Raw genomic sequence first — 115343 nt, 5'->3', positions numbered from 1 at the left:
TTAGCGGCAGCTTTCCAAAACGTTCTGATAAGGCAGCCCAGGCTGAGGGCGCTCCAGGGACGGTTACAGGAATCCAGCCGTATTTCGGCATTTCCTTGTAGCCTGCTTCCTTGAGCTTATCAATGGAGATCCCCTGCGGTGCGGTTCCGCTCGCATTTAAACCATGAAGCTCTCCTTTTATCCATACAAGTGCAAATGCATCTCCACCAATGCCATTTGACGTTGGCTCCACTACGGTTAGACATGCCGCTACAGCAATAGACGCATCGACGGCATTGCCGCCCTTCTTCAGAATATCCAGCCCTGCCTGGGCAGCAAGAGGCTGGGAGGTAGCCACCATGCCTTTCTTCGCGTACACCACATTCCGTTGGGATCGATAGGGGTAATATTGAGATTCGATGTTCATTTGTACCTCCTCTAAAACTCCACACTTCTTCCATGATGTGGTAATCGTACTTCAATCCCGCCGAATTTTCAATATAATATAATCGCATTTTGTTTATTCTAAGAACCATGTTATGATGGTTGAAAATTGACGGAGGTAAACTATGCAAAAACGGCCGTTATCCGTTGGTTCCCTAAAACCTAATAGCAAGCAACCTGCGATATCCTTGAGACAGATCGAATTGCCTAAGCCAATGGTGCCAAAATCCCCACCTAAGCCTAAATCAATTGTAAAAGTATCTCAAAACAATTCAACGTTCATCATCGAATCTCAACCAAAGCAAACCCTCCTTAATGCTGCGCTAAATCAGGGTTTTCCTATCGACTACAAATGCACAAAAGGAAGCTGTGGCCGCTGCACCGTCAGGATTTGGGAAGGGAAAAACTTGCTAAACTCACCTACCGATAAGGAAAGAGAAAAACTAAAAGAATCCATCCAAGCCGGTTATCGCTTAGCCTGCCAGGTGATGATGGAGTAAAAAAGCTTGTGTTGAATAATTGGAAAAACGTCACTTAAAATCAAACAAAAACATGGGGGAATAATGGGAAAATCTCCATCTAATTCAGCTCTATCCCATCATTTTTGCGTTTCACCGCCATTCGTGGCCGTTTTTCCACTTAAATGCAAGATAAGATACTGATTTTGAAGTTTAATTGGAGAATCTCCACCTACTTCAAACCCAGCACCCTACCTTTTCAAATCTATAGAGGCCAACGCCAAAAAAGGCTGATCCCCAAAAATCGTCTTTACCGACCTTTAGGGACAGCCTTCTCTTCGTTATTTAGGTTCTGGAGATTGTCCCCCCTTATTCTCCAATACCGTCCCTGTGTGAGCCCGAAAAAGCAACTCATCGTACTTATCCACATAACTCTTCCCGCTTGAAAGCAGGGTCCCTATATACGCTCCTAAGAACCCAAGAGGAATGGAGACAAGCCCTGGATTTCTTAATGGAAAGATTGCTTCGGCACGGATAAGACCCACTGCAGGATCCATGATATTCGGGCTGAGGATAACTAGTACGACCGAAGCGATCAAGCCAGTCAGGATCCCCGAAATGGCTCCCACAGGATTAAAGCGCCTCCAAAACAAACTTAACAAAATTAGAGGGAGATTCGCTGCCGCTGCAACAGCAAAAGCCAAAGAAACAAGAAAAGCTACGTTCCATTTTTGCACAGCAATGGCCAATACGATAGAAGTCATCCCAACAACAGCGGCAGAACACTTTGCTGCAATCATTTGTTCTTCTTCAGATGCTTGTCCCTTCCGAATGATCGTGCTATAAAAATCATGGGCAAAAGCAGATGACGCGGACAATCCCAGCCCCGTTACAACGGCTAGAATCGTGGAGAAAGCTACAGCTGAAATAAAAGCCATGAGAAAATCTCCGCCAAGAGCGTGAGCAAGCAGAGGAATAGCCAGATTCCCTCCTTGCATTTTCTCCCAAGGGACAAACACAGCTGCACCAAAGCCGAGAAACACTGTCATGAGATAGAAAAAACCGATGACCCACGTGGCGGTAACTAAGGAATGGCGCGTGGTCACAGCATCCTTTACGGTAAAAAACCTCGTAATAATATGCGGCAAACCAGCCGTGCCCAAAATAAGGGCTAACTGAAAGGAAATGGTTTCCAGCGGATGTTTAAGCTCATTCCCCGGCAGAAGAAACCTTTCACCCAATGGAGTTGCTGTATTCACATAAGTGAACATTTCAAATACGTTCCAGTGAAATCGGGATAAAACAATGAGACTGATGATGATGGTTCCGGATAGAAGCATGATGGTTTTGATGATTTGAACCCAGGATGTGGCTACCATGCCTCCAAACACAACGTAAACGGTCATGAGCAGCCCAACAATCAATATAGATATAGAGGGATCCAGATCTAAAAGGAGGTGAATGAGAGCCCCGGCTCCTACAAGCTGAGCAATCATATAAAAAATAGAAATCGCCATCGTATTCATCGCGATCATCCCACGAAGCCCCTGATGATCAAAGCGTACCGCTATAGAATCCGCTAACGTAAACTTGCCTAAATTGTGCAGAGGTTCAGCCACAATCAGCAACAAAACCAAATAGGAAACTAAAAACCCTATCGCATAAAAAAAGCCATCAAACCCATAGAGCGCTATCGTACCTGTAACCCCTAGAAACGAAGCCGCACTCATATAATCACCAGCGATAGCCAATCCATTTTGCATGCCCGTCAACCGGTTCCCCGCTACATAGAATTCGTTGGTGGTTGTCGTCCGTTTTACAGCGGAATACGTAATGGCTAATGTTCCAACCAGGATCGCCAAAAAGAAAATTACCCCTGATATATTCATGGAATTGGACCTCCCCCAGAATAGTCCAGTTTTATCTCATTATAACAACACTTCCAGGGGTTGTACCAGAAAACTTGGATGACGCCAGCTTGAGTTCTGCGTCAACAAGTTTTCCTCGTGCTGTCCAACTAGTATAACGAAGGTATAGTTTCTGACAGTATAAAGAAAATTTACTGTTTCTTGCGAGCAGTAAGTTTTCTTTGAATATTAATGGTTAGCCACTTCAGCCACACCATAACCAGTATTGGATTTAACTAGAATTTCATCGTACTTCTTACTATCAGCCTTAGAAGACGATAGAATGGTTCCAAGATATGCAGCGATGAAACCTAGCGGGATAGAAACAATCCCTGGATTGGATAAACCGATGATAGGATCTCCTACTAGGATGGCTTTACCTACTTCCGGATTCCAAACATTCGGCCCTAATGCAACGATAAGCAAGGAGCTCAATAAACCTACCAGCATTCCCGTAACCGCACCCGTTGTATTGAACCTTCTCCAGAAAATCGTGAAGATGATAACAGGCAGGTTGGCACTCGCTCCCACAGCAAACGCTAACGCAACAAGGAAAGCTACGTTCAAGCTTTGGGCAAAAAGTGCTAAGATAACAGATAGAATGGCTACCCCAATCGAGGCCCAACGTGCAGCCAACATTTGTTCCTTTTCACTCGCATGACCGCGCCGAAGGATATGACTATAGAAATCGTGAGCGAAGGCAGAAGCCGCAGAAAGAACAAGTCCCGCTACAACCGCTAGAATCGTAGCAAAAGCAACAGCGGATACAAAAGCAAACAAGAAATCTCCGCCAAGCGCTTGAGCAAGCAATGGAGCTGCCATATTCCCCGCTTTGTCAGCAGCCAAGATAGTTTCATGACCTACAAACGCTGCAGCGCCAAATCCTAAGAAAATCGTCATGATATAGAAAATACCGATGATCCATGTAGCTACTACAACCGATTGACGAGCTGTTTTTGCATCTTTAACAGTAAAGAAGCGAATTAAGATATGAGGTAATCCAGCCGTCCCCAATACAAGAGCTAAGTTAAGAGAAAGCGTCTCGATTGGATCCTTATATTTATTTCCTGGATTTAAGAAAGCATCCCCGATAGGCGTAGCCGTCTTCATGTGTTCAAACATATTGGTAAAACTGAAACCGAACTTCGCAAATACAATCACAGAGATCACAAAGGTTCCAAGCATAAGCAGTACGGCTTTTATGATTTGAACCCAGCTTGTCGCCGTCATCCCGCCTAGTACCACGTAGATCGTCATCAGCGTACCCACGATTAAAACGGAAGTCGTGTAATCAAGTCCTAGTAATAATTTAATAAGTCCACCGGCACCAACTAGCTGCGCAATCATGTAAAAAATAGAGATAGAAATCGTGTTCAAAGCGGCTACTCCGCGGATCTTCTTATCATTGAAACGAGCGGCAATCATATCGGCCATGGTGTATTTCCCTAAGTTACGAAGCGGCTCCGCTACGATGTACAATACAACCAAGTAGGCCACAAGAAATCCGATACTGTAGAAGAAACCATCGAATCCCACTAAAGCAATCGTCCCCGCAATCCCTAGGAAAGAAGCGGCAGACATATAATCGCCTGCGATAGCCAATCCGTTCTGCCAACCAGTTAATCCTCCCCCCGCTGTATAAAAGTCACTCGTAGATTTCGTTTTCTTGGAGGCAAAATACGTGATGACAAGGGTTCCCAATACAATAATCAAAAATAAACTAAAGGCTGTTGTATTCACGTTTCTTACCTCCCCTTATTCATATCATCCAAAATCTGTTTTACATCTTCGTCGAACTTCTCTGCTTTTTTAGAGTAGAGGATGCACAATGTCCAGGTCATTATAAATTGGGCAAAAGCAAACACCCAGGCCCATGTTACAGGTCCAAATGCCGACTGGTTTAGCACCTTGGTGTAAGAGGTCATCAGAGGCAAGCTAAAGTAAAAAACAAAAAAGAAAATGGACAACGGTACAATGAATCCGTTCTTACTCTTCATTAGCTTTTTAAACTTGGTGGATTGGACAATTTCCGTGTAATTTACCGTCTGCTCCCCATCGTTAGGGATGGATAATTTTTTCGCCTGACTCATCTTTTATTCATACCCTCCTTCTTTGTGTAAGCGCTTTACAGTCATTATATATAAAAGGTTCCTTATATTATAAAAATTTGCGCGAAATGTTATTTTTTATGTTTGAATAGCAAAAACCCAGCCTCAGACGGCTGGTCCAAAAAGGCTTATCTTTGCAAGCGTTGTAATAGCTCTTTAGCGGAAGAGCGCGAAACAGGGACCTGCGTTCTCCTTCCGTCATTCAGAACCAAATTATACGTTCCGTTAAACCAGGGAATGAGCTCCAATACATAGTTCATATTGACTAAGAAGCTGCGATGCGTTCGATAAAAGGCATAGCTGTTTAGCTTTTCCTCCATTTGCTGCAGCGTCATTTTTGACGTATAAACTTGGTTTTTCGTGTGAATTTCAATCACTCGCTCTTCCCTTGAGGCATAGAGAATAGATTCCGGATCTAAGACAATCAAGCGTTCTCCATCATCCACCAGGAGCTTGGATACTTTGGAGGATGTCTGCCCAGAGACAGGAACAGAAATTTCAGTAGAACCTGCTTCCCCGATGCGGGATCGAATGCGCTGTAGCGTTTGCTTTAAACGATGGTGGTCATATGGCTTTAGCAAATAATCTACGGCATCCAGATCAAAAGCTTCTACAGCATAATCGTCATGAGCTGTCGAAAAGACAATAAACGGACAGTTTTTACGGGAAGACAGCATCCTTGCCGCTTGCAGCCCTTGCATCTCTGGCATATGGATATCCAGGAAAACGACATCCGGCTCATGCTCCTCTACCAGCTGCAAAAGCTCCATCCCGTTTGCAGCACTTGGAAGCACCTCAATCCCTTCTTGCTCTAGCAAATACTTTAGCTCTTCTCGAGCCAAGCGCTCATCCTCTGCAATCATCGCTCGAATTTTCATTATGAACCCCTCTCCTCTATTTGGCGGCATATGGAATGGTAAAGGAAATACGGCATCCTCCGCCTTCTCTATTTTTGAAATGCAACCTAGCTTCTGGTCCAAATAAACTAATCAATCGCTGATTGGCATTATGAACACCAATTCCGTTTCCTTCCTCGCTTTTCACTGACGTTTTTCCGAGCTGTTCCATGACATGCTCTGGTATCCCGGACCCGTTATCCTCCACACTAACCTTTACCAGGTCTCCTTCCCGTTTCAATTGAATTCGAATTTCCCCGCCATTTGGCTTTCCTTTCAGCCCATGATGAATGCTATTCTCCACAAGCGGCTGCAAAATAACGGGAGGAATCAATACATCCTCTAGCCCTTCCTCCATCTCACAGTCAATAACAAATTGATCCGCAAATCGTATTTTTATAATCTCAATATAAGCTTGGAGATGGCCCATTTCCTGTTTAACCGGGACAAGCTGAGAGGACACCATTTTAAGATTAAGCCGCATATATGTCCCTAGCTGTACCGTCACATGGCGGGCAAGCTGGGGATCTAGCCGGATCAGCGTATTAATGGCATTCAAGGTATTGAACATAAAGTGCGGATGAATTTGAGCCTGCAAGACTCTCAGCTCCGCATCTTTCATCAGAGTGGCCATGTTTTCCGCCAAGGCCAGGTTTAGTTGGTTGGATATCAGCGTTCCTAATCCCCGCGCCAAAGCTTCCTCTACCTTCGTGATTTGCTGTGGTCTCTTGAAATAGAGGGCAATAATCCCGGATACTCGACCGGCTTGGATAATGGGAACTTTAATCGATGCACCTAGCGGGCACTTAGAGTCCCTGCATTGAATTTGGTTTCGGTGATGAGCGATCTGTATCTCTCCTGTACGAATCGCTGTTCGTGCCAGTTCTGTTTGCAGCTTCTCACCTGGCAAATGATGATTGGATCCAATACCCACATGAGCCAAGATATAATCCGTATCTGTAACCGCTACCGCAGCAGCCTTCAGCTCCCTCTTCAGCAAATGCGCGGTAGCAAGGGCTGTTTCCGGTGTGAGACCCTTCTTTAGGTAAGGCAGGGTAAGCTCGGCAATTTTTAATGCGCGCTGGGTTTCAAAAGCCGCAGAGCGCTCTTCCTCATGTAAGGCTACACGGATCATCATCGTAAAAATGGCAATAGATACGCTATTGGTCAGAACCATAGGGATGCCTATCGTATTCACCAGCTCAATAGCCGCTTCTGGTGGATAAGAAAAAATTAAAATGAGTCCCATCAATAGGATAGGAGCAAACATCCCGATGAATAAGGCCTTGGATGCGGTAATAACCCGTTCATGAGAAAAGAAACGGGCAATCCATCCTGCAAACAAACCTGTAATCGGTGCCGATAATCCATTGGCTAAAGCTGTAAATCCGCCTAAACTGTATAAATGAATCCCTGTAATCAATCCTGCTCCTACACCTACCACAGGTCCGCCGAGCAATCCTCCAATTACAACCCCGACGAGGGCGGAATGAGCGATCCCTTGGTTCTCTTCCAGTGTGGTAATCCAGAACGAGGAGATCAGTTGATCCTCTGCCACAACAAGTCCCGCATAAATTCCCGCGCTCCCAAATGTACCAAAAATGATGGAAAAGTAAAGGGAAGTCCGAATGCTCACTTCACGGTCCAACAGCTGCCTAAACAATGGAATCCGCGTCAAAATAAACGTTAGAATCAAGAGAATTCCCATTCTCTCAAACAAAAGCAAGGTTAACTGCTCCAAATTCAGTCCCCCTTACATTACACTAACGCTATTATAGCAAGTTTGTTTGGAAAAGAGGCAAGATTCTCATGAAAAAGAGAGAATCCTTTTGGGAAAAGGGTCCTCTCGTCTTTACGGCTTATGCTTGCAAAACCTGTTTGATTCGTGCGATCGCCCAATCCAAATCCTCTTTTGAAATATTAAGCGGCGGTGCAAAACGGATGGTCGTCTCATGCGTCTCTTTACACAGCAGTCCTTTTTCTTTTAACTGTTCACAATAAGGCCTGGCTTTCTCTTGAAGCTCGACCCCAATGAATAATCCTCTACCTCTAATTTCTTTAATCACAGGGTTCTGGATTTCCTTTAGCTGATCCATAAAATGCTTTCCCAATTGCAAGGATTGGTTTACTAAATCCTCTTCCTCTAGAACGTCCATAGCTGCAATCGCCACAGCACAAGCAAGTGGATTTCCGCCGAAGGTGGATCCATGGGAGCCCGGATTGAATACGCTGAGTATTTCTTCATCCGCTGCTACGGCTGAGATGGGAAACACCCCGCCGCCAAGCGCTTTGCCCATGATATACATATCCGGTTTCACGCCCTCCCAATCACATGCAAACAGCTTCCCTGTTCGACCAAATCCCGTTTGAATCTCATCGGCAATAAAAACAACACGATTTTCCTTACACAGCTCATAGGCCCCTTTTAAGAAGCCTTCTGGAGGCATCAGAATCCCGGCTTCCCCTTGGATGGGCTCAATCATAATCGCTGCTGTATTGGGGGTAATCGCTTTTTTCAGCGCATCTAAATTGCCGTAAGGAATGATTTTAAAGCCAGGCGTAAAAGGACCAAACCCTCGCTTATATTCCTCTTCAGAAGAAAAAGACGTCACTGTAATCGTCCGTCCATGAAAATTTCCCTCAAACACAATAATCTCCGCATGGTTCTCAGGAACCTTCTTTACTTCATAAGCCCATCGGCGAACGGCCTTGATTGCTGTCTCAACCGCTTCTGCTCCTGTATTCATCGGAAGAACCATCTTCTTTTGCGTCAGGCCGGATAGCTTCTCATAAAATTCCCCTAATCGGTCATTATGAAAGGCACGGGATGTCAATGTTACGCGGTCTGCTTGATCTTTTAGCGCTTGGATAATCTTTGGATGGCGATGCCCCTGATTCAGGGCAGAATAAGCGCTAAGCATATCCATATACCGATTTCCTTCCGGATCTTCTACCCAAACTCCTTCTGCTTTAGAAACGACAATCGGAAGGGGATGATAATTCCTTGCCCCGTACTTTTCGGTTTTCTCAATAATAAAAGATGTATTCACAAAGATGGCCTCCTCTAAATGATTGCTTGCTAAAAAGTTCTCTCCTATACTTTATGCAATTTATTGGTCAACCTAACCAACAGCAAAAATTATTAGCTATTTCTGGTCCAAGCTCCAAGGTTTAAGCAAATTTTCTTTGCACTTCATCCATGGTAAAATAGGTAGGAAAGAGGTGGGACTATTTTAGAAAATGAAAGCATTTTGGAGAAAATTCTCGATGAGGTCAATGAAGGCGTCCATGTGATTGACGAACAGGGAAACTCCATTTTATATAACCGAAAAATGGAAGAGATTGAAGCGATGAATAGAGAAGATGTTTTACAGAAAAACATAACCGACGTCTTCCAATTTCAATCGGACCAAGACAGTACTCTTTTGCACTGCAATATCGGCTCAGAAAATACAGAGAGTAAAGAGAGAAGAAGCATCACGACATGACTGGTGCTTCTTTCGCCTTTCTAAAATCGATGGGATCTTTTAAAGATTTTTTTTCGCAGAATTGCTCCTATCCATAAGGTTAAAGGGATGAATGCACCGAAAAAAGGATATACATTCTTTAGAACAAAGCTACCCTGGACCCAATGCCCTACCATGCTCTCTGTAAAAAATATCGAAATCATAAGTACCACGATTCCCATCGGGATAAACAGCTTGTTTTTCGAAACGGGGAACACGTTCGCCGCCGCAACAACAGCAACATAAATATAAATCGTGATCTTAAAAAACACATTTACGATGATGGTAACCATAACAAAGGCGTCTAACCGCTGAATGACATCTCCCACATTGATTTTTTGAGACATTTCCATAAATGGAAAAACAGATCGGTCTGCCTGCTCTACCCCCAACACAGCAACCTCAAGGCTGTGAACCATGGCCAGAAACAACCCAGTCAGGATAACCCCCAGCAAACCCACCTTTAGCCCTTGTTTAGGGTGGTTTAAGTAGGGCAGAATCATCGTAAAACAAACCATTTCCCCGAAGGGCCACATCCAGGTTTGCTGCATTGTTGTCTTCAAGATTGTTTTCCATCCAGGTTCAAGCACAGGAAGCAAATTTTCTCCTTTTACTACTCCAGAACTAAATAAGCCTATAATTGCAAGGATGGTGATAAAAAAAAATAGGAAAATATACATTTCTCCCACACGGCTAATGACCTCAATCCCGTTGAAAATGGCATAGAGAACAACCGCCACTAGCATGATACCTAGTACCAACTTGGGGGTTTCCCCATAGCTCAGCGAAACCAATTCGATTCCATCCCTTACATTCCTTGACGCTCCATATAAAAAAAAGGACATATAGGAAATGCTAATGAATTGACCTATAGGTCTTCCGAAAATCCTTTGGCTATAGGCTGTTAAGGGAAGATTGGAATATTTTCGGTACAGGTCATAATAAATAAGGTACAAAACCACACCTAGTGCCATTCCCAACAGAATGGCCAACCAAGATGCTTGTTTTGCCTCTCCGCCTAGGGTAAACATCATGGCTGTCCCGATGCCAAAAAGCAATTGTAAAGTAAAGAATTGGTAAAGTGTTATTTTGGCATTTTCCACACTTCTCACACCCAACACGTTTTGTTTGATTTAGCTCCCCTTCTTCAACGCACCCTTCCTTTTTCGAAAGTGAGCAACCAATAAAAGCAAAAAGGGAATTCCCAAGCCGATCGCCATGGAGTAGGGAACAAAAACTATCTTATCAGCATAGCCCATATATACCGTATTCGGATAAACCACTAAAGAGAGAACAATCATGATCAATCCCATGGGAATTGTTAAGGTCCGGTAACTTTGAAGTCTCAAGATTTGCGCGAGACCTGTAATACTGGAGTACAGATAAAGAGTTGCCTTGAAATAGATGGAAAGCACCCACATCGCTGCAACCAGCGCTTCGATCCTTTGCAGAAACTGGGCGATTTCAATTTTCTTGGCCAGAGCATATGTCGGGAACATTTGACGCGCTGCAAGGTCCGGACCTAGAACGATGATGCAAAGAGCTGTAATGATAACAATAAAAGAACCGCCAACCCATGCTGCATGAAGAAAAGCTTTTGATGCTTTTTGTTTATTGTTAATGACTGAAGGATAAAACATAAGGAAGACAATGCCTACAAACCCAGAAGTCGCTGCCAATGGGATGGCAGCTTTCAGAACAGGTTGAATCCCATTTTCAAGAACAGGCATAAAATGGCTTAACTCGATATCAGGCAATACGCTTAATACAACCACCAGGTACATCCCTACAAACCAAGGGATTAAGATTTCAGCCGCCCGAGCCACTGTCTCTAGACCCAACCGGATTCCCATTATGATAACAATGGCAAATGTCGCATTAATAAATTGGATGGGGGTTTCGGTCATGATTTGAGTAACTATAAAATTTCCGACATAGAAACAGAGTGAAGCCGCATTATGTATTCCAAAATAAATAAAGTTTAAGGAAATAAATCCACCCACCCATTTTCCCAAAACGTTTTCGCTAAATTCTACAAGGTTTTGATCACCGAACTGCTTCCCTAAAATGGTATACAACCACACGACAAGCAGGGTAAAAATAATCCCCAGAATCGCGGCTATCCAAGCATCTTGCTTCGCATCAGCTGCCAATCCTGCTGGAACTAATAATATCGATGTTCCGATGATGAAAAAGAGGGCAAGAAGAAAAAATTGGGAAACTGAAATTTTAGCCTTCCCATCCATAAGAGCCATCCACCTTTTTTGTGTTTTATTCCACCTTCAACCATTCACCAATAGGGGAAAAGATCACGGCAAGTCCTTCATTAGGATTCGGAATGTTCACCCCCAACACTTCCGCTATCATTAACCCCGTTGCTATGGCCATCATGACTGAAAATGCCCAGAGATCCCTCTTGCTCCCCTGCTTCATCAGTGGCTTTAACTCCCACGCAAACAGGATAGCCGATAAGATAAGGATTCCTAAAACACCAAACATCGGTTCACTTCTCCTTTTCTAACTCATTGAGGAAAGAATCTCCGACGGTACCTGTGCGGCGGATTTTAAAATCAGCTTTGCCTCTTATTTCAATTTTTGTAAATATCTTCTCCCAATCATTCTTTACCTTCTTCCAATAATCTGGATTTTCCCTATGGACGACTTCTCCAAAGCCGAAGATATCGGCCTTATATTTCTTTTGGACAGCCTTTACTACTGTTTTTATTTCTTGTTCCATTTGATCATTTAACTGTTTTTCCAATTGCCTGACGGTTTCGGTCTTAGATAAATCCAGCTGTGCACACTCAACCTCCGCCAAACTGCCTTCAGCCTCAATCTTAACCTCGATTATCGGCTTTCCTTCATCAATGCGGGCCTTCACGTTTTCTTTTGTACGGATCACTTCATAAGCAAACTCCTCTTGTTTATTGGTTCTTTTCGGGCATGGCAAAGAAATGACCGTACTAAAAACGTTTCCGATAATATAGTTATATACTTTAGATTCGGGTTCACTAAGCCAACCTACAAGTTTGCCATCTTTAAGAACAGCGATGTCGCTAACCGTAACTCGAGTAGGGACATCGGTACTTTCAAGGTTTGCCGGCTTGCTCCCTTCCTCTGGATTTCCGTTAATTCTAATTCCAGTTATAGCGGGTTCTTTTCCCTTGCTGACCAAATCACTAATTAGTTTATCCAGTTGAACGGTACCTGCTGCTGCCCAGGCTTTCTCCGATGTTTCCAGAATCTCGAAGATATTATTGGCAGGAATTTTCTCCAAAGGAGTTAACACTTTCAATGCATCCGCCGCTTTGCCCCCTTTTGCTAACACGATGTAAAAGTCTGTACGGAATTCTTGTCCTCTTGATATAAAATCCAGAGCCTTTGCCAATCCTTCTTTGGCAAACTCCTCCCCAATGACTAGTACCCGGATATGAGCAGCATAAATCTTTCGAGGGACAATTTTCGTTACTCTTCTACTGGCTTCAAATACCGTTTTTCCTTTACCTTGATACATTGTCACTGGAGTAGCAGTGCCTCCCCCTCCCCCTTTGCTCGAAGCAACTTCACTGGGATTGACGACCTGATGCGTCACCACGTATTGATCACCTTCTTTATCAATCCCCATGGCTAAGGATATGGCTAGCTGATCTAATTCTCTTCGATTCCAGCAGCCCGTCAGAAACATGATGCAAATCATGGCTAAACTAAGAAGATAAGCTGTTTTTCTCATATACACTTTCTCCTTTAATTCTTCTGTTTCCTGGGCTTTGGTTTAGGTGTCGGCGGACTCCCCTCACGCACTATATTTTTTTGGCTGAGTAAACGAGGTCTCGAGAACATCCCCCACCACGGGACACGCAGGATCATATCCTTCTGATCTTCCATTATTGCGGGAGCGAAGGGGGTCATATAAGGCACACCAAAAGATCGAAGACTGCACAAGTGCAACACTAAGGCAATCAGACCGATCGTAATCCCATATAAGCCAAATGAAGCCGCAAGGATCATCAGAAAAAATCGTAGGATCCGGACCGATATGGCCATATTGAATGCAGGCAGCACAAAACTGGAAATTGCCGTAATGGAAACAACGATGACCATGGCAGCAGAAACGATTCCCGCTTCTACAGCGGCTTGACCGATTACCAGCGCCCCAACAATAGAGACCGCTTGTCCGACGGCCCTCGGCATCCGCACTCCCGCTTCCCTCAGGATCTCAAACGTGACTTCCATCATTACCGCTTCTACGAAAGCGGGAAAAGGCACCCCTTCCCTTTGGGCTGCCAGACTAATCAGCAGCTGCGTAGGCAGCATTTCCTGATGAAAGGTCGTAATTGCGATATATAAGGATGGTGCTAAAAGAGCAATAAAAAACGAGAAATAGCGCAAGATTCGCAGCAAGGTTCCTATGTCTGCCCGTTGATAATAGTCTTCCGCTGCTTGATAAAACTGGCCGAACAAGGCAGGGACAATTAAAACGAAGGGAGTTCCATCTACCAGGATGGCTACTCGGCCTTCCAGCAAAGCGGCTGCAACAGTATCGGGACGCTCGGTATGATACACCGTAGGAAATGGGGTGTAGGTTTCATCCTGGATCAGCTCTTCAATATAACCACTCTCTAGGATGCCGTCGATATCAATTCTATCTAAGCGGATTCTGGTCTCTTCGATGACCTTTTCATTCGCAATCCCTTTAATGTACATCAGGGCGACATCCGTTTTCGTGATTCTCCCTACTTGTCTATCTTCTACCCACAATTTAGGGTCTCTAATCTTCCTTCGAATAAGGGCTGTATTTGTCCGCAGAGTCTCCGAAAATCCCTGCCTGGGACCCCGTATCACCGTTTGGGCAGAAGGCTCCTGCACTCCGCGGTCTTCCCACCCCCTGAGCGAAACGACCAAAGCCTCTTCATAACCGTCTACTAAAACCAGTGTATCTCCGGATAACAAGGCATCGAGAATCTTTTCATATTCACGCTCTTCTCTTACAGAGCCAATCGATAACGCGTAATCCTTCAGAAGGCCGATGACATCTTTTCCGAACGCTCCAATCGAACTGATTTCCGTGTTCCGAACCTCAATCATCAAATTCTTCATCAAGTATTCATTTACCGCTTTGGAATCTGCTAATCCTTCTGTGTAGAGCACTGCCAGGTGAATCGCCCCATCTTTACCCAAAGGAAATTCGCGAACCGCTATATCCTTGCTGTAGCCGGTAACATCTCGAATCTTTTGTATGTTTTGTTTCAGATTCGGTTGAATCGGTTGACTTGATTCATTTTCCGAATGGGGAGTTGCTGTCGAATCCCTACGAAATATTTTTTTCACCATATTCCGCAATCCCATGTTTACACCTCCCTTTCCTGTTATATTTTCACAGAACAGGTGGGATTATGTACCAAAAAACCGCAATCAATGGTCTTAATCCCCTTGAATGCGATAATAAATTGGGTACTCGCCCTTCTCCCTTTTTCAAAAAGGAGAATATAGTAGAATAAGTCATTCCACAGTCAGGTGATCGAATGAACATCAGAGTGCTTGGCATCATGGTTCATCAAGTCAACGACCTTCGGCGATACCTGCCTTTTGTTACCACCGCCTTGGAAGAAGGCTTTGCTTCGGTTATTGTTTATACCCCAGATGACGTAGACTTACATCATCCTGTTATCCGCGGGTATGTCTATCAACTCGGGAGATGGGTAAAGCAAGACCACCCCTATCCTTCCATCAGCCATGATATAGGCTATTACTCAGGCTCCGATACCCTCCAAAAAGTTAAAGCAATCAAATCCCATCCCCAGCTGCCCTTTCTCGGATATGGATTGGGAAACAAGTGGAACATCCATAAGCACTTGATCAAGTCTCTTCAGCTTAAACCTTACCTGTTGCCCACAGTCCCCGCGCTCAACACCAGTACCGTTATGCAAATGCTCAAGAAACACCGCGCTGTCATGCTTAAGCCACTTAACGGATCCAGGGGAAAGGGCATCATGAAACTTTCATTCGACGAACACGGCTATACACTGGAAGAAAACGAGAAGCTGCAGCAACATTTTTCAGAGGCAGAATTCCGATTGACTATTGCAGGAATCCTTTCGAAAGAAAGGTATCTTGTGCAAAAGTGGGTGGATATCCGTGATCAGAATGGCTCCGTCTTTGATATCCGGGTCCTTATGCAAAAAAACGGATCCGCCCGCTGGGTATTAACCGGAATGGGCGTTCGACAAGGCAGTCAAGAAAAGATTACCTCCAACTTAACGGGTGGAGGCCAAGCCTTTCCCGTTCTGCCATTTTTGAAAGAACAATTCTCCCCATCAGTTGCCAAAGAGCTCCATTCGAAGCTGGAGCGAGTTTCTTACCTGATTCCGAGCTTTCTTGAACGGTCTTATGGAAAAAGATTGGTCGAACTCGGCTTAGACATCGCTATAGACCGCACGACGAAAATTTGGATCATTGAAGTAAACATCAAGCCAGGAAGAACCCTGTGGAAAAAGATATCAGACATGGAAGCGGATCGAATCAGCTTGCGCCATCCCATTCAATATGCAAGATACCTCCTGGATAAAGAAAGTAAAGGGGCCTTTTAAAGCCCCTTTACGAAAGGAAACATCCGCTCCGGATGATTGGTGCAGATTTGAATTTTGGGATGCATTTTCATCACTCTTTCGATCATGTTCGCCTCGTTAACCGTCCAGGCAACTAACGAGTATCCTTGAGAGATCACCTCTTCCGCATATCTTTGGGTTAAAAATCTATAATCCATGGAAAGGATCGATGCCCCCGCCTCTCTTAATTGCTCCCTAATAAAAATGGGCATTCCGCTAAAGATTAATCCCGTTTTCACGCGAGAACCCAAAGCCTTTATCTTACTGATCACGATATGATCAAAGGAGGTCATACATACTTCATCTTCCATCTGGTGGTGCTTCACGAGATCCAAGACTTTTTTCTCAATGCCTGGGTATAGATCCCCTGCCGTCTTAAGCTCAATATTGACGTAACATCTTCCTTTCGCAGCGGCCAAAACCTCTTCCAGTGTAGGTATTCTTTCCCCATGCCCTGCATCAAGCTGGGACAGCTCCCTATACGTAGATTGATAAACAAATCCAGTTCCATTTGTTGTCCGGTCTAAGGTAAAATCATGTATGACGACAGGGACACCATCCTTCGAGATCTGCACATCTAATTCAACCGCTTGAATGCGGGGTTCCTGAAAAGCCAGCAGAAACGCCGCCATCGTATTTTCCGGTGCTCTTCCCGACCAGCCGCGGTGGGCCATACATACGTTCATGTCTCTTGCCTCCCATTAAGTAATGTTGTTTATTCTACTATGATATAGGGAAAGGAGGAAAACCGAAATGAAAAAGAGTATCGGCGTTTTGCTGATCCTTCTTTGTCTGTTACTTTATTCGGCTCTTTTCGTCCATATTCTCGAGGAAAGAAAGGTATCCCGGGACTTCTCCCAAAGACTGAACAGCGTGATTAAGCCGGAAAACATTAGTCTTCCTACCAACAGTTTTATCTATGATCAATATGGAGCTTTATTTGAGGAAGTGATACCAGATCAAAACCGCCGCTATATATCTTGGGAAGAGATCCCTTTTAACGTCATCCACGCGTTTATAGCTACGGAAGACCAGCACTTCTTTGACCATAAAGGGTTTGATCTTTCTGGGATTGCGCGTTCTTTTCTGGTCAACGTGAAAGAGGACGATATTGCTCAGGGCGGAAGCACCATCACCCAGCAGCTCATTCGCCACTTGTACCTCAATCATGAAAAAACGGTCGATCGCAAGCTAAAGGAAGTTCTCCTCGCATATCAATTGGAAAACAAGCTGACCAAACAAGAAATCTTAGAGCTCTATATTAACGCGGTATACTTTCATAATGGGGTCTATGGAATTGAGGCGGCCAGCCAATATTACTTTAGCCGTCCGGCTTCTCAACTCACTTTAGGTGAAACAGCTTTTTTATGTGCCATACCGAATAATCCTTCTTATTACAATCCTTTGCAACACATGGATCATACCCTAGAACGACAAAAATGGATCCTGCAAAAAATGCTAGACATGCAATTTATAACATCAAGCCAAATGAAAGAGGCCAGTCAGCAGGCTATTCGACTTAAAACAGGACAAGCTAAGCATCTTTATGCCGATTACTCCACTTATATTTTCCATGAACTTGCTGAGTTAGTCTCCGTCCAGGAAGGGTATAAGGCGGCTTTGAATCAAGGATTAGGGAAAGAAAAAGAAGCCATTCAACACGAATTGAATGAACGGGTCAAAGAACTTCTCCATAAAGAGGGGGTAATCATCCATACCGCACTTCACCCCCAGGTGCAGGAAAAAGCCAAACAAGCCTTGCTTAAGCATGTCCCTCAAAAACACATCGAGGGAGCCATTGCGGTTATCGATCATGAAAAAAATCAAATTATTGCCCTTATTGGCGGAAAGGACGTACCTAGGCTTGGCTTTAACCGTGCCTTCCAAAGCTACCGCCAGCCTGGTTCAGCTATTAAACCGCTTCTCGTTTATGCACCATATCTCGATAACCACTCGGTTTCCATTCACTCCATGGTTCCAGCGGCAAAATTTTGCATCGGTAACTACTGTCCAAAAAACTATGGCGGCAGGCAGTACGGCAAAGTCTCCTTGGAAACGGCGTTCAAGTATTCACTGAACACAACTGCGGTAAGGCTGCTTAATCAGGTGGGCATTGAAAAAGGGTTTACGTATCTAAATCCTTTTTCCTTTGCTAAAGTTTCAAAGCAAGATCATCGGCTGCCTGCGGCCCTTGGCGGATTCACCTATGGCATGACTCCTCTTGAGCTGACCAATGCCTATACCACTTTTGCCCATCATGGGCAGTACACGCCGGCTCGAGCGATTACCAAAGTGACAGATCGAAAGGGAAACCTGCTTTATCAGTGGGAACAATCCCCTGCAACCGTTTGGAGCCCTGCAGCCAACGGAACCATGCGTCTGCTTTTATCCAAGGTTGTTCAGGAGGGAACCGCGAGAACGGCAAGCTTTCCTTCAGCTTATATTGGGGGAAAAACAGGAACAACCGACCAAGTCAAAGACCTTTGGTTTGTAGGCTTAACTGATCGGTTTACAACGGGGATTTGGTTAGGAAGTGATCAGCCAGTGAGTTTGGCTGCAGTTGAAAAAAATCACCCTCACTTGCGGGCTTGGAAAGAACTTATGCACTATGTTACCACCGAAGTAAAATAAGGGTATCTCAAAACAAAGTGCCAAGCACTTTATATTGCGACAACCTTTTTAAATTCCAATGCTTTTCATTAAACCATTATACAACTTAAGCCCAACGTAATAGATCACAGATAAAAACGAGACCCAAAAGAACACATTCATAAATATAATCCCAACCTTCCTGAAAGGCGTAAATTGTTCTTTTAGCTTATGCAGCAAAAAAGCAAAAACAACAAGGTTGGCCAAAATATACAGGAAGACAAGAATCCAAAATGATTTAACAAAAAAAACGGCGGCAAGGCTGTGAATCAAATAAAAAAGCCCTCCCGAATGCTGGAGAACCGAAGGATGGGTATCATCTTTCGAAAAGAAATAGACAGAAATCTCCAGCATCATATCTGCAATCAGTTTAACCGAAGAAAACAGCATAAAATAAAGCAAAAATAAGGCAAACCACAAAATTAATTTAAAATGATTCTTTGAGAAAACCTCCATAAAGCTTTGGTAAATCCCGAGGCTCGATAATTGCTGCATAAGGTACATTTCAGCATTTATGGAGAAAGCCGTACTAAAGAGAAGGATGGAAAAGAATGTTAGATAATGGATGAAGTAAGGAACGGTCTTCAATTTCCTTCACAGCCTATCTTAAATGGTTTAGTCCTTAATTACTATACAAATAAGAAGAGCCCCTGCCAAGTCAAAGATAAACGGGACTGTTCCTTATTTAGGAACAGCCCCGTTTTGTTTTCCTTCTATTCTTGTTTCAATTCTACGTCATCTTGGATAAATAATTGGCAGCACAAGCGGTACCCCTCTTGCAACTGTTCCTTCAGCATTTTTTCTTCTTTCCAGTTAGGCGGCGCCAACGCTTCAGCCCCATCTAAGACTTGTACCTTGCACTTGGTGCACTTCCCCATTCCACAACCGTACTTAAGATGCGGGAATTTTTTAATCCCAGCTAATACAACGAGGTTAGCATTCTCCTTTACCTCTTGTTCATAGACCTCACCGTTTCCATAATGAAGTTTAACCTGTGGCATCTCTTCATCCTCCTTATTTATCTATATTGTGAGCCTTTTCATTGTTATATATATACCGTGTAAACCATAATAACTCTCTTGGTATACAATATACAGTATTCCGATAATTAATTCAATACTTTTTCTTAATTCCATAAGACCGTTTTTTGGTAAGCGTCTAGTTTCCAGTTTGGGATACACTACTTTTTACAGACATCAACAATAGGAGTGATAGTGATGGACTTCTTTTCTACAGAATTTTTATCGGCGTTACTGGCTATTGTCGTTATCGATTTAGTGCTTGCAGGAGATAACGCGATTGTCATTGGAATGGCCGCTCGCAACTTGCCAAAGGAGAACCAAAAGAAGGTCATTATCTGGGGTACCGTAGGCGCCATCGTGATCCGAGCCCTTGCCACCCTTGCCGTTGTCTGGCTGTTGAAGATACCTGGGCTCCTTGTTTCAGGGGGACTTCTCCTCATCTGGATCGCGTATAAGCTTCTTACTGATGAAAAGGATCATGAAGATGTCCAAGCTGGTAATAACATCTTTGCCGCCATTCGAACCATTATTATTGCTGATACTGTCATGGGGTTAGACAACGTATTAGCCGTTGCTGGAGCTGCTCATGGCGACTTTTTGCTTGTTGTCATCGGTTTAATTATCAGTGTCCCTATCATGGTATGGGGAAGCACCATGATTCTTCGCTTAATTGAACGATTTCCTGTCATCATCTATATCGGTGCAGGTGTACTTGCGCTAACTGCTGCGAAAATGATTGTCAAAGAACCCTTTTTATCGGCATACTTTGCTAACCCGGTGATTAAGTGGGGCTTTACAGCCATTGTCATTATAGGAGTCTTATTTGCCGGTATCAAGAAAAAACAGGCTAATGCCATGAAATCGGCAGCATAAAGAGACTAGTTTCGACTAGTCTCTTTCTCTTCATATGCTTACGAAGCCACTTCCAAATCAGCTGAAGGAGAGTAAATTTCTAATTGAATCAAAAACCCCTCTTATCCCTCAGTTCCTGAGACTAAACACCTAACAATATACCCATATACTGGGATGAACTTCTATGTATTTCATTGTCTTGTTTACGGCTTCATGGATTTGGTTTTATAATAAAGCAGATAAATCACGAATCCGCGAATTATATGGCATTATGATTTATACCAGTTTTTTGGCCTTATGGACGGACTAGGCATGTTAAATCGAACCTTCATCTGGACTTTGTTTTCTATTTTCTATTGGAATGGATCACTCTGCTTACCGGCCATATTCAGCACCTAAATTGGGGGAACTTAGAACTTTCTTTTATTGCCGACAACAGCATACTTATCATGGAAAAAAGGAGAATCCCCTGCATGAAACAGCTATTCATCTCAGCATTTAACAATGAGGACAAAACATTTACAGTTGATTTTCAGCCTGGCCGGCTCCTCATAGATACGGTAAATGAACACTACACCGATCCGAAACGGGAAGGAATTCCATTTATATGCCGCAAAGGAGCTTGCCGAAGCTGCGTCGTTCATGTCCTGGATGGAGCAGAAATGCTCGTCCCTCCAACACCATTAGAACAACGGGCCCTTCAAGTGGGCAAGACAACCATCGCTGCTGGCTATCGATTGGCTTGTATGACCAAATTTAAAGAGGAAATATAATAGTTTCTAAAAGAACAGGGTCTGGTTCAAGTAATAACGGGAGAATTTCCGCTTATTTTATTTTTTTGAGAGAAAAATGGTAAAATAAGCGGATTTTCTCCTGTTAAGTCCATTAGAACAAGGATTTTTTTTTATATTTTCAAGGAAATAAAAAGGACTTTCTCCCATTATGCAAAATCTTCACCTAGCGAAAATAGATTAAGCCGCCCCTATTTTCTCAAACTAATAAATTTCTCAATATCCTTCTCAATTAACTTCAGCGAACCTCTCCAGAAGTCTGCAGAAGTCACATCCACACCCATGATTTCAGCCACGCTCTTAATGTCCATCTTCCCTGTTACGGAAAGCAAGTGATCGTATTCTTGTATAAAAGCCTTGCCACGCTTTAAATATTCTGCGTATAATCCCTTAGCAAATAAGAGACCGAAAGCGTAAGGATAATTGTAGTAATTGTAATCCGCATAGTAATAATGAGGCTTGCAAGCCCACATGTACGGATGAAGATATTCCGGATCTAACCCATCGCCATAGGCCTGCTTTTGGCTATCCAGCATAATCTGCTTTAGCTCGTTTACCGATAAGGAGCTGTTTTCCCGACGCTTAAACAACTCACTTTCAAACAAAAATCGGCTATAGATATCGACAATGACTTGTCCCGAGTCGGACAGTTCATTTTCTAAAATGACAAAAGCCTCTTCATCGCTTGCTTCTTGAATAGCTGCGTTCTTAATAATCGTTTCACAAAAGATGGAGGCCGTTTCGGCAATGGGCATTGGATAGTCGCTGTTCAGAAAACTCTCCTCATTCAAACATGCTCCATGATACCCATGTCCCAGTTCATGAGCTAAGGTCGTCACATCGGAGAAACTGCCTGTAAAATTTGCTAAGATACGGCTTTCTTTGATCGTGTGCAAGTTCGAGCAGAAGGCCCCCCCTCGCTTACCTTCCCGGGGCTCTGCATCAATCCACCCCCCTTCGAAGGCATGATCTGCATAATCCGCCAGCCTGTCACTAAACGAGCGAAAATGCTTCACAATAAATTCTCGGGCCTGTTCATAAGTAAACGTCATATCTACATCGCCCATAGGGGCAAACAAATCGTAAAAGGGAAGTCCATTCTTGTGACCTAGCAGCTCAGCCTTCTTACGGTAGAAACGCTGGAACGCTGGCAAGCTTTCCTTCATGGCCGTTAGCATGGCATTTAAGGTTTCTTCATCCATTCGAGAATCCATCAGCGTCTTCTCCAAAGGAGAGGCATAGCCGCGCATTTTTGAGGTGCTAATCACCTCTCCTTTTATTCCATTCAAGGCAGCAGCAGAGGAATCCTCAATTTTCTTATACGATTTTAGTTCAGCTTCATACGAAGTTTTTCTCCGTTGCGAATCACTCTCATAGGCCATGTTCCTGACCACGGATAGCGGCAGCTGCTTGTCTTCCCCATCAATATGGATATCTACCAATAGAGTAGATGTCAGCAGTTCTTGCAGCTTGGACCACGCGTTAGAGCCTGTATTTTTCATTCGTGCCATCAGCACTTCTTCTTTTTCACTAAGAAGGTACCGGTTTTGCTTGGCCGCTTCTGTAAGGTAATAACGGTGTTCTGTGAGCAGTGGGCTTTCAGCCAGGATGCTCTCTAAATTTTCAAAAACTCCAAGCCATTTTTGAAACATGACGGTTGGCTCCACCAGCTCGGTAACCTTTTCCTCCAGCCGTTCTGACATCTGTAAGGCGGTTTCGTTTTTGGCATCAACACTCAAGCTTAATTCGGCAAAGCTGTGCAAGCGAGTATAGAGTTGATAAAACTGGTTTAAGCGAGACAGGAAATCCTCCATCGTTTCAACAGGAGATTGCTGATTGCTGAGATTTGTTTTTGCCCAGTCCTTTAAATTCTCTATCTCAAACATGCATTTCTTAAAGTCATTCTTAAAAGAGTCGGATTCAAAGGAGGGGTATAAGGCATCGAGGCTCCAGCGCATGTCCATAGGTTACCTTCTTTCTGTTTTTATGTTGGATAATCTTTCCCTATTTTAACATAGCCAGGTTACGCAGAAAAAAGAACAGTTCTAGCCCCTCGGCGCTTGGAATGGTATGATGGAAGGTAAGATGTTTTTCGAATCATGATGGTTTTAGGAGAGTGTAACATGACAAAAAAGCGCGTTGTTGTAACCGGTGTGGGCTGTATCACACCGTTAGGACTTGATGTAGAGACCACTTGGACAAACCTCTTAGCCGGGCAAAGCGGCATCGGACCTTTAACAAGGAGAGATGCATCTAAATTTCCGGTGAAAGTCGCCGCTGAGGTAAAAGACTTTGACATTGGGTCATTTATTGATTTCAAAGAAGGCCGAAGAATGGACCGGTTTACCCAATTTGCAGTAGCTTCCTCCATTATGGCCGTGAAGGACGCTCAACTTGAAATTACTGAAGACAATGCTGAGCGTGTAGGGGTATGGATCGGATCTGGAAATGGCGGCATGGAAAGCTATGAAGAGCAATTCCGCAACTTTGAAGCGAAAGGCTATAAGCGAGTCAGTCCCTTCTTTGTACCGATGCTCATTCCTGACATGGCTTCTGGACAAGTGTCGATTGTCCTTGGTGCAAAAGGTATCAATTCCTGTACGGTAACTGCATGTGCCTCTGGCGCTAACTCCATTGGGGATGCATTTAAGGTTATTCAGCGCGGTGACGCGGATGTGATGATTACCGGCGGAAGTGAAGCTCCGATCACGGACATGGCTCTAGCCGGATTTAGCTCGATGAAGGCATTATCCTTCAATGAGGATCCGAAGACGGCCAGCCGGCCATTTGATAAGGATCGTGACGGATTTGTAATGGGAGAAGGCTGCGGTATCCTCATCCTGGAAGAGTTGGAGCACGCCCTTTCACGTGGAGCTCGCATATATGCCGAAATTATTGGATACGGGGCAACAGGTGATGCCCACCACATGACGACACCGGCGCCAGATGGCGAAGGCGGTGCACGGGCCATGCAATTAGCCCTGCGGGACGGGGAATTGCAGGTAGAGGAAGTGGATTACATCAATGCCCATGGAACCAGTACTCCCTATAATGATAAGTACGAGACAGCAGCCATCAAAACGGTATTCGGTGACCATGCGCGCAAGCTAGCCATTAGCTCGACCAAATCCATGACAGGGCATCTGCTTGGTGCTGCTGGCGCCATCGAGGCGATCTTCTCCGTGAAAGCTATCACAGAAGGTATTTTGCCTCCGACCATCAACTATCAAACGCCTGATGAGGAATGCGATTTGGATTATATTCCGAATCAAGCAAGAGTTGCGGACATTCGCGTCGTGTTAAGCAACTCCTTAGGATTTGGCGGGCATAATGTAACGCTGGCATTTAGGAAATGTTAAGGCATTCGGCTAAGGGCTGAGCTATAGTGGGAAAACCGAGACTGTCGGGTCTGGATGATAACGGGAGTTTTTCAACTATTCCAGCTCCTCCTTCCGAACGCCCACTTGATATAAATAAGGGGTCAGACCCAGTCTGACCCCTTATTTACTATACAAAGCTTTTCATCCGATCCATCAGCCCTTGGTAAAAACGAGCTTCCGATCGAGTAATATAGGCACCCGCCCGATAGATGGCCTGCAAATCCCCAGATGAAGTAAAGCGCTCAAGAACATTTTTACACAATTGGTAATGGCGCGGTTCGTGATGATCCGCATGGGCCTTCCAGAAGGTAACGTTAAGCTTTTGTTGTTGATTATAATTCGGGTGGCTTAATCCCTCCCCAATAAGTCCCATTACCTTGCCTGCAAACAGCTCGGAGCCTAAACCGATGGAAGCCATGGCTTCTAATGGAGTAGCACTGCGCAAGAACGAGATAAACGTATCCACCGCATCCACTGTTGCAGGCGAGACCGGATGATCCGGCACATATTTATCGTTCGTAGGGACGGTTGGAGCAGCAGTTACCAGAAAAGAATGATAGAGCTTGGAATGATAGGCTCTGGGATTCCCCCTGCCAGCCTCATCCCAAAGATTATCGACTAACGGCACCCACCAATCATCCTCCGGCATGACGCCAGCTATAGCAGCTCCTAATACGCGTGGAAAATTCCGGCTGTAGTAACTGTATTGCAAGGCAAACTCACTCACCTGTTCAGAGCTCCACTCCCCGGCTAACAAGGTCTTCATGAATTCCCCTTGGATAATTTCGTTTTCGACAATCTCCCAGATAGCTTGTTCTACTTGTTGGTAATTGGTAAATGACACCTTTAACTCACCTTTTCTCCATTTTTTCTTCTAGTATCATAACACAACTTTTTCCTCGCCCCTATCCCATTGTATAATTAAAAGATAAGTACTATAACCTTTTGGGGGCTACACTTCATGAATGAACCAAATCGAATTTTGCTCTTTACCGGCGGCAACTTAGGCTCCTGGGCCTTAGATCAAATAGAAAAAGGCGACAAACTCATCGGAGTCGATCGCGGCGCATTATTTTTAATTCAGCATAACTTTCAGCCATACTTGTCCTTAGGGGACTTTGATTCGGTTACTGAGGAAGAACGAGAAAAAATCCGCCTTCATTCTGGCGAATTTTCAGACTGCGACCCTATTATGAAAGATCAGACCGATACAGAAATGGCATTTGAATGGGCTTTGAAACAAGAGGCACAAGAAATCATTCTTCTTGGAGCTCTAGGAACCCGATTCGACCACTCTTTAGCGAATGTCCATTTATTGCGAAGAGGATTGGAGAAAGGAATCCCTTGCCGGATTATCGACGAAAGAAATGAGCTTCGTGTTATGGAAAAAGGTCTACAGATTAAGAAAAGTAACTTTACTCATGTTTCCCTCCTTCCCCTCAGCCTGCAAGTGACAGGTATCACTCTTACGGGCTTTCAATATCCATTGAATAAAGCTACTCTTACCATTGGCGATTCTTTAGGAGTTAGTAATGTTTTAGTGAAACCGGTTGGGCAGATTGAAATCGAATCTGGGTTGCTGCTGGTGATTCAGAGCAAAGATTAAGCGAATCATCGTGGATAGAATTCGGAGCTCACTTGCTCCGATTCTTTTTCACTATAAGCAAACAGTTTATATTTCTAAATTCAGAATCTTTTGATATTCTAAGTAATTATGGTATAATTTGTACAAGAAGGCGATATAGCTATCTACTACAAATCCATAAAGGAGAGGATTAACATGTCTTTTGCTAACTTCGACGAAATCTACATGATATGCTAAACCAGTATTTAAATAAAAATAAGCCCTAGTAGAAACTAGAGCTAAGATGGAGTGAAACCTGACTCATTTTTATCTATCCCCATTTGACCAATTCCATTTCAAAATCATGACTGAAATCCTGGCTAATAGGCAAAACTCGGATATTTGCCCCTGCTTGATTCCAATCTTCAATCGCCCCGTTAAAGCTGCCTGCATATAAATAATAACCCTGATCCAGTTCTTTAACCATTTGCAGTTCCTTACGCCATAGCCCATTTGTTCCATTATGCCCGACAGCTTCCACACGTACATCCTTATGCCAGATAGGACCTAATCTAACCTTACAATGAACGGCCGAGATGTTAAGCGAGGTTGGCGAAAGGTCTGCCTGCTGGATATCAACATGGTGCCACTGCTCACGAATAAATTTTTTGTAGGAGGCCACACGAGCTGCAACATCCAGCCCATTTTCCGTAAATCTCCTGCCTCGTATGGCTGTTGGAATGTACAACTTCCCCCAATATTCTGCGAGCATGCAACTGGTACTGAACACCGGCGTTAGCGTTTGAATCGAATCCTTCATTCTTTTTATCCAAGAAGGCTGGTCATGGTAATACATAGGCAAGATTTCTTCCTCTAGCAAGCGATACAACTCTTCACTGTCTGCTTGGTCCTGCTTTTCCAAGCTTTCATGGCTTCCGCCATCGATCGCCCAGCCATTCTCCCCATTATATCCTTCCGCCCACCACCCATCTAAGACACTAAAGTTGATGACGCCGTTTACAGCCGCTTTCTGCCCTGATGTCCCACTTGCTTCCATGGGCTTTAAAGGGGTATTTAACCAAACATCTACACCGGAAATAAGATATTTAGCCTTCGCCATATCATAGTTTTCCAAGAGGATGATCCGATTCTTAAAACGATCCTCCTGTGAAAGCTTCCAAATTTGCCGAATCAGTTCTTGCCCTGGTGCATCCGCCGGATGGGCTTTACCTGCGAACAGAAAGGCAACAGGTCGCTCCAGATGTCCTAGAATTTGCTCCAACCGCGCCATATCCCTAAATAGTAATAAAGCACGTTTATACGTAGCGAACCTGCGAGCAAAACCAATGGTTAAAGTCGTTTCCGAAATAGGCAAGTCAAGTTCCTCGATCATTTCCCTTTTGGCTTGCTGGTGGGCCTGCCAAACTTCCTCGTCAGGAATACTCTTTACTCTATCCCAAATTTTCTTCTCAGCAATCCTATTTTTCCAATCAGGGGAAAGATAACGGTCATACATCTCTGCCATTCGTTTTGATAACCAGGTTTTTGTGTGGATTCCATTTGTAATAGGAACAACAGGAATGTGCTGCTTAGGGATAGAGGGAGTCCATTGATGGAAAAGCTCTTTTGTCACTTCAGCATGAAGCTTACTTACTCCATTGACTTTGCATGCCATATTTACAGCTAACCTTGTCATATTAAACCGGTCTTCGATTCGGCCAAGTTCTAACACGTTTTCCCTTGTCGTTCCTAATTGCCAGTAGAATTCACCTAAATAACGATCCATCTGTTCAAAGGAAAAATGGTCATGCCCTGCCGGAACGGGTGTATGTGTCGTAAACACGGTCGATGCTTTAACCGCTTCTATCGCTGTTTCAAAGGGAATACCTTGCGCTGAATATTCTCGGATTCTCTCAAGGGCCATAAAAGCCGAATGTCCTTCATTCATATGCCATACGTCAGGCTCTTCTCCCACCGCACGAATACATCGTACCCCGCCAATCCCCAAAATGATTTCCTGTGCGATTCTTGTATCCGTATTTCCTCCATACAGATGGTTCGTTAATCCTTGGTCCTCCTTATCATTCCTCTCATTATGGGCATCCAATAAATACACAGGAACATGGCCTACATCGGCGCGCCAAATCTTTAAGAAAACCGTCCTTCCTGCAATCGGAACGCTAACTGCTTTAGGCTGTCCCTTTTCATCCAGTACCGGTTGAATTGGCAGATCTTCGGGCTTATGTTCAGGGTAAAACGCCTGCTGATTCCCCATCCCGTCTATTCCCTGTTGAAAATACCCTTTGCGATACAATATTCCAACTGCTATTAACGGAACACCTAGATCGTTAGCGGCCTTTACATGATCTCCCGCCAATACCCCCAATCCTCCGGAATAGATGGGTAAAGAGGTGTCTATTCCAAATTCCGCCGAAAAATAGGCGATCTTAGCTTCCATATTTTCACCTCATTGCCGTGATGTTTAAATATAGGATATGCACAAGACAGGTGGGGGTTCCTGCCTGCCAGCAACACATAGGTAAAATCAAAAATATAATTCTTCAATAGAAAAAAAATAAGGAGCCACATGTGCTCCTTAACAGAAAAATAATGGGGGATATTAGTATTATTACCCAAAAAACATTCTAATATTCTAAACAGCGTATCAGTTCGCGGCTAATCATATGGGAGGAAATAAGGTATGAGTAGACAGGTTATACTATGAGCTCAAATTCTCTCTTGTATTCTTCTGATTAACGATAACAATCGTTTTTACCTTAGAACTTCCACATCCCGGACATTTTGAGGGGGTTCGAAAAATCTTACAACAGTATTCGCAAGTATATCTCATAATAGACCTCCATCTTATATTTGGCATAACCTAATTTTAACAGAAAGCCCTTCCAAGCGTTCTGAAATCCTTCTACAAACTTTGCAGCCCATCGACAGCAAATGACAAAAAATAGTTTACTAAAAAACAAAAAAGACATAGGTATCTATGTCTCAACATATAGATTTAAAATGAATCAGAAAACCGCGTCTTTTGCTCCTCCTTTCCAAGTGATTTCAAATGCTGTTGCATTCTTGCAAGAAAAAGATACCCTAAACCTCCTCTCTTATTTAATAGCAATACCGTGACTTTTGTTCCGTATACACCTCCATTTCCATTAGTTTATCGTATTTCACCCATCCAAGAGCCTGACCGTGTTCTGGCCCACCTCCCCGCTAGGCATATAATTTACATTTGGCGACCCGCGACGATGCTTCGATCCCTTCCAAGTGGAACACTGCTTCCTTCCCATATTCCATCCGAGTTGTATACGTTTTCCCCCAAATGGGATTCTTTCTCGCTCTTCCATTCCATGTTCCACGGCTTGTTCTATGAATATAGTGCCTTTCTCTTTTCGGTATAGCGGAAAGAGAACGCCTTCCATATAAAACACAGAAATAAGATCTTGTTCTAGTTCATCCGCCGCTCTTAAATAAGCTAACTGTCTTCCTTGCACCATTTGCAATTCTTCCATTTCTGCCGCCTCCTCATTTTCTTCCATAGTTTGAATAGACACGAGACAACCTTCTGATAGATAGAACCTTAACTCTTCTCTTAATGATTGCAGGATACTCATAAAGTTCACATTCTTATATTTAAGTTCAATATTGATGAGATCAATGGGACTATCTTCTGCTATAGACTGACTATAATATAGGGTTTTCTTAACCCGCCCCAACACTTCTTTAATGCTTTTCCAAGGATTAGCCAAGTCTGTCATCACCTGATGGCAATGAGTTCTACCCTGTCCATCACAAAACATAACTTGAGTGAATACCAAACCAACTTTTACATTGAGCTTTTCCATAATTCACACTCTCCCTTAATGTTTTTTAATGATGACTGACAGTGACCTGATCCCGGGCTAGGTCATGACGTCCGTTTGCTTTGTTACCTTTATTTTACATGGCTAGGACAAGCCTGGAAAGAGGTGTAAATTGTAAGAAAATGGCTAGTTTTAAAAAAGAGTTCGACACCCTGCGAGCGATATCTACGTTCTCCTCGGCCAAAAAATAAAGCTGCCTAGCGGCAGCCTAAAAATGAAGGATAAGGAGGTCGATATTTGAAAGAAAGTAGCAGGTATATTTTTAGATTCGACGTTTTAACACGTTTTAACACTTCAGATTACACCATAACCGCATCCAAAGCGTAACCTTTTTATTCTCCCCTCCCATTACATACCTAATTTAATATAAATATGATCCTGGTCCACGCTTGTCACTTCACTGTCCAACTGGGACCAAAACCGTTTATCCAAAGCGCGGGATATACATTGGGAGCCTTTTAGTAAAGCACAAGTATGAGAAGAGCAGCTGCAAATCTCCACTTCGGACCATTCATTGGATTCATGCAGAACTTCTAGAATATTAGAGACTGTCCGTTCCCCTTGCTTATGCTGAGAAGCTAGAAAAGATTTTACCAACAACTCATGATTCTCTTGATTGATTGCCGATTGGTCTACTGTTAATAAGCAAAAATTCTCTTTTTTACAAAGTTTAACTGTCTCAGGATACATCGTCATACCTCCCTAGGTCATTAATCTGACTCTATTATATGACGAGAATATAACGGCGTATGTGATTTTTGTCATACTTTTTATGAACTTTTCCATGAAAAAAGGACAGATACTTTCAGTACCTGCCCTTCAACATCCTCATTTTTGTATTCTATTAGATTCCGAATGAAACAAACTTCGTTTCTAGGAAGCCTTCCATTGCGTAATGTCCGCCCTCACGGCCAATTCCGCTTTCCTTGAACCCGCCAAATGGTGCTTGGGTTTGGGTAGGGGATCCATCGTTGATGCCCACAATACCATACTCCAGAGCTTCAGCAATGCGGAAGCAGCGGCTGTTGTTTTGGGTATAAGCATAAGCAGCCAATCCAAATGTCGTGTCATTAGCCATTTGAATGACTTCCGCTTCATCCTTAAATGGAATCACCGGCACAACTGGACCAAACGTTTCTTCATAGCAGACTTTCATGTCAGGTGTTACATTTGTAATTACCGTTGGCTCAAGGAAGAATCCTTTTTCATATTCTCCATCTGTTAAGCGATTTCCACCAAATGCAATGTTACCGCCTTTTGCCTTAGCATCTTCAATGTGAGCCAGTACGCTGTTTAGGGCATTCTCGTCAACTAAAGGACCAATCTCTACACCCTTCACGCGTCCATCGCCAACCTTTGTATTCTTTAGGCGAGCAACAAGCTTTTCTGTGAAAGCTTCAACGATCGATTCTTGAACGTATAAGCGATTCGTACAAATACACATTTGTCCGGTGTTACGATATTTACTTTCAAATAATCCTTGAACCGCAGCGTCAATATTTGCATCATCGAATACAATGAATGGTGCATGCCCACCAAGCTCCATGCTAATGCGCTTGACTTGTTTCGCTGCTCCTTCCATAAGCTGCTTACCGATTTCTGTGGAACCTGTAAACGTAATTTTAGCTACCTTTGGATTGTCGACAATTTCTTTACCAATAGCACTAGCCTTACCTAGTACAAGGTTTACAACACCTTTAGGGAAGCCTGCTTCTTCCATCAATTCAAACATGCGAATCGCGCTTAGAGGGGTTTTCATAGCTGGCTTTACGACAACGGTACAACCTGCAGCAAGAGCTGGAGCAATTTTACGCGCCAACATATTCACTGGGAAATTCCAAGGAGTAATGGCAGCAACTACGCCAACAGGCTGTTTGATAACCATGATACGCTTATTATCTACCGTGGAAGGAATCGTCTCACCATATACGCGCTTCGCTTCTTCCGCATACCACATGAAATTGTCTGCCGCCCCAAGCGCTTCAAACTTCGCTTCCCCAAGCGGCTTGCCCATTTCTGCAGACATAATGGCAGCTAACTCATCGCGGTTTTTGCGGATTAACTCATATAGGTTATAGAGCAATTTTGATCTTTTTTGTGCTGTAAGCTGAGACCAGCCTTTAAAAGCGCCATGGGCTGCATCAATTGCTTTCGCTGTATCGACATCCGTTCCGTAGGTAACCACACCAACTGGTTCACTTGTGGCCGGGTTGATGACTTCAGTTGTTTCTCCGCTTTCTGCTAGTACCCATTCTCCGTTGATGTACATCTTTTTTACTAGATCTGACATAATGCCCTCCCATGATTGTTGTTTATATATTAAGCAGTTCCTAGACTGGTTTGATCGCTTCAAATGGATTCTTGCATGTATTGCAGTAGAAGATACTCCTGCAGGCCGTTGGTCCAAAAATATTATTCATGACCGTTTTGGGAGAATTGCAGTAGGGACATTCAATCTCCCATATTCCCTCTTGCTTGGACTCAAGGGGTGGCGGTGCAATACCGTACTCCTTGAGCTTTTCTCTGCCTTCCGCTGTGATGCGATCGGATGTCCAGATGGGATTTCGAAGGAAGATCACCTCTACTTCTTGAATCCCTTCAATTTGTGATACCTCATTGATTACGTCATTTTCCATCATATTAAGAGCCGGACAGCCAATATACGTAGGAATCATTTGAACGGTCACTTTGCTATCGGTAATCTCAATCTTTTCTACCATACCCATTTCGATTAAGCTGACAGAAGTGATTTCAGGATCTGTAACCAGCTGTAGTTTATCCCAAACTTGTTTTTCAAGGGACGCTAAAGCTTCTTGCATGGTGATCAACTCCCTTTACCAGCTTGCTTGTGGATCCAATTTGTAAACCTCGTTTAATTCATTCAATGCATCAACAAATTCTTGCGAGTGCTTTCCTTCTCTTCCTGTTGTTTCCAAAGGACCAAACTCACCTGGCCAATCTAATCCAGCGCCTTCTAACTTGGCTTGGATGCGACTGATAAACTTCGCTTTCAACGCTTCCCCTGATTCAATTAAACCAAGCTCTACCATTTGCTTTCCTTTCGGTCCTAAATCAAATAGGGAGGCTACGTCTTTCCATGTCTTCTTGATTGCTGCATTCAAACGGCGTTGAGCTTCTTCAGTACTGTTGGATAGTTGGTCAATCCATGTTTCCCAGTGATATAAATGATAGAATTGTTCTCTCTTGATCTTTTTTGCTGTATCCGCTAGTGGAGCATAGGAAGATTGCTCTAAAGAATCTAAACGAGCTTTCTTGAATACTTCATAAGCATAATTTCTGATAATGGCATATCCCCAATCGTAATCAGGGTTTTCTTTGTAATGTCCTTGACCATTCACACGCTCAGTCAAAGCTGCATTTCGATATTCTTCCGGCTTTCGAAGGTGGGCAATATCATCAGCTCTGCCAAACCCGAGCTCCTCGAGCATTTCATAGTACATAGCGGCATGGCCCATTGTATCCTGCGTGATTGAGGAAAAAGCCACGTCCTCTTCAATATGGGGAGCCAAGCCCAACCACTCCGAACCACGGTGAGCGATGATGAGATCATCATCCGCTAATTGGTAAATCAATTCTGCCAATGTGTTTAAATACTGTTGGTCTTGCTTTGCTTCCTCTGGTGTTTGATATATTTTAGTCACGGTTACTACCCCTCCCTTTTCCCCTATACGTTGGCATTCGGTGTATTTTTTTCTCTTAATTCGCGCCACTTCTTCTGAATAAATCCGTAATGTGCAGGCTGACGGTAATCTTTGTTTTCCAAACGATGCAGAGCTTGGCGGTTTTCCGGACTCATATAATGAATATGTTCTCTCTTGACTACAAAAAGGTTAGCTGGAACCTCTTCGCGGCGTAAGAAATTGTCCTGGGCCATACTTAAGGCAATTTCCGGTGTAGGAGCCAGAAGACTGAACTGGCTCTCAAATTTGGATGTCAAATCCTTTTGGCTGAATACCTCATAAACATCGTAATCTTTTATCTCTTGGTTACTCATCGATTTCACCTCTCCTTAGCTGATTTCCTCTTGCTTTTTAAGTAGGGCTTCTCTTACCCAGGCGTTCTTTTCGAAACCGATCTTTCTTAGATTTAAGCGATTCTGGGATCTAGGCCCTTGATTCTTCGCGATCACATCTCTTAGGTACGTATAATCAGCATGTGTATAGATCCATTGTTTCTTTTCTTCGTCATAATAAATATTTTCATCAGGAACCTTTAGTCCAAGCGCACGAATTTGCGGCACATATTTATCTAAGAATTCCTGTCTTAATTCTTCATTGGTTTTAAATCTGATTTTGAATTGAATATTTTGCTCCTGGTTGCTCTTCAATCCGCCATTTTCAGGTGGTCCAAAGAACATCAACAGGGCTGGCCACCAGCGGTTCAGGGCGTCTTGCATCATTTCCTTCTGCATTTCTGTTCCGTCACCAAGCTTGATGACCATATCTTCTCCGTGGTAGGCATGGAAGCGTTCTTCCAAAATGATTCGCTTCAGTGCTCGAGCATACGGTGCATAAGAAGTGTGCGCTAACATCTTCTGTGTAACAATCGCTGCTCCATCCACCAGCCAGCCGATTAAAGCGGCATCAGCCCAAGTCTTCCCATCCATATGGAAAACGTTGTGGAACTTTAAACGTCCGGAGAACAAGTCTGCCATGATGTTCTCTCTCGATTTTCCAAGAGGCGCCATGAGGTCCTCGGCAACACGAATCAGCAACTGCCCATGTCCCATCTCATCCTGAACTTTAGCCATCAAAGATAGCTTTCTTTTCAAGGTTGGAGTCTTAGGTACCCATTCCTTTTCCGGTAACGCTCCCATAATCTCACTAATTCCATGCATAGCGATCAATTTAATTAATTGGATACGATATTCTTCTGGCATCCAATCGTCTGCCTCAATTTTCTCCCCACGCTCAATCTTTGCAACAAACTCATTGTATTTCGCTTGTTCTTCTTGAGCCTTTACTGCTTCTGCTTGATCTACCATCTTTACCATTTAAAACCTCCCCTTTCATGCTTGTTTCCCGCTGCAAATCTAGTTAGCCATCGCTTAGCAATGAATTTATCGTAATACGTTTTTATAACGTTATAATAACATACCGTCATATATTCTTGTCAATAGTATCTTTCCGAATTAACTCATTGAATTTAATATTTAGTAAATTGGTCTAGTTCCCGCTCAGTTTTGCAAGACCTTTTAATTCTTCAGCCATACCATGCAGTCGCTGAATAACAGCATGCAACTCCTGGATCTGAGAAGATTGCTGCAGGGTATACTGATTTGTGTTTTCCATCTCTTGTGTAACAACTGAAATAAGCTGGCTCATTTCCTGAAGGTGACGGGATATTGACTTTGTAGAAGATGCCGTATTGTCAGAGAGCTTACGAATTTCATCCGCGACTACAGAAAAACCTCTCCCGTGAACCCCTGCACGCGCTGCTTCAATGGCCGCATTGATTCCTAGGATATTCGTCTGCGTAGAAACATGACGAATGAGTTCACTCATTTTTGAAGTTTCCTCGATCCTTTGCCGCACCATTTGCGTAGAAGAGCTTATTTCCTGGCTTGTAGAGGCCAGCTGTACGGAAGACTTGGACACTTGTTCTGTACTCAGCATAATATTTTCGACTGCCCCAGCCAGCTCCTCTGCCATCGCTTGAAGGCGATCCTCCCGATCGGTGGACACTCCTGTAGCCAAGCAGCCAAGTACCTTGCCATTTTCAAATACAGGGTAGCCAACCGCAATATACGGAACGCCATATACTTCCCGAGGAACAACCCTCAACGTTCTTTTCTTATCCTTCACAGCTGCATAATTAATGCTTCCAGGACGCAGTGGGTCCCCTACCTTAATTTTCAGATCCAAGTTGCCTCCCGGATAATAGGCTAGAAACTTTTCTGTATCGGTAACTCCAACCATGCAGTCGTAAACTAGACCCTTACTCAAAAGTGGAGCAACGGCTAGTAAGCTTTTTAAAATCCCTGACATGATGACTTGCTCCTTATTAATTGGCTTTAACGCTTCCAGAAAACTTGGCTAACGCAAAGACTAAAGTTCTGCGTTAACAAGTTTTCCTTGTGCTGTCCAGATAATATAACCAAGTTATAAATTCTGACAGTATAAAGAAAGCATTTTCTCTTTTCCAGAAAAAAAAGAGGGTCAGAGAACCCTCTTTTCAGACATAACTATTTTACAATTTGATACTTTCCATCTTTTACTTCAACAATGATCATGCTATCCTCATGCAAGCCGCTATGATCTTCTGCTGTGAACTTAAATTCTCCGGTTACCCCAACATAATTCACCTGCTGTAAGGCTTCAGGAAGCTTCGAGAAGTCCCCGTCAACGAGTTTGAGGCCCTCAACAAGAAGATTCAATCCATCATAGCCATATCCGGCAAACCCGTCTGCAGGAGCATTGTAAGACGCTTGATAGCCTTCTACGAACTTCTTGATAATAGCAGCTTGAGGGTCATTAGGATCCACTTGATCAGGAACCAGCATTTTACCTGCTACCATATATACGCCATTTGCTGCATCTCCAGCCAACTCTAAGAACTTCCCATTGGCACTTCCGTGGGAGCTAACAATAGGAATTTCTATGCCAAGCTGTTTAGCTTCCTTGGCAATAGTGGCAGGCCCAGGGTTTGTACCCGCTACATAAATGACTTGCGCACCGGATCCTTTGATCTTCGTTAACTGGGAGCTCATCGAAGGATCTTGCGTACCGTACTTTTCTTCAGCAACGATAGTTAAACCATAATCAGGGGCAAACTTTTTAAGCTGAACGGCATATCCACTTCCATAAGCGTTGCTGTCATAAAGGATGGCAACCTTATTCCAACCCTTTTCTTGCAAAAATTTATAGGAACGCTTCGTTGCATGCACATCGGTATGAGGGGTCTTATAGACACCAGGACGAACCGGATTTGTAATTTGATCCGCCGCTGCCATGGAAATCATCGTTACCTTTTGCTTATCCGCAAACTCGGCCATACCCAAAGAAGGACCACTTCCGGAAGAGCCCAGTACAGCAGCTACTTTATCAGAAGACACCAACTTCCTCATCGCTTTAACCGCTTCTGTGTTGTCCGATTTATCATCTTCAAAAATAACTTCCAATGGACGTCCGTTTACGCCGCCAGCATCGTTAATCTCTTTAAGCAAGAGCTCTACGGCTTGCTTTTCAGGTACACCAAGCGGACTGTTTGGACCAGTCATGGAGAAAATCGCACCCACTTTAATAGGATCCTTTGATACTGCAGGTGCTTCGGTATTGCTATTAGACGATACAGGCTCCGCTGGTTGGCTGCTGCCACCCCCGGAACAAGCCGTCATCAACATTAAGGAAGCAGTCATAATAGGCAAAAGACTTTTTCTGATCAGCTTTTTCATTTTTGAATAAACCCCCTAATATTTTTTTGAATATAAATCTATGTTATCTTGCAATAACACCTAGGCATGGGCCTTTCCTAAATAAGCCGACTGCACGCGCGGATCCTTCAGAACCTCGGCCGCGTTTCCTTCCATGGCAATTTTACCTGTATTTAAGACATAAGCACGGTCAGAGATGGCGAGGGCAGCTCTAGCATTTTGCTCTACTAGCAGTACAGTAGTTCCCCACTCAGAACGAATCTCTTGAACAATTTGCAAGATTTCCTTTCCTATTAAAGGGGCCAGGCCTAAAGAAGGCTCGTCTAATAAAAGCAATTTCGGCCGGGATAAAAGAGCTCGACCCATCGCAAGCATCTGCTGCTGGCCTCCAGATAGCGTTCCTCCCATCTGCCATCTGCGCTCAGAAAGAATAGGAAATCGCTGATAAATCGTATCCATTTCTTTAAGGATTTCCCTTTTGCTTACCTTAGGCATCCGATGGGAGGCCCCAAGCCATAAGTTATCTTCCACGGATAGAGTGGAAAAGATCTGTCTTCTCTCTGGTACATGTGCCATGCCTAGAGAAACCACTTTCTCTGCCGGAACTGAACTAATCACCTGCCCATTCAATTCCACACGGCCTTCTTTAGCCCCGTGTAATCCGCAAATGCAATTCAGAAGCGTCGTTTTTCCCGCTCCGTTGGACCCAAGAAGAGAGACGATCTCCCCTTCTTTTACATTCATGTTGACACCATGAAGAACTTGAACCGGGCCATATCGGGCAGTAATGTTTTCGACTTGTAAAATGGTCTTTGCTGCCATGTGAACACCCCCTTGTTACGCGGTCTCAGCCGCTTCATCTTCCTGTCCTAAATAGGCCGCGATAACCTTCGGATCCTCCTGAATCTCGGAAGGCAAGCCCTCCGCGATCTTTCCTCCCTGGTCTAGCACGACAATTCGATCCGCTACATTCATGATCATATCCATGTCATGTTCAACTAATAGAATAGCCGTTCCCTGTTTTCGGATATGCCTAAACATTTCTGTCATTTCTAGCGTTTCCGAGTGATTGAGACCAGCTGCCGGTTCATCCAACAGCAACAATTTAGGATTCGTTGCCAGGGCACGGGCAATCTCCATTAAGCGAAGCTTTCCATAGGATAGACTACCCGCCTGAAGATGACCTAACGTTGGGATGCCAACCAGCTTAAGCAGCTCATAAGCACGGTCAAACATTGAACTCTCTTCTTTCCTTGCAAAGCCTAACTTCAGACCGCATGCCAGTAGACCTGATTTCGTATTCGAATGAAAGCCTACCATGACATTTTCTAAAACGGTCATATCATCAAACGTTTGCAGGTTCTGAAAGGTACGGGCTATTCCTAAACTAGGGTATTCGTATCCTTTTACCCTAGACAATCTTTGCTTTTGGAAATAGATTTCTCCTTGTGTCGGCTGAAGCACCCCAGAAACCATATTCAAGACGGTGCTTTTCCCTGCTCCATTCGGTCCTATCAAGGCTACGATCTCTCCAGGCTTTACATCAAAAGAAACGTTGTTGACAGCACGAACTCCACCAAAGTCCATTGTGATTTGCTGTACTTCTAGTAGTTTTTCCGTCATGCCACCGTCTCCCTTTCCTTTTTCTTTTCAGGATACTCTGACTTTTTCACTTGATACTTTAGATAGGTTGTGCGGATCCGCGGAACGAGTCCCTCGGGCATAAACATAACAATGAGAACAAGGATTGCACCGAACACAATGGTATCGATATCTCCCTTTAATCCAGGAATAGCATGGCTAGCCATTACAAGGCCTTCACTGATAAATTCAATGATCACCGTACCGACCAAAGCTCCCCAAATACTTGTCATTCCCCCGATAACGACCATCGTAATAAATACGATCGACTCATGCATCCCAAAAGGCTGTGGATCCAAAATTCCGATATAATGCGCATATAATCCACCAGATATTCCGGCAAACATGCCACTTACTACAAAGGCACTCAACTTAAACTGACGTACATCAATCCCCATGGATGTAGCCGCTATTTCACTCTTATGAATTGCGCGGTAAGCACGCCCTACACGGGAGTTTAAGATATTTAAAGAAAACAGGAGAACTAGCGTAACAAATCCCCATACCAGATAGTACATTCCCACTTCCGATTCACCAAAAAAGCCAATTGTAGGAATGCCGATAATTCCATTTGATCCTCCTGTTACCGGCTCCCATTCCTTAATTCCAATCTGGACAATATAACCAAAAGCTAGAGTTGCCATTGCTAGATAATAACCCTGCAGCCCTGCTATAGCCCGCGCCAGCAGATAGGCAAATAATCCCGGGACAAGAGCAGCTGCTATTAATCCCAATACGGGTGGAATGCCGTAATTGGTTGTCAAGACAGCGGAGGTATAAGCACCTAACCCCCAAAATGCCGCTTGCCCAAGCGAGATTTGACCAGCGAGACCCATAACTAAACATAAACCAATGGTTACGATGGCATGCAGCCCAATAATCACTCCAACAGATTGATAGTAGCTATCACTGATAATTAGCGGAAATAAGATAACAATTAATAGATATACCAATATACCTTTTGGGAATTTTTTATCTCTTTTCATTACAGGCCTCCCTTTCCAACGCTACGTTCTCCAAAGAGCCCAGTTGGTTTGATCAGTAATACCGCAATTAGAATTAAGAAGGCTATAGCATCTTTCAGACCAGAGCTCACATATCCTGCTCCCATTGATTCCAATAAACCAAGCAGGAAACCAGCTGCCGTTGCTCCAAGTGGATTTCCCAAGCCGCCCAGAATAGCTGCAGCGAAACCCTTGACGCCTAGTAGAACTCCTACGTCATACGCAGTAACACTTAGTGGTGCTATAACGATTCCTGCTACAGCTCCAGTTGCAGCGCTTATAGCAAAGGATAGCATCGTCATTTTAGAAGGACTAATCCCCATTAATTTAGCTGCTAAAGGATTGACAGAACATGCGCTAATCTTTTTCCCTAACATGGTTTTATCCATTAAATACCACAAAGCAAGTAGAATAAGTAACACAGATACAATAACCCAAATACTTTGCTGAGCTACGTTCACTCCGCCAATGGAAACAGGGTTATTGCTTGTAAGTGGCTCTAATGCGAAGGGATCCTTCCCCCAGAAGAAACTAGCCAACCCGCGGATTAATATCGACAATCCAATCGTTAAGATAATCAAACTGATCGGATTTGCATTTTTGGCATTTGCAATAATTCCTTTTTGAATTAAAATCCCAATTCCTGTAACAATTAAAACGGATAAAATAAATGCCCCAGCATACGGGATTTTCATACTAATAAAGGTAACCGTTAACATTCCCCCAAGCATTAAAAATTCCCCTTGAGCCATATTGATTACCTTACTAACGTTATAGATGGTTATAAACCCCACTGCGACAATCGCATAAATACCACCTGAAACTAAACCGTTTGCAATGTACTGTAGCAACTCCGTCACTTTTGTTCCCCCCTCTAGTTACAATCTCCTAGTACTCCCACCGGATTAAACCATTTGAATACGGTTTCATTCTTTGTATAAAAAACCTTTCCTCTCCCTCCAACTCGTAAATGAAGCTTTTTTTCTGGATGGAAAAGTTTCGTTTTCCTAAGAGATAAAGAAACTTAACTTTCCCAGAAGCATAAAAAGATTCCTCTAAATGTGGTCTGGCTAACGTGTAATGCTTCAATAAAGCTTTTTTTATAGCAAGACCCTATTCATAAAGCATAGGGTCTAACATATACTTGTGGACTAGACTGGTATCGGTTCATAAGCCTCTTCGAAGAACCGAACAGCTCCCGGATTAAGCAGATTATAGTAATGCTTAAATAGATCGTCAGCCTCTTTTCCAAACCAGACAGAGGGTAGTAACTCCTCCGGAAGATCAGGATCAATAAACAAAAACTTTCTGTAGTGATGGACGAGTTTAGTTTTCTCTACAAAACAATGACTGTCTGGAATCTCTTGATTCTTCTCCAATTGCTGCAAATGCTCCTTATACTGTGGCTCATACAGCTGTATGAACTCTTTATAAGCCTCATTAATCTGGTCTAAGTTCCAGCACTTCTCCACTAACTGGTGAGCTTCGCTCCATCCTATGTGAGCGGCTGAAAAGATTTCCACATAATCATTGATTTCATATGCTTGAGTAATATCCTTCAGCCGATCTACCAAGTCATTTGGAGAAATCCATGTGCTATTCGTCAACATACCGAATCCTAAGAAACTGAGCTCTTTGCGAAGCTGGTCTCTTAGCTTCCGATGGTCCTCCGGAATGTTATAGCTGGCTATACACCACTTCCCATCCCATCCCTGATTGTCCACCTTATAAATACGTTCTGCCGCTTCATCCATCCTTCTCTTACCGCGTTCAGACATGGAATAATAGCTGCGATTCCCCATTTTTTTTGAGTCTAGCCAACCCTGTCTTAGCATTCGGGAGATAGCCGCTCTAACCGCTTGCTCTGTCATACCGAACTCGCCCATCAGCTTCGTTAAGCTACCGACCCATATTTCGCTCCCATAATGCCTTACATATTCTCCGTATATCGTAAATAGCAGCGATTGGGGCTTCATTGTATCAACTCCTTCATAAATTTCTTTCCTATTATGCACCAATATCCCAAAGGCAACAAAGCCTTCCAATCCGCCTAATTATATGACGTAAAATTCATATAACGTATTATTAACGTTATTATATTAAATACAGCATATGTCGTCAATCCATTTTGAGAATCTTTTATGAAATCATCTTTTTTTTTAAAGTCTTCCTTTTAGAACATTTTGTGACGAACATTATCATTCCTTGCTTCTTCTTTCCAGGTGGTATACAATGGATTTAAATAGTATGATGGTTTTTTTACGAAATCGTTTTCAAACGTCATATAATTTCAGCAAGCTCTATAGATTAATTAATATAGATCAAAGGATAAATTAAAAAAAGCTTCATTGAAGGACCTCAGGGTAGCTAGACCACCTTTAGAGGAAGCTTTTTATGCGGAATAAGAATGATACCCCGAGAAGTTTATACTTTCTTATTCCGTAAGATAACCATTTCATGGAAAGGTGATGATAAACATGAAGGCTATTGCTAATCAACAGGAGCGAAGAGAACTTGCGATACGATATGAGGAGACCTATCCCTATGAAGACTACATTATTAATGTAAGCAGCTGTACAACCACCAATTGTGAACTGGTCACTTGGCAGTTTCCGAATCATGAGTTCGTCCAACTGATTTTCTTTACTCCAACCAATGCAGAAATCTTCTCTGTGTCGCCAGCCCTCGTATTCCCTGAAGAAGGGGAGGATGGACAGTTTTTCACTAAAGGCGAAATCAGCTTGTTCTTAACCCGTGTAAAGAAAAACCGATAATTTGCACTCTATAAGGAGCCACGACCTTAGTGATGTCGTGGCTCTTTTTCTAGCTTTTTTTCAAGTTCTGCAATCCGTTGGTCCATATCCTTTTTCATAAAGATCGCTTGGGTAAATACCCCTTTGCCAACAAGATTAAAGGCTGTCTCTGCTGTTACTTCACAAACTACCCTTGTTTCTGTCACTTCTGTACATAGCGCTCGAAAGGTTACCTCTTGCCCTAAAACAGCAGGACCAACATGTTTTATATCCACAGATAAACCGGCCCCCTCCTCCCCTTCATCAAGGAAGGGAAGGATGACCTTACGACCGGACTTCTCCATATAGTAAATCATCGTAACGGTAGACATCACATCATGGACCACTTGGCCATCAAATGAGGGCCGCATCGATTCATCAACGACTACACGGAATTCAACCTGGACTCCTGGCTTTAACCCTTCTTTCATTCTCTTACACCCGTTCAATAATGGTAGCTATGCCTTGACCCACACCTATGCACATCGTTGCTAAGCCATAACGAACCTGTCTGCGCTCCATTTCATGAAGAAGCGTGGTAAGAATGCGCGCACCGCTGCATCCCAGTGGGTGTCCTAAAGCTATCGCTCCCCCGTTTACATTGACTTTCCCCATATCGATGTTTAGATCCTTAATGCAGGCAAGGGCTTGCGCGGCAAACGCCTCGTTTATTTCAAACAAATCGATATCGTCAATGGCAAGGCTGGCTTGCTTTAATGCTTTTCGTGTAGCAGGAATTGGTCCAATTCCCATAACGGAAGGATCCACTCCAGCAACCGCAGAAGCTACCACTCTCGCTTTAGGCTTTAACCCCAATTCTGTAGCCTTTTCCTCATCCATCAGCAACAAGGCAGCTGCCCCATCATTTAACCCGGAAGAGTTCCCAGCAGTAACCGATCCGCCTTGTCTAAAGGCAGGCTTCAGCTTTACTAACTGATCCATCGTGGTTTCAGGACGCGGATGTTCATCACGATCAAAAATCGTCACGTCCCCCTTCCGTCCACGGATTTCCACAGGAACGATTTCTGATGCAAATTTACCTTCGGCTTGTGCTTTCCCATACTTTAGTTGGCTCGCGAGGGCAAACTCATCCTGAGCTTCCCGGCTGATGCCAAATTGTTCAGCTACGTTTTCTGCCGTTTCTCCTAAAGAAATCGTTGGATACATCTCATCCATCTTAGGGTTCACTAAACGCCATCCTAGAGTCGTATCATGCAATTGCATGCTCCCTCTTTGATAAGCCGAGCCCGCCTTCATCATGACTAGGGGAGCTCGGGTCATGCTTTCTGTTCCACCCGCAATATACACCTGGCCACGCCCAGCAGCAATCGCACTAGCCGATTGATTGACAGCTTCAAGACCGGAACCGCACAAACGGTTTACCGTTACACCGGGTATGGTTACAGGCAATCCGGCCAACAGCAGGGACATCCTTGCTACATCTCGATTATCTTCACCCGCTTGATTCGCACATCCGAAAATGACATCTTCGATGATTTCACGATCAATGGGATTACGTTCTAATAATTTTTGAATCACTACAGCTCCAAGATCATCTGGACGAACCTCTCTTAAAGCTCCCCCATGCCGTCCGATAGCCGTACGAACAGCATCTATAATGACCGGCGTTTTCATAGGAATCTCTCCTTTTTGTTTTTACTTAAAGGGCTTCAACTAGTGTAGCCAACCCTTGACCTCCACCTATGCAGAGGGAAACTACGCCATATCTCTTATTGCGGCGGCGAAGCTCATAAAGGATCGCTCCAAGCAAACGAGCTCCACTCATGCCGAGCGGATGGCCAAAGGCTATCGCTCCGCCATTAACATTCGTCCGATCCATCGGAAGACCCAATTCTCGGATACATGCCAAGGATTGAGAAGCAAAAGCTTCATTTAACTCAAATAAATCAATATCATCTATAGATAGGTTCGTTTCAGCCAATAGCTTGCGAATCGCCACTACAGGTCCAATACCCATAATCTTTGGATCCACCCCACCGCAGGCAAAGTGAACGATACGGCCTAGCGGCTGCGCGCCCGTTTCTTTCAACTTCTCTTCACTCATAAGCAAAACGGCGGCTGCCCCATCATTAATTCCAGAGGAATTTCCTGCTGTTACCGTCCCGCCCTTACGAAAGGCAGGTCTTAACTTCGCTAGGGATCCTAATGAAGCATCCCGGCGCGGATATTCATCTGTATCAAACACGATAGGCTCGCCCTTTTTGCTCGGTAAGACGACAGGAACAATCTCTTCTTTTAGTAGGCCTTGATCAATCGCTTGAACCGCACGCCGTTGACTTTCCAGTGCAAACGCATCCTGGTCTTCCCGGCTTATTTCAAACTTTTCAGCTACATTTTCGGCCGTATCTCCCATCGTTAAATCCCCATATAAATTAACAGGAGCTGAACGCGGACCACCGAAAGATTCAATTAGAGTCTGTGAACCTCGTTGATACGGCTGAGAAAATTTCTCCATGATATAAGGGGAACGCGTGAGGTTCTCTACACCTCCCGCTAACATGATTTCCGCGTGACCTGCTTGAATGGATTGAGCTGCCAAATTAATGGCTTCTAATCCGGAAGCACAAACTCGATTTACGGTCAGACCCGGGAGAGATTCTGGAAGCCCGGCTTTAAGCAAGCCTACACGAGCTATATTAATGAAGGGACTGGCCGAAATCACATTCCCCATAATGACCCCATCGATCTGCTCTCCCGTAATGGGGGAACGCCGGACGACTTCTTGTATAACTGTAACGCACAAGTCATCCATAGGTACATCTTTTAGGCTACCGCCCAGTTTTCCCACAGGAGTTCTAGCACTAGCGACAACATATACATTCTTGTTTGATATCGTCATGGTTATCCAACCTCTTGCCCTTCATAAATGTAAAAGCCTTGACCTGCTCTCCGGCCTACTCGTCCCGCAAGCACAAGCTTGCGCAACAACGGTGCAGGGCGGAAACGCTCCTCGGCTAGATCACGATGCAATCCACGGATAATGGCATAGACCTCATCCAACCCGATTTGATCCGCCCACTCTAAAGGACCGAATGGATAGTTCGTTCCTTTTTTCATCGCAATATCGATATCTTCAGGCGTCGCTGTTCCTTCCATAACCGTAAAGACAGCTTCATTAATAATGAGAGAAAGAATTCTTGGGAATACTAAGCCGACTTCATCATCAACTACAGCCACTTCTTTTCCTAGACTGGTAATGAACATCTTTACCTGATCCACCGCAGCCTCTCCTGTTTGCAAAGCAGGTGCCACTTCAAAAAGCTCTCTTTGCGCTAAGGGAACCAACGTACCAAATCCGCAAACACGCTCTGGAGACTTCGTCCAGGAGGCGATCTCTGTAGCCGTAATGGCCAAAGATGTGGATAGGATAGGAACATGAGGCGCCAAAGCTTCATCAAGTATCACGATGGATTCCCTTTTGATCTCTAGATCAAGACTTGTCACTTCAACAGCCAAATCAATGCGATCTTTCCACTGATTCAGCTCATCTATTGAAACCACTTGGTAGTTTTTACTTTCCAGTAATCCTTTAAGCTCTTCATAGAGAGGGCTCAATCCTGTCAGAAGGATCGTACTATTTGTTGTAGTCATAGAAACCCTCACCTGTCTTTCTTCCTAGATTTCCAGCTTGAACCATACGCTGCTGGATACGACTTGGCTTAAAACGTCCTTCATGGAAAAAGTTTGTATAAACGGACTCCGTTGTTGCGAAGTTAATATCAATCCCAATTAAGTCTTGCAGCTCAAACGGTCCCATCTTAAAACCGCCAGCCTTTTTCATAATATGGTCAATCTGTTCAGCCGTCGCCACACGATCACCTAAAATACGCAAACCTTCATTATAATAAGGGCGAGCTACCCGGTTTACGATAAACCCTGGAGTATCCCCTGCAATGACAGGAACCTTGCCAAGATCTTTAGCAAACTGATAAGCCTTTTCTACATTCTCTTGACTCGATTTCTTACCGCGAATGACCTCAATAAGCGGCATAACCGGCGCCGGATTGAAAAAGTGAAAACCTAGGATCCGTTCGGGGTTCTTCAAGCCTCCTGCAATCTCGGTAATCGAAATCGAAGACGTATTGGTTAGCAGTAGCGCTTTTGGTGAACAAACTTCTACTAAGGATGAAAAAATCGACTTTTTCAGCTCTAATCTCTCGGGCACCGCCTCAATGACGATATCACAAGGAGCTAAACGTTCGACGTCCGATACCGGAACAATAAGCTCATAGATTTCAGTCTTCTGCTGTTCTGTAATTTTCCCCTTCTCCAAATCCTTGGATAGTGTTGCAGAAAGATACGATTGGGCTTTCTCCAACACGGCAGGGTTAGCATCCAATAAAAATGTGCGGTGTCCCTTACGGGCACATACTAGAGCGATTCCTGCACCCATCGTACCCGCTCCAATTACACCTACTTGATAATTAGCCATCATCGTTTCCCTCCTCTCTATTTATCTCCCTTTGAAAACAGGCGATCTTTTTTCAAAGAATGCCTGTACTCCTTCTTGATGATCCTCCGTTGCCCCAGCGATCTCTTGTGCGTAGGCCTCATATTCCAATGTATCTTCCAAACTCATAGTAAGACCCTTATACATCGTCCGTTTGATCAATCCAATGCCTTTGGTCGGAAGCTGAGCCAAGCGGCTTGCATAAGCCATGACTTCTTGTTCGAAACCTTCCAAAGGCAAGACTTTATTGGCTAGGCCGATTCGGTAGGCTTCTTCTGCAGTTACTTTGTCCCCTGTCATCGCAAGCTCCAAGGCTTTCCCTAGACCTACGATGCGAGGAAGGAAATAGCACCCGCCTGAATCAGGAACTAACCCGATATTAACAAAGACATCCGTAAATGAAGCTTTTTCCGAAACCAAACGAATATCACAAGCTAAAGCTAAGCTCATGCCTGCTCCCGCTGCTACACCGTTTACTGCAGCGATGACCGGCTTTTCGGTTTTTTGTATTTGTATAATAAGGGGATTATAACGGTTACGCAGGAATCCGCCAAAGTCTGTCTTGCCGCCTTGAACCTCACTTAAATCTTGGCCTGCATTGAAGGCTTTGCCCGTACCGGTTAGAACGATACAACGGACTTCCGCATTTTTTTCCGATTTCTTAAAAGCATCCATCAGTTCCTTATGCATAAGTTCTGTAAAGGAGTTGAACTTATCCGGACGATTTAGTGTAATCTTCGCTACACCGCCAACCAGTTCATAGAGAATCGTCTCGTACATTTTGCGGACCCTACCTTCCCGTAAATTTGGGACGGCGCTTTTCTACGAACGCTCTCATCCCCTCGCTTTTATCTTCACTTGCAAATAATAAATAAAAGCAATTGCGCTCATATTCCATTCCCTCGTCTAACGGATTATCCATGGCCTTTAAAACGGACTTTTTGATTAAACGAGCTGCAACAGGAGGTTGAACGGCAATTTTTCTCGCCAGCTTCATCGCTTCCTGCAAATAAACTTCAACAGGAACTATTCGATTAATTAAGCCATATTGCAATGCTTCTTGAGCGGAAATCGGATCTCCGGTCAGCAGCATTTCCATGGCCTTCGCTTTTCCTACTGCCTTCGTTAAGCGCTGTGTTCCACCAGCCCCTGGCATGACGCCCAGCTTAATTTCCGGTTGGCCAATTTTCGTCGTTTCGGAAGCAATAACCATATCACAGCTCATCATCAACTCGCAGCCGCCGCCAAGTACAAAACCACTAACCGCAGCAATCATTGGCTTGTTAATTTTGCTCATGCGATCCCAGACGGTAAATTGATCTTTAAGCAGCATGGAAATCACTTTTTCATCTGCCATTTCATCGATGTCAGCACCCGCTGCAAACGCCTTTTCATTACCCGTGATAAGGATGACGCGGATGGAATCATCCCGATCCATCCGCTCCATTTCCTCCACGATTTCATCTACTATTTTCAAGTTTAATGCATTGAGGACTTCCGGACGGTTGAGTGTGATGATCCCAACCGCTCCCTCAGCAGCCACTTTTATGAACTCGTAGGACATCTTTAATTCCTCCTAAGCACTACGCTAAAACCTTATTCCGGTTGTCTACAATACGGAGCGCTTTACTTTCACTGCGGGGAAGAGTGTTTGGCTTATTCACGCGAAGAACGACCGTTACGCCTAAAGCATTCTTCATATCATGGCCAATGGCTTTCACCAATTTTCCAACTTCCGCGCTTCCCTCTAATTCTCCTACCTGATTCATAAATTCAGGGGTTACTTCACAGTGAACTTCAAAGCGATCCAAAGCCCCATCACGTTCAATCACAATCTGATAATGAGGAGCAAGCTGCTTAAATCCTAATAGAACGGATTCAATTTCCGTTGGGAACACGTTCACCCCGCGAATAATCAACATATCGTCTACGCGGCCTTTAATCCGGGACATGCGCAAGGAGGTACGTCCACACTTACACTTCTCAGGATTAAGCGTTGCGATGTCTCCTGTACGGTAACGAACAACAGGAAATGCTTCTTTTGTCAATGAAGTAAAGACCAGTTCCCCTTCTTCTCCATAAGGAAGGACTTCCCCTGTTTTAGGATCAATGATCTCGGCCAGGAAGTGATCTTCCGCAATATGCAACCCATCTTGCGCTTCATAACACTCAATGGATACGCCAGGTCCCATAACTTCACTTAGACCATAGATATCAATTGCCTTGATATCCAATTCTTGTTCCAACTGAGCACGCATTTCTTCGGACCATGGCTCCGCCCCAAAAATTCCATATTTCAAGCTAGTTTCACGTGGGTTAAGACCCATCTTCTTCATCTCTTCCACGATATTCAAAGTATAGGAAGGAGTTGCTGCAATACCACGCGGTTGGAAGTCTTGAATGAGTGTAATTTGGCGTGGTGTATTCCCGCCGGAAATCGGTACAGCTACTGCTCCAGCGCGTTCAATACCGTAATGCAAACCAAGTCCGCCCGTAAACAAACCATACCCGTAGGCATTGTGGAAAATGTCTCCTGGTTGCCCCCCTGCACAGCAGATCGCACGAGCCACAATCTCAGACCAGTTTTCAATATCCTTCTTGGTATAGCCAACTACTGTAGGTTTTCCTTTTGTACCGGAAGAACCATGGATACGAACCACTTCATCCATTTCTACAGCAAATAAATTAAACGGATAGTTTTCGCGAAGATCGGTTTTCTTCATGAAAGGCAACTTATTCAAGTCTTCAAGAGATTGAATATCTTCAGGCTTCACTCCAGCTTTATCGAAGTTCTCCTTATGGAAAGGAACCTTTTCATAAACGCGTCGCACCGTTTCTTTTAATCTCTCTAGCTGAAGCTTCTGCATCTCCTCACGTGACATCGTTTCCATTTCGGTATTGAATATCATTTTTTTCTCCTCCATTATCCTCTAAAGGTTTTTTTATTTTCCCCCAAAACACATTGGCATCGATTACAAATCTAATTTTTAAACTATTCTCCTCGGAATACCGGTTTTCTCTTTTCTCTGAAAGCATTTAATGCTTCAAGCCGATCTTTCGTTGGAATAATCACTTCATAGGCTTTTGATTCGAGATCAAGCCCTGTTTGCAGATCCACGCTGCTCCCCTTATCGATCGCATACTTTGCTTGATAAACAGCGAGAGGCGCATTCGCTAGGATTTCGTTGGCTAAAGTTGTAGCCTGATCCATTAGCTGCTCTTGACTTTCCGCAATTCCATTTAGTACCCCAAACTCCAGTGCAGCTTGTGCGGTAATTTTTCTTGCGGTCAGAATCAATTCCTTGGCTTTCGAAGGTCCTACTAACCTAGACAGACGTTGGGTCCCGCCAGCGCCAGGTATAATACCTAGACTTACCTCCGTAAGCCCCATCAAAGCCCCCTGAACGGCATAGCGAAAATCGCAAGCCAGCGCTAATTCGAAGCCCCCTCCAAAAGCATACCCATTAATGGCAGCAATGGTGGGTTGAGGCAATCTTTCGATGGCGGTAAATACGTCTCGGATCTTACGAACATTACGGCGTGTTTGCTGTTCATTCAGCGTGCGGCGTTCCTTCAAATCAGCCCCTGCACAGAAAGCTCGACCTTCAGCAGCTACGATTACAACTCGGATATCCTTTGATTCAAGCTGTAGCTGTTCGGTGATTTCACCTAACTTCTCAAGGGCTGCATAGTTGAAAGCATTCATTTCTTCTGGTCGGTTTAGCCGGATGGTAGCGATATGACCGTTCCGTTCTAGCAATACCGGTTCTTGTTCCATGTTGACCCTCCCTTTTCCATTGGTTTCCTTGTTTATTTCTTAGGCTGCACCCTCGCATACGTTCCAAGAGCAATGGCAACAAGCGTACCATCATCTGTTGTAATCCGCGCTTCCATGACGATGATTTTGCCCCCTCTTTTCACTGCCTTAGACTCCGCTTTTATATACTCTCCTCTAGCAGGGGACAAGTAATTCACTTTGCTCTCAACCGTTACGCACTGTTGTACACCGTCCACATGAGGTGCTGCCGCATAGCCCATGGCTACGTCTGCAAGGGTAGCCGTTACTCCCCCATGCACCACGCCATCTATGCTATTGTAGAGCTCAGGCCTAACTTTTAAGGTCGCTGTACAACCGTTATCATCAATTTGCTCGATTTCGATTCCTAGATAGTGGTTAAACTTATTTTTACTAACAACACTCATGAGTTCTCCCTTCCCAGGAAGAAGAAGAGAGGCCCCTTTCACGGTAACCTCCTGCTTGCGTCCCGTCGTTTAAGCTTCGGCTTCTTCTAGAGGTATAAAATAATCATTTTTTCGGTATACTAATGCATCAAGTATTGCAACAACTTCGCGTTCACTTTCTACCCGGATACGATACCAAGCTGTACGGTTATTTCTCTTTTCTTCCACCGCAGTGGCTCTTAATCGCGATCCTTCCCAGCTTGCTGCCAAGAATCCAATATTCATGGAAAGCGCAACCGAGGTTTTACCATAAGAGTTGCTCGCTACGGCAAATACGACATCAGCTAGCGAAAAAATGACTCCCCCATGTGTCGTTCCATGAGCATTCAGTAGATTCCCTTCCACAACGACTTCCGCTACAGCCGATCCTTCTCCGACTTCTATTAATTTAATGCCAAGAAACTGAGCAAATGGGTCGTTCTTTAGCTTTTCACATATCTGTTCGTAATACTTCTGATGGATCTCCCGGTCATCAAGTCTTGGTTTCAAAGCAGCCTCCTATTGAACTTCCGCGAAGTGCATGGATATGACTTTACCCGCAAAGCCCATCAAATCTTTTCCTGCTGCTTTTCCTTCTGGAGAAGACAACGCTTGCACCAAAGCCTCTTTGGTTTCAAAATACATTTCTGCAATCAAGTGCAAGTCGCTCTCACCCATCGGTGTACCATAGATTTTGTTAACTTCCAGTTTAATTAATCCAGGCATCTTCGCCGCTAAAGGTGCATGCACTTCGTTATAATGCTTATCAAAATCCTCTACATTCTCAGGCTTGCGATAAATGGCGATCAATTTTACCATGGGTTGTTTTCCTCCAAGCGAATGGTTTTTGTGTAATAATATATAACGTTATTTTTATATAACGTTCTTATTACGTATCCCTTGTTTTTAGTATATTAATATTACTAACCTTTAGTCAAGGTATATTTTATATGTTTAAAATTGTTATATTATTAGGCCTGGATAATGGCCGTTTGTCTCCTCTTTCTTAAATGAAGACTGATACATCCCAAGCTTCCAGCAAAGCATATAATAGCCGACAATATGAACGCACTATGATACGTTCCCGTCAGATCCACAAGTGAACCCGTCACCACTGGTGAGATAAATTGCCCCACGCCAAAAAAGAGGGTAATAAATCCGATGGCTACAGGCGTTTTCAACGGATGGACAAAATCCCCCACAGCAGCCACCATAACGGTTGGAACTCCCCACAATGTAATCGCATATAGGATGGTTTCGATCAGCAAAATGCCATAGCTATGAGTCATGCTAAGAGCCAATAAGAGAACTGCTTGTGACAAATACACAAAAAATAGGGAGGCCATTCTCCCAATTCGGTCAGATATGCTGCCCCAAATATAGCCACTTACGATACTAACAAATCCCGCCACCGCAAATAATTGACCCGCTTCCTTCTCGCTCAAGCTAATGTCTTGAATCAAGTAATCCACTAAAAAGGTAGAAAAAATTAAGTAACTAAAGCCCCAAGTTAGATACGTAAATCCTATCATCCATAGCAGTTTGTTTCCGTAGATCGTTTGCGTTTTTCCAAGATCCTCAACTCTGCTTTCCTTGGCTTTTGTTTTCTCTTCTATGAGCTCCTCCTGTCCAAATGGACGCAAACCTGCTTCAGAAGGATCATTCTTCATAAAAAACAGATTTAGCAATAAAAAGAAACATGAAGCTGCTCCCAACGCATACCAGCTCATTCGCCATCCATCTGATGAATAGCTCATCATCATATATGGCACAAATAGACCGCTTAGAACCATCCCGATGCCTGAGCCAGCGTTTACTACCCCTAAAGCCATTCCCCTATAGCGCGCCGAGAACCACTTTCCTACCAACCCTAGGTTCGTGACATTACCACCGCCAGCTCCAATCCCAATAATTAAACAGGAAAAGTAAGCCGTCCAGAAATTAAATGCCAGGCCGCTCCCGATCATTCCAACTACGGTAATAAAAAGCGAGGCTACAATCACTTTCTTGGCTGAAAAACGTATAACCGCATAGCCTACTGTCGTCGCACTCAATAAATAACCAAGAAAAACTGAAGAGGCAATTAGTCCCGTTTGACTGTAATTGAGCTCAAGCCCTTCCTTCATAAACGGGATAATCGCCCCTAATGAAAATCTGCCAAATCCTAAACATGCTAATAGATTCAAAGTTGCAATGATAAGAATAAACCAACTTTTATGAATGGTCTTCATTTTCCATTCTCCCACCCTTTCTTTTTGCTGAAATGTTTAAAATAATTTAATTATAACGCATTCGGGTGGTTGGATTACAAGAAAAAAAGAACCTGGTCTATCAGGCTCCTCTTATACTTATTTATTCATAATATGAAATCGCATGACCTAATGCCGTTAGAATAACATCGTCTCCTCGATGCCATTCTTCACTCTTGCTTCCGTTGGCATGTAATCATCCTCAATAGAGAACTGAGGAACCGGCACATCAAACCCCGTGACCCGTTTGACTGGCGACCTTAGATAAATAAGGGCCTCATCGTTAATTAACGATACAATTTCTGAAGCCACACCTACTGTTTTATGGGCTTCTTGTACAACGAGCGCTCTTCCTGTCTTCTTCACCGAACCAATGATCGTATCTCGGTCCAGCGGATACAACGTTCGAAGATCAATCACTTCACACATCCAGCCCTTTTCCCGCTTGATTTGCTTGGCTGCGTTTAATGCTACCCGCAGCATAGCACCCCAAGCAAAAATAGAAAGATCTGATCCTTCATGTACAATCTTTGCTTTACCGATGGGAATCCGATACATTTCCTCTGGCACCTCTTCCTTGAAGGCCCGATAGAGCTTGGTCGGTTCCAGGAATATGACCGGATCAGGATCTTCAATGGCAGAAATTAATAAGCCCTTTGCATCACAGGGGTTACTGGGCACGACAACCTTTAAGCCGGGAACATGCGTAAAGAAGGTCTCTACACTTTCTGAGTGAAGCTCAGGACCGCGAATCCCTGCTCCGTAAGGGGTACGGATGACCATCGGAACATGGTATTGACCTCTAGTCCGATATCTCATGCGGGCCGCATGGGATACAATTTGCTCAAACCCCGGATATATAAAAGCTAAAAACTGAATCTCAGCCACGGGTATCAATCCGTTTAATGCAAGGCCAATGGCAGATCCAATAATCCCGGCCTCAGCAAGAGGAGTGTCGACGACGCGATCTTTTCCGTACTTTTCGATTAAGCCTTCTGTTGCACGAAATACACCGCCATTGATCCCGATATCTTCCCCGAGCAGCATGACTCTTGAATCTTCCGCTAACTTCTGATCCATTGCCTCCGTAATCGCCTGGATAATGGTTAGTTTTCGACTCATGCTTATTTCTCCCCTTTGTCCGTGAACCTTTCCAGCTCTTGTTCCTGCTCCTGAATCATCCAAGGCGTCTCAGCAAAGACATGCTTGAACATATCCGATGGCTTGGATTTCGGATATTCCTCCGCTTCTTTTACGGCGGCATCTATTTGTTTTTCAGCTTGCTTGAGCAAATGTTCCTCTTTATCCTGATTCCATAGGTTTCTTCTCTCCAGATGTAAGCGAAGCCGGACAATTGGATCTCGCTGGCTGCGCCACTGATGAGATAAAGCATCTTGATTGCGGTACTTTTTCGGGTCATCTGCAGTGGTATGGGCTCCATAGCGGAACGTTATGGCTTCGATGAGAGTCGGGCCAGCACTGGCATGAGCTCGCTCCATGGCCTCCTTAACCGTAAGCCAAACCGCAAAAATATCATTCCCATCCACTTGAACGCCCGGGATATCGTAAGCCGCCGCACGTTGGGCAATCGTGGCTGAAGCGGATTGCTGCTCAAACGCAACACTGATAGCGAATCCGTTATTCTGACAGAAAAAGATGGCAGGCACCTTGAATACTCCGGCGAAATTTAATGCCTCATGAAAGTCTCCTTCCGAAGTTGCTCCATCACCGAAGTAGGCCATACTTACCTTCTTTTCTCCCTTGATCTTGCTTGCCCATGCCGTTCCAACGGCATGAACCATTTGCGTAGCGATGGGGACACAAGGCGGCATAATGTTTTTTCCTTCCGGGCTGATAGACCCTTCCATATGTCCCATCCAATATAGAAATACGCGCATGAGCGATTGCCCATGAGTAATGCTCGCTCCATGGTCCCGATAGGTCGGGAACAGCCAGTCTCCCGCAGTCAAAGCCATGGCACTTCCAACCTGCGAAGCTTCCTGGCCTTCAAAGGGGGCATACGTTCCCATTCTACCTTGCCTTTGCAATATTACCGATTTACGGTCAAATAAACGAACTAACACCATATTTTTATACATTTTTACCATAGTTTCGGTATCGATCCTGTCATCTATGTTCTGAGTTAGCTCTCCTTGCGGTGTCAAAACCTGATATAGATCGGTCATGATGTTTCCCTCCGTCAAAGATTGTGCGGCTAGACCATTGACCGTTACCATCCACATCGCTTTTTTAATTATATGACACTGCTTTCGAAGACAGACATTATCCTAACAAGACACGGTCGCTGGCAACACCTTTAAAGCGCTCGAATTCCTTCAGGAGCCCTTCAATTGTTAAATTCTTCTTTTCCTGTTCTGGTACATCAAGAATAATTCGGCCCTTATCCATCATGATCAGCCGATTTCCCAGATCTATCGCTTGCTTCATATTATGAGTAACCATGAGCGTGGTGAGCTTAGATTTTTCTACAATCTCTTTGGTCAGCTGGGTGATCAGCTCCGCTCTTGCAGGGTCTAATGCTGCCGTATGTTCATCCAGCAGCAGCACATTCGGCTGGGTAAAAGTAGCCATGAGCAGACTCAACGCTTGCCGTTCTCCCCCGGATAAAAGCCCCACCTTTGCCGTCAAGCGGCCCTCTAGGCCTAATCCCAGAGACTTTAAGTATTCATAAAACATTTCTTTGCGCTTGCCATTGACCCCTTTGCTCAATGTCCGCTTTTTATTGCGGGAAAAGGCCATCGCTAAATTTTCTTCAATCGTCATCGTAGGAGCTGTCCCAGACATAGGATCTTGGAACACCCGACCGATCATCGGTGCTCGCTGATGCTCGGATAGGTCATTTACAACTTTGCCATCAATCTCAACCGTACCCTCATCCGGAGTCAGTACCCCGGAGATCATATTCATCATGGTTGATTTTCCTGCCCCATTACTTCCGATAATGGTGACAAAATCACCTGGCTTTAAGGTTAAATTAATTCGCTCAAGAGCAATCTTCTCATCCACAGTCCCTTCGTTGAACACCTTGTTGATATTTTTAAGTTTCAGCATGATTCTCACCTCTCACTAAGGCGTTCCGAGCCTGTTTTTTTTGAGCTTTTTTTCTCTTTTCCTTCCAGCTGTCGATGATTTTCGGCGCGATTAAGGCGGCAATGACAATCAATGCTGTCATCAGCTTCATATCCGAAGGATTCAAGCCAACTCGCAAGGCCAGGGCAACGATAATGCGATAAACAATCGCTCCACCAATGACGGCAATTGTTGCACGGCGAATATTTCTATGACCAAAAATGGCTTCCCCAATAATTACGGAGGCTAAACCAATGACGATCATCCCGATTCCCATCGACACGTCAGAAAATCCTTGGTACTGGGCCATTAATGCCCCGGACATAGCCACCAATCCATTAGAGAGAGCTAATCCTACAACCTTGGTATTGTCGGTATTCGCCGCGAAGCTTCGAATCATTTTTTCATTGTCACCTGTTGCGCGGATAGACAACCCAATTTCTGTATCCAAAAACCAATCCATTGCCTTTTTGATAATTAGAATGAATATTGCCATCGTGATAATGATGGTAAATGGGCTTGTGAAAACAGCCTTTACCTGGCTAAACAAGGTTTCTTCTCCTAGTAAACCGATGTTGGCTTTACCCATAATGCGCAGGTTGATAGAATAAAGCGCTATCATAGATAAAATACCTGAAAGGAGCGGATTAATCTTTCCTTTCGTATGTAGCAGCCCGGTTACAATACCTGCCAGACATCCCGCTATAACTGCAGCAAAGGTAGCCAGTAGCGGGTGATAACCCGCTACGATCATGGCAGCTGCCATGGCTCCCCCTGTGGTAAAGCTACCATCTACAGTTAAGTCGGGAAAGTTTAGGATTCTGAAGGTCAAATAAACCCCCAGTGCCATCAGCGCAAAAATAATTCCAGATTCCAATGAACCCATTAATGCTGTTGCCATACCTACACTTCCCTTCTCTTTTTATTCGCCGACCATTATAGCCTTGCTAGTCATGGCTTCAGTCAAGGTCACGCCTTGAGCCTCGGCAGCTTTCTTATTGATAACCAAGTTTAACTCTTCCGGGAATCCTACTGGAATTTCCCCTGCCTTCTTGCTTCCGTTCAATACTTCCATAGCCATCTTTGCTGTGGTATAGCCTAAGTCGTAGTATTCAAAACCAAACCCGGCAAATCCGCCACGCTTCACGGAATCCATCTCTCCGACAAACATAGGAATCTTATTTTGATTCGCTACAAGCGTAATCGATTCTAGTGCGGAAACCGCCGTATTGTCTTTCGGTACATAAATTACATCTACGCGTCCCACAAGAGATTCAACCGCTTGCTTGACTTCAGAGCTGTTGGAAGCGGTAGCTTCAACCGCAGTCAGCCCAGCCTCTCCCATTGCCTTCTTTGCATTTTCTACATTGACCACAGAGTTTTGTTCACCAGAGTTGTAAATTACCCCTACGTTCTTTGCATCCGGGAAAAACTCTTTAATTGTCTTGATCGTATTGGATATCGCTTCAGGATGGGTATCTGAAGTACCGGTTACATTCTTTCCTGGACTTTCTAAAGAATCGACCAATTTGGCTCCAAGCGGATCAGTAATTGCCGTGAAGAAAATCGGAATATCCGAGGTGGCCTGGGCTGCTGTTTGGGCACTTGGCGTCGATACGGCAAGGATCAAATCGACTTTATCAGCTGCAAACTTCTGGGCAATCGTGGTGTTGTTGTTCATATCCCCTTGGGCAATTTGAACATCAACCTGCAGGTTATCGCCTTCCACATAGCCGCCATCCTTAAGACCTGCTAGAAAGCCTTCTCTTGCAGCATCCAACGAAGGGTGTTCGACAATCTGGGTAATCCCAATTTTAATTGTCTTCTTTTCTGTGCTCTTTTCAGCTGGAGCCGTCTCACTCGGCTTCGCTTGCTCTGCCGGTTGAGTTGTGGTAGATGATCCACCGCCACATGCGGTAAGCAGCATCATTAAGCTGCAAACAATGGGTACAAAAATCTTCTTCATTCTTACTTGCCCCCTTTAATGCGTTAATGTATACGCTTCCAAATTCTTTCTCCAAAGTATGGGTCGGAAACGTCTGGCCGTAATATTTTCTGTCACTGCCTATGACGCAAATATTACGACCCATGTTTTTTAGTATAATTACAATTTTTCCTAGGTCAAGATAATAATTTATTATTAAATTTTTTTGATTATGTTTAGCTCTATTTTTTCTCTAACCAACTATACATATAAGACTGGTCCTCATAGATTTGAGTCTTCCTTACCACCTTCAGCGGTCTGAACGTATCAATCATCACGGCAAGCTCGAGCGTTTCCTTCTTGCCAATACTCGCCTCAATTTTCCCAGGATGAGGACCATGCGGGATCCCTAATGGATGAAGGGTAATGGAAGCTTCTTCAATCCCTTTCCTGCTCATGAAGTTGCCTCTAACATAATACAATACTTCATCGCTATCCACGTTACTGTGATAGTAAGGGGCCGGAATCGCTTCCGGATGGTAATCGTAGAGTCGGGGCACGAAAGAGCAAATCACAAAGTTATTCCCTTCGAACGTCTGATGGATCGGCGGCGGCAGGTGAATGCGGCCGGTAATGGGCTCAAAATCCTCCACGTTAAAAATCCAAGGGTATAAGTAGCCATCCCACCCCACAACATCCAGGGGATGATGCTCCAATATGTGTCGATGGATAAACCCTCTCGATTTGGTCCTCACTTCAAACTCCCCAGCTTCCGTATGAGTAACCAACTCTTCCGGAACGCGTATATCCCTTTCACAGAAAGGACTATGCTCAAGCAATTGCCCGTGAGCATTGCGATAACGCTTAGGAGTCGTAATCCAACTGTTCGTTTCTACGACCAGAAACCTGGACTCTCCTTCATCCGGCAAGAACCGATGGATCGTCCCAATGGGCATCACAATGTAGTCTCCCGGACGATACGATAAAGTCCCATACATGGTTTCCACTTTCCCTGTTCCTTTATGAACAAATAATAACTCATCTCCATCTCCGTTGCGATAGAAATAGTCCATAGGTTTTGTTGGATTCACAACGCCGATAAGCAAATCCTCATTACCCAATACATACTCTCTTCCGCTTACGGCATCCCCTTCTTCTTGATGCATTGCTGTTCGAAAATGGCGATGGCAAAGTGCCCCTTGCTCCTCATATTGAGGCCCATATTCCCCTAAGAGCTCTGCCTTGGCCACTGCAGTGGGCATATGGTGATGATAGAGAATCGATTGGATGCCTGAAAAACCCTTTGTTCCCATGACCTGCTCCCGATACAAGGAACCATCCTCCTTGGGAAATTGAACATGCCGCTTTCGAGGAATGTTCCCCATCTGTTTATAAAAAGTCATGTAAAACCCCTCCCCTCATTCTTTAGGCAACAAGTAACCCCAAGCATTACTAAGTAACACTTTAGGGTTTGTTTACTGTTGTCCTTCTCTCAAGTACGAATGTATCAGCTGCTGCTCTTGTATAAGACTGACCAGCTAAACGGCCGATCGGTTGGAGCAGCTCCGTATCAATTTTTCCGTCATTGTACAGCTCATCACGAACGTGAACCATGACGACCTGCCCAATCACTAAGCTTCCCGCACCCGGCTGATCTCCAAAGTGAAGAACCTCCCGCAAAACGCACTCTAGCTGTACATCACTCTCTGCTACCCGAGGAGGCAAGACAATCTGGCTCGGAGCCTTGGTTAGTTGAACTTGTTCGAATTCATCTGTTTCTGGAGGATATTCCACCGCACAGTCGTTCATTTGACTGGCGATTTTTTCCCCTACGATGTTAATGACGAATTCCTTTGTTTCTTCAACATTTGTAAGCGTATCCTTTTTATTCCCGTCTGTTCCTTTGCGCATAGGGGCAAAGCATACCAAAAATGGATCGACGCAAATTCCTGTAAAAAAGCTAAAAGGAGCTAAATTGGCCTGACCCGTTTTACTCACAGTAGAAACAAAGGCGATAGGCCTTGGAAGAACAGACCCTATAAGCAATTTATAGGCGTCCTTCCACGCAAGTGTACTCGGCTCAATATTCATAACAGCCCACCATCCTTTATCAAAAACTATGAATCTATGACTTCCTCAAACGCTTTAACAAATGCTAGATTCTCTTCAGGAGTTCCCACTGACACACGAATCGTATTCGGATACCCCAGTGCGCCTCCAGATCGCACGATGATTCCCTTCTTTAGCAAAGCTAGAAACACTTCATCCCCCGGCCGGTCTAATTGGATCATAATAAAATTCCCTTGAGATGGGTAAGAAGAGAATCCGCGTTTCGATGCTTCTTCCTCTAAGTATTTTCTTCCTTCTGCATTCTTCTGCTTACAACTCTCTATAAAATCCGCATCATCAAGTGCAGCCCAAGCTGCGGCTTGTGCAATTCGGTTCGTATTAAAAGGCTCTTTGACCTTGATTAATTCCGCTACAATGGATGGATGCATAATTCCATACCCAACTCTCAGGGCTGCGAGACCATAAATCTTGGAGAAGGTTCGCAGAATAACCATGTTAGGATGTTGCGGCAACAGCGGAAGCGTTTGCAGGTAATCTACATCTGTTACATATTCATAATAAGCCTCATCAATGATCAACAAGATATGCGGAGGCACCTTTTGAATAAACTGTTCCAATGCCTCTCTACCTACAATCGTTCCTGTTGGATTATTCGGGTTGCAGACAAAAATCATTCTGGTTTGATCTGTTATGGCCTCCAGCATCCCTGTCAGATCGTGTACCCCCTCTATCAATGGGACACTCACGACCGTTCCCCCCTCAATCCTTACATTGGTTTCATAGCGGGGAAAGGTTACATCAGCCATGATGATTTCGTCTCCAGGTCGTATATAGCTGCGCGAAAGGAGGCGAATGAGTTCATCAGAGCCGTTTCCGATGATGACCATTTCCTTTGGGACACCTAAATGGTTAGCAATCTTCTCGCCTAGCATCGGGGCAGTGCCTTCGGGATACGTATGAGTTTGGCTGATTTCCCGGATCATGGCTTCCTTGGCCAAATCCGAAAACCCGAAAGGGTTTTCGTTAGAGGCCAATTTATAAATCCGATCGAGACCAAATTCTCGTTTGACTTCTTCTATAGGTTTTCCTGGAACATAGACACCCAGGGATTCAATCTCTTTCCTCGTTGGAATCTTATCCATTAAATTCATATCCATATCCTCCTAGAGATTTCCTCTCCGTTCTTGTTCCCGTTCAATAGATTCAAAGAGAGCTTTGAAATTTCCTTCTCCAAAACCTCTTGCGCCCTTACGTTGGATAATTTCTATAAACAGTGTCGGCCGATCCACAATCGGCTTAGTGAAAATCTGAAGCAAATATCCCTCATCATCACGGTCCACTAGAATCTTAAGCTCGCGGAGCCTTTCCACATCTTCATCTATCTTTCCAACCCGTTCGTTTAATCGGTCATAATAGTTATCTGGTGTGTCAAGGAACTCTACTCCATTAGCGCGCAAAGAGGTTACCGTCTTTACGATATCATTCGTTAATAGCGCTAAGTGCTGTACGCCTGCCCCATTGTAGTACTCAAGGTATTCTTGAATTTGCGACTTCCTTTTACCTTCTGCCGGCTCATTGATCGGGAACTTAATTCTTGCTCCATTAGTCATAACTTTAGACATTAAAGCAGAGTACTCTGTACTAATGTCTTCATCATCAAAGTGGATCATGGCTTTGAAGCCCATTACTTTTTCATAGTAAGCTACCCACTCTTCCATTTCCTCTACATTTCCTACAACATGATCAATTCCGACAAGGCCCGTCGGTTGGTAAGGGGCTGCCGTATCAATCGCTTGGAATCCAGGCATAAATAATCCCTTATAGCCTTTGCGCTCGATCAAGGTATGGATCGTATCCCCGTACGTCCCAATTACTGCTTTTTTCACCGTGCCCTGTTCATCGGACAATGTATGCGGTTCCAAAATTCCGATAGCACCGCGGGAAATCGCTTCTTTATATGCCTTCTCCACATCATCTACACGCAGTGCTACATCCTTTACGCCATCGCCATGCTTTAGCACAAAGTCAGCAATCGGGTGGCTAGAACTCAATGTTCCGCTAATCACGAAGCGAATTTTATTTTGCTCCAGTACATATGAAACTTTACTTCTTTCTCCTGTTTCTAATCCGGAATAGGCAATTGGCTTAAATCCAAACGCTGTAGCATAGTAGTGGGCTGCCTGCTTCGCATTGCCAACATAGAATTCCACGTAGTCAACATCATGCACCGGGAAAAAATCTTGAGAATGTTGATCCATTAACGCTTGCTCTTTCATATATAGAACCTCCTAAAATGTATATACATAAAATAACAATCGAATCTAACGTTAGTATAGTTTAAATAATGTAAATTGCGCAAATATGTACATTAAAGGAGTTTCGCAAATATGTACTAACGCTTTAATCAGTTGAAGATGACAGTTAATCCCTTTTTTAGTTTATTAATAATGTATTTAAGGTTTGGAGGTTTTTTAGAAGTCGTCTAGAACTAGATAGAGGAGCATTTCTGCTCTCTTATTTATTGAGGAGGGATTCCCATGAAGGTTTTGAGATTAGGACACGCAATGTATAGACTTTCAAGTAAGCATGAAAAAAACTACTTAATTGATCCTTTCTTTGAAATGAACCCTGGATGTCCGCAAGAATACCTAACTCCTGAATTTCTAAAGAACATTCATGGGGTGTTTCTCACCCATGGCCATTTTGACCACACGAGCGGTTTAGCCCAATTAAAAGAAGCTAACCCAGAAGTGCTCGTAGTTGCTCAATACGAGCTTGCCCTCATCCTGATGCAAAAAGGCTTCTCCAACATCCTGCCCATTAACTTGGGAGGAACTGTCGAATTAGAGGATGTCAAGGTAAGCATGGTTCCCGCTGTACATACCTCTTCCATTGGTGAGACGGAAGGTACACCCATCTATGCAGGAACTGCAGCAGGCTATATTTTCGATTTTGAAAACGATCACACCCTTTACCATTCCGGAGATACAACCATGACCATGGATATGAAGCTGATTCAAGATTTTTATCAGCCGACTATTTCCATCCTTGCTGCTTCCGGTCATTTTACTATGGGTCCAAAAGAAGCTGCCTATGTCGTAAAGAATCTTCTTGATGTCCAATACGTGATTCCAAGCCATACCTTCCCTAGCAAAGAAACAACCCCTAGACCTGAAGTTCTAGAGGGATTGCTCGGAGCCTTCCCAGTCGTTGCCAACATGATAGGAAAAGATGAGGATCTCAGAGAATTACTTAAAGACTATGATAAAACGGAAGTCGTCGTGCTGGGGTATGGGGAAGAACGGGAATTTTAACCGTAAACGAAAAAAATCCCGCTAACCTTCAAGTTAACGGGAATTAGGGGGAGAACAAGAAAAAGGAGATGTTTATTATTATGATCTTCTCCCCCTATTTTTAAACCTACACGTCTGTCATACTTGCCTTTCCATCCAAGTCAAGTAGGAAAACAATGCAATTAGTAGGGTAAATAAGATCGTTAAGATGAGGATAACCTTCTGTCGTTCCATTATCGTTACTAGTCAGACACTAGTGTCCTCCCTTCTATCGTTCCTCCGCCTGGGTCAGAGCTTCAATAAATTCCTTTTCAAAATAACCGCTTTCCTCTATTTCTTCCCGTGTGAACAAGTCAAACAGAAAATCTGCCTGGGCCACCTGTTTAGAATATTGAGCAAATGCTTTACACAGCTTGCGAAGACTATCTTCCTTGTCTTCCTCAATGCTATATACAAAAGACTCTAGGCGATCGCTATGAATAAGCAATCGACAGCCTTCCTCAAGCAGCTTTTCATGAAAGGAGGATACTTGCTGGGCATATTCCTTCTTTTCAAGATCGATCAAATCAAACTGAGTAATTAAATAAAGCATCGGATACTCTCCTTCTATGAAATGACTCAAAAATCCAATTTAATTTTTAAGAACCCTGCCTTTAATAAAGCTTCAACAATAATAACAATAGCTGGTCCCAAGATGAAACCGACAAACCCGAAAAGCTGAAAACCGATATAAAGGCTCGCTAAGGCGGCTAGGGCGCTAATTCCTAAACTCTCACCAAGAATCTTTGGTTCGACAATTCTACGGACAACGGTAATGACAAGAAAAAGGATAACCAAGCCAATTGCCGTATAGTGATCATCCGCTATAAAGTATTGGTAAGCAGCCCAAGGAACGAGAAAGGAACCTGTACCTAGAATCGGCAGAATATCGACCACGATGATGATGAAGGCAATGAGAAATGCATACTTTACATCTATAATCAGCAATCCAATTAAAGCCAAAATATATGTCATTACACTTAAAATGATTTGTGCTCCAAGAAACCCAACTAAGGCTCTTGATAATTGGTTTAATACGATATCGACTTTCTGCTTTGCAGATGGGGTAAATAACTTCATAAATCCGCTTCGCAAGGCCGGAAGGTCAAAGCTAATGAGAAACAAGCTAATTAAATACACAATGGAAATTAACAATAGCTCAGGCAAAGCCGCAACAATCCCAAAAACCCATCTCGTGATCGTGGAGGCAGCCACCATGGCTGAATTCTTTAATGAATTTAAAACTTGCTGTATGGTTGAGACCGTCTCAACCGGTAATAGTGCGTAATACTTTTCCCAAACGATAATATATTTTTCCAGGGTTTCGAATAACTGTGTCGAAAGCATCGGCAGGGAATGGGCCAGTTCCACACTTTGCACAATCAACAGAGTGGACAACCAATAGGATCCTATTCCAAAGGACACCAAAAATAACAGATATGTAATCGTGACGGAGGGCATGCGCTTCATACCGAACATACGAATCAGCAGTTGAACGACAGGCTCAAGCAGAATCGCTGTAAGCAGCGCTAATACTAAAGGAATACCATGAAGAATCATGATTACTGAAGCTGCACCAAAAAGTAAAGGTAGAAGATATTTGCGAATAGACATAGACTTGTTTGTTTTCCCCTTTTATCCGTTATATCCCTATTCTACCCAAAATCGCCGATCATGGATATACAAGATGAGGATAAACAAGAAAAAAGTAATGCAAGATGTAGCATTACTTGATCATCACGATATGTAGCTCGATTGCTTTTGTTCACTTAGCACTTGATGGATACTGCTCCAGGACCGCTTCGCAAAACAAATCGGGAGACATTGGTCTTTAGCTTTCTGTTTAATGACTTTAGATAAGTTATGATTTACATAATCGGTAAGAACTAAGATTAGGTTTATTTTTTCAGGTATGTCCTTTTTTACTTCTTGAGGTTTTCTTCCCGTAATGTGGTGAATATCTCGAAACCCAATCTCCGATAGCTTCTCCTCAATATTCCCTAAGTGGTCTGCACCTACAATCATGAGTGACATCTGTATATCCTCCTATTATTATTGAGAACGATTTTCGTTATCTTTATAATAGCAGGTAATGATAATCGTTGTCAATTATATGGAGAAAAAAAGAACCGTTTTCATAGGTTCTTTTTTATCGGATTGCAGCTAGAAAGGATGGGCTCTAATTTATCCTCAAGTGCCTTCTCTAGATACGGAGTCACCTGTAAGAAGCGCTTGAACTCTAGATAGCTTGCAGCTATTGAACCTGCATCAGCCGCTTTACCTTTTACCGCGCGAATTAAAAGGTTTTTCGGAGTATGCTCCAGATCAATGAATTCAAGAATTTGCGTTTTATAGCCCATCAACTCCAATAGCGTAGCTCTAACGGAATCGGTCGCTAAAGCAGAGAATCTTTCTTTGATGATCCCATGCTTCAACATCGGATCAAGTATTTCGTTTTCTACTTGACCAAACATTTCATGCTGGCAGCAAGGAACAGATAAAATGACGTCAGCTCCCCAGCGAACGGCTTTTTCCAGAGCCGCATCGGTGGCTGTATCGCAAGCATGCAAGGTAACAACCATATCGACCTGCTCTACTTCGCTGTATTCAGCAATATCCCCCACTAAAAATCTCAGGTTTTCGTATTTCAGCTTTTCCACCAATTCATTGCAATGGCAGATTACATCTTCTTTAAGATCCAGACCCACGACCTGCAAATCCAAGCCCTCGATTTCACGCAAGTAATGGTACATGGCAAACGTCAAGTAAGATTTCCCGCAGCCAAAATCCAGGATTGTTAGCCTTCTTTGCTTATTCAGATGCGGTACAATATCACGGATCATCTCCAAAAAGCGATTAATCTGCCTGAACTTATCATACTTTTTGGCTAACACTTTTCCTTCGGCATTCATTACCCCTAGCTCAACTAAAAAAGGAATCTGAGTTCCCTCTTCCAGTAAATAGTTTTTCTTTCGGTTGTGACTAAGCTCTACTTTTTTAATCGAGGCGGGCTTCTTTAAGATGGTCACTTTAAACTTTTTACTGATGAGCACTTGATAATCCGCTTCCGCTGTATGGATCATGCCATGCTTAAATGTCTCCGAAAACAGCTCTTGCAGCTTTTGTTCCGTTTCCTCGCTGCTTACATTCTCATGAAGAACCTTCTTCTCATAATACAAGCTAAACTGATAAAAAAATTCCCCTTTAATTTCAACTGGTTTTACCACAACTTTTTGAATCCCATCGGGCTCCTTCTTTCTCACATTGCTTAAAACGGCCTGAAGAAGCCTTCGGGACTGGGTAATACCTGCGAGTAAGGACTGTAACTTTTCCATGATTCTTCTATGCTCCTCCGCTTATAAACCGCGCAACGGCTTCTACTGCAGCCTCTTCATCCTTTCCGGTGCCTTCAATGGTGATGTTATCCCCATTTTGCAGCCGCAAACTAATTAACCCTAAGACGCTTCGCAAATTGGCTTCCTTATAGAAAGCTCCCTCGTTCTTCTTGATGATCACCACAGACTCGAATTGCGCCAGAATTTGGCTTAACTCGATAATTGTATGATCTTCCGAAAGATTGACGACCGTTTTTATGACCTTCATCAGGACCTCCGCAGTTAAAAAAGATTTGGAATGACTAAAGACAGCCAAGGGATAAACAGAAGGATAAATAATCCAAAAACTAAGGCTAGGACAAAGGGGAATATCGCTTTCGCCACCCGTTCCATCGATAATCCGGAAATACCGGAAGCAACAAATAGATTGACGCCTAAAGGCGGCGTCATCATTCCAATTTCCGCCCCCACCACTAACAATATCCCAAAGTGAATCGGATCCACTCCAAGCCGGATCAGTACAGGCAAGAACAACGGCGCTAAAATGATGACAATCGATAACGTCTCCATAAAAGTTCCTACGAAAAGAACCAAAATGCTGACCAATACGAGAATAACATATTTATTGTTAGAAATCCCCATGATTCCTTCTGCCAGCATATTAGGTATCTGGTACATCGTAACTAGTTTGCCGAATGCGGTAGCTGTCCCCATAATGACCATAACCGTCCCTGTAATCATTGCGGAAGAAATAAGTGTTTTAGGTATTTGCTTCCAAGAAAGCTCGCGATAAACAAACAAACCGATGACGAATCCATACACAACGGCGATTACGGCCGACTCCGTCGGAGTAAAAATTCCAGAATAGATCCCCCCTAGGATGAGAACCGGCGCAAACAAAGCCCATTTTGCATCCCAAACCGCCCGAAAGAACCGTCCCAAATCAAACTTTTGGCCTGTTCCTTTATACCCTCGTTTTTTAGCTGTCCAATAAATATAAATCATCATGAGAAGTGCCAGTAAAAACCCTGGAACAAACCCGGCTAAAAACATATCTCCGATAGATACACCAGCCACAATGCCATAGATGATCATAGGAATGGATGGAGGAATGATAATCCCTAAGCCGCCGCCTGAACCCGCTACGGCAGCTGCAAAGTCTTTGCTGTACCCTCTTTGTACCATCGCTGGTATCATAATGGACCCTATTGCCGCAACCGTTGCCGGACTGGATCCGGAAATGGCGGCAAATAGCATACAAGCCAAAATGGTTACAATACCAAATCCGCCCGTGACATTTCCCATCATCTCTTGAGCGACATTAATGATCCTTTTTGATAATCCACCGGTTTCCATGAGTGCACCAGCTAAGATAAAATAAGGAACAGCCATTAAAGGAAAGGAATCCATCGCCGTAAACGATTGTTGCGCGATAAACGCGGCAGGGATTCCTCCAGCCCATAACGTAACCAAGGTAGCAATTCCAATGGAAAAGGCAATGGGTACACCTAGCAACAAACTCCCTATTAGTGTGAGGCCAAGAATAACAGGTGCTGACATGTTTTATCCCTCCTCAATGGCCTTGCGTAATTTTTCCTCGTCTGTCAATTCATCTTCCCCGCGGAAACGGGCAGCAATGCCTTGAACGACCCGAAAGGCTATCAATACATAACCCAATGGGATAATTAAATAAATTAGTCCCATAGGCAGTTGAACAGCCGGCGAAAGTTGCCCATGCCCCATAATCATTTGAGCTACCCCCCAGCCCAGATAAGCAACAACTAATGCATAGCCGATCCAGAGCAAGTCAGATACCAATCCAGCCCATTTGGCAATGCTTCTAGGCAAGAATTGGTCAATTAATTCTACACGGATATGACTCCTATGCTTGGTGCCCATCGCAGCTGAAAGATAGACCAGCCAAATGAACAGAAATCGCGATACTTCCTCCGTCCATCCTAAAGAAAGGTTGAATACAAATCGGGAAAGAACCTGCAGGAACGTCAGAATAACCATTGCGATAAATATAATCACGCAAAGGGATTCTTCAAAATTGCGATCAATTTTTTTTAGCAGGGACATCTTTACTTCCTCCCTTCATAGAGAAGCGGGAAACAGACGGTATGCCGTACTGTTCCCCTCCTTGTGCAACACACTATTTGCTTGCTTCATCAATCGCAGCTCTCACTTTATCGATGGTCTCTCTTCCGATCTTATCCGCAAATTCATCCAATACCGTATCTGTGATACCCTTCATTTCCGCACGGGCCTCATCTGTTACTTCCGTTACCGTCATACCTGCTTTCTTTAATTCCTCTAGGTATGCTGCATTCGCTTCACGGTTCAACCGGCGTTCTTCTTTTCCAGCCTCTAAGGCGGCGCGTTTCATAATTTCTTGCTGTTCTGGAGTAGATTCATCCCAGAATTTCTTACTTAATAAAAGTACGAATGGGCTATAGATATGCTGTGTCGTCGACATATGCTTTTGAACTTCCTGAAACTTTTGCAGATAAATCGTAGCTGTCGGGTTCTCTTGTCCGTCTACTGTTCCCTGCTGCATGGCTGTAAAAAGCTCACTAAAGGCCATTGGAGTCGGATTTGCCCCTAAAGCTTTAAAAGCAGCTAGGTGCAATTGGTTTTCCATCGTTCTAATTTTTAAATCTTTAAAATCAGCTGCAGAAGCCACAGCACGCTTGTTATTGGTCAGGTTGCGGAATCCATTTTCCCAATAGGTTAATCCGATCATGCCCTGGGCAGGCAGCTTGTCCAATAACTGCTGGGCGATCTCGCTTTCCAGCAGCACTTTATCTACTACCTCTTCGTTTGGAAATAAGAAAGGAATATCATAAACAGAAAAATCCGGAACAAAGTTGGCAATAGGTGCCGTCGAAGGACAGGTCATTTCTTGCGTACCTAATTGCAAGGCCTCCATCATCGTACGATCATCGCCCAATTGACCGCTATGATAGGTTTCTACCGTGATCGCCCCGTTGGTTTCTTTCTCTACGATTTCTTTAAATTTAAGAAGTCCTTTATATTGCGGATGCTGATCATTCAGTCCGATTCCTGCACGAATAATACGAGATTTTCCTGGTTCAGCAGGAGCGGCCTCTCCAGGCTGACCGGCTGGGGGTTCGGCTGTTTGACCTCCTCCGCCACACCCGATCAGGGTCATCGACATGATGGATGTAAGCAGAAAGCTAGTCACTAATTTTCTCATATTTGGTACGGTACCTCCTTTTTGATAAATTATTCAAAAGTGATAAGCATAGCTTGCCCCTGAAAAGGATTTACATGTAAGGAAAAGAATGAATGACTCAACCTAAACAGGGATCTTAGTAAAATTGTGGCTATCTAGTGGAATGGTCGGGGATAATGAAATCATGCAGCATTACAAATAGGAATTTAGGAGAGTATGAGGATGCATCTCATAGGATTAGATATTGGAACAACAAGTTCTAAAGCCGTAGTATTTGATTTGCAAGGGAAAGTCATCAGTGAGCACGGTGTGGAGTACCCTATTCTTACTCCTTATCCATCCTGGGCAGAACAGGATCCAGATGTAATCCTATTGGGTGCCCAAGAGGCGGTTCGGATGGCCGTTGAGAAATCAAAAGCAAATCATTTCTTGGGTTTGGGAATCAGTTCAGCTATGCACTCGCTTCTTCTGGTGGATAAAGACGATAAGCCACTGACTCGAACGATTATTTGGGCAGATAATCGGAGTCACCATCAAGCGGAACATTTACGCATGAATAATGGAAAGGATATTTACCTTAGAACAGGCACTCCGATCCACCCCATGTCTCCCTTATGCAAGCTATTGTGGTTTAAGGAAGAGCAGCCAAGCTTATTTGCCCAAGCCCAAAAGTTTATTTCCATTAAGGAATATCTGCTCTTTCGCTGGTTTGGCGAATATGTGACCGATTACTCCGTTGCCTCTGCGACAGGCATGTTTAACTTGGAACAATTGGACTATGATCAAGATGTACTCGATCTTCTAGGACTTCAACGCGATCAACTTCCAGACCTTGTCCCTACGACACACATCCTCCACGGGATAGATTTACGGTATGCTCAAGCTATGGGCATTCCTAACGATCTGCCTTTCGTTATAGGAGGAAGTGATGGCTGTCTAGCCAATCTTGGTATCGGAGCCATAAAGAAGGGGGATGTCGCCATTACGATTGGGACAAGCGGAGCAATACGGACCGTGGTTCCGACCCCACTCACGGATCCTTCACAACGCACCTTTTGTTATGCTCTGGCCGATGACCATTGGGTCATCGGAGGGCCAACAAATAATGGCGGAATTATGATGCGCTGGTTCCGTGATCAGCTTGCTCAAGGAAGTTCTTACGAGCAATTGACCTCAGAAGCCGAGCTCGCAGGACCTGGAAGCGCTGGATTATTATGTCTCCCCTTCTTGTCTGGAGAACGGGCACCGATATGGAATGCAGATGCCCGAGGTTGTTTCTTCGGCATGTCCCTGCATCACCAAAGGGCCCATTTTGCTCGAGCAGCGATGGAAGGGGTTATTTTTAGTGTATATAGTGTGGGAATCGCACTAAAAGAATTAGCGGGGGAATTTCACAGTGTGCGTGCTTCAGGAGGGTTTGTGCAATCTCCCCTGTGGTGTCAAATCCTTGCAGATGTATTTGATACAGAGGTTATCATTCCCGAGAGCCATCAAAGCTCGAGCTGGGGAGCTGGTGTTCTTGTCATGCATGCACTGGGAAAAATCGACCGGCTCGATGCCTATCAGGATCATTTTTCTATAGGAAGGAGATATACTCCGGATTTCCACAATCATCAAACCTACCAAGAATTATTTTCAATTTATCAAGGGGTATATAACGCTTTAAAAGATTCTTTTTGGAAGATCGCGGATTATCAAAGAAGGCTATAAGTTATTCACTCATAGCCTTCTTTGTCTGAATTATTTCGTCCACTGTGTATGGAAGGTTCCTTCTTTATCAATACGCTGGTACGTATGGGCTCCGAAGTAATCCCGCTGAGCTTGAAGCAGATTGGCCGGCAATGTTTCTGTCCGGTAACTGTCAAAATAGGCTAAGGCACTTGTAAAGGCAGGAACCGGTACGCCATGGGCAATCGCGACGCTGACGACTTGTCTCCATGCATCCTGATAGGTCTCCACAATATCCTGGAAATAAGGATCAAGAAGTAAATTCTTAACCTCTGGATTACGGTCATAGGCATTTTTGATATTTTGCAGGAACTGGGCTCGGATAATGCAGCCTCCTCTAAAGATCATAGCGATGTTGCCGTAGTTCAGGTTCCAATTGTATTCTTCCGATGCCGCTCTCATCTGTGCGAAGCCTTGGGCGTAAGAGCAAATCTTACTAGCATAAAGCGCTTTTCGAACAGCTTCAATAAATTCATCCCGGTCGATCGACATACCAGGAGATGCAGGTCCTCGCAAGATCTTGCTGGCCGATACCCGCTCTTCCTTCATAGCCGAGAGAAAACGGGCGAAGACCGATTCGGTAATGATCGATAAGGGAACGCCCAAATCGAGCGAACTTTGGCTGGTCCATTTTCCTGTTCCTTTTTGTCCTGCTGTATCCAGGATCAGATCCACCATAGGTTTTCCCGTTTCCGGGTCCATCTTGGTAAAGATGTCTGCTGTTATTTCGATAAGGTAGCTGTCAAGCTCGCCTTTATTCCACTCTGCAAACACTTCATGGAATTCTTGAGCACTCAAATTAAGCGTATGCTTCAAGAGGTGGTAAGCCTCACAAATCAATTGCATATCTCCGTATTCTATACCGTTATGTACCATCTTTACGTAATGCCCTGCCCCATCGGGACCAATATAAGTACAACAAGGGTCATCCCCAACTTTTGCCGAAATCGCGGTTAGGATGGACTCAACCAGCCTGTAGGCATCCTCTTGTCCACCCGGCATGATGGCTGGCCCTTTAAGCGCCCCTTCTTCTCCGCCGGAAACCCCTGCTCCAATAAAACGGATGCCTTGAGCTTCCAACTCTTTATTCCTGCGCAAGGTATCCGGAAAGTAGGCATTTCCGCCATCGATCAAGATATCGCCTTTATCCAACAGCGGCATTAGCTGCTCGATCGTATCATCTGTTGGTTTGCCCGCTTTGACCATGATTAATATTTTTCGAGGAGTTTCCAGCGATTCTACGAATTCTTCGATAGAGTAGGTCCCGACGAGATTCTTTCCCTCTGCCTCCCGCAAAATTTCCTCGGTCTTTTCTGATGAACGGTTATAAACTGAAACAGTGAACCCGCGGCTCTCAATATTGAGTGCCAAGTTCTTACCCATGACAGCGAGACCGATGACCCCGATTTGCTGTTTTGACATTTGATTTTCCGCCTTCCGTGAAGTGAATTTTAGATCTATTATACAAATTTTAGATTACCATAGAAGTTCACTTTAGGTTATGCTTAATACTAAAATTTTCTATATCCCCTTCTATAATTCCACTAATTCCTTTGGATAACTCGTCAAGACTTCCGCTTTTCCATCTTCTCCTATAAAGACATTGTCTTCTATCCGCACTCCACCAACACCAGGAACATACACACCAGGTTCAATCGTAAACAAAAACCCAGTCTTCATAACCGTTTCATTCTGAGCATGAATCGAAGGGGCTTCATGAACATCCAACCCTAGTCCATGACCCACCCGATGAATAAAGTATGGTCCATATCCAGCCGATTCAATGTGCGTCCTGGCTGCTCGGTCCACTTGTCCGATCGGCTTCCCTGCCTCAACCGCTTCAATCCCTCTTTGGTTCCCCGCTCGGACCGCTTCATAAATCTTTTTCTGCTCTTCTGTCGCTTCTCCTACCACAAACGTTCGGGTAATATCCGAGCAATAGCCACCAATAAACACGCCTAAATCAAATAATAGGAAATCCCCCGTCTGGATCTTCCTTTGTCCAGGTCGTCCGTGTGGAAGGGCGGATTGCGGGCCAGATAATACCGTGGTAGTAAACGCAGGGCGCTCCGCCCCTAACACCTTCATTTGGTACTCCATCTCTGCAGCAATTTCCACCTCAGTAATGCCAGGTAACACTTTGGAAGCCCCATGATGTAATACTTTTTCTGCTATCTCAATTGCTCGGCGCACAATTTGTATGTCTTCTGGAGACTTAATCAAGCGCATCTCCATTACGAACTCTTCCACATCTACTAAAGCAGCATCCGGAAAGCTATCCTTCAAGTGATCTGCCTGGAATAAGCTCACCTTTCTCTTTTCTAAACCAAGTCTTGCAATGGAACGACCTACCCAATCCTTCAAGATCAAGTAAGGCTGATCCGTATCCGCAACCGGAATAATCCCATCCACTCCTGTGGCCACTGCAGCGCTCTCCAAATCGAGAGAAGGGACAAAAAGTTGAACAAGTCCTTTTTGCCCATCAAAAACAAGGGCCATAAATCTTTCATGGGGATCAGAAAAAAATCCTGTTAAATAGTAAATGTTAATCGGCGAAGTAATCATCACTGCATCTAGCTTCTGTTCTCCCAAATAGGAAAGAACCCGTTTGATTCGTTGGTCATAAACGTTTGCCATGCTAGCCACCCTCTCTGCCAAAAAAGGAATGTCCATAAGACACTCCTTTTTATTATTAACCTATTTTACTTCCCCATCTTAAACGAACTTTTCAAAGAAACAATGCGGTTAAAGACTAGTTTTTCTGCCGTAGTGTATTTTGGATCTACATTAAAGTAACCATGGCGGAAAAATTGAAACTTATCCTGGGCTTTCGCATCAGACATGTTAGATTCCACAAATCCCTCCAACACCTCTAATGAATTCGGATTAATATGATCGAGGAAGGTATTCCCCTCTTCCTGCTTATCATCTTGGATCAACGGCTCATATAACCTGAATTCTGCAGGAATGGCATGCTTCGCCTCTACCCAATGGATTGTACCTTTTACCTTTCTTCCGGTAAAACCGCTGCCGCTCTTAGTCTCCGGATCGTAGGTGCAACGGATCTCCAAAATTTGGCCTTGATCATCCTTAATCACTTCATTGCACTTAATGAAATAAGCATGCTTCAAGCGGACTTCATTCCCCGGAAAAAGACGGAAGTATCCTTTTGGAGGCTCTTCCATAAAATCATCCTGCTCAATATAAATTTCTCTGGAAAATGGAATCTGGCGATGGCCCATGTCAGGGTTTTCCGGATTATTCTCCGCGTCCAGCATCTCCACCTGATCTTCCGGATAGTTTGTAATAACAACCTTTAACGGACGAATTACGCCCATCGTTCTCAAGGCTTTCAGCTTCAAATCTTCACGAATAAAATGCTCAAGCATTTGCTCATCGACCACACTGAAGCTTCTGGCTACTCCAATTTCCAGGCAAAAGTTACGAATCGCTTCGGGCGTATATCCCTTTCTCCTTAAACCGGAAATGGTTGGCATGCGCGGATCATCCCATCCATCAACAACCTTTTCATCGACCAGCTGCTTCAGCTTTCGTTTGCTCATCACCGTATTGGTTAAATTCAATCTCGCAAACTCAATTTGCTTAGGCTTGCTCTCTGTTTCGCACTCTTCAATAACCCAGTTATATAATGGACGGTGGTCCTCAAACTCCAGGGTACAAATGGAATGGGTCACACCTTCAATAGCATCCTCCAAAGGATGGGCAAAATCATACATCGGGTAAATACACCATTGATCCCCTGTATTATGATGGGTCGTATGAGCAATACGATATAACACCGGATCTCTGAGGTTGATATTAGGAGAGGACATATCAATCTTGGCACGAAGGACCTTTTCCCCGTCTTTAAACTCACCCTTGCGCATTCTTTCAAATAAATCCAAGTTCTCTTCTACACTACGGTTGCGGAAAGGGCTTTCCTTCCCCGGCTGTGTTAACGTTCCGCGGTAGGAACGGATCTCCTCTGCCGAAAGATCGTCAACATAGGCCTTCCCCTTCTTAATTAAGAGCACGGCACGATTGTACATTTCTTCAAAATAATCGGAAGCAAAAAAGAGCCCGTCCCACTCATATCCAAGCCAAGACACGTCTTCTTTGATTGAATCCACAAATTCCTGGTCTTCTTTTAATGGGTTGGTATCATCAAAACGAAGATTAGTCTTTCCCTTAAACTCATCCGCCAATTCAAAATTCAGCACGATGGATTTGGCATGTCCAATATGTAAATAACCGTTAGGCTCTGGAGGAAAGCGTGTAATGATTTGATCATATTTATCGTTTTGCAGATCCTCAATTACAATATTCTTAATAAAATTAGAGGAACCTTGTTTATTCTCCATACGACTCCTACCTTTCTAAATCTAATCAATCCTTCCGATTTACTGACAGTTACTTGTATTTATATCATAAAAAAGTCAATATAGCTATGCATTGTAAAATAAATCCACATAGTTGCGTAACATCATCGAACACCTTTTATTTTAGCCAACAGAAGCAGAGAAGAAGGGACCATTGTAAAGACATTTTCAATTCCAGAGATCTCCTACCTAACGGCCTCTTTTCCTTTTTGATGCCAGAGCAGACCTCGAATGATTTTTCTGATCGAATGATTTCTGATTCACCTGAGGCTGTTCAATCACCTTTCGTTTTAACGTTTGTCTTATCCCTTTTTCGATCATATCCAAGTATCCACGGTCTTTGGGAGCCACTAGGGTAAGAGCTAGCCCTTTTCCTCCAGCGCGCCCCGTTCTCCCAATCCGGTGTATATAGCTCTCTACATCAATAGGGATATCATAGTTAACGACTAGTGTCACTCCTTCTACATCCAGCCCTCGTGCAGCCACATCCGTCGCGACTAAAAGCTGAATTTCAGCTTGTCTAAAACGTTCCATCACCTCTTCTCGTTTCGCTTGAGAGAGGTCACCGTGAAGTTCGTCTGAAGCATAGCCAAATCCTTGCAAGGCCTCATTTAATTTGCTTGCCCTTCGTTTCGTACGGCAAAAGATAACTGCCAAGTACGGACGATACTGATCAATAATCTGCTTCAGTGTAGCCTGCTTGGCCCGATCGGTCGTCTCAATCACAACCTGTTTAATTTGCTCCAAGGTGATTTGAGTTTTCTTTATGCGAATATCTTGGGGATGGTTCATGTATTGAGCAGCCAAATCACGGATCGGTTTTGGCATGGTCGCCGAAAAAAGCATGGTTTGCCTATCGGGAGAAGTTGCTTTAATGATCTCTTCTACCTCTGTTAAGAAACCCAGATGCAGCATTTGGTCAGCTTCATCAAGGACCAGCATGGAAACATCGGAAAGCTGGATAGTCCCCCTGCGCATGTGATCTAATAATCTGCCAGGGGTAGCAATCACAATGTGTGTTGCTCCTTCCAGCTTGTGAATTTGTTGATCTACGTCTTGTCCCCCGTATACTGCTAACACTTGAATATCATGTAAACCTGAAGTCATTTTTTTTACTTCAGTCGTGACCTGAAGAGCTAATTCTCGTGTCGGGGTGAGAATCAAGGCTTGCACCTGGGATAGCTCCGGATTGATCCTTTCCAATACAGGAAGCACGAAAGCCATTGTCTTTCCCGTGCCTGTTTGAGCCTGTGCGATGGCATCCTTTCCTTCGAGCAAGACGGGTATTACCTTCTCTTGCACGGGAGTCGGCTGATGAAGACCATTGGACTGAAGTATTTCAGTTATCCTTTGTCGTATACCTAAATCTAGAAATCCTGGCAATTCAAACACCCCATTTTTCATTTCTTACAAACAGCCATGCCAATAAAGTAACGTACGCCATCCCTAGGTTTCTCAAATGTAACGCCTCGCTGATAATAAATTTCCACATCAGAAAAACGGGTAAATAGATCTTCAAACTCCTCAGGCGTAAACTGATGAAAATGATAGGGCTCATTCGTCGGCATTCCTCTGCCTCTTCCAAAAGGACTGGATAAGACAAGAGTTCCCCCCGGCTTTAGCATCTGATACAGATGATCCATAAAGATCTGATCCTCTTTCACATGCTCAATCGTTTCAAAGCTCAAAATCACATCAAATTCACCAAGCTGCCCCGGGAGATGAGGATCTAACACATCTCCTTTGACGTAAGTCACCTTCTGATGGTTGTACTCCCGATTTGCGTAATATAGAGTTTCTTCATCAATATCTACACCGATAACTTCTGTAATTTCGCGTTTCCGCTCCTTAGCCACCATATGACAGCCATATCCTGTTCCGCAAGCAATATCTAACACCCGACCATAAATGTATGGCGTAGCAAAATAATATCTCGCTATATGCTCTAAGAGCATGCCATTGGTCGGCTTAAGCAACTTAGGGATAATCCGTTCTCCGGTCCATTCCACTGACACATCACCATTTTTTCATTATGATCTTTTTCATTTTACATCATTTCCTTACCTCATCCAAAAAACAGGAATATGCACTAACCATATCTTTTGAAGAATAGAAGGAAGGCTGACTGGGAAAGTATAGGACTACTTAAATTTTTATTGGTTGGAGGCATATACATGAAATTTAAAGTTGAGCTCATGGATTATTATGATCGCATTGAAGGCGAAGATATTTCAGGCTACCATGCCTATGTCGTTGATGAGAACAACCAGAAATGGAGGTATGGCTATCACCGCCAACCGCGCCAGAGCATTGACGATTTTCTAGACGAAGTAGAGAATGCCTTTCGGTATCATCGGGAAGAGGATTTTAGATATTATGAGGATTAATCAAGGGGCATGGGTACCCCTGCCTCTTTCAATTGTTTTTGCCTGCCAAATTTTAAACCTATTTTCATAGATTAATAGACAAATACCGTTACCTCTGTATTCATCTTTTCATAGAAATGAGTACAAACCTCTTTTCATAGAAAAGAAGAAAGGGAGATGGTAGATGTTTGGTTTTTCCATGATTCAAATGGTCCGGCGCCATAGCAAGAAAATGGATTTTACCCTGCGGCAAAACCTGATGAACTTATACCGACCGTTCCGATGGACCCCTTGTTTTCTTCATGGAATGTTTGAAAACACACTAAAGAGCCTACGGTCTTTTCCCGTCATTGTAGAATTTGAAAATCACGAGTGCTTTGAGGAAGGGCTATCAAGCCTTCAGAAGGTTTCCAATAAGTATGCCAATTGTAAAATGAAACAGCACTTCTCAAGCGTTAACTGCTGTTCAGCTCACCTGACCCCTCGTGGATTGGAGGATCTGCTCGATAATTGCGGGCATATTCGCAAGATCCATATGGATCGTGAAGTTCGTGCTCTACTCAACGTCGCTAAACCCTCCATTTTGGCTGATCATGCTGAAGTTGTAAATCAAGCTGGTGAGCCACTTACAGGAAAAGGGATTACCATAGCCATTATAGATACTGGAATTCACCCGCATGAAGATCTAGGAGAACGAATTATCGATTTCGTTGATCTCGTAGGGTCAAATGACACTGCATATGATGACAATGGCCATGGAACCCACTGTGCTGGCGATGCCGCAGCTGCAGGGAAATATGCCGGTCCGGCTCCTTCCGCCAAATTAGTTGGGGTTAAGGTTTTGGATAAGCTGGGTTCCGGGTCCCTTTCTACCGTTATGAACGGCGTTCAATGGTGCATTGATAATAATAAAAACCCTAAGAGGACCTATACGATTGACATCATTTCCATGTCGCTGGGTAGCACACCAGACCGTCCAGCCAAAGATGATCCTATGGTGCAAATCGTTGAAAAGGCCTGGAGCGAGGGAATCGTCGTTTGTGTAGCAGCCGGAAACTCGGGGGATGATCCGCAGACTATTTCAAGCCCAGGCAACAGCCCGGTTGTCATTACTGTAGGAGCAATGGATGACAAGGATACTATCCCGTCAAGTGAAGATGATTATGATGATGAAGTAGCAAGCTTCTCTAGCAGAGGTCCAACGCGCTTCGATAACTTTCCTAAACCTGATATTTTAGCCCCAGGCCTCAATATTATTTCATTAAGAGCCCCGAATTCTTATCTCGATAAGCTTCAAAAATCCAGCAGAGTAGAAGAGCTTTACTTTGAACTCTCGGGTACATCCATGGCTACACCCATTTGTGCCGGCGTTGTAGCTCAACTTCTGGAATTGAATCCGAATTTATCTCCAGATCAGGTGAAGGAAAAATTGAGGTTAGGAGCAAAACCTTGGGGAGATCGGGACAAGAATGTTTATGGAGCAGGTTATTTAGACGTGAAAAGATCAGTAGAATTAGTAAAAGAGTTAGGTCAGCCTTCTTCCTAGCACAAAAAAAGTGTAGAGAAATCAACTCGATTCTCTACACTTTTGATTTTCAGTACTCACCTTGGCTAACACACAATAATAACAAGCATTACTTAGCATTCCTTTTTCATCACATAAAGTTAAAGCCAGGATTCAATATCATCATCATCAATTAGATCATCGGCCACGGGCTTGCTTGTGATTTTCTGATTAGAAACGGGTAATTCAATTTTGGATACTCTTGCTGGTTTTTCCACCGTTGCCGCTATCTCTTTATTACTGAATGAAACCATTACATCTGCCTTTCTAGCAGGAATAGATGCTGGAACAGATGGCATCACTCTCTCGGATGGGATATGGTTTTGTAAATTGCGAATCCCATTAACAGACACTTCATTTTCGATCAGATAACGAATGGAATCCATTAGGTTTGTCTGACAGTTAATCCACTCTATAATATTAGGGGATTCATTTTTTTTTGTTTTTAAGCTGATGTTGTCACCAGGTTTTTTAGGTTTCTTCATAATGCTGTCCCCCTTCTTGCCGTCTTGCCTCACTTACAAGGAACGTAGAATTTTCTATATGGCTTGTTTTGCTCTTTCTTTTAAAGCTTCATAGATTTTTCCACGAACAAAGGCATCTAATCCTTTAGCATTCATGGTTACCGCATATTGAGCAGGAATGTACAAAAGTTTTATTTCACGTTCATCGCATAACTCTTTTAGCATTGGGAAGAGAATGGATCGCATCAAAATACTCCCTCCGCCATAAACACAAATCACATCAATTTCGTTTCTTGCCTTCGTTAATTGTTTTCTAATGTTATTTAAAATTTGTTTAGACTGTCCCTCAAGCGGTCTTCTAAGCGTTTTAATGGCCTTGGAGTGATACTTATGGCTTGGATTTTTAATCACGTCGCTATAAAATTGTCTCGGACTATCCGGAAGATGAATCAATCGATTAAATTCATCCAATGCTTCTTCAATCGCGTATCCAGCTCCATGATTGCTTCCATGGACAAAGGGACGAAGCAGCTTATTCCCTTCCGTAATTGGGTACTCCGTTGAGCCATCTCCAATATCGGTATGCAGGATTCTTTTATCTTTGAAATAACTGCCATTAAAATTATCCGGTAGATCATTCATTTCGATAAACTCTCTAAAAATATCTCCTTCTCTCCAATTCCCTTCTTCATCTTTTTGAAGAGCAAAGGTTACTGGAGTCGCTTCAGGAACTACCTTTGTAAACTCAAATATTACTTTAACGGTTACACGCTGTTTTCCAAGATGGACAGTCACATAATGAGGGGCCGCCATAAATCTTTTTTCGAATTTAGAAGATGATTCATCGGTGTGTTGTGTGATCGGCAGGGCTGTAGCCATATCTACTTGTACTTCTATACTTTCTGGAATTCCCTTTTCTTCTTCAAAAGCCTTTTGTACGGCAACGGCTGCAATATGAGCTAGCGTGTTAATAATAGGCAAGTCCACATCATGCTTAAAATCAATACCGACTTGCAGGGTATCCAGCAGCTCACCGCTTTCTAGCGCATACTTTCCTATGTAGTACATGCCAGGTCGCGCAGAGGGAGAATCAATGGTCACAATAAGCTGATCCTGAAGGTTCTTCACGATACTTTCCGGTGATTGTTCTTCACTCCATGGAAGTCCGTCTACAGCACAGTTGACGTTAGGTTGTTGAATGAGCCTTCCATCAATGAAAATATCATGCTCACTATTACCATTATCATTTCCTACTAAAAAGTGAAATTGCATATCAAATTCCTCCTTTTGTTCTTTAGCCCATAATCATTTGAGGTTAACATGAAAATAACACCGGTAATACCGAGTGTCATCTAGTAATGTGGGATATTACTTCAACTACTTATTCTACTAGGACAGCTGTTTTTCCTGCTAAAATTCTTCTTTTCATTCTTTTGGCATATATGTGGCTAAAATCCTAAGCTGTTTGTAGTTCCCTACAAGATCTCCGAATTCAACACTTAAATCTCATCTCTTGAGTACATAAACCTGTAAACTACTATTGTCGTAAAACGTCGAAGAAAAAACCCAATACTACCCACCTTTTTCGCAAAATAATAGTAACTATTGTAACGATAATTCCATTATTAGGTGGTCCATGATGAGGGCAAACTCAGCTTTCTTTTCGATACTCATGCCTGGCGTCGGTCAAATGTATGATAGCCAAATACTCATCAGCCATCTCGTTTCTTATTGCAGGATTTATTGGAGAATTAGCTACGATCTTTGCTCCCCATTGGCCCATTCCAACTTTGACCATCGGTTTGTCCATGCACATTCCCATGATTTTCGCAATCATTATTTATAGATAGTCTTCATCAAAAAGAAATGCAGAGAAGCCAACTTTAGTTCGTTAATTTCATTAACAAAATAAAAGTATCACTTAGTATTACTAAGAAACACTAAGTGATGCTTTTATTTTTAATGTATAGATGGACATAATGCACGTTAGTCCTAGTAAGCAGGACTCCAATATGACAAAGTAAAGGAAGAACTCAAAGGAAAAATTAGCGTTAGAGTGAAGAATTAGCTGCTCTTACAGAGGAAACAAGCGCATTGATCCTACAAGTTAACTCCAATGTTCATGAGATGAGCCAAGCGATCCAATATAGTGCAGATATTTCAAGAGGAAAGCAAGACTTAGCAAATAGCGGCCAAAGCTTGGTAGAAGAACTAGAATCTCAGATTGGATCTATTTATCGCAGCACATACTCAGCATTACCTTTATCCTCCTCGATCTTTGCTCTTTCAAACACCTAGAATTCAATGGCCTTTATTAGCTATACAGTAACTGATAATATATACATACCTACAAATTTACATCAAGCATACCCATTCAACCATAAGGGGGCACTAAATGGACATCATTATCTTTGGCGGGTCCGGTTTTGTTGGGCAACACTTGGCTAAATATCTAGAAAATAAAGGACACCAGGTTTGGATTGCGTCAAGAAAAGAGCAACAGGTTCGTTTTGGGAAAAATGTAATGTATACCCCTGAGCAAATTTTATCCCTCTTCGAAAATATGAATAATGAGTACTCCGTCATAAACTTAGCAGGTCAATCGATTAATTCAGGCAGATGGACAGCCGAGCGAAAAAGGGAAATACTTCAGTCCAGGGTAAATTTAACGCAGTACATAGTAAAAGCAATTATAGAAGTGAACAGGAAACCATTAAGTCTTATTAACGCTTCAGCGATCGGGTTCTATGGCTATTCAGATGAGGTAAGCTTCACCGAACAAGATAAAAAGGGAAAAGGATTTTTAGCCGATGTCACACAACAATGGGAAGAAACAGCCAACCAAGCAAAAGATGATACCCGGGTTGTCCTTGCCCGCTTGGGAGTGGTATTAGGGCGAGATGGAGGTGCCCTGCCTCGAATGATTCTCCCTTACACATTTTTTGTAGGAGGAAAAGTCGGTACAGGGAATCAATGGTTGTCATGGGTGCATATCGAAGATGTATGCCGAATTTTGCATTTCTGTATCGAACAGGATACTATCAGCGGACCAGTCAATGTAACCTCCCCTGCCCCCGAACGTATGGATAGGTTTGGTCAGGTGCTTGGGCATGTCATGCAAAAACCGCATTGGATCCCCGTCCCTTCGTTCATGTTAAGACTACTGTTAGGAGAAATGTCGGAAATCGTTTTACAGGGACATCCAGTACTCCCCGAGAAAATGCTCAGTAACGGATATTCGTACAAGCACCCTACACTCTCTTCGGCTCTGAAGGATTTACTAAAATGAAATAAAAAGTCTTACTGGACAATATTCAAGTGTACTTATACCTTTTTAACAAATTCGGATTTTAATTTCATAGCTCCAAAACCATCAATTTTGCAATCAATATCATGATCCCCATCAACTAAACGTATATTTTTAACTTTGGTACCTACTTTTAGAACCGAGGAGCTTCCTTTCACTTTAAGATCTTTGATTATTGTCACAGTATCACCATCGTTTAAAACATGACCATTGGCATCTTTGATAATTTTTTGATCTTCTTTGATTTCTTTTTCTAATTCTAAAGTCCATTCATGAGCACATTCTGGGCAAACCAAAAAACTCCCATCCTCATAAGTATATTCAGAATTACATTTTGGGCAATTTGGCAAATTAGACAAATTGAAATACCTCCACACGTTTTTTAGTTACTCTTTTCATTTCATATTAATAGTCTCATTTATTATAGTAAGATTCAACCATACCGCAATATATTAATTTCAAAAGTCATCCTAATTCAAGTTTGTAATATCAGTTAAAAGCATGGGGCTTAAACTACCCCATGCTTATTTTTAATTAATAAACAGCTTCGGAAAAATTAAATGTTAAATAATCGACAAATTTTATTTATTCATTTGAGCAAGGAAATCACCAAGGAGATCTTCCAGGTCTTCTGCCTTCTCCTCTTCTAGAGGCGACGTTTGAACTTTCTTTGCTGTTTCCCAGTTAAAATCATCTAAATCATCATCCTCAATGCGATTTATTGTGTATTGTTCTAGAGGTTCACTTTCCTCACTTATAGTTGATGAATCATCAATCAACTCCCTATCGGTTTTTAATTCTTTACTAAAAGCTGTTTCTCCCTGTAGATAAAGGGCTTCCTCTATTTCCAACGCACTGCTGTTTAGAGATGCAAAAAGCGAAGATGTACGGACAGGATTAGTGAGTAGCTGATAGACAATACTCCCTAACAGGGCCTCAGAATGTTCATGTTTTAACCAATCCCGTTGTGCTTTGCTTAGCCCTTTCGGAAGGGGAATGGTAATGGTTTCACGATGTTTTGATATGGAGCCGCTTACTCCACTCATCACAAATTCCGCAATTTTACTGGAGAAATTTCTTCTTTCCGTGTTCTTTAACTGTTGCAAATACTTCAAAATGTGGTCAGGCGTATCAGAAGGAATCCGAAACGTAATAGGCTGTCCTCTCTTCATTCCTCTTTCCGTCATGATATCACCCTATTTGGATTTTGCTGTTTTTTGTTCTTCACTTAGCGTCTCTTTTTGATTTTTTCTGGAAAAATCAGCAATTAATTTATAATAGGCGTTGGCCATCATCCAGATACTTTCTTTTTCATCCTCAAAGAAATCAATATTATAACCGTCTAAGTTGTTATTTAGTGTCTTCAGGTAATCTTTTAAGATGATGGCCCCTCCTCCGACGAAGTAACCAATTTCTGTTTGGGAGTTTTTTTGCCACACATTTCGTAGATGGCGATATTGCTTTTTCGCTAATTCTAAAAGAATTCGATCTACAATGTCATGAACGCTTGTCCGGCTCCCTTTTACCATAATATGATTTCGATCATTTTTCTTCGTAATAATTTCGACAACATCCCGACGGCTATCTAACTCGACCCCATGTTTTGAACGGATCTCTTCTCGAATGGCTTCAAGAGACTCCGAAACTCCTAAATTGAATCCCTGTGCTTTATCATCATCAACCTTGCGATTTTTGATTACAGCTATATCTGTTGAAAGACCGCCAATATCTTGAATAATAATCTTTTTATCTATTAGATCTTTATTAATGATGTTTAAATTATTGTCCATTACAAGATTAATATATGCAGCAAATCCTTCTGGATAAACTTTAACCTCTTCAAACTTAATATTTACTTTTATGCCTTGATATTTAGGAGTTACTAAAAATTCAATATGATGAACTGAGCTAAGTAAGCTGGAGCGATAAGCCACATCCTTACCTTCTTTTACTTCTCTAAGCGGCAGCCCTGTTCCTAAAATATAGGTAGCATCAACCACATTATTAGTGCGCTTAAAAATCTGTTTATTTTCTTCACGAACTGCATCCAAAGCTAGGGCGGTAAGCAACATGACGATCGTTTGATCTTCTTCAGACTTACAGCTGCCAGGGTCTAATTCGGTTGAATTGGTGCTTTTTGTTGCTAATTGCCCTACACGGTAAATAATATTATTGTACTTTAAAGTAGGAGAGTGTAAACGAACATGAATACCTTCGATTGGATCTTGATTATCTAATTCCTCTATTCCAATCACCGGACGGTCTGCTACATCTCTAGCAATAACATTAGGAATATTAATTTCAGCTTCCATTTTTCCAAAGATAGCTTTAAGGGAGTCATTTCCTACATCAACAGCAGCTAGTCGAGTATTAGTCAACGAAACCATTCCTTTCACTTTGGTAATTTTAGTAAAAGGTTATCTAAGATTTATAGTTTCGTCAATCAGACTTTTGCATCTAATTTGAAAAATAAAAATTGTGTACATGTTCGTATATTTGCACACAATAACGTAAACATATTATGAATAAAGGATGTGTACAGCTTTGTATACATGCACACGTCCATGTACACAAAAAGTATACTTTTTGTGTACATGAAAACATATCTGTATACAGTCCTTAAACCTTTTCATTTTACTTTTAACATCTAAAATACCGGGTTAACTTCATTTATTTATCTCTACGATATAGATCCCGACTCTTGTAACCATCCCCAAGAATCATTTTCATTTCTTCGCGCCGTTTTGCTCTTGTCTCCTCCTGTTTTGCACTATACACATAACGAGCCCAATCTTTGCGGTATCCAGGAGTGAGTGATTGGTAGAAGGCAAGTAATTCTGGAGTGTCTTGCAAATCTTTTTCTACATCTGGAATTAACGCTATATAATCATCTACACATTGACTTGCTTTATTGGATGTTTGATTTCTATTCTGAGAATCTTCTTTAAGACCGACAACCGTAAAAACATCATCTAATCCTACCATTCGGGCAAATTTTATGTTACTTGTTCCAACATAACCATCCTCACCTGCACCTATCCCCTTTAATAGCTCATCGCGATGAATAAACGTGGAATAAACTTTATTCCCCTTTTTGGGATAAGCCAAATAAATATAGCCGTTTTTATTTAGATAATTTTTTTCGATTACCTTATCTATAAGTCCTTTTAAAGATTCCATATCTAAAACAAAAGCAAAAATGAGATCATATGAACTATCGGTGTTTATAACTGTCTCATAATGCGCAAGCTCTGCAAAATAGTCTACACCTTCTGGTATATTCAAAACCGCTACTTTTTTATATTTTTGTAAGTTTAGCTTCTCTACTATTGTTTTAGCCATACTATCCACCTCTATTTTGATTTGACTAAAATGGTTATTAATCTTTGGTAATTTGTCCAATCAAAAAAAACACCCCCGAATATATTAAATTATCCAAACTGAAGGGGGGTGTTACTATGAAAAAAGCAAGAACACGTGGCCATGGTAATGGAAATGGAAATGGCAAATGGAACTTGTGCTGTTATTGTGACGATCACGGTAGGGGGCGTTGTAGATGTAGAAGACACAACTGCCGTCGTCACGAAACTCATTGGGGTAAGTGCCCTCACGATCAATGGTGTAAAAACAATGACGATAACAACAACAACCACTAATAAATATGAGCTACTGTTGCTTACCTCACGGTAAGCATTTTTTTATGAAGCAGATTGGAGCACCCGATGATTGATACACCCCAGATCGGGTGTTTCTCTTAAAGAAGACTTTGTGCTTACTTATGATACGGTTCTCCCCTATTAATCTTAAACCCGCGATAAATCTGTTCCAATAGAATCATCCGAACCAATTGGTGGGGAAAGGTCATTTTAGAGAGGGAAATATGCTGATTGGCTCGCTGCATAACGGCATGGGATAAGCCGAGAGAGCCTCCGATAATAAAGGCGATGGAGCTTTTACCGTAAATGGCAAGTTGATCAAGCTGGTTGGCTAGTTTTTCCGAGGACCACATCTCCCCTTCGATGGCCATGGCAATGACGTGAGTGTCTGGCTTTAGGTGTGCGAGAATCCGTTCTCCTTCTTTTTCTTTTACTTGTACCATTTCCGCTTCACTTAAATTTTCCGGAGCTTTTTCATCTGGCACCTCAATAAGTTGAAGCTTCGCATAAGGAGTTAACCTTTTTGCATATTCATCTATTCCCATCTTCAAATATTTTTCCTTCAACTTACCCACAGACACGATTGAAATATGCATATTCGGCTCCTTTTATCCTCAGATATCGATGTTTATCCACAGAAATTATCCACATATACACAGGTTATGTGTATATATTGGGCAATTCTGCATTTTCCCACATGTGGATATCCCACTTACACGACAAGAAATATGGGTTCTCTATCGCAAAAATCACAACGCGCCGGCACGCTCCATGCTGTAAATGAGGTTTCCTTTAATTTATAAATATCTGGCGCATCTTCATATTCATCCACAAAATCATCAATCGCGATTTCTACATGCTCTTTGCAGCATACAAACATGGTTCATTTCTCCTTTTCTTTTCCCTGCCCTTTTTCCTAGTATAGACGATTCCTTATCATTCTAGGCGATTTTAACTTAAATAAGCAGAGCAGCTTTTCTACGGCTTGCTCTGCTCTGCTATAGTTATTCATAGTAAAGCGTTATAGTAATTGAGATCAGTTTCCCATTTCTGTACAAGCCCACATTTACCTTATCCCCATCCGTCTTTTTCGAAAATAAATACTTTCGCATTTCAGCTGAATCCGTAATGGGTTGACCATCTAAAGCGACAATCACATCCTGTGGCTGGAGCTCTGATTTCCCGTTCACCACTTCCATGACCACAACCCCGTTTGTCACTTTACTCGGCAGCTTAAGCGAATTTTGCAGATGATGACTTGGAATCTCCCTTAGATCTCTTGGTACAATCCCCAGATACGGACGTTTCACTTTTCCGTACCGCAATAGATCATCAATGATCGGCTTGGCATCATCAATAGGAATAGCAAAGCCTAAACCTTCTATGCCTGCCTGGGATATTTTTAAACTGTTTATTCCAATGACCTTCCCGGTCATATTGATGAGCGCCCCCCCGCTATTCCCAGGATTAATCGCTGCATCCGTTTGAATGACATCCAGCTGCCAGTCAGGCTGTCCATCCTCATTGACATAGACAGGCATGCTTCGTTCCAACGAGCTGATAATGCCTTGGGTAACCGTACGTGAAAAATGTAAACCCAAGGGGTTTCCAATGGCAATCGCGGGCTCCCCAACTTGGAGCGGTGCAGATGATCCAAACTCAGCCACCGAAACTACTTGCTCTCCCGGAATCTCTAGGACAGCCAGATCCGTTAGGGGATCAGCCCCTATCACATGTCCTTTTACCCTAATTCCACTGGCTAGAGAAACCTCCACATCAGCAGCTCCTCGAATGACATGGTAATTCGTGACGATTAGTGCTTTACCATCCTTTTTAGAAAAAATAACACCCGATCCTGTTCCGCTTTCCACCGCCTGCGTACTTCTGGTCCAGAAATCCCTCATTTCCTGGATGTTCACAATTCCTACGACCGATTTTTCAACTTGGCTCACCGCTTTTACCGTGTCTGTCTCCACTTTAACCTGAACCGTTTGTGGGATTACAGGGGAGCTTGACTGCGGAGAAAGAGAAGAAGCAGGTACATCTGTTGAAACACTAGGAAGCTTTATATCAACAAAGCCCGATTCTAAAAGAAAGGGCAGCATATACAATACGATAACGCCGCCTATTATGGAAGACAAAAGCGACATGAACAGCATGGAAAATCGCCCATACCGTTTTTTCCGAGGACGCTTATAGTAATCATCCATATCGTAAGATTCCATAGCTCCACTCCATTCTCATGCAAGGTATATAAATCTAGTAACTAGGCTACTCTATAATTATAACCATGTAGAAAGGGGCTGACACCTATGGGAAGGAATTTCAATCCCTATGATGAAGTGAAAATCATTGCCCAGATTTCTGATTTAAAAGAAGTAGATTATAAGAATACATTAGTGATTACCGCAATCGTCGAACTACTTGTGGAAAAAGGGATCCTTAGCCGCCAAGAACTTCTTCGTAAAGCACAAGAACTTGAAGTAGACTTGACCCTTGATCTGATGACACCCCATTCTTCTTCATCGGCTAGAGACTTAAATTAAATCTCATCCATAGGCGTCGGTTTTGTCGGGGAAGTATCCAATAGCTTCACTTCTTCCTCCATGTCAAATCCGTTTTCCTCTAGTATATTTCTAACCGTCAGACGAGCCAGTTCGGTCATGTTATTATCTTGACTAAGATGGGAGAGATAAACCCTCTCTCCTGTCCCTTGTAAAATATCCGAGAGAGCCATCGCCGCGTCTTCATTGGATAGATGCCCGACATCACTCAATATTCTTCTTTTAATATTCCAAGGATAATGCCCCATCCTCAGCATTTCTACATCATGGTTGGACTCAAAAATGTACGCCTGTGAACCCGTAATTTTTTCTTTCATCCGCTGGCTCACATACCCTGTGTCCGTGGCCAACGTTAACTTTTTTTCCCCTTCATAAAAGCAAAATCCCATAGGAAATGCAGCATCGTGAGAAATCCCAAAGCTTTCAATCGTCAGATCAGCAAAATGCTTGACTTCTCCTTCATCGAATAAGAATTTTTGCTCCTCCGGAACTTCCCCAATTAACGTATCCAGCTGCCCCCACGTTTTTTCATGGGTATAGACGGGAAGCTTATATCGTCTGGCAAGGACACCGACCCCCTTAATATGATCAGCATGCTCGTGCGTGACTAAAATTGCATCTAAGCTTCTCGGATCCACGCCCACTTCTTTAAGCTGTGCCTCCACTTGTTTACCGCTTAGGCCTGCATCAATCAGTACTTTCGTTTGATCTGTTTCTACTAGTACAGAATTACCTGTACTCCCACTTGCTAAAACACTAAATCTCATTACATTCCCCCCGTTTCCAGCCCTTTATTCTTTCTTTGGGAGAGATGGTGCTTTCTCAATGACTCCCGTGATTGCATTGACATAATGGACTTGATTAATGCCATGGACAATCCGCCAGACTGGCGCAATGACTTGAATGTCTGCATCATAAGTATGGCCAAAATAGCCTAGTTCCAAAGCATGAATGGTCTCACCGTAATCTATCATGCCATTTTCAATTAAGGTGCGCAGCGCCGTTAAGGAAGAGATAACTTTTTTCCCTGATCCTTTGTTGACCACTTGTATATACGCTTGACGATAACCTATCACTTTTTGATCGTTATGATTTAGCTCTAATGTTGCACCAAAAAACGGGTAATTCCCCCATTGTTGAAGATACACCATTTTCTCTTGATGTTGAACGCTCGAATCTATTTTATATTGATCAAAGTAAACAATATACTCCGAAAAGATTTTACTTACTTCCCCTCTTACCATGGTTCGAGGCGATGGTAAAGAGCGAATAAATCGGGACTCTAAGAAATGCCCTTCCCATCTCGTATTTTGATTAGGAAGCTGACTGAGCAATCGACTCTGAAAGTTATCATAGCGAACATTCAAGTAATGCATTTCTGGCATTTCTGTGGGTGGTTCAATCGCTAGCTTGATATTCCTCACCTTTAATATATCCTGAAGGCTGGAGGAATTCCCCATGCTTTGCTGCCCGATCTCTACATCATGGCCACGGCTTGTCCACAACTGATAGAGCAAAAAACTATCCAGAAGCAGGAACGCTAGGATCAGTAACGTTTTGGCTCTTCTCCAGTCCATCTGCTCCCTCCTTTTTGGCCGATCTTGCATCAAGGAATAAAGGATCTTTCCCTTCCGATTCAACAATCCATTTCGGGGTTAGCAGTAAATGATGATCATTCACTCTCGCTTCGTATCCTAGATACATGTCTTTCACCTGATTTAGGGATAGACCTAATTCACCTAACCGAGTTAACAGTTCCTCGCCTGACATAATGGTCACATCTTTATGGTCAAAGTAAGTATCCAAATTTAAAAGGGATCGATGGAACTCCACGATATAAGATTGGTTTGATACCACTTCAATAGCACCGGCGTACGTTTCCGATTGTGCGGCATAAACGGGGTAAGCTCCAACATACTGTCGAAATAGGTACGTCTCTTCTGCTTGATTAGAAGGTCTTTTCAATGCCTCGAGCATATACAACCCATTCCAACCCCCATGGTCATTTACAAAATTAACGACGCTATGGTAATGGCTATCCTTAAAAGATGAGGATAGCGACTCTGCTATCGGATCGTAGAAGTGAATAGATGGATAACCTGGCGGGAGCTGGACTGCCTTACTTCCATCGGTATAAATGGTAGTTCCATTTCTTTCCGTTACTTGCCGCGTTACAGATGGATCCACGAAGAGCACTTGCAGCATTTGAGAAATAGGGACCGGCTGATAAAAATATCGATATTCTTTCATCGTCATTCCAGCTTTCGGCAAGTAGATCAGGGATCGGCTATTTCCTAACTCTGTGGGAATGACGGTCGTTTCCTCCAACGGATTTTGCAAGGATAAATAAATTTCATCTAAATCCCGTGGGGTGATCGTTGTTCGAGCTTGGATCATGCGCTCCCCTGCTTGATCCATAAAAAGGGCATAAGCTTCTTTATCGGAATCATCTACATAAATAATTATCCGTTTTGCTGCAGAAAGCATGTTGCCTACTTTCCCTCGAAAGGTAAACAGCTCCTCCATCATGTCCATCGGAATCTCTGTTGCGTAATTGACTTCAATAGCTTTCTTTTGCTGAACAATTTCCTTCCATTGTTCGTCCGAAAGCTCTATTGGAGCAAGATCATAGAAATATAGCTTTTCCATTTCATTTGCAATAACCAGATAATGAGTGGAATCCTTCGTTACCCCTGTATAGCTTTCGTCCCCGTAATGAAGAATAATGGATTTAGGATGGACTAGCTGCCTTAGCTCCTTCTTTTCTCCAACGGGAAGAGGCTCCACATATTCGGCAGGATGGAGATATTCGTATTTGGGCTGGCTGTTCACTAACAACCAGCTCAAAACCAAGCTGGTTACAACTAGGAAATTAAGCAGTACAGTTTTTCCTTTATCAACCCACATGCCGATCCTCCACTCTTCCTTTCAGTTCTTTTTCCGTTGCGGCAGCTAATGGCAGGGTAAAGGTTACTTTCGTCCCTTGATTGATCTCACTCTCAATCGTGATGTCTCCTTGATGAGCGAAGATAATTTCTTGGGCAATAGATAATCCGAGTCCTGTTCCTCCCATCTCTCGTGAACGTGCTTTATCTACACGGTAGAACCGCTCAAATATCTGAGTTAAATCCCTTTTCGGAATCCCAACCCCTTCATCCCCTATTTCAATAGCCATCATCTTCTTCTCTTTGATGACAAAAGCACGAATTGAAAGGGAAGTTTCACGATAGGAGTATTTCACTGCATTGGAAAGCAAGTTATCCATCACCTGAGCTAGACTATCAGGGTCGGCATAAACTGTAGGCAGTTTTTCTTCCAGTTCTAGTTTAACTTCTAGGCCTTTTTGTTGAAATTGTACCGAAAACCTCTCCAGTGCATGAAGAATGAGATCAGGAATTTCCATGTTCCTCCTTCTCATCGCAGATTGTCTGGAATCTAAACGAGATAGATGCAGCAAATCATTCACTAGGCGTATCATACGGTCCGTTTCGTTTAAGGTCACGTTAATAAAACGCGGGGCAACCTCGGTATCATGGATAGCCCCATCTTCAAGAGCTTCGAGATAACTTTTCAATGTGGTCAATGGAGTTCTCAACTCGTGGGAGACATTAGCGACAAATTCCTTTCGCTGCTTTTCTAATATCTCCTGCTCTGTTACATCTTGCAGAACGGCTATAATGCCTTTACTCATTTGTTCATCTTTTTTCAACTGTCGAAAGGTTGCTTTTAGAATTCTCCGATCCTCATCTCCAGGCGGGAGTACCAGAACAGATCCAATTCCCTTAAACAACAGAAGAATATTATCCTCGTCTTGAGGCAATTGGAGCACATCATAAATCGTTGTTCCTAAAACCGCTTCTTCTTCAACGCTCAGCATCTCCCGCGCTCTCGCATTAATGAGGATCACGCGTCCTTCTTTATCCGTAGCAATGACCCCATCACTCATGTTGGAAAGAATCGAAGATAGCTTTTGTTTTTCTTCTTCATTTTGCGCCAACGCTTCGCGTAAACGCTTAGTCAAATAATTAAAGGCTTCTGCCAATTGGCCGATTTCATCCTTGCTATACACCTTTACTCGACGGTTAAAATCCCCCTCCGCCATAGCTGATGCCTGACGGGTAATTTCTTTAACAGGTGTGGTAATGGTTCTAGCAAGCAAAATACCTAAGCTGCCTGTCATGATAAGAGATATGACCGTGGCGGTTAATAAAATGCCGTTGATCCGTCGCATCGTTTCATACATCTCTTCCATGGAAGCTACCATGTACAAGGCTCCAATGGTTCGAATCCCACTTTTGATCGGAATTGCTAAAACCCGAACAAGCTGTCCAGTTTGCGGTTGAATTTGAGTAGCCTCATAACGGGTACCCAGAAGAGCAAGGTTCACTTCTTCCCTTGTATTTTTTTGTCCAATAATCACCTTGTCCTCTTCTGTTGTGGTCAATACAACCCCATTCCGATCGATGACTTGCACATCAGTGTCACGCAAGGCAAGCAAGTTGTTCACTAGGTAATTAATATCGCTCGTCCGGCTTTCTTCCAGGTCATCTTGCTGGTTTTCCATTTCAATATCCAAATAGCGCTGAAGGTTGACTGCCAATAGATTGGATTGGGTATTCAGGGTTTCTGTAAAGTTATTAATATAGTAATTCTCCACTTCTCGGATAAAGTAAGCTCCGATAACCTGCATCGCAACCAAGATCAACAAAAGATAGATCACGACAACTTTCCATTGGACCGATTTGAAAAATTTAAACCTCATCGCTGCTAAGCCTCATGTTTAAAAACATATCCCAATCCTCTGCGAGTTAATATATAGTTGGGATTACTTGGATCATCCTCAATTTTCTCTCTTAACCGCCTTATCGTTACATCTACTGTACGAGCGTCGCCATAATAATCATACCCCCATACGGATTGAAGCAAATGATCACGGGTTAGAACCTGCTCGCAATGAACAGCAAGATAGTGCAGCAGAGTAAATTCCCTCTGCGTTAATTCAACAGGCTGTCCCGCCTTTTTCACCGTATAAGATACGGAATCAATTTCTAATGAACCTAGCTGAAGGATGTGGTCAGTGCCCTTTTCCTTCTTTGAAATCCCATCAGCCCTCCTCAGATGGGCCTTTACCCTAGCCAGTAATTCACGAGTTCCGAAAGGCTTCGTAACATAATCATCTGCTCCCAGCTCAAGTCCAAGAACCTTATCAATCTCTGAGTCTTTGGCCGTTAACATAATGATGGGCATATTTTGTTCTTTTCTTATCATCTTGCAAACTTCCATTCCATCCTTTTTAGGAAGCATAATATCTAGAAGTATGAGATCCGGATTCTGTTCCCTTGCCAAACGAATGGCTTCTTCCCCATCATAGGCACAGCTGACTTGGTATCCTTCCTTTTCCAAATTAAATTTTAATATATCGGCAATCGGTCGTTCATCATCCACCACTAAAATGAATTTTGCCACTACACCTATACCTCCACTATTGTCCTTCCTTCTATGATACCATGTATACAACGAATTTTTGGCAGAAAAAAACGGCAGCAGTGTTCCTGCTACCGTTTTTTTATCCTCGGAAGAATTTCATCGGGTTTGTATTTGAACCATTCTTTATAATCTCAAAGTGAAGATGGGTACCTGTGGATTCTCCTGTTGAACCCATGACCCCAATTTTATCTCCTTTTTGAACGACCTCTCCAACCGATACATCGACTGAGCTAAGATGCCCATATAACGTCTTGTATCCATTGCCATGATCAATGATAACGGACTTGCCGTAATTGCCATTCCAGCCGGCTTGTATCACTTTTCCATTGTCTGATGCCTTTATGTTTCGGTTGCTTACACCTGCGATATCTAATCCTTTATGCACAGTTCCCCATCTTGGTCCATATCCGCTCGTAATACTTCCCCCATGGGTTGGCCAAGCAAAGCTTCCATCGCCACGATCCGGTTTTACCTTAGTTCCTTTTTGAATGATCATCGTAACAGGCTCTGCTAAGATCTTTTCTTCAATAATCTTTTTCTCAGTTTGGATGCCATTTTCACTTATAAACTGGTAAGTAACCCGCTTACGGCCTTCTTTTCCTTCTTGAACCACTTTTTGATCGCCGCGGAACATAGATTCAGTCGGTTGCACTTCCATTGTGTAATCTATAACTTCCTCGACTTCCTTTTTCACAATCCTCTGCACCGTCAGCTTCGGTTTTGCCGCCGTAACAATCACTTCTTGCCCCAGCTGCAAAAGGGTATCTTCCGTAATACCAGGGTTATTGCGATAAATATCTTCAGAAGTGATATCATATTGGGCTGCAATACAGCCGATGCAATCACCCTCTTGTACCGTATGGATCATTTGTTCAATCGATCCCTTTACCAACAAGGTCTTGAATTCCTCTTTGGTTAGAAGCTCTTCCGGGTTGACCTTACTTTCCTGAATCGTAAAGTCTTCTTTAAATTTAACTTGCACGCTCTCCGTTTCATCCGCTGCTTTTTCAGTCTGGGATTGATCTTGAGCTACAGGTAACGGTCCATACTTCTCCTTTATTTCATCTAGTACCTGATTCATGATTTCCTTGTTGGCGGTATATCCAACAGCTTCACCATCAACAGATAAGGCTTGGGCAGTTACCTTTAGCTCGATTTTATCTTCTAGAGCTTTTAATGTCTGTTCATTCTCTGTACTTGCATTTAATTGGGTTTCTTCTTCAAATTCAATCTTATTCTCTACTTCAATGTCTAGCGGGCCATGAACCGCTTCTTGTCGCAAGATTTGCTTATCAATGTACTGCTGAATCAGATCTGGATGATCCACTGTCCCTATCTCTTCCCCGTCCACATAGACATGGTATAACGTTTGGGAGTTTGCATTATAATAATGGTTAGCTAAACCAGTTCCTGTCACAAACAGGGATACAGCTACTAACCCGCTTGCTGTTTTTGCTTTATTTTTTTTGGCTAAAGCGAGCCCTTGGTTCCACTTCTCATGGATCCAGCTTTTCGCTTTATGAATCCTTTGCATTCTAACCTCCTATAAACTTATGCGACATTTATATGTATATGGACAAAGCAATATGGAAATACTTGATATTTTGGGCATTTTTTCAGACATTAATAAGTTACCATATTGTTGCATAGGGGTTCAAGCATTTTTCTCTTTTTTTATCTGTTTTTCAACAAAATACGACAGAAATAAGGAGGATATTTTCATGAAAGAACGTAATTTCTTAGCAGGTTTTGCATCCATTGATGACGCACAGGCAGCCGAAAAAGCTTTAAGAAAGGCGGGATTTAATGAGGTTCAAGTCGATCCTATCAGCCCTTTTCCAGGTGAAGGCGTTGAGCAACGGATCAATCCTATTACCGGTAACATTCCAGGTCTCCCTCACATGACTTTGGATGCTGACTTTTCCAGTAAATCAGCAAGCATCCTTGCCGCTGCAGACCCTAGTGCAAGCGGTTTTTCGGATGGGGATGGCATGATGCCTGAGGTCAATCAGGGGGTTTTATTAACCGCCGTAGTCCCTGAACAACAAGCTGATCAGGCTGAGCAAATTATTAAGCAGTATGGTGGAAACGTGTAAGAAAAGCTTCTTCTGAAGCCTTTCGAAGATGTAGTATCCATCACTAGATGAATCTTTTCATGCCTCCAGGAAAGTTTTATTCGCTTAAGTACTTTGGCGAATTAAAACTTTCCTTCACGAAAAAAAAAGGATACCTTAACGGTATCCTTCTTTTTTTTTCCTAATTAAAGTCCGTAAACGCTCTTTACCACATTGGTCTGTTCGCGTCCTGGTCCAACAGAGAAGATGGCAATAGGAATGCCAGTTAACGAACTAATGCGTTCGATGTAATGACGGGCATTTTCAGGAAGTTCCTCAAGGGTCTTGCATCCAGTAATATCTTCTGTCCATCCTGGCAATTCTTCATATACTGGCACGCATTCCGCCAACATGTTTAAGTTAGCTGGATAAGATTCAATCAGCTTCCCTTTATAGTTATAAGCTGTACAAATTCTTAATGTCGGAATTCCTGTAAGCACATCCACAGAATTCAAAGAAAGGCCCGTAATCCCGCTCACGCGGCGTGCATGTCGAACTACCACACTGTCAAACCATCCTACACGTCTAGGGCGTCCGGTCGTAGTTCCGTACTCTTTCCCTACTTCACGAATTCGGTTACCGATTTCATCTTGTAATTCCGTTGGGAAAGGACCATCTCCTACACGACTGGTATACGCCTTCGCCACACCGACCACTTGATGAATCTTGGTTGGGCCTACGCCAGAACCAATGGTCACCCCACCAGCAACCGGGTTAGAGGAAGTAACAAACGGATAAGTTCCTTGGTCAATATCCAGCATGACTCCCTGAGCTCCTTCAAATAAAACCCGCTTGCCTGCATCAATCGCATCGTTTAGCACGACAGAAGTATCTGTTACATACGGACGAATCTTGTCGGCAACAGCAAGATATTCTTCCATGATCTCTTCCGCTGCGAATCCTTCTGTTTCATACACCTTTTCTAAGATCCGGTTTTTCTCTTCCAAATTTCTGCGAAGCTTTTTCTCAAACTCATCGCGATCCATTAAGTCAGCCATGCGAATCCCGACACGGGCAGCCTTATCCATATAAGCCGGACCAATCCCTTTTCCGGTTGTCCCGATCTTATTGGCTCCCTTGCTGGCTTCCTCCATACGATCCAACGTCAAATGGTACGGCAAAATGATATGAGCGCGGTCACTGATGCGTAAATTATCAGTGGACACACCATGACTATGTAAATATTCAAGCTCTTGCACCAGTGCCTTCGGATCAACAACCATTCCGTTTCCGATTACACAAATCTTATCTTTATAAAAAATCCCAGACGGGATTAAATGCAATTTGTATTTCTTCCCATTAAATACAATGGTATGTCCAGCATTATTTCCGCCCTGATAACGTGCTACTACTTCCGCTTTTTCCGCCAAATAGTCGGTGATCTTCCCTTTACCTTCGTCTCCCCATTGGGTACCTACGACAACTACAGATGACATCCTGACACCTCCTACTCAAATAACAAACATACCTAGTTTACATCTGAAACTTCATCATGTCAATGAAAACACGAACATTTAAATATGATAAATTTTATTTGTTCGTATAATCTCATCCCTCTATAGGTTTTGCTTTTTTTCCTTTTTTTACACCTAAAACAAAGGGTCTTTAGCACTAAAACAAAATCTCCGGTACGCTTTTGTGATTACAAAGCAAACCGGAGATTTGTTATGTTACATTGCAGGCTCTTGATGAGACTGATCCAAACTGACGAATTTATTGAATTCCTTCAAAAAGGCGAGCTTGACTGTACCTGTTGGACCGGCACGATGCTTACCAATGATGACTTCAATAATGTTTTTCTCTTCAGTTTCTTTATCATAGTAATCTTCCCGATATAAGAAAGCAACAATATCGGCGTCCTGCTCAATGGCTCCAGATTCACGGATATCTGAGAGCATAGGACGCTTGTCCTGACGCTGCTCTACGGCACGGCTTAGCTGGGATAATGCGATAACGGGACAGTTGAGTTCACGTGCCATCAATTTAAGCGTACGAGAAATCTCTGATACTTCCTGCTGACGGTTATCCCCGCCAGCCTTTCCGGAAATCAACTGAAGATAATCAATAAGTACCAAGCCCAGATTGCCCTGCTCCTGCAGCAAGCGGCGGCATTTGGACCGGATATCAGCAGCGGTCACGCCTGGGGTATCATCGATAAAAATGGGGGCTTTAGACAGGGTCCCAATCGACATCGTCAGCTTTCTCCAATCCTCTTCATCTAAATAACCCGTACGTATTTTACCCGCATCAATATTTCCTTCAGCGCAGATCATACGCATCACGAGCTGGGCCGCACCCATCTCCAAACTAAAAACGGCTACCGTCTCTCCTGCCCGCGTAGCGATATTTTGAGCTACATTCAAAGCAAAGGCCGTTTTCCCCACAGCTGGACGTGCAGCCAGGATAATGAGATCACTTCGGTGCAACCCTGCTGTCATCTTATCTAGATCAGGATATCCGGTAGGAATACCTGTAATTTCCCCTTTTTTAGTGGAAAGCATTTCAATCCGCTCGTAAGCATCCATGAGGACGTTGCGAATATGCTGGAATCCTCCCTTAGAACGCTTCTGGGAAATTTGCATGATGTTCTTTTCCGCATCAGAAAGCAAATCCCCTAGATCCTCCGACTGATTATAACCATCCGTTACGATTTTTGTCGCGGTTCGAATTAATTGACGCAGAACCGCTTTTTGCTCGATGATTCGACAATAATACTCGATATTGGCAGCCGTTGGAACGGAATTGGCCAAATCCGTTAAATAAGTGACACCCCCAACATCCTCTAGCTGCTTTTTGGTTTCCAACGACGCTGTTACCGTAACAAGGTCTACCGGCTCTGACCGTTCCCCCAATTCTATCATCGCTTGATAGATTCTCTGATGAGCAGGGCGATAAAAATCTGAAGGTGTCAATATCTCGCTGGCTGATACTAATGCTTCATGCTCCAAAAAAATAGCCCCTAATACGGCTTGTTCAGCTTCAATATTATGGGGCGGAGTTCGATCAGCAAGGATATCGCTCACAGTACTCACCTCGCTTGTATTTTTCTAATTAGTTTTCTTCAACAACGTGAATATTAAGAGTTCCCATAACTTCTGGATGCAGCTTCACAGGAACCTTCGTGTATCCTAGAGTTTTAATCGGTTCATCCAAGACCAGCTTACGCTTATCGATATCTAGCTTGGCTTTCTTTAGGGCATCAGCAATTTGCTTTGTAGATACTGCCCCGAATAGACGTCCACCCTCGCCTGTTTTGGCTGGAATCGTAATCGTAACATGTTCTAGTTCTTTTGCAAATACCTCAGCTTGTGCCTTTTCTTCCTCTTTCTTCTTATCAGCACTCTTCTGGCGCTGCTCATAAGTCTTCACATTGCCTCCAGTGGCTTCTACCGCCAAACCTTTTGGAAAAAGAAAATTGCGAGCATATCCTTCAGATACTTCCACCATTTGTCCTTTTTTCCCTTGGCCTTTAACATCCTGCTGCAAAATGACTTTCATTATTTTGTACTCCCCTCTTCATGATATTTCTTGATAAGGCCTCTTAATTTCTTTACGGCCTCATCAATGGACATCTCTTTCACTTGGGTTGCGGCATTGGTCAAATGTCCCCCGCCTCCCATTTGTTCCATAATCATTTGGACATTGATATCCCCAAGAGACCTGGCACTGATTGCAATCATGTTATCAGGCCGCTTGCAGACAACAAATGAAGCCTGAATACCTGACATCGTCAACACGGTATCTGCCGCTTGGGCTATGAGCACCTGACTATAGGCTTCATCTGGTTTCCCAATAGAAATGGCAAAGACATCATAGAGAACTTCTGTGTTTTGTACAATCTCTGAGCGTTTTATATATTGGTTTAAATCTTCCTTTAGCAGGCGCTGTACAATCGCCGGCTCTGCCCCATTGCGCCGCAAGAACGACGCCGCTTCAAACGTACGCGCTCCTGTGCGGAAAGCAAAGCTCTTTGTATCGACAACCATTCCCGATAATAAGGCGGTTGCTTCCAAGCTATCCATGTTAAGTTTTTCGCTTTGATATTGTAAAAGCTCCGTGACTAATTCGCAAGTTGATGAAGCATAGGGCTCAATATAAACAAGAACAGGATCCTCTACAAACTCCTCAGACCGTCGATGATGGTCAATCACCATGACTCGATTGGACAATTGCAGCAGTTTAGGTTCAATCGCCATGGATGGACGGTGCGTATCTACTAATACAACCAAAGTTCGGATAGTTGCCATCCCTATGGCTTGCTCCGGTGTTACAAAGTAATCCGAAAGATATTCATGCTCCTCCACAGCTGCCATCAAGCGGTCGATCGAAGGGTTTACTTTATCTAAGACAATATGGCCTTTTCTTTCATTCGCGAGCACTGCCTTAAGAACCCCAATGGAAGCCCCTATGGCATCCATATCCGGGAACTTATGCCCCATCACCAGAACCTTATCGCTTTCTAGAATGAGATCACGCAGGGCATGCGAAATCACTCTGGCTCTTACCCTCGTCCGCTTTTCAACGGCATTGGACTTCCCGCCATAGAAAGTCATTTTTTCTCCCTGCTTTACCGCGGCCTGATCTCCACCCCGTCCAAGTGCGATATCCAAGCTGGATTGAGCCATTTCTCCAAGCTTCGGGTAGTCTACATCTCCCGCTCCAATTCCGATGCTTAACGTAATGGGAATCTTATTTTTGGCTGTCATTTCCCGGACAACATCTAATATGTCAAAGCGTGTATCTAACAATTGTTGAAGAGTCGCTTCATCTAGTATGCCGAGGAACTTATCTGATGCAAAACGTCGAATATAAATTTTGTGCTTGTGGCCCCATTCATTAATAGCCCCTGTAACATTGGCCAAGATGATGCTTCGACTTTGGTCATCCATCCCTTGTGAAACCTCATCTAGATTATCTAAATGGATAATGGCCAAAACGATCTTTTCTTCATTATATCGAAGGTGCAGCTCCCGGAACTCGGTCATATCCTTAAAGTACAGCAATCTCTCCTCCGGCCGAACCAACACTTCATATATTCTTTTATTAACGGTGATTTCCACTTCTTTCTTTCCAGGAGCGATTTCTGCTAATTGGGGAAGAACATCCAGCATGTTTTGCCCAGCCAGCAGCTCTTTTCCCGTTATCCCTACCATATAAGGGTTGAACCACTCGATTTTCTTATCCTCGCTATACAGCAGGATTCCAATGGGCATCTCTGTGAGAACTTCATCACCCGCTTTTTTTACCCGGTGGCTCAATGTCTGGATGTAGGTTTGTAAGTCTTGCCGGAAAGCCTGTTCAGCCTTATAGATAAAGAAAGCTAACCCTACAAGCGACAACAGCCCTGTCGTTGCCGCAGCCCAATTATAAAAAGATAATACCCCTACTAAAATAATACTTATAATAAAGGCAATTATCATATGTAATCCATGCCAACGCTTCAGGAGGAATTTCTGCATAGATTCAGCTCCTTATTTTTTGCTCGACTGCTTACGCAAATCAATTCCTAAGTCAAGTATTCCCAATAAGACTAGTATAAAAGGGAATGGTGGAAAAATAAATACCAAGACCACGGCCAAGATAGGAATTCCTTTTCCCCAACCTTTTTTGTGGGAAAAGAAGAACAGGAAGCTTAATCCCTGAATGATCATCATGATATCTAATATAGGCTTAATGTTAAGTATGATGGTCTCCCAAAAGTCTCCTCGTTGTGCCCCAATAGCCATCGAAGCAACCAAGACCGCCAAGTAGTAATACATGATCGATTTAGGCCATCTCCACTCTCTAAATGGAGGAAAAGCAGGTACGGAAGTCCCTAATCTATGTAGCACCTTACGTGAAAACCAATGATTGATAATCGCAAACTGGGCAGACCCCAAAATCAGCAGCATGGGCACCATCTTCCCGATCATTGCCACCAGGTTTGTAAGCATCTCCACTTGCTCATCATCCGTTGGGCCTATTTGTTCCATAATGGATCGGCTCATCTGAATCGATTGGTTCATCATTTCTTGAATCGTAGTCACTGGGTTGATGTTTAGGAAGTAATAGCTCACAACTAGACTTCCTAATAAAAAGACCAGACTGGCTAAAGTCCCCCCAATAAATACCTGAAATGCACTTTTCTTCTGCCGATATAATACTCCCATGACGACCCCTATCATTCCAGCAAATAACGCGCTAAAAATGGAAGGTAGAGCACCGATAAAAATCGTGAGCAATCCACTTGCAATCACCACAAGCACAGATTTTTTCAAATCATGTCTTGCAGCATAAATCGTAAAAGGAACTGGCAAAGCCATCGCTGTTACAATTCCTATCGGGGTATAAATCGTGGTAAACATCAGCACTAGAAAAATACCGCTAATTAAGGCCCCTTCAAGCATCGAACGAACATTATTTTGCAAAGACATCCGCTCCTCATAAAAACAATACTATTATACAGTATAGTCGTACAAAAACTTCGCTAGCACCCAGCCAGAACTTTTTCCGCTTGAAATTCTGACAGTATGAGAAAAAGGGGACACAAGCAGTGCCCCCTTTTTTCTTTTAAGATTCAGTTGTGTATGGTAACAAAGCGATTTGACGAGCACGTTTGATCGCTCTAGTTAACTGACGCTGATACTTCGCAGAAGTTCCAGTCACACGGCGAGGAAGGATCTTCCCACGCTCGCTAACGAATTTCTTTAGCGTATCAATATCCTTGTAATCGATCTTAGTGATCTTGTTTACTGTGAAATAACACACCTTACGGCGCTTACCACGTTTTCCTCTTGGGGCTGCCATGCTTATCCCTCCTTCTTTAGGCTTTTATTCCTGTCATGCTGATTAAAACGGCAAATCATCGTCAGAGATATCTACAGTCTTGCTTTCATTAGCAAAGGGGTCATCCGAGCGATCAAAACCGTATCCTCTTCCTGGGTTAGAAGCTGGTGGTGCTGAGTATCCACTTCCGCCGCTTTCTCTTCTTTCTCCAGCAGGAGATAAAAATTGAACGTTTTCCGCGACTACTTCGGTTACATATACGCGCTTCCCTTCCTTATTATCATAAGAACGGGTTTGCAAGCGACCATCGACTCCGGTTTGAGAACCCTTTTTCAGGTACTGGGCACACAATTCTGCGGTCTGCCTCCAGGCTACGACACTGATAAAATCGGCTTCCCTTTCCCCTTGTGCGTTCTTAAACTGCTTGTCTACCGCTATTGTAAAAGTAGTTACAGCAACTCCAGATGGCGTATATCTCAACTCAGGGTCCCTAGTCAATCTTCCCACAAGAATGACGCGATTAATCACTATTACCCCTCCCCCTCAGGACTACAGATTATTCTTCTTCTCTAACAATCAAATAACGGATAACGTCGTCAGAAATCTTCATGATCCGCTCTAATTCATTTACCGCTTCAGGATTTGCCTTGAAGTTGGTTAAAGTATAGTAACCATCACGGTTTCTATCGATTTCATAAGCAAGACGGCGCTTACCCATATCGTTTACCTTTGTAAGTTCTCCGCCACGATCTGTGATGATGGAATTGAAACGCTCATTATTCGCTTTTCTCTTCTCTTCCTCAACATCAGGGCGTTGAATGTACATTAATTCATAGTTACGCATCTGATTCACCTCCTTTTGGACTAGACGGCCCTCTTCTCAGGGCAAGGAGCGAGTAAAAACTTGTTCTTTTTCGACTCGCATTTTCGTATTATAACAGAAGTGATTTTAGAATACAACCCTTTTTCTGATCATCTTAAACATTGAATCGGAAATGCATAACATCTCCATCTTGCACAACGTATTCTTTTCCTTCTAACCGAACGAGACCTTTTTCTTTCGCGGCATTCATCGAACCAGAATTTACAAGATCTTGATAAGCTACAACCTCCGCTCGAATAAATCCGCGTTCAAAATCCGTGTGAATAACGGCAGCTGCCTGAGGAGCTTTCGTTTGCCGGCGAATCGTCCATGCTCTTACTTCCTGTACTCCAGCTGTAAAATAGGTGATTAGTCCAAGCAGGCTATAAGCAGCCCGGATAAGGCGATCTAATCCTGACTCTTCGAGTCCTAGCTCCTCCAAGAACATCTTTTTGTCCTCGCCTTCTAACTCAGCGATTTCTGCTTCAACTTTAGCACTAATGACAACTACTTCCGCTCCTTCTTCAGCGGCGAAATCGCGCACTTTTTGAACGAGGGGATTGGAATCCGCTTCAAGCAGCCCATCTTCGCTAACGTTAGCAACATAAAGAATTGGCTTCATAGTAAGCAAATGAAGATCTCTCACAATAAGTCTTTCATCATCAGTCAGGTCCACACTTCGCGCAGGCTTGTCCGACTCAAAGGCATCTTTCAGTTTGGTCAGCACATCAAGCTCGAGCTTCGCTTCCTTGTCACCTGACTTGACCTTACGCCCTAACCTGTCAATTTTTTTCTCGACTGAATCCAAATCAGCCAGGATCAGTTCCAGGTTAATGACTTGAATATCACTGATAGGATCTACCTTCCCTGCAACGTGCGTGATATTAGGATCTTCAAAGCAACGCACGACATGAGCAATCGCATCTACTTCACGAATATGGGATAAGAACTTATTCCCTAATCCCTCCCCACGGCTAGCCCCTTCAACAAGTCCCGCAATGTCGACAAATTGAAAAGCCGTAGGAACTGTTTTCTTAGGTACAACAAGCTCTGTTAATTTATCCAAGCGCTCGTCTGGCACTTCAACTACCCCTACATTCGGATCAATGGTACAAAAAGGGTAGTTAGCCGATTCTGCACCTGCTTGGGTTATTGCATTAAATAACGTGGACTTCCCGACATTCGGCAAGCCGACAATACCTACTGATCTAGACATGGGTCTACGCACTCCTCTATTTCAACTTTATCCATCACTTCTTGAAAATGACACACTTTCCCTATTATATCCTAACATGCAGCTTTCCGAAAAGCTCATGAATCCGTGGCGGTTTTCAAAACCTTTTTCATTTTTTTCTCAAACTCTAGCCTAGGTATCATCACGCTATGATCACAGCCTGTACATTTGATCCGAATATCCGCCCCCATGCGAATGACCTTCCATGCATTCACTCCACACGGATGAGGCTTTTTCATTTCAACTACATCCCCTAAAGCAAATTGCTTTCTCTCCATTGATACTCCTCCTACACTTGTACCTTTTCTTTAGCATTTGGGATGGTGACTAGTTTTGGGTAAGGTATTTCTATACCTCTCTCATCAAAGATTTTCTTTATCATTGCCCTTAATTTACGATTTGCAGCAAAATGCCCCATAGGCTTGCAGTCCGCTGTGAGACGGATGACGACCTCTGACGGTCCGAAATTATGAACCCCTAAAACATTAGGAACATTTATTAATTCATCAATTTGTTGTGGTGCCTTTTCCAATTCTTCCTTTAAAACATTAATAACTCTATCTACATCCTCTTCGTAGGCTATACTCACATCAAGTACAGCTATACTGTTTTGTGTTGAAAAGTTTGTTACTTCTGTAATCATACCATTAGGAATAATGTGCATTTCGCCAGTAAGCCCTTTTATCTTCGTGATTCGAAGCCCTATTTCCTGTACGGTTCCGGAAACATTCCCTGTAGTGATGTAGTCTCCCACTGCAAACTGATCTTCAAAAATAATGAAAAATCCCGTGATTACATCACGAACTAAATTTTGCGCTCCGAAACCTACGGCTAATCCGACAACTCCAGCACTGGCTAGTACAGGCGCCAAATTAAACCCTAGCTGGGTTAAAATTGAAAGGATGGCTACAAAATAGATCACGTAAGTCAACACGTTTATAGCCAAACTGCGCATGGTTTCCAATCGTCGTTCATCTACCTGAAATTTTCCTCGTTGCTTGAAAATCCGATTGATAGCACCTGAGATGACTTTCACCAAGATATTTGCAACAAGATAGATGAATAAAATTTTAATTATAGTTTTCCCTACGGTAATCCACATGGCGGTATCGGTTATGTACCGATACATTTCCATGTAGACCGTTTCAAACCACCTACTGGACTCTTTTATCTGTTCTTCCAACTCTACCCCTCCACTTCTTTATGCCAATCAATTGGCTTATATCCTTCTTCACTCCTCTGAAAAAATCCTCTTACCTCTACCTTCTCATTGTGAATGATTTGGGCCGCTACGGAAAGATCCTTTTCCGGAAATTCAATGGATAAGGCACATCCGGCTGTAATTTCTTTGGGAGTTGGCCGTGTATCAATATCAATATCTGCAAATTCAAGAAGCATCTCTGTTCGAATTGCTTGTTGAGTTGAATCAAAAGCGATTAAGATCGTGGCCATAGCTCTTTCCTTTCTCCATTCAAACAAACCTATTCTATGATCTGTTTTCCATCCTTCTACTAATAGGATATAAAATTAACAAGCCTAAGACAAATAAATTCAGCACACCATAGACCGGATACAACACACTCACCAAAGTAGAAAATCCAAATTGACTTAAGGGAATCATAAGAATAATTAGGACCAAGGTCATTAGCCAGGAGGGAAATGGTAATACGGAAGAAACCCTTGATACTATTCCATGAACTCCACTAAGAGCCGTGGTGTAAATAGCCAACCAAAGAATGACAGAAACCACGACAATCATTTCTGTTGGGTATCCTTGCAGTAAAGAAAACAATGGAATTTCATAAGTCCCGATTTCTTCAGACATTTGCATTAGAGAGTAATTCATTAACATAGCAATAGAGGCTAAACCAACCGTACTAACCAAGCCTGCAAGCCACAATTCCCTTTTCGTTTTCAATTCCCCACCTAGTGTAGAAAGAACAGCAATAAGAGGGACAATATTTAAGGCAGCATAAGTGATTCCAGATGGCCATGAGTTCGCTTCGATTGGCGTCGCTTGCTCTACTTCTTGATATCCGACAATGAATCGGATGCAGACAAATAGCAAAACCCCAACGAGCACCGGAATAATGAAAGACTGAATCGAAACTAAGCCTTCCACATCGAATAAGAGAACAATGAAAACCATCACGGCAATAAACAAGACACCGATCATGTACGAGTAATTCCACTGCGCAAACGTGGCTCCACTACCGGCAAACATCACAACAGACATCGAAAGCAAATATAACATAGTTAATATATCAAATAAAGCGGCAAGCCTCTTTCCCATCAGCGTCTCCAAAATGGCGTAATAATTTTTAGTTTGTTGGCTTTGACTAATGAAAAGAACCACCGTAACTGTAACCAAAAACAGAATCATAGCTAAAAGCAAACTGTATTGGCTATCTTGTCCATAAGACCCAAAGAACTCCCAAACCTCTCTTCCCGATGCAAACCCTGCCCCTATCGTCGTCCCAATAATCGTCAAACCGATCTTTGTTGATCTCCATAAACCCACTTGGACACACCTCCCTTATAAAAACTTTATGTAAGGGTTGTTTTAAGAATGTCCAAATGTATATTATTTTTTGATTTTCCGTATACTATTAATACTTATTTTTCCAGGAGGTACCTATGAAGCGCAAACCGTTTTTTCAAGCGTACCCTATCTCCCCATTTAAGATAGAATACACCCATGACGATGCTGTGGACGCACTTACTCATGATCTTAATAAAAGAATGCATGCCTGTAGACCTTTCACTGAAGTTGTTGCTCTATGCATTGGAACGGATCGCTCTACCGGGGATGCCTTAGGTCCTCTTGTCGGTACGCAACTAGAAAGAATGGGTCCACGAGGCTTAAAAATCTATGGAACAATAGATGAACCCGTCCACGCTGTGAACCTAAAAGATAATATCGAAAAAATAGAAAAAAAACATCCTTACGCATTAGTTATTGCAGTAGATGCTTGTTTAGGACAATTTAATAGCGTTGGCAATATTACCATAGCACACGGCCCACTCAAGCCTGGTGCGGGCGTAAAGAAAGATCTGCCTGAGGTGGGTAATTTCCACATTACAGGAATTGTAAATATCGGAGGATTTATGGAGTATTTTGTACTTCAAAACACTCGTTTAAGTATTGTTATGAGAATGGCAGATACCATTGCTCATTCCCTTTATAAATCTACTCAGCAGTTATTTAATTCAGAAACAAAAAGCTCAACAGCCTTTTAGTGCTATTGAGCTTTATTTTTTATATTGGGTTATCCAAAAAGGGAAGATACCTTTGTTAGAAATGGCACCATTAAGGCCGCAATGATAATAGCTGGAAGCAAGTTGGCTACATTTACTTTTTTCACTTCCAAGATATTTATCCCAATTCCTATAATGAGAATACCACCAACCGCTGTAATTTCCGATATAATGGCATCCAGCATTTCTTTGCTTAACAACAAGGATATAAACGTTGAAGCAACCGCAATTACACCTTGGTATAGAAAGACTGGAATCGCTGAGAACATGACCCCTATTCCAAGGGTGGAGGTAAAAATGATAGCTGAAAACCCATCTAACAATGACTTGGTATAAAGAATATCATGATTTTGTCTTAAGCCGCTATCCATAGCTCCAAGTATCGCCATAGCTCCTACACAATAAACCAGGGTAGCCGTAACAAAACCATTAGCAATATTTCCTTTTGCCTTCCCGCCAATTTTCCTCTCCAACCACTGACCCAATTCATTTAACCAGTGATCGATGCGCATTAACTCTCCTAACACTCCACCAAGTACGATACTAAATATTAAAACAAGAAAGTTTTCCGTTTTTAACGCCATTGTAAGTCCTAACAGACCCACAGCTATACCAATCCCTTGCATCACTGTCGTACGGATCCCATCACTGATCCGTGAGAACACACTCCCCAGAAGTGCCCCACAAATAATTGCTACTGCATTAATAATTGTGCCCCACAAAACCATTACTTCACTTCTCCCTCTTCAAACTCATTTCACAAAAAACATTTTAATCCCCCAGTTTTTCGCATATCTCTCTTATAGCTTTAACTAATAAATCCACATCATCTATCGTGTTAAAAAAACCGAAACTTGCCCTGACAACTCCTTGATTTAAGGTACCAATGGTTTCGTGACCTAGTGGTGTACAATGATAGCCTGATCGAACAGCAATGCCGTACTCTTGATCTAAAATAAAAGCCACCTCAGAAGCATCTAACCCTTCTATAGAAAAAGCTACAACAGCTGCTCTTTCGATTTCTTTTTTCGGTCCGTAAACTGTGACCCCTTTTATATTTTCTAATCGAGCAAGAAGCTCATAGGTAAGCTGAAACTCTTTCTCTCTAATCTTTTCTAATCCTGTTTTGAGAACAAAATCCACTCCTGCTCCCAGGCCAGCTAGTCCTACTGTGTTTTGTGTCCCGCTTTCATAACGATCCGGTCTTGTTACAGGTTGTTCAATTGATTCCGAATGGCTACCAGTCCCCCCCACGAGGAGAGGGTCTAAATCCAGGTCAGGATGTATATAGAGACCTCCCGTCCCTTGAGGCCCATACAAGCCTTTATGTCCAGGAAAAGCAAGTAAATGAATGTTCAATTTTTCTACATCAATAGGGAAAACGCCGGCCGATTGAGAGGCATCCACCATAAATGTCACTTGATGTTTATTACAAAGCTGCCCAATCTCTTCAATAGGAGTAAGAACACCAATGAGGTTAGACGCATGACTGACTACAACAAGCCTTGTGTTGGGTTTAAATTCCTTTTCAAAGCTGGTTAAATCAAAACAAAAATCTTCATTTGGTTTTACATAGGAAATCTCTACCCCTAGAATTTCACGTAATAATTCAAGTGGTCTTCTCACAGAATTATGTTCCAAGCTTGAGGTTATTACATGGTCTCCTGATTTAAGCAATCCCCTTATCCCAAGATTAAGGGCAGCTGTCGCATTTAAAGCAAAGGCAATATCATTAGGATTAGAAATCCGGAAAAGCTGCGCCAACTTCACCCTCGTAAAGAATAAAGCCTTACTTGCTTTAAGGGCAAGTTGATGCCCTCCCCTTCCTGGATTTGCTGCGTAATGATCTAAACACTCATTCATCGCTTCTTTTACCGAAGATGGTTTAGGCCATGTTGAGGCCGCATTATCCAAATAAGTAATTTGCATAAGATCACTCCTTATTAAGCTAGAAACCGAATAAGTTGAATATAATAAAAGAAAAAAAGAAAAGGCTATGCGGATAGCCTCCCAACATAACCAACATTTTTACTTTACCCTTTTTGAATAATTTCCATGATTCGTTCCAAATCCTCATCCGTAAAAAATTCAATTTCTATTTTCCCTTTTCCTTTTCCTCTCTTAATTTGCACAGAGGTAGCAAAGGTATCCCTTAACTTCTCTTCAACTTGCGACAAAAACACATCTTTTTTCGGCTTCTCTTTTGTTTCACGTGAAACAGGCTGAGAATAGGTTTTTATCATCTCTTCGACTTGTCTAACACTCAAATCTTTTTTAATGACTTCCTGAGCAATTTTTATTTTCAATCCATCATCTTCTAGCCCTAGCAACGCACGTGCATGACCCATAGAAAGTGTTCCACGTGAAACAAAATCTTGAATTTCTTGCGGAAGCTGCATTAAACGCAGGAAATTGGCTACATGCGGTCGGCTCTTCCCCACCTTTTTCGCTAATTCCTCTTGAGTCAGCGAAAAATGCTTCATTAGCTTCTCATAGGCGAGAGCAACTTCGATAGCATTTAAGTTTTCTCGCTGTAGGTTTTCAATGAGGGCAATCTCCATAATCTGCTCATTGGAAAACTCCCGAACAACAACTGGTACCTTACTTAACCCTGCTTTCTCTGAAGCTCTTAACCGGCGTTCTCCAGCAACCAACTCATAGCCCTTAATACTTTTCCTAACAATGATTGGCTGGATCACTCCGTGTTCTTTTATTGATTCAGCAAGTTCTGCTAACGCTTTTTCATCAAAGTCTTTTCTAGGTTGATAAGGATTGGGTCGAATTTCCGAATGAGGAACCTCTACAATCTGATCATTCTCTTCCACTTCAAGCGCTGGAATTAAAGCATCTAAACCTTTCCCTAGCCTTTTAACCAACTCCCAACACCTCCCTAGCTAAATCCATATAAACCTCCGCACCTCGTGACCTGGAATCATAGGAAATGATCGCTTGGCCATGACTCGGCGCTTCACTTAAACGGACATTACGAGGAATGACAGCCTGATAGACTTTTTCTCGAAAATACTTTTTCACTTCCTCGATAACCTGAATCCCAAGATTCGTACGCGCATCAAGCATAGTCAATAAAATACCTTCAATTTGCAGCGATGTATTTAAATGTTTTTGTACCAATCTTATTGTATTAAGAAGTTGGCTTACTCCTTCTAAAGCATAGAACTCACACTGGATCGGTATCAAAACAGAGTCCGATGCCGTTAAAGAATTAACCGTTAGTATTCCTAGGGAAGGAGGACAGTCAATGAAAATATAATCATATTTATCACGGATTGACTCCATTGCTTTTTTCAAGCGAACCTCACGAGAAATCGTAGGAACTAACTCTATTTCAGCTCCAGCCAATTGAATAGAAGCTGGTAGGACAAATAAATTATCTACTTCAGTTGGAATGATAGCATCTAATGGGTCGATATCGTTAATGAGGACATCATAAATGCAATATCTAATATCTGCTTTATTAATCCCTATTCCACTTGTTGCATTTCCTTGCGGGTCGATGTCAATTAAAAGTACCTTCTTACCTAAAGTTGCTAGACAGGCACTCAGATTAACTGAAGTCGTAGTCTTTCCTACGCCCCCCTTTTGGTTAGCCACCGCAATGACCTTCCCCATTTCCATTCACCTCTTACTGTCCAAGCATTCACTCTGCACGTTTTCCTACGCATAAAGAGAGCGTTTATAATACAATTTCATCTCTGTTTTTTCTGCTTAAATTATCTTAAAAGAGTCAAATTCTATTGTATCTCATTTCCTTTGTACTGAATAGATGACCAGTTACTTGTTTTTAGGAATCTTAATAGTAATTTGATAAAATTCTTCATAGTCTTCTTCTTCTGATTGAATCGATAGTCCATTTTTCATTACCATGTCAATAGACTGACGTACGGTGTTAATAGCCAATCTTGTATCCTTAGAAAAAGAAACTCTTTTCTTTGGTTTTGGCGGTTCTTTAGCTTCAAGAATTTGCTTAATTCGATTTTCCGTCTGTTTCACATTAAGGTCTTTTTCTAGGATTTCTTCTAGCATTTTGAGTTGCATTCCTTCATCTTTAAGAGCTAGAAGTGCTCTGGCATGTCTTTCTGTTACTTTTCTTTGCAATAGGAATTCTTGTACAGTAGCAGGCAGATTAAGCAATCGCAGCTTGTTCGCAATAGTAGATTGCCCTTTACCTAGTTTCTGAGCTAAACTTTCTTGCGTGAGTTTATGAAGATCTATTAATTTTTGATAAGCAATTGCCTCTTCAATAGCCGTCAGTCCCTCTCGCTGCAAGTTTTCTATTAGAGCAATCGACGCAGCTTGAGAATCACTCAAATCTTTAACAATTGCAGGAATTGTTTCCAACCCCAGTTTTTTTGTGGCACGCCAACGCCTTTCGCCGGCTATCAATTCATATTGACCATTCCGATGTCTGACAACAATAGGCTGTATAATCCCATGTTCTTTAATGGTTACACATAACTCATCGATTCGCTCATCATCAAAAACAGTTCTAGGTTGATATGGGTTGGGAATAATAGCTCTTACAGCAATATGCTTAATTTCATCTTGTTCGTTTTTTTCTGAAAGACCGAATAAACGGGTAAATTGATCCCTCAATTTCGTACACCACCCTATGGGATATATGAAATCTCCTTAGTATTTCAATAGATTATTATCATTTCGTTAAATCATTACACACTTTACTATAATTCGCCAACAGCCCTCTTTTTTCCTGCCAAGCGATTTCTGAATAATGTTCCACGTGAAACAAAGTTCCTAGGGGCGTAGAGAGTAGGGGTGGTCATTACTGAACCACCCCTCTCAATAAACCGTGCAAGCGG

The 115343-nt window shown here is 43.1% G+C and carries 120 protein-coding genes and 1 pseudogene (1 of these 121 running past the window's edge); 20 read left to right on the top strand and 101 right to left on the bottom strand.

Going from position 1 to position 115343, the window contains the following annotated elements; translation table 11 throughout:
- Positions 1-406, bottom strand: the 5' end (the start) of a protein-coding gene (locus tag ABLT31_RS23700) for a gamma-glutamyltransferase family protein (protein WP_367756388.1). 1202 nt of this gene lie to the left of the window's left edge; the window shows 406 of its 1608 coding nt (coding positions 1-406); it begins with the start codon at positions 404-406; its stop codon lies off the left edge, out of view.
- Between the two features lie 142 nt (positions 407-548).
- Here ABLT31_RS23700 and ABLT31_RS23695 point away from each other — a divergent pair, with 142 nt between their 5' ends.
- Positions 549-923, top strand: a complete 375-nt coding sequence (locus ABLT31_RS23695; protein ID WP_367756386.1) for a 2Fe-2S iron-sulfur cluster binding domain-containing protein — start codon at positions 549-551, stop codon at positions 921-923.
- Positions 924-1222: 299 nt separating this feature from the next.
- Here the strand turns inward: ABLT31_RS23695 and ABLT31_RS23690 are convergent, their stop codons facing one another.
- The 6 genes from ABLT31_RS23690 to ABLT31_RS23665 all read right to left on the bottom strand — a co-directional run bounded on the left by ABLT31_RS23690 (position 1223) and on the right by ABLT31_RS23665 (position 8842).
- Complete coding sequence (locus ABLT31_RS23690; RefSeq protein ID WP_367756384.1) at positions 1223-2770, bottom strand: solute symporter family protein; 1548 nt, start codon at positions 2768-2770, stop codon at positions 1223-1225.
- A 207-nt stretch (positions 2771-2977) separates the two neighbouring features.
- Entirely contained in the window at positions 2978-4528 is a 1551-nt protein-coding gene (locus ABLT31_RS23685; protein WP_367756382.1) for a solute symporter family protein, read from the bottom strand.
- Positions 4529-4533: 5 nt separating this feature from the next.
- Positions 4534-4878: a DUF485 domain-containing protein gene (locus tag ABLT31_RS23680; RefSeq protein ID WP_367756380.1), complete on the bottom strand. Its 345-nt coding sequence runs from the start codon at positions 4876-4878 to the stop codon at positions 4534-4536.
- Positions 4879-5024: 146 nt separating this feature from the next.
- Positions 5025-5774: a LytR/AlgR family response regulator transcription factor gene (locus ABLT31_RS23675; protein ID WP_367756378.1), complete on the bottom strand. Its 750-nt coding sequence runs from the start codon at positions 5772-5774 to the stop codon at positions 5025-5027.
- Positions 5775-5790: 16 nt separating this feature from the next.
- The gene (locus ABLT31_RS23670) at positions 5791-7533 is read right to left on the bottom strand and encodes a LytS/YhcK type 5TM receptor domain-containing protein (RefSeq protein WP_367756376.1); all 1743 of its coding nucleotides are present in this window, start codon (positions 7531-7533) and stop codon (positions 5791-5793) included.
- Between the two features lie 118 nt (positions 7534-7651).
- Positions 7652-8842 (bottom strand): ornithine--oxo-acid transaminase, encoded by a 1191-nt coding sequence (locus ABLT31_RS23665; protein ID WP_367756374.1) that lies wholly within the window; start codon positions 8840-8842, stop codon positions 7652-7654.
- A 180-nt stretch (positions 8843-9022) separates the two neighbouring features.
- Here ABLT31_RS23665 and ABLT31_RS23660 point away from each other — a divergent pair, with 180 nt between their 5' ends.
- The gene (locus ABLT31_RS23660) at positions 9023-9280 is read left to right on the top strand and encodes a PAS domain S-box protein (protein WP_367756445.1); all 258 of its coding nucleotides are present in this window, start codon (positions 9023-9025) and stop codon (positions 9278-9280) included.
- A gap of 20 nt (positions 9281-9300) precedes the next feature.
- Here the strand turns inward: ABLT31_RS23660 and ABLT31_RS23655 are convergent, their stop codons facing one another.
- From ABLT31_RS23655 to ABLT31_RS23635, 5 genes are read right to left on the bottom strand one after another with little or no spacing between them, the layout of a single operon-like run.
- Positions 9301-10410, bottom strand: coding sequence for a GerAB/ArcD/ProY family transporter (locus ABLT31_RS23655; protein ID WP_367756372.1), 1110 nt, complete (start codon positions 10408-10410; stop codon positions 9301-9303).
- Between the two features lie 21 nt (positions 10411-10431).
- Positions 10432-11544: a GerAB/ArcD/ProY family transporter gene (locus tag ABLT31_RS23650; RefSeq protein ID WP_367756370.1), complete on the bottom strand. Its 1113-nt coding sequence runs from the start codon at positions 11542-11544 to the stop codon at positions 10432-10434.
- 25 nt (positions 11545-11569) lie between these two features.
- Positions 11570-11797: a hypothetical protein gene (locus ABLT31_RS23645; protein WP_367756368.1), complete on the bottom strand. Its 228-nt coding sequence runs from the start codon at positions 11795-11797 to the stop codon at positions 11570-11572.
- Positions 11798-11801: 4 nt separating this feature from the next.
- The gene (locus ABLT31_RS23640) at positions 11802-13028 is read right to left on the bottom strand and encodes a Ger(x)C family spore germination protein (RefSeq protein WP_367756366.1); all 1227 of its coding nucleotides are present in this window, start codon (positions 13026-13028) and stop codon (positions 11802-11804) included.
- A gap of 14 nt (positions 13029-13042) precedes the next feature.
- Positions 13043-14644 carry a spore germination protein gene (locus tag ABLT31_RS23635; protein ID WP_367756364.1) on the bottom strand — a complete coding sequence of 534 codons (1602 nt, stop codon included), beginning with the start codon at positions 14642-14644 and terminating at the stop codon, positions 13043-13045.
- Positions 14645-14820: 176 nt separating this feature from the next.
- Between ABLT31_RS23635 and ABLT31_RS23630 the strand changes: the two genes are divergently transcribed.
- Positions 14821-15885: a YheC/YheD family endospore coat-associated protein gene (locus ABLT31_RS23630; RefSeq protein WP_367756362.1), complete on the top strand. Its 1065-nt coding sequence runs from the start codon at positions 14821-14823 to the stop codon at positions 15883-15885.
- Here the strand turns inward: ABLT31_RS23630 and ABLT31_RS23625 are convergent.
- Complete coding sequence (locus ABLT31_RS23625) at positions 15882-16589, bottom strand: glycerophosphodiester phosphodiesterase (RefSeq protein ID WP_367756360.1); 708 nt, start codon at positions 16587-16589, stop codon at positions 15882-15884. The genes ABLT31_RS23630 and ABLT31_RS23625 overlap by 4 nt on opposite strands.
- Before the next feature lie 67 nt (positions 16590-16656).
- Here ABLT31_RS23625 and ABLT31_RS23620 point away from each other — a divergent pair, with 67 nt between their 5' ends.
- Entirely contained in the window at positions 16657-18534 is a 1878-nt protein-coding gene (locus ABLT31_RS23620) for a transglycosylase domain-containing protein (RefSeq protein WP_367756358.1), read from the top strand.
- A 48-nt stretch (positions 18535-18582) separates the two neighbouring features.
- On the opposite strand, the gene ABLT31_RS23615 is transcribed toward ABLT31_RS23620, so the two are convergent.
- Positions 18583-19047 carry a DUF5366 family protein gene (locus ABLT31_RS23615; protein ID WP_367756356.1) on the bottom strand — a complete coding sequence of 155 codons (465 nt, stop codon included), beginning with the start codon at positions 19045-19047 and terminating at the stop codon, positions 18583-18585.
- A gap of 218 nt (positions 19048-19265) precedes the next feature.
- Positions 19266-19553 (bottom strand): 2Fe-2S iron-sulfur cluster-binding protein, encoded by a 288-nt coding sequence (locus tag ABLT31_RS23610; protein WP_367756354.1) that lies wholly within the window; start codon positions 19551-19553, stop codon positions 19266-19268.
- Positions 19554-19769: 216 nt separating this feature from the next.
- Between ABLT31_RS23610 and ABLT31_RS23605 the strand changes: the two genes are divergently transcribed.
- From ABLT31_RS23605 to ABLT31_RS23595, 3 genes are all read left to right on the top strand, one after another.
- On the top strand, positions 19770-20447 hold the full coding sequence (locus ABLT31_RS23605) for a TerC family protein (RefSeq protein WP_367756352.1): 678 nt from the start codon (positions 19770-19772) through the stop codon (positions 20445-20447).
- Positions 20448-20610: 163 nt separating this feature from the next.
- Complete coding sequence (locus ABLT31_RS23600; protein ID WP_367756350.1) at positions 20611-20736, top strand: hypothetical protein; 126 nt, start codon at positions 20611-20613, stop codon at positions 20734-20736.
- A gap of 163 nt (positions 20737-20899) precedes the next feature.
- The gene (locus ABLT31_RS23595) at positions 20900-21199 is read left to right on the top strand and encodes a 2Fe-2S iron-sulfur cluster binding domain-containing protein (RefSeq protein WP_367756348.1); all 300 of its coding nucleotides are present in this window, start codon (positions 20900-20902) and stop codon (positions 21197-21199) included.
- Between the two features lie 209 nt (positions 21200-21408).
- Here ABLT31_RS23595 and ABLT31_RS23590 read toward each other — a convergent pair whose 3' ends face one another.
- Positions 21409-23181, bottom strand: a complete 1773-nt coding sequence (locus ABLT31_RS23590; protein ID WP_367756346.1) for a M3 family oligoendopeptidase — start codon at positions 23179-23181, stop codon at positions 21409-21411.
- Positions 23182-23340: 159 nt separating this feature from the next.
- Here ABLT31_RS23590 and fabF point away from each other — a divergent pair, with 159 nt between their 5' ends.
- A complete protein-coding gene (fabF, locus tag ABLT31_RS23585; protein ID WP_367756344.1) occupies positions 23341-24576 on the top strand; it encodes a beta-ketoacyl-ACP synthase II in 1236 nt (411 codons plus the stop codon).
- Between the two features lie 148 nt (positions 24577-24724).
- On the opposite strand, the gene ABLT31_RS23580 is transcribed toward fabF, so the two are convergent.
- On the bottom strand, positions 24725-25441 hold the full coding sequence (locus ABLT31_RS23580; protein ID WP_367756342.1) for a TenA family transcriptional regulator: 717 nt from the start codon (positions 25439-25441) through the stop codon (positions 24725-24727).
- Positions 25442-25558: 117 nt separating this feature from the next.
- Between ABLT31_RS23580 and ABLT31_RS23575 the strand changes: the two genes are divergently transcribed.
- Positions 25559-26203, top strand: a complete 645-nt coding sequence (locus tag ABLT31_RS23575; RefSeq protein WP_367756340.1) for a thiamine diphosphokinase — start codon at positions 25559-25561, stop codon at positions 26201-26203.
- A gap of 289 nt (positions 26204-26492) precedes the next feature.
- Here the strand turns inward: ABLT31_RS23575 and glgP are convergent, their stop codons facing one another.
- The 15 genes from glgP to paaX all read right to left on the bottom strand — a co-directional run bounded on the left by glgP (position 26493) and on the right by paaX (position 42050).
- Positions 26493-28619, bottom strand: coding sequence for an alpha-glucan family phosphorylase (gene glgP / locus ABLT31_RS23570; RefSeq protein WP_367756338.1), 2127 nt, complete (start codon positions 28617-28619; stop codon positions 26493-26495).
- 724 nt (positions 28620-29343) lie between these two features.
- A complete protein-coding gene (locus ABLT31_RS23565) occupies positions 29344-30018 on the bottom strand; it encodes a hypothetical protein (protein ID WP_367756336.1) in 675 nt (224 codons plus the stop codon).
- Positions 30019-30384: 366 nt separating this feature from the next.
- Entirely contained in the window at positions 30385-30726 is a 342-nt protein-coding gene (locus ABLT31_RS23560) for a hypothetical protein (protein WP_367756334.1), read from the bottom strand.
- A 154-nt stretch (positions 30727-30880) separates the two neighbouring features.
- Complete coding sequence (locus tag ABLT31_RS23555) at positions 30881-32326, bottom strand: NAD-dependent succinate-semialdehyde dehydrogenase (RefSeq protein WP_367756332.1); 1446 nt, start codon at positions 32324-32326, stop codon at positions 30881-30883.
- A 40-nt stretch (positions 32327-32366) separates the two neighbouring features.
- Complete coding sequence (gene paaD / locus ABLT31_RS23550) at positions 32367-32855, bottom strand: 1,2-phenylacetyl-CoA epoxidase subunit PaaD (protein ID WP_367756330.1); 489 nt, start codon at positions 32853-32855, stop codon at positions 32367-32369.
- 15 nt (positions 32856-32870) lie between these two features.
- Positions 32871-33698, bottom strand: coding sequence for a 1,2-phenylacetyl-CoA epoxidase subunit PaaC (gene paaC, locus ABLT31_RS23545; RefSeq protein WP_367756328.1), 828 nt, complete (start codon positions 33696-33698; stop codon positions 32871-32873).
- A gap of 23 nt (positions 33699-33721) precedes the next feature.
- Positions 33722-34051, bottom strand: a complete 330-nt coding sequence (locus ABLT31_RS23540; RefSeq protein ID WP_367756326.1) for a 1,2-phenylacetyl-CoA epoxidase subunit B — start codon at positions 34049-34051, stop codon at positions 33722-33724.
- A 15-nt stretch (positions 34052-34066) separates the two neighbouring features.
- Positions 34067-35050, bottom strand: a complete 984-nt coding sequence (gene paaA, locus ABLT31_RS23535) for a 1,2-phenylacetyl-CoA epoxidase subunit PaaA (RefSeq protein WP_462976527.1) — start codon at positions 35048-35050, stop codon at positions 34067-34069.
- 172 nt (positions 35051-35222) lie between these two features.
- On the bottom strand, positions 35223-36044 hold the full coding sequence (locus ABLT31_RS23530) for a methyl-accepting chemotaxis protein (protein WP_367756324.1): 822 nt from the start codon (positions 36042-36044) through the stop codon (positions 35223-35225).
- A 197-nt stretch (positions 36045-36241) separates the two neighbouring features.
- Positions 36242-37450, bottom strand: coding sequence for an ABC transporter substrate-binding protein (locus tag ABLT31_RS23525; RefSeq protein WP_367756322.1), 1209 nt, complete (start codon positions 37448-37450; stop codon positions 36242-36244).
- 60 nt (positions 37451-37510) lie between these two features.
- Positions 37511-38251 (bottom strand): ABC transporter ATP-binding protein, encoded by a 741-nt coding sequence (locus ABLT31_RS23520; protein WP_367756320.1) that lies wholly within the window; start codon positions 38249-38251, stop codon positions 37511-37513.
- A 15-nt stretch (positions 38252-38266) separates the two neighbouring features.
- Positions 38267-39052 carry an ABC transporter ATP-binding protein gene (locus tag ABLT31_RS23515; RefSeq protein ID WP_367756318.1) on the bottom strand — a complete coding sequence of 262 codons (786 nt, stop codon included), beginning with the start codon at positions 39050-39052 and terminating at the stop codon, positions 38267-38269.
- Entirely contained in the window at positions 39049-40056 is a 1008-nt protein-coding gene (locus ABLT31_RS23510; RefSeq protein ID WP_367756316.1) for a branched-chain amino acid ABC transporter permease, read from the bottom strand. Before ABLT31_RS23510 ends, ABLT31_RS23515 begins: the two co-directional genes overlap by 4 nt.
- The gene (locus ABLT31_RS23505; protein ID WP_367756314.1) at positions 40056-40934 is read right to left on the bottom strand and encodes a branched-chain amino acid ABC transporter permease; all 879 of its coding nucleotides are present in this window, start codon (positions 40932-40934) and stop codon (positions 40056-40058) included. Before ABLT31_RS23505 ends, ABLT31_RS23510 begins: the two co-directional genes overlap by 1 nt.
- 291 nt (positions 40935-41225) lie before the next feature.
- Positions 41226-42050 carry a phenylacetic acid degradation operon negative regulatory protein PaaX gene (gene paaX, locus ABLT31_RS23500; RefSeq protein WP_367756312.1) on the bottom strand — a complete coding sequence of 275 codons (825 nt, stop codon included), beginning with the start codon at positions 42048-42050 and terminating at the stop codon, positions 41226-41228.
- Between the two features lie 501 nt (positions 42051-42551).
- Between paaX and ABLT31_RS23495 the strand changes: the two genes are divergently transcribed.
- Entirely contained in the window at positions 42552-42848 is a 297-nt protein-coding gene (locus tag ABLT31_RS23495) for a hypothetical protein (RefSeq protein WP_367756310.1), read from the top strand.
- Positions 42849-42874: 26 nt separating this feature from the next.
- On the opposite strand, the gene ABLT31_RS23490 is transcribed toward ABLT31_RS23495, so the two are convergent.
- The 22 genes from ABLT31_RS23490 to hppD form a co-directional block, all read right to left on the bottom strand.
- The gene (locus ABLT31_RS23490) at positions 42875-43297 is read right to left on the bottom strand and encodes a thioesterase family protein (RefSeq protein ID WP_367756308.1); all 423 of its coding nucleotides are present in this window, start codon (positions 43295-43297) and stop codon (positions 42875-42877) included.
- A gap of 4 nt (positions 43298-43301) precedes the next feature.
- Positions 43302-44501: a thiolase family protein gene (locus ABLT31_RS23485; protein ID WP_367756305.1), complete on the bottom strand. Its 1200-nt coding sequence runs from the start codon at positions 44499-44501 to the stop codon at positions 43302-43304.
- A 25-nt stretch (positions 44502-44526) separates the two neighbouring features.
- Positions 44527-45726 carry a thiolase family protein gene (locus ABLT31_RS23480; protein ID WP_367756303.1) on the bottom strand — a complete coding sequence of 400 codons (1200 nt, stop codon included), beginning with the start codon at positions 45724-45726 and terminating at the stop codon, positions 44527-44529.
- A 2-nt stretch (positions 45727-45728) separates the two neighbouring features.
- Positions 45729-46478 carry a 3-hydroxyacyl-CoA dehydrogenase family protein gene (locus ABLT31_RS23475; RefSeq protein WP_367756301.1) on the bottom strand — a complete coding sequence of 250 codons (750 nt, stop codon included), beginning with the start codon at positions 46476-46478 and terminating at the stop codon, positions 45729-45731.
- Positions 46462-47319: a 3-hydroxyacyl-CoA dehydrogenase NAD-binding domain-containing protein gene (locus tag ABLT31_RS23470; RefSeq protein WP_367756299.1), complete on the bottom strand. Its 858-nt coding sequence runs from the start codon at positions 47317-47319 to the stop codon at positions 46462-46464. Before ABLT31_RS23470 ends, ABLT31_RS23475 begins: the two co-directional genes overlap by 17 nt.
- Positions 47320-47340: 21 nt before the next feature.
- Complete coding sequence (locus tag ABLT31_RS23465) at positions 47341-48117, bottom strand: enoyl-CoA hydratase-related protein (protein ID WP_367756297.1); 777 nt, start codon at positions 48115-48117, stop codon at positions 47341-47343.
- Positions 48118-48127: 10 nt separating this feature from the next.
- Positions 48128-48901 (bottom strand): enoyl-CoA hydratase-related protein, encoded by a 774-nt coding sequence (locus ABLT31_RS23460; protein ID WP_367756295.1) that lies wholly within the window; start codon positions 48899-48901, stop codon positions 48128-48130.
- 19 nt (positions 48902-48920) lie between these two features.
- Positions 48921-50246, bottom strand: coding sequence for a phenylacetate--CoA ligase PaaK (gene paaK / locus ABLT31_RS23455; RefSeq protein WP_367756293.1), 1326 nt, complete (start codon positions 50244-50246; stop codon positions 48921-48923).
- 83 nt (positions 50247-50329) lie between these two features.
- A complete protein-coding gene (locus ABLT31_RS23450; RefSeq protein ID WP_367756291.1) occupies positions 50330-51115 on the bottom strand; it encodes an enoyl-CoA hydratase-related protein in 786 nt (261 codons plus the stop codon).
- A 32-nt stretch (positions 51116-51147) separates the two neighbouring features.
- Positions 51148-51540 (bottom strand): PaaI family thioesterase, encoded by a 393-nt coding sequence (locus ABLT31_RS23445; protein ID WP_367756441.1) that lies wholly within the window; start codon positions 51538-51540, stop codon positions 51148-51150.
- Positions 51541-51609: 69 nt separating this feature from the next.
- Positions 51610-52068 carry a hotdog fold thioesterase gene (locus ABLT31_RS23440; protein WP_367756289.1) on the bottom strand — a complete coding sequence of 153 codons (459 nt, stop codon included), beginning with the start codon at positions 52066-52068 and terminating at the stop codon, positions 51610-51612.
- A gap of 9 nt (positions 52069-52077) precedes the next feature.
- Positions 52078-52377 (bottom strand): EthD family reductase, encoded by a 300-nt coding sequence (locus ABLT31_RS23435; RefSeq protein WP_367756287.1) that lies wholly within the window; start codon positions 52375-52377, stop codon positions 52078-52080.
- Between the two features lie 152 nt (positions 52378-52529).
- Positions 52530-53789 carry an MFS transporter gene (locus ABLT31_RS23430; protein WP_367756284.1) on the bottom strand — a complete coding sequence of 420 codons (1260 nt, stop codon included), beginning with the start codon at positions 53787-53789 and terminating at the stop codon, positions 52530-52532.
- 156 nt (positions 53790-53945) lie between these two features.
- Positions 53946-54929, bottom strand: coding sequence for an alpha-ketoacid dehydrogenase subunit beta (locus tag ABLT31_RS23425; protein ID WP_367756282.1), 984 nt, complete (start codon positions 54927-54929; stop codon positions 53946-53948).
- A gap of 2 nt (positions 54930-54931) precedes the next feature.
- Positions 54932-55993, bottom strand: a complete 1062-nt coding sequence (gene pdhA / locus ABLT31_RS23420) for a pyruvate dehydrogenase (acetyl-transferring) E1 component subunit alpha (protein ID WP_367756439.1) — start codon at positions 55991-55993, stop codon at positions 54932-54934.
- A 97-nt stretch (positions 55994-56090) separates the two neighbouring features.
- On the bottom strand, positions 56091-56879 hold the full coding sequence (locus ABLT31_RS23415; RefSeq protein WP_367756280.1) for an ABC transporter ATP-binding protein: 789 nt from the start codon (positions 56877-56879) through the stop codon (positions 56091-56093).
- The gene (locus ABLT31_RS23410; RefSeq protein WP_367756278.1) at positions 56866-57798 is read right to left on the bottom strand and encodes an ABC transporter permease; all 933 of its coding nucleotides are present in this window, start codon (positions 57796-57798) and stop codon (positions 56866-56868) included. The genes ABLT31_RS23415 and ABLT31_RS23410 overlap by 14 nt, the downstream gene beginning before the upstream one ends.
- Before the next feature lie 21 nt (positions 57799-57819).
- Positions 57820-58863 carry an ABC transporter substrate-binding protein gene (locus ABLT31_RS23405; protein WP_367756276.1) on the bottom strand — a complete coding sequence of 348 codons (1044 nt, stop codon included), beginning with the start codon at positions 58861-58863 and terminating at the stop codon, positions 57820-57822.
- A gap of 200 nt (positions 58864-59063) precedes the next feature.
- Positions 59064-60224 carry a homogentisate 1,2-dioxygenase gene (locus ABLT31_RS23400; protein WP_367756274.1) on the bottom strand — a complete coding sequence of 387 codons (1161 nt, stop codon included), beginning with the start codon at positions 60222-60224 and terminating at the stop codon, positions 59064-59066.
- Between the two features lie 61 nt (positions 60225-60285).
- Positions 60286-60912: a flavin reductase family protein gene (locus ABLT31_RS23395; protein WP_367756272.1), complete on the bottom strand. Its 627-nt coding sequence runs from the start codon at positions 60910-60912 to the stop codon at positions 60286-60288.
- Positions 60913-60938: 26 nt separating this feature from the next.
- Positions 60939-62042: a histidinol-phosphate transaminase gene (gene hisC, locus ABLT31_RS23390; RefSeq protein ID WP_367756270.1), complete on the bottom strand. Its 1104-nt coding sequence runs from the start codon at positions 62040-62042 to the stop codon at positions 60939-60941.
- Positions 62043-62054: 12 nt separating this feature from the next.
- Positions 62055-63167 carry a 4-hydroxyphenylpyruvate dioxygenase gene (hppD, locus tag ABLT31_RS23385; protein ID WP_367756268.1) on the bottom strand — a complete coding sequence of 371 codons (1113 nt, stop codon included), beginning with the start codon at positions 63165-63167 and terminating at the stop codon, positions 62055-62057.
- Positions 63168-63428: 261 nt separating this feature from the next.
- Between hppD and ABLT31_RS23380 the strand changes: the two genes are divergently transcribed.
- Positions 63429-64205, top strand: a complete 777-nt coding sequence (locus tag ABLT31_RS23380; RefSeq protein WP_367756266.1) for a metal-dependent hydrolase — start codon at positions 63429-63431, stop codon at positions 64203-64205.
- A 247-nt stretch (positions 64206-64452) separates the two neighbouring features.
- Here the strand turns inward: ABLT31_RS23380 and ABLT31_RS23375 are convergent, their stop codons facing one another.
- The 8 genes from ABLT31_RS23375 to ABLT31_RS23340 all read right to left on the bottom strand — a co-directional run bounded on the left by ABLT31_RS23375 (position 64453) and on the right by ABLT31_RS23340 (position 70778).
- Positions 64453-64776, bottom strand: a complete 324-nt coding sequence (locus ABLT31_RS23375; RefSeq protein ID WP_367756264.1) for a hypothetical protein — start codon at positions 64774-64776, stop codon at positions 64453-64455.
- Between the two features lie 26 nt (positions 64777-64802).
- On the bottom strand, positions 64803-65837 hold the full coding sequence (ytvI, locus tag ABLT31_RS23370; protein ID WP_367756262.1) for a sporulation integral membrane protein YtvI: 1035 nt from the start codon (positions 65835-65837) through the stop codon (positions 64803-64805).
- 123 nt (positions 65838-65960) lie between these two features.
- Positions 65961-66257, bottom strand: coding sequence for a DUF2325 domain-containing protein (locus ABLT31_RS23365; RefSeq protein ID WP_367756260.1), 297 nt, complete (start codon positions 66255-66257; stop codon positions 65961-65963).
- A 101-nt stretch (positions 66258-66358) separates the two neighbouring features.
- Positions 66359-67558: a class I SAM-dependent methyltransferase gene (locus tag ABLT31_RS23360; protein ID WP_367756258.1), complete on the bottom strand. Its 1200-nt coding sequence runs from the start codon at positions 67556-67558 to the stop codon at positions 66359-66361.
- A 7-nt stretch (positions 67559-67565) separates the two neighbouring features.
- Positions 67566-67826, bottom strand: a complete 261-nt coding sequence (locus tag ABLT31_RS23355; RefSeq protein WP_367756256.1) for an HPr family phosphocarrier protein — start codon at positions 67824-67826, stop codon at positions 67566-67568.
- 14 nt (positions 67827-67840) lie between these two features.
- On the bottom strand, positions 67841-69118 hold the full coding sequence (locus tag ABLT31_RS23350; RefSeq protein WP_367756254.1) for a TRAP transporter large permease: 1278 nt from the start codon (positions 69116-69118) through the stop codon (positions 67841-67843).
- A gap of 3 nt (positions 69119-69121) precedes the next feature.
- Positions 69122-69640 carry a TRAP transporter small permease gene (locus tag ABLT31_RS23345; protein WP_367756252.1) on the bottom strand — a complete coding sequence of 173 codons (519 nt, stop codon included), beginning with the start codon at positions 69638-69640 and terminating at the stop codon, positions 69122-69124.
- Positions 69641-69713: 73 nt separating this feature from the next.
- The gene (locus tag ABLT31_RS23340) at positions 69714-70778 is read right to left on the bottom strand and encodes a TRAP transporter substrate-binding protein (RefSeq protein ID WP_367756250.1); all 1065 of its coding nucleotides are present in this window, start codon (positions 70776-70778) and stop codon (positions 69714-69716) included.
- A gap of 201 nt (positions 70779-70979) precedes the next feature.
- Here ABLT31_RS23340 and ABLT31_RS23335 point away from each other — a divergent pair, with 201 nt between their 5' ends.
- Positions 70980-72467 carry a gluconokinase gene (locus tag ABLT31_RS23335; RefSeq protein ID WP_462976526.1) on the top strand — a complete coding sequence of 496 codons (1488 nt, stop codon included), beginning with the start codon at positions 70980-70982 and terminating at the stop codon, positions 72465-72467.
- A 30-nt stretch (positions 72468-72497) separates the two neighbouring features.
- Here the strand turns inward: ABLT31_RS23335 and gndA are convergent, their stop codons facing one another.
- The 5 genes and pseudogenes from gndA to ABLT31_RS23310 form a co-directional block, all read right to left on the bottom strand.
- Positions 72498-73907 carry an NADP-dependent phosphogluconate dehydrogenase gene (gene gndA / locus ABLT31_RS23330; RefSeq protein ID WP_367756246.1) on the bottom strand — a complete coding sequence of 470 codons (1410 nt, stop codon included), beginning with the start codon at positions 73905-73907 and terminating at the stop codon, positions 72498-72500.
- A 111-nt stretch (positions 73908-74018) separates the two neighbouring features.
- Positions 74019-75158: a M24 family metallopeptidase gene (locus tag ABLT31_RS23325; protein WP_367756244.1), complete on the bottom strand. Its 1140-nt coding sequence runs from the start codon at positions 75156-75158 to the stop codon at positions 74019-74021.
- Between the two features lie 29 nt (positions 75159-75187).
- Entirely contained in the window at positions 75188-76846 is a 1659-nt protein-coding gene (locus ABLT31_RS23320; RefSeq protein ID WP_367756242.1) for a glutamine--tRNA ligase/YqeY domain fusion protein, read from the bottom strand.
- 210 nt (positions 76847-77056) lie between these two features.
- Positions 77057-78268 (bottom strand): annotated as a pseudogene (locus ABLT31_RS23315) (DEAD/DEAH box helicase); the annotation flags it as partial.
- Positions 78265-78819, bottom strand: a complete 555-nt coding sequence (locus ABLT31_RS23310; RefSeq protein ID WP_367756437.1) for a class I SAM-dependent methyltransferase — start codon at positions 78817-78819, stop codon at positions 78265-78267. The gene ABLT31_RS23310 and the pseudogene ABLT31_RS23315, both read right to left, overlap by 4 nt.
- Positions 78820-79038: 219 nt before the next feature.
- Between ABLT31_RS23310 and ABLT31_RS23305 the strand changes: the two genes are divergently transcribed.
- On the top strand, positions 79039-79251 hold the full coding sequence (locus tag ABLT31_RS23305) for a hypothetical protein (RefSeq protein ID WP_367756240.1): 213 nt from the start codon (positions 79039-79041) through the stop codon (positions 79249-79251).
- A gap of 163 nt (positions 79252-79414) precedes the next feature.
- Entirely contained in the window at positions 79415-80776 is a 1362-nt protein-coding gene (locus ABLT31_RS23300; protein ID WP_367756238.1) for a S8 family peptidase, read from the top strand.
- Between the two features lie 119 nt (positions 80777-80895).
- Here ABLT31_RS23300 and ABLT31_RS23295 read toward each other — a convergent pair whose 3' ends face one another.
- The 3 genes from ABLT31_RS23295 to ABLT31_RS23285 all read right to left on the bottom strand — a co-directional run bounded on the left by ABLT31_RS23295 (position 80896) and on the right by ABLT31_RS23285 (position 83095).
- Entirely contained in the window at positions 80896-81279 is a 384-nt protein-coding gene (locus ABLT31_RS23295) for a hypothetical protein (RefSeq protein ID WP_367756236.1), read from the bottom strand.
- Positions 81280-81333: 54 nt separating this feature from the next.
- Complete coding sequence (locus ABLT31_RS23290; RefSeq protein WP_367756234.1) at positions 81334-82530, bottom strand: hypothetical protein; 1197 nt, start codon at positions 82528-82530, stop codon at positions 81334-81336.
- Between the two features lie 379 nt (positions 82531-82909).
- Positions 82910-83095 carry a hypothetical protein gene (locus tag ABLT31_RS23285; RefSeq protein WP_367756232.1) on the bottom strand — a complete coding sequence of 62 codons (186 nt, stop codon included), beginning with the start codon at positions 83093-83095 and terminating at the stop codon, positions 82910-82912.
- Between the two features lie 257 nt (positions 83096-83352).
- On the opposite strand from ABLT31_RS23285, the gene ABLT31_RS23280 reads away from it, so the two are divergent.
- Together ABLT31_RS23280 and ABLT31_RS23275 are read left to right on the top strand one after the other, a co-directional pair.
- Entirely contained in the window at positions 83353-83556 is a 204-nt protein-coding gene (locus ABLT31_RS23280) for a hypothetical protein (protein ID WP_367756230.1), read from the top strand.
- Between the two features lie 97 nt (positions 83557-83653).
- Complete coding sequence (locus tag ABLT31_RS23275; protein ID WP_367756228.1) at positions 83654-84547, top strand: TIGR01777 family oxidoreductase; 894 nt, start codon at positions 83654-83656, stop codon at positions 84545-84547.
- A 35-nt stretch (positions 84548-84582) separates the two neighbouring features.
- On the opposite strand, the gene ABLT31_RS23270 is transcribed toward ABLT31_RS23275, so the two are convergent.
- The 4 genes from ABLT31_RS23270 to ABLT31_RS23255 form a co-directional block, all read right to left on the bottom strand.
- On the bottom strand, positions 84583-84924 hold the full coding sequence (locus ABLT31_RS23270; RefSeq protein WP_367756226.1) for a zinc ribbon domain-containing protein YjdM: 342 nt from the start codon (positions 84922-84924) through the stop codon (positions 84583-84585).
- Between the two features lie 222 nt (positions 84925-85146).
- Positions 85147-85752 carry a hypothetical protein gene (locus ABLT31_RS23265; protein ID WP_367756224.1) on the bottom strand — a complete coding sequence of 202 codons (606 nt, stop codon included), beginning with the start codon at positions 85750-85752 and terminating at the stop codon, positions 85147-85149.
- Between the two features lie 9 nt (positions 85753-85761).
- Positions 85762-86943 carry an Alp7A family actin-like protein gene (locus ABLT31_RS23260; protein WP_367756222.1) on the bottom strand — a complete coding sequence of 394 codons (1182 nt, stop codon included), beginning with the start codon at positions 86941-86943 and terminating at the stop codon, positions 85762-85764.
- A gap of 292 nt (positions 86944-87235) precedes the next feature.
- Entirely contained in the window at positions 87236-87907 is a 672-nt protein-coding gene (locus tag ABLT31_RS23255; protein WP_367756220.1) for a YdeI/OmpD-associated family protein, read from the bottom strand.
- A 135-nt stretch (positions 87908-88042) separates the two neighbouring features.
- Between ABLT31_RS23255 and ABLT31_RS23250 the strand changes: the two genes are divergently transcribed.
- On the top strand, positions 88043-88255 hold the full coding sequence (locus ABLT31_RS23250) for a hypothetical protein (RefSeq protein WP_367756218.1): 213 nt from the start codon (positions 88043-88045) through the stop codon (positions 88253-88255).
- An 82-nt stretch (positions 88256-88337) separates the two neighbouring features.
- Here ABLT31_RS23250 and rlmH read toward each other — a convergent pair whose 3' ends face one another.
- The 3 genes from rlmH to ABLT31_RS23235 form a co-directional block, all read right to left on the bottom strand.
- The gene (rlmH, locus tag ABLT31_RS23245; protein ID WP_367756216.1) at positions 88338-88817 is read right to left on the bottom strand and encodes a 23S rRNA (pseudouridine(1915)-N(3))-methyltransferase RlmH; all 480 of its coding nucleotides are present in this window, start codon (positions 88815-88817) and stop codon (positions 88338-88340) included.
- 116 nt (positions 88818-88933) lie between these two features.
- Positions 88934-89101 carry a CxxH/CxxC protein gene (locus ABLT31_RS23240; RefSeq protein ID WP_367756214.1) on the bottom strand — a complete coding sequence of 56 codons (168 nt, stop codon included), beginning with the start codon at positions 89099-89101 and terminating at the stop codon, positions 88934-88936.
- 124 nt (positions 89102-89225) lie between these two features.
- Positions 89226-90446: a S1C family serine protease gene (locus ABLT31_RS23235; protein ID WP_367756211.1), complete on the bottom strand. Its 1221-nt coding sequence runs from the start codon at positions 90444-90446 to the stop codon at positions 89226-89228.
- 87 nt (positions 90447-90533) lie between these two features.
- On the opposite strand from ABLT31_RS23235, the gene ABLT31_RS23230 reads away from it, so the two are divergent.
- A complete protein-coding gene (locus ABLT31_RS23230; protein WP_367756209.1) occupies positions 90534-90767 on the top strand; it encodes a hypothetical protein in 234 nt (77 codons plus the stop codon).
- On the opposite strand, the gene ABLT31_RS23225 is transcribed toward ABLT31_RS23230, so the two are convergent.
- The 6 genes from ABLT31_RS23225 to ABLT31_RS23200 all read right to left on the bottom strand — a co-directional run bounded on the left by ABLT31_RS23225 (position 90764) and on the right by ABLT31_RS23200 (position 97806).
- Positions 90764-91552 carry an MBL fold metallo-hydrolase gene (locus ABLT31_RS23225; protein WP_367756207.1) on the bottom strand — a complete coding sequence of 263 codons (789 nt, stop codon included), beginning with the start codon at positions 91550-91552 and terminating at the stop codon, positions 90764-90766. The genes ABLT31_RS23230 and ABLT31_RS23225 overlap by 4 nt on opposite strands.
- A 24-nt stretch (positions 91553-91576) precedes the next feature.
- On the bottom strand, positions 91577-92362 hold the full coding sequence (yycI, locus tag ABLT31_RS23220; RefSeq protein ID WP_367756205.1) for a two-component system regulatory protein YycI: 786 nt from the start codon (positions 92360-92362) through the stop codon (positions 91577-91579).
- Positions 92307-93692 (bottom strand): YycH family regulatory protein, encoded by a 1386-nt coding sequence (locus tag ABLT31_RS23215; protein ID WP_367756203.1) that lies wholly within the window; start codon positions 93690-93692, stop codon positions 92307-92309. Before ABLT31_RS23215 ends, yycI begins: the two co-directional genes overlap by 56 nt.
- Positions 93682-95547, bottom strand: coding sequence for a cell wall metabolism sensor histidine kinase WalK (gene walK, locus ABLT31_RS23210; protein WP_367756201.1), 1866 nt, complete (start codon positions 95545-95547; stop codon positions 93682-93684). The genes ABLT31_RS23215 and walK overlap by 11 nt, the downstream gene beginning before the upstream one ends.
- 5 nt (positions 95548-95552) lie before the next feature.
- Positions 95553-96251: a response regulator YycF gene (gene yycF, locus ABLT31_RS23205; protein WP_367756199.1), complete on the bottom strand. Its 699-nt coding sequence runs from the start codon at positions 96249-96251 to the stop codon at positions 95553-95555.
- Between the two features lie 100 nt (positions 96252-96351).
- Positions 96352-97806, bottom strand: coding sequence for a peptidoglycan DD-metalloendopeptidase family protein (locus ABLT31_RS23200; RefSeq protein ID WP_367756197.1), 1455 nt, complete (start codon positions 97804-97806; stop codon positions 96352-96354).
- A gap of 187 nt (positions 97807-97993) precedes the next feature.
- On the opposite strand from ABLT31_RS23200, the gene ABLT31_RS23195 reads away from it, so the two are divergent.
- The gene (locus ABLT31_RS23195) at positions 97994-98368 is read left to right on the top strand and encodes a hypothetical protein (protein WP_367756195.1); all 375 of its coding nucleotides are present in this window, start codon (positions 97994-97996) and stop codon (positions 98366-98368) included.
- Between the two features lie 164 nt (positions 98369-98532).
- On the opposite strand, the gene ABLT31_RS23190 is transcribed toward ABLT31_RS23195, so the two are convergent.
- From ABLT31_RS23190 to ABLT31_RS23130, 13 genes are all read right to left on the bottom strand, one after another.
- Positions 98533-99822: an adenylosuccinate synthase gene (locus tag ABLT31_RS23190; protein ID WP_367756193.1), complete on the bottom strand. Its 1290-nt coding sequence runs from the start codon at positions 99820-99822 to the stop codon at positions 98533-98535.
- 234 nt (positions 99823-100056) lie between these two features.
- Complete coding sequence (gene dnaB, locus ABLT31_RS23185) at positions 100057-101409, bottom strand: replicative DNA helicase (protein WP_367756191.1); 1353 nt, start codon at positions 101407-101409, stop codon at positions 100057-100059.
- Between the two features lie 28 nt (positions 101410-101437).
- On the bottom strand, positions 101438-101884 hold the full coding sequence (gene rplI / locus ABLT31_RS23180) for a 50S ribosomal protein L9 (RefSeq protein ID WP_367756189.1): 447 nt from the start codon (positions 101882-101884) through the stop codon (positions 101438-101440).
- Positions 101884-103845 (bottom strand): DHH family phosphoesterase, encoded by a 1962-nt coding sequence (locus ABLT31_RS23175; protein ID WP_367756187.1) that lies wholly within the window; start codon positions 103843-103845, stop codon positions 101884-101886. Before ABLT31_RS23175 ends, rplI begins: the two co-directional genes overlap by 1 nt.
- 12 nt (positions 103846-103857) lie before the next feature.
- The gene (locus ABLT31_RS23170; RefSeq protein ID WP_367756185.1) at positions 103858-104793 is read right to left on the bottom strand and encodes a YybS family protein; all 936 of its coding nucleotides are present in this window, start codon (positions 104791-104793) and stop codon (positions 103858-103860) included.
- A gap of 142 nt (positions 104794-104935) precedes the next feature.
- Positions 104936-105172: a 30S ribosomal protein S18 gene (rpsR, locus tag ABLT31_RS23165; protein ID WP_367756183.1), complete on the bottom strand. Its 237-nt coding sequence runs from the start codon at positions 105170-105172 to the stop codon at positions 104936-104938.
- 42 nt (positions 105173-105214) lie between these two features.
- Entirely contained in the window at positions 105215-105679 is a 465-nt protein-coding gene (ssb, locus tag ABLT31_RS23160; protein ID WP_367756181.1) for a single-stranded DNA-binding protein, read from the bottom strand.
- A gap of 28 nt (positions 105680-105707) precedes the next feature.
- Positions 105708-105995: a 30S ribosomal protein S6 gene (gene rpsF, locus ABLT31_RS23155; RefSeq protein ID WP_367756179.1), complete on the bottom strand. Its 288-nt coding sequence runs from the start codon at positions 105993-105995 to the stop codon at positions 105708-105710.
- A 133-nt stretch (positions 105996-106128) separates the two neighbouring features.
- The gene (gene ychF, locus ABLT31_RS23150) at positions 106129-107229 is read right to left on the bottom strand and encodes a redox-regulated ATPase YchF (RefSeq protein ID WP_367756177.1); all 1101 of its coding nucleotides are present in this window, start codon (positions 107227-107229) and stop codon (positions 106129-106131) included.
- Positions 107230-107324: 95 nt separating this feature from the next.
- Positions 107325-107525, bottom strand: a complete 201-nt coding sequence (locus ABLT31_RS23145) for a DUF951 domain-containing protein (RefSeq protein WP_367756175.1) — start codon at positions 107523-107525, stop codon at positions 107325-107327.
- 11 nt (positions 107526-107536) lie between these two features.
- Positions 107537-108382 carry a mechanosensitive ion channel family protein gene (locus ABLT31_RS23140; protein ID WP_462976529.1) on the bottom strand — a complete coding sequence of 282 codons (846 nt, stop codon included), beginning with the start codon at positions 108380-108382 and terminating at the stop codon, positions 107537-107539.
- Positions 108383-108432: 50 nt separating this feature from the next.
- Complete coding sequence (locus tag ABLT31_RS23135; RefSeq protein WP_367756435.1) at positions 108433-108699, bottom strand: DUF3343 domain-containing protein; 267 nt, start codon at positions 108697-108699, stop codon at positions 108433-108435.
- Positions 108700-108733: 34 nt separating this feature from the next.
- Positions 108734-109768, bottom strand: coding sequence for a YkvI family membrane protein (locus ABLT31_RS23130; RefSeq protein ID WP_367756171.1), 1035 nt, complete (start codon positions 109766-109768; stop codon positions 108734-108736).
- Positions 109769-109884: 116 nt separating this feature from the next.
- Between ABLT31_RS23130 and yyaC the strand changes: the two genes are divergently transcribed.
- The gene (gene yyaC, locus ABLT31_RS23125; protein WP_367756169.1) at positions 109885-110487 is read left to right on the top strand and encodes a spore protease YyaC; all 603 of its coding nucleotides are present in this window, start codon (positions 109885-109887) and stop codon (positions 110485-110487) included.
- Between the two features lie 29 nt (positions 110488-110516).
- Here the strand turns inward: yyaC and ABLT31_RS23120 are convergent, their stop codons facing one another.
- The 5 genes from ABLT31_RS23120 to noc form a co-directional block, all read right to left on the bottom strand.
- Positions 110517-111233, bottom strand: coding sequence for a DUF554 domain-containing protein (locus ABLT31_RS23120; RefSeq protein WP_367756168.1), 717 nt, complete (start codon positions 111231-111233; stop codon positions 110517-110519).
- A 43-nt stretch (positions 111234-111276) separates the two neighbouring features.
- Positions 111277-112434: an aminotransferase class V-fold PLP-dependent enzyme gene (locus ABLT31_RS23115; RefSeq protein WP_367756166.1), complete on the bottom strand. Its 1158-nt coding sequence runs from the start codon at positions 112432-112434 to the stop codon at positions 111277-111279.
- A gap of 104 nt (positions 112435-112538) precedes the next feature.
- Positions 112539-113381 (bottom strand): ParB/RepB/Spo0J family partition protein, encoded by an 843-nt coding sequence (locus tag ABLT31_RS23110; protein WP_367756163.1) that lies wholly within the window; start codon positions 113379-113381, stop codon positions 112539-112541.
- A complete protein-coding gene (locus ABLT31_RS23105; RefSeq protein ID WP_367756161.1) occupies positions 113374-114135 on the bottom strand; it encodes a ParA family protein in 762 nt (253 codons plus the stop codon). The genes ABLT31_RS23110 and ABLT31_RS23105 overlap by 8 nt, the downstream gene beginning before the upstream one ends.
- A 162-nt stretch (positions 114136-114297) precedes the next feature.
- A complete protein-coding gene (gene noc, locus ABLT31_RS23100) occupies positions 114298-115119 on the bottom strand; it encodes a nucleoid occlusion protein (protein ID WP_367756159.1) in 822 nt (273 codons plus the stop codon).
- Positions 115120-115343 lie beyond the last annotated feature (224 nt).

This window comes from Ammoniphilus soli (genome assembly GCF_040813775.1).
The sequence above is the reverse complement of the archived record's forward strand: the minus strand, read 5'-3'. Positions and strand labels throughout refer to the sequence as shown.

Bases quoted from the DNA above. Each gene is read 5' to 3' on its own strand.
- ABLT31_RS23695 (WP_367756386.1), top strand. From the start codon at position 549: ATGCAAAAACGGCCGTTATCCGTTGGTTCCCTAAAACCTAATAGCAAG.
- ABLT31_RS23690 (WP_367756384.1), bottom strand. From the start codon at position 2,770: ATGAATATATCAGGGGTAATTTTCTTTTTGGCGATCCTGGTTGGAACA.
- ABLT31_RS23680 (WP_367756380.1), bottom strand. From the start codon at position 4,878: ATGAGTCAGGCGAAAAAATTATCCATCCCTAACGATGGGGAGCAGACG.
- ABLT31_RS23675 (WP_367756378.1), bottom strand. From the start codon at position 5,774: ATGAAAATTCGAGCGATGATTGCAGAGGATGAGCGCTTGGCTCGAGAA.
- ABLT31_RS23650 (WP_367756370.1), bottom strand. From the start codon at position 11,544: ATGGATGGGAAGGCTAAAATTTCAGTTTCCCAATTTTTTCTTCTTGCC.
- ABLT31_RS23645 (WP_367756368.1), bottom strand. From the start codon at position 11,797: ATGTTTGGTGTTTTAGGAATCCTTATCTTATCGGCTATCCTGTTTGCG.
- ABLT31_RS23640 (WP_367756366.1), bottom strand. From the start codon at position 13,028: ATGAGAAAAACAGCTTATCTTCTTAGTTTAGCCATGATTTGCATCATG.
- ABLT31_RS23635 (WP_367756364.1), bottom strand. From the start codon at position 14,644: ATGGGATTGCGGAATATGGTGAAAAAAATATTTCGTAGGGATTCGACA.
- ABLT31_RS23630 (WP_367756362.1), top strand. From the start codon at position 14,821: ATGAACATCAGAGTGCTTGGCATCATGGTTCATCAAGTCAACGACCTT.
- ABLT31_RS23625 (WP_367756360.1), bottom strand. From the start codon at position 16,589: ATGAACGTATGTATGGCCCACCGCGGCTGGTCGGGAAGAGCACCGGAA.
- ABLT31_RS23620 (WP_367756358.1), top strand. From the start codon at position 16,657: ATGAAAAAGAGTATCGGCGTTTTGCTGATCCTTCTTTGTCTGTTACTT.
- ABLT31_RS23615 (WP_367756356.1), bottom strand. From the start codon at position 19,047: ATGCAGCAATTATCGAGCCTCGGGATTTACCAAAGCTTTATGGAGGTT.
- ABLT31_RS23610 (WP_367756354.1), bottom strand. From the start codon at position 19,553: ATGCCACAGGTTAAACTTCATTATGGAAACGGTGAGGTCTATGAACAA.
- ABLT31_RS23605 (WP_367756352.1), top strand. From the start codon at position 19,770: ATGGACTTCTTTTCTACAGAATTTTTATCGGCGTTACTGGCTATTGTC.
- ABLT31_RS23600 (WP_367756350.1), top strand. From the start codon at position 20,611: ATGTATTTCATTGTCTTGTTTACGGCTTCATGGATTTGGTTTTATAAT.
- ABLT31_RS23595 (WP_367756348.1), top strand. From the start codon at position 20,900: ATGAAACAGCTATTCATCTCAGCATTTAACAATGAGGACAAAACATTT.
- ABLT31_RS23590 (WP_367756346.1), bottom strand. From the start codon at position 23,181: ATGGACATGCGCTGGAGCCTCGATGCCTTATACCCCTCCTTTGAATCC.
- fabF (WP_367756344.1), top strand. From the start codon at position 23,341: ATGACAAAAAAGCGCGTTGTTGTAACCGGTGTGGGCTGTATCACACCG.
- ABLT31_RS23575 (WP_367756340.1), top strand. From the start codon at position 25,559: ATGAATGAACCAAATCGAATTTTGCTCTTTACCGGCGGCAACTTAGGC.
- glgP (WP_367756338.1), bottom strand. From the start codon at position 28,619: ATGGAAGCTAAGATCGCCTATTTTTCGGCGGAATTTGGAATAGACACC.
- ABLT31_RS23565 (WP_367756336.1), bottom strand. From the start codon at position 30,018: ATGGAAAAGCTCAATGTAAAAGTTGGTTTGGTATTCACTCAAGTTATG.
- ABLT31_RS23560 (WP_367756334.1), bottom strand. From the start codon at position 30,726: ATGTATCCTGAGACAGTTAAACTTTGTAAAAAAGAGAATTTTTGCTTA.
- ABLT31_RS23555 (WP_367756332.1), bottom strand. From the start codon at position 32,326: ATGTCAGATCTAGTAAAAAAGATGTACATCAACGGAGAATGGGTACTA.
- paaD (WP_367756330.1), bottom strand. From the start codon at position 32,855: ATGCAAGAAGCTTTAGCGTCCCTTGAAAAACAAGTTTGGGATAAACTA.
- ABLT31_RS23540 (WP_367756326.1), bottom strand. From the start codon at position 34,051: ATGAGTAACCAAGAGATAAAAGATTACGATGTTTATGAGGTATTCAGC.
- paaA (WP_462976527.1), bottom strand. From the start codon at position 35,050: ATGGTAAAGATGGTAGATCAAGCAGAAGCAGTAAAGGCTCAAGAAGAA.
- ABLT31_RS23530 (WP_367756324.1), bottom strand. From the start codon at position 36,044: ATGTCAGGGATTTTAAAAAGCTTACTAGCCGTTGCTCCACTTTTGAGT.
- ABLT31_RS23525 (WP_367756322.1), bottom strand. From the start codon at position 37,450: ATGAAAAAGCTGATCAGAAAAAGTCTTTTGCCTATTATGACTGCTTCC.
- ABLT31_RS23520 (WP_367756320.1), bottom strand. From the start codon at position 38,251: ATGGCAGCAAAGACCATTTTACAAGTCGAAAACATTACTGCCCGATAT.
- ABLT31_RS23515 (WP_367756318.1), bottom strand. From the start codon at position 39,052: ATGACGGAAAAACTACTAGAAGTACAGCAAATCACAATGGACTTTGGT.
- ABLT31_RS23510 (WP_367756316.1), bottom strand. From the start codon at position 40,056: ATGAAAAGAGATAAAAAATTCCCAAAAGGTATATTGGTATATCTATTA.
- paaX (WP_367756312.1), bottom strand. From the start codon at position 42,050: ATGAAGCCCCAATCGCTGCTATTTACGATATACGGAGAATATGTAAGG.
- ABLT31_RS23495 (WP_367756310.1), top strand. From the start codon at position 42,552: ATGAAGGCTATTGCTAATCAACAGGAGCGAAGAGAACTTGCGATACGA.
- ABLT31_RS23490 (WP_367756308.1), bottom strand. From the start codon at position 43,297: ATGAAAGAAGGGTTAAAGCCAGGAGTCCAGGTTGAATTCCGTGTAGTC.
- ABLT31_RS23485 (WP_367756305.1), bottom strand. From the start codon at position 44,501: ATGAAAACGCCGGTCATTATAGATGCTGTTCGTACGGCTATCGGACGG.
- ABLT31_RS23480 (WP_367756303.1), bottom strand. From the start codon at position 45,726: ATGACGATATCAAACAAGAATGTATATGTTGTCGCTAGTGCTAGAACT.
- ABLT31_RS23475 (WP_367756301.1), bottom strand. From the start codon at position 46,478: ATGACTACAACAAATAGTACGATCCTTCTGACAGGATTGAGCCCTCTC.
- ABLT31_RS23470 (WP_367756299.1), bottom strand. From the start codon at position 47,319: ATGGCTAATTATCAAGTAGGTGTAATTGGAGCGGGTACGATGGGTGCA.
- ABLT31_RS23465 (WP_367756297.1), bottom strand. From the start codon at position 48,117: ATGTACGAGACGATTCTCTATGAACTGGTTGGCGGTGTAGCGAAGATT.
- ABLT31_RS23460 (WP_367756295.1), bottom strand. From the start codon at position 48,901: ATGTCCTACGAGTTCATAAAAGTGGCTGCTGAGGGAGCGGTTGGGATC.
- paaK (WP_367756293.1), bottom strand. From the start codon at position 50,246: ATGATATTCAATACCGAAATGGAAACGATGTCACGTGAGGAGATGCAG.
- ABLT31_RS23450 (WP_367756291.1), bottom strand. From the start codon at position 51,115: ATGGAACAAGAACCGGTATTGCTAGAACGGAACGGTCATATCGCTACC.
- ABLT31_RS23445 (WP_367756441.1), bottom strand. From the start codon at position 51,540: ATGAGTGTTGTTAGTAAAAATAAGTTTAACCACTATCTAGGAATCGAA.
- ABLT31_RS23435 (WP_367756287.1), bottom strand. From the start codon at position 52,377: ATGGTAAAATTGATCGCCATTTATCGCAAGCCTGAGAATGTAGAGGAT.
- ABLT31_RS23430 (WP_367756284.1), bottom strand. From the start codon at position 53,789: ATGAAGACCATTCATAAAAGTTGGTTTATTCTTATCATTGCAACTTTG.
- ABLT31_RS23425 (WP_367756282.1), bottom strand. From the start codon at position 54,929: ATGAGTCGAAAACTAACCATTATCCAGGCGATTACGGAGGCAATGGAT.
- pdhA (WP_367756439.1), bottom strand. From the start codon at position 55,993: ATGACCGATCTATATCAGGTTTTGACACCGCAAGGAGAGCTAACTCAG.
- ABLT31_RS23415 (WP_367756280.1), bottom strand. From the start codon at position 56,879: ATGCTGAAACTTAAAAATATCAACAAGGTGTTCAACGAAGGGACTGTG.
- ABLT31_RS23410 (WP_367756278.1), bottom strand. From the start codon at position 57,798: ATGGCAACAGCATTAATGGGTTCATTGGAATCTGGAATTATTTTTGCG.
- ABLT31_RS23405 (WP_367756276.1), bottom strand. From the start codon at position 58,863: ATGAAGAAGATTTTTGTACCCATTGTTTGCAGCTTAATGATGCTGCTT.
- ABLT31_RS23400 (WP_367756274.1), bottom strand. From the start codon at position 60,224: ATGACTTTTTATAAACAGATGGGGAACATTCCTCGAAAGCGGCATGTT.
- ABLT31_RS23395 (WP_367756272.1), bottom strand. From the start codon at position 60,912: ATGAATATTGAGCCGAGTACACTTGCGTGGAAGGACGCCTATAAATTG.
- hisC (WP_367756270.1), bottom strand. From the start codon at position 62,042: ATGAATTTAATGGATAAGATTCCAACGAGGAAAGAGATTGAATCCCTG.
- hppD (WP_367756268.1), bottom strand. From the start codon at position 63,167: ATGAAAGAGCAAGCGTTAATGGATCAACATTCTCAAGATTTTTTCCCG.
- ABLT31_RS23380 (WP_367756266.1), top strand. From the start codon at position 63,429: ATGAAGGTTTTGAGATTAGGACACGCAATGTATAGACTTTCAAGTAAG.
- ABLT31_RS23375 (WP_367756264.1), bottom strand. From the start codon at position 64,776: ATGCTTTATTTAATTACTCAGTTTGATTTGATCGATCTTGAAAAGAAG.
- ytvI (WP_367756262.1), bottom strand. From the start codon at position 65,837: ATGTCTATTCGCAAATATCTTCTACCTTTACTTTTTGGTGCAGCTTCA.
- ABLT31_RS23365 (WP_367756260.1), bottom strand. From the start codon at position 66,257: ATGTCACTCATGATTGTAGGTGCAGACCACTTAGGGAATATTGAGGAG.
- ABLT31_RS23360 (WP_367756258.1), bottom strand. From the start codon at position 67,558: ATGGAAAAGTTACAGTCCTTACTCGCAGGTATTACCCAGTCCCGAAGG.
- ABLT31_RS23355 (WP_367756256.1), bottom strand. From the start codon at position 67,826: ATGAAGGTCATAAAAACGGTCGTCAATCTTTCGGAAGATCATACAATT.
- ABLT31_RS23350 (WP_367756254.1), bottom strand. From the start codon at position 69,118: ATGTCAGCACCTGTTATTCTTGGCCTCACACTAATAGGGAGTTTGTTG.
- ABLT31_RS23345 (WP_367756252.1), bottom strand. From the start codon at position 69,640: ATGTCCCTGCTAAAAAAAATTGATCGCAATTTTGAAGAATCCCTTTGC.
- ABLT31_RS23340 (WP_367756250.1), bottom strand. From the start codon at position 70,778: ATGAGAAAATTAGTGACTAGCTTTCTGCTTACATCCATCATGTCGATG.
- ABLT31_RS23335 (WP_462976526.1), top strand. From the start codon at position 70,980: ATGCATCTCATAGGATTAGATATTGGAACAACAAGTTCTAAAGCCGTA.
- gndA (WP_367756246.1), bottom strand. From the start codon at position 73,907: ATGTCAAAACAGCAAATCGGGGTCATCGGTCTCGCTGTCATGGGTAAG.
- ABLT31_RS23325 (WP_367756244.1), bottom strand. From the start codon at position 75,158: ATGGACATTCCTTTTTTGGCAGAGAGGGTGGCTAGCATGGCAAACGTT.
- ABLT31_RS23320 (WP_367756242.1), bottom strand. From the start codon at position 76,846: ATGGAGAATAAACAAGGTTCCTCTAATTTTATTAAGAATATTGTAATT.
- ABLT31_RS23310 (WP_367756437.1), bottom strand. From the start codon at position 78,819: ATGCTCTTAGAGCATATAGCGAGATATTATTTTGCTACGCCATACATT.
- ABLT31_RS23305 (WP_367756240.1), top strand. From the start codon at position 79,039: ATGAAATTTAAAGTTGAGCTCATGGATTATTATGATCGCATTGAAGGC.
- ABLT31_RS23300 (WP_367756238.1), top strand. From the start codon at position 79,415: ATGTTTGGTTTTTCCATGATTCAAATGGTCCGGCGCCATAGCAAGAAA.
- ABLT31_RS23295 (WP_367756236.1), bottom strand. From the start codon at position 81,279: ATGAAGAAACCTAAAAAACCTGGTGACAACATCAGCTTAAAAACAAAA.
- ABLT31_RS23290 (WP_367756234.1), bottom strand. From the start codon at position 82,530: ATGCAATTTCACTTTTTAGTAGGAAATGATAATGGTAATAGTGAGCAT.
- ABLT31_RS23285 (WP_367756232.1), bottom strand. From the start codon at position 83,095: ATGATTGCGAAAATCATGGGAATGTGCATGGACAAACCGATGGTCAAA.
- ABLT31_RS23275 (WP_367756228.1), top strand. From the start codon at position 83,654: ATGGACATCATTATCTTTGGCGGGTCCGGTTTTGTTGGGCAACACTTG.
- ABLT31_RS23265 (WP_367756224.1), bottom strand. From the start codon at position 85,752: ATGACGGAAAGAGGAATGAAGAGAGGACAGCCTATTACGTTTCGGATT.
- ABLT31_RS23255 (WP_367756220.1), bottom strand. From the start codon at position 87,907: ATGGCTAAAACAATAGTAGAGAAGCTAAACTTACAAAAATATAAAAAA.
- rlmH (WP_367756216.1), bottom strand. From the start codon at position 88,817: ATGCATATTTCAATCGTGTCTGTGGGTAAGTTGAAGGAAAAATATTTG.
- ABLT31_RS23240 (WP_367756214.1), bottom strand. From the start codon at position 89,101: ATGTTTGTATGCTGCAAAGAGCATGTAGAAATCGCGATTGATGATTTT.
- ABLT31_RS23235 (WP_367756211.1), bottom strand. From the start codon at position 90,446: ATGGAATCTTACGATATGGATGATTACTATAAGCGTCCTCGGAAAAAA.
- ABLT31_RS23230 (WP_367756209.1), top strand. From the start codon at position 90,534: ATGGGAAGGAATTTCAATCCCTATGATGAAGTGAAAATCATTGCCCAG.
- ABLT31_RS23225 (WP_367756207.1), bottom strand. From the start codon at position 91,552: ATGAGATTTAGTGTTTTAGCAAGTGGGAGTACAGGTAATTCTGTACTA.
- yycI (WP_367756205.1), bottom strand. From the start codon at position 92,362: ATGGACTGGAGAAGAGCCAAAACGTTACTGATCCTAGCGTTCCTGCTT.
- ABLT31_RS23215 (WP_367756203.1), bottom strand. From the start codon at position 93,692: ATGTGGGTTGATAAAGGAAAAACTGTACTGCTTAATTTCCTAGTTGTA.
- walK (WP_367756201.1), bottom strand. From the start codon at position 95,547: ATGAGGTTTAAATTTTTCAAATCGGTCCAATGGAAAGTTGTCGTGATC.
- ABLT31_RS23200 (WP_367756197.1), bottom strand. From the start codon at position 97,806: ATGCAAAGGATTCATAAAGCGAAAAGCTGGATCCATGAGAAGTGGAAC.
- ABLT31_RS23195 (WP_367756195.1), top strand. From the start codon at position 97,994: ATGAAAGAACGTAATTTCTTAGCAGGTTTTGCATCCATTGATGACGCA.
- ABLT31_RS23190 (WP_367756193.1), bottom strand. From the start codon at position 99,822: ATGTCATCTGTAGTTGTCGTAGGTACCCAATGGGGAGACGAAGGTAAA.
- rplI (WP_367756189.1), bottom strand. From the start codon at position 101,884: ATGAAAGTCATTTTGCAGCAGGATGTTAAAGGCCAAGGGAAAAAAGGA.
- ABLT31_RS23175 (WP_367756187.1), bottom strand. From the start codon at position 103,845: ATGCAGAAATTCCTCCTGAAGCGTTGGCATGGATTACATATGATAATT.
- rpsR (WP_367756183.1), bottom strand. From the start codon at position 105,172: ATGGCAGCCCCAAGAGGAAAACGTGGTAAGCGCCGTAAGGTGTGTTAT.
- rpsF (WP_367756179.1), bottom strand. From the start codon at position 105,995: ATGCGTAACTATGAATTAATGTACATTCAACGCCCTGATGTTGAGGAA.
- ychF (WP_367756177.1), bottom strand. From the start codon at position 107,229: ATGTCTAGATCAGTAGGTATTGTCGGCTTGCCGAATGTCGGGAAGTCC.
- ABLT31_RS23145 (WP_367756175.1), bottom strand. From the start codon at position 107,525: ATGGAGAGAAAGCAATTTGCTTTAGGGGATGTAGTTGAAATGAAAAAG.
- ABLT31_RS23140 (WP_462976529.1), bottom strand. From the start codon at position 108,382: ATGGAAATGTATCGGTACATAACCGATACCGCCATGTGGATTACCGTA.
- ABLT31_RS23135 (WP_367756435.1), bottom strand. From the start codon at position 108,699: ATGGCCACGATCTTAATCGCTTTTGATTCAACTCAACAAGCAATTCGA.
- yyaC (WP_367756169.1), top strand. From the start codon at position 109,885: ATGAAGCGCAAACCGTTTTTTCAAGCGTACCCTATCTCCCCATTTAAG.
- ABLT31_RS23120 (WP_367756168.1), bottom strand. From the start codon at position 111,233: ATGGTTTTGTGGGGCACAATTATTAATGCAGTAGCAATTATTTGTGGG.
- ABLT31_RS23115 (WP_367756166.1), bottom strand. From the start codon at position 112,434: ATGCAAATTACTTATTTGGATAATGCGGCCTCAACATGGCCTAAACCA.
- ABLT31_RS23105 (WP_367756161.1), bottom strand. From the start codon at position 114,135: ATGGGGAAGGTCATTGCGGTGGCTAACCAAAAGGGGGGCGTAGGAAAG.